The 115,343-nt window shown below is 41.9% G+C and carries 108 protein-coding genes, 2 pseudogenes and 2 riboswitches (2 of these 112 running past the window's edge); of the genes and pseudogenes, 57 read left to right on the forward strand and 53 right to left on the reverse strand.

What is annotated here, in order from left to right; all coding sequences use genetic code 11:
* The 4 genes from paaD to paaX all read left to right on the forward strand — a co-directional run.
* Nucleotides 1-71 carry the 3' end of a 1,2-phenylacetyl-CoA epoxidase subunit PaaD gene (gene paaD, locus MHB50_RS08520; protein ID WP_339163175.1) on the forward strand. The gene continues 427 nt to the left of window position 1, outside the view, so the window shows 71 of its 498 coding nt (coding positions 428-498); its start codon lies off the left edge, out of view; its stop codon occupies nucleotides 69-71.
* Nucleotides 72-113: 42 nt separating this feature from the next.
* Nucleotides 114-989 carry a 3-hydroxyacyl-CoA dehydrogenase gene (locus MHB50_RS08525; RefSeq protein WP_077113388.1) on the forward strand — a complete coding sequence of 292 codons (876 nt, stop codon included), beginning with the start codon at nucleotides 114-116 and terminating at the stop codon, nucleotides 987-989.
* Nucleotides 986-2,188 (forward strand): acetyl-CoA C-acyltransferase, encoded by a 1,203-nt coding sequence (locus tag MHB50_RS08530; RefSeq protein ID WP_077113389.1) that lies wholly within the window; start codon nucleotides 986-988, stop codon nucleotides 2,186-2,188. Before MHB50_RS08525 ends, MHB50_RS08530 begins: the two co-directional genes overlap by 4 nt.
* Nucleotides 2,189-2,327: 139 nt before the next feature.
* A complete protein-coding gene (gene paaX / locus MHB50_RS08535; RefSeq protein WP_077113519.1) occupies nucleotides 2,328-3,209 on the forward strand; it encodes a phenylacetic acid degradation operon negative regulatory protein PaaX in 882 nt (293 codons plus the stop codon).
* Between the two features lie 45 nt (nucleotides 3,210-3,254).
* Here paaX and MHB50_RS08540 read toward each other — a convergent pair whose 3' ends face one another.
* Nucleotides 3,255-3,767 carry a gamma carbonic anhydrase family protein gene (locus tag MHB50_RS08540; RefSeq protein ID WP_077113390.1) on the reverse strand — a complete coding sequence of 171 codons (513 nt, stop codon included), beginning with the start codon at nucleotides 3,765-3,767 and terminating at the stop codon, nucleotides 3,255-3,257.
* Between the two features lie 69 nt (nucleotides 3,768-3,836).
* Between MHB50_RS08540 and MHB50_RS08545 the strand changes: the two genes are divergently transcribed.
* From MHB50_RS08545 to MHB50_RS08565, 5 genes are all read left to right on the forward strand, one after another.
* Nucleotides 3,837-4,793 carry a DUF561 domain-containing protein gene (locus MHB50_RS08545; RefSeq protein WP_339163181.1) on the forward strand — a complete coding sequence of 319 codons (957 nt, stop codon included), beginning with the start codon at nucleotides 3,837-3,839 and terminating at the stop codon, nucleotides 4,791-4,793.
* A gap of 70 nt (nucleotides 4,794-4,863) precedes the next feature.
* Complete coding sequence (gene deoD, locus MHB50_RS08550; protein ID WP_339163183.1) at nucleotides 4,864-5,565, forward strand: purine-nucleoside phosphorylase; 702 nt, start codon at nucleotides 4,864-4,866, stop codon at nucleotides 5,563-5,565.
* 1,064 nt (nucleotides 5,566-6,629) lie between these two features.
* The gene (locus MHB50_RS08555) at nucleotides 6,630-7,496 is read left to right on the forward strand and encodes a M15 family metallopeptidase (RefSeq protein WP_339163184.1); all 867 of its coding nucleotides are present in this window, start codon (nucleotides 6,630-6,632) and stop codon (nucleotides 7,494-7,496) included.
* A gap of 151 nt (nucleotides 7,497-7,647) precedes the next feature.
* Nucleotides 7,648-9,114, forward strand: a complete 1,467-nt coding sequence (locus MHB50_RS08560) for a S41 family peptidase (protein WP_321189695.1) — start codon at nucleotides 7,648-7,650, stop codon at nucleotides 9,112-9,114.
* A gap of 864 nt (nucleotides 9,115-9,978) precedes the next feature.
* The gene (locus tag MHB50_RS08565; RefSeq protein WP_339163186.1) at nucleotides 9,979-10,605 is read left to right on the forward strand and encodes a hypothetical protein; all 627 of its coding nucleotides are present in this window, start codon (nucleotides 9,979-9,981) and stop codon (nucleotides 10,603-10,605) included.
* A 649-nt stretch (nucleotides 10,606-11,254) separates the two neighbouring features.
* Here MHB50_RS08565 and MHB50_RS08570 read toward each other — a convergent pair.
* Nucleotides 11,255-11,497, reverse strand: coding sequence for a DNA alkylation repair protein (locus MHB50_RS08570; RefSeq protein WP_077113396.1), 243 nt, complete (start codon nucleotides 11,495-11,497; stop codon nucleotides 11,255-11,257).
* A 358-nt stretch (nucleotides 11,498-11,855) separates the two neighbouring features.
* Here MHB50_RS08570 and MHB50_RS08575 point away from each other — a divergent pair, with 358 nt between their 5' ends.
* The gene (locus tag MHB50_RS08575) at nucleotides 11,856-12,587 is read left to right on the forward strand and encodes a CAP domain-containing protein (protein WP_077113397.1); all 732 of its coding nucleotides are present in this window, start codon (nucleotides 11,856-11,858) and stop codon (nucleotides 12,585-12,587) included.
* A gap of 32 nt (nucleotides 12,588-12,619) precedes the next feature.
* On the opposite strand, the gene MHB50_RS08580 is transcribed toward MHB50_RS08575, so the two are convergent.
* From MHB50_RS08580 to MHB50_RS08590, 3 genes are all read right to left on the reverse strand, one after another.
* Nucleotides 12,620-12,850: a hypothetical protein gene (locus MHB50_RS08580; protein ID WP_077113398.1), complete on the reverse strand. Its 231-nt coding sequence runs from the start codon at nucleotides 12,848-12,850 to the stop codon at nucleotides 12,620-12,622.
* Between the two features lie 177 nt (nucleotides 12,851-13,027).
* On the reverse strand, nucleotides 13,028-13,591 hold the full coding sequence (locus tag MHB50_RS08585) for a GNAT family N-acetyltransferase (RefSeq protein ID WP_077113399.1): 564 nt from the start codon (nucleotides 13,589-13,591) through the stop codon (nucleotides 13,028-13,030).
* A gap of 245 nt (nucleotides 13,592-13,836) precedes the next feature.
* Nucleotides 13,837-14,448 (reverse strand): DedA family protein, encoded by a 612-nt coding sequence (locus tag MHB50_RS08590; RefSeq protein WP_077113400.1) that lies wholly within the window; start codon nucleotides 14,446-14,448, stop codon nucleotides 13,837-13,839.
* Between the two features lie 134 nt (nucleotides 14,449-14,582).
* Here MHB50_RS08590 and MHB50_RS08595 point away from each other — a divergent pair, with 134 nt between their 5' ends.
* The 4 genes from MHB50_RS08595 to MHB50_RS08610 all read left to right on the forward strand — a co-directional run bounded on the left by MHB50_RS08595 (nucleotide 14,583) and on the right by MHB50_RS08610 (nucleotide 16,875).
* Nucleotides 14,583-14,912 (forward strand): DUF4870 domain-containing protein, encoded by a 330-nt coding sequence (locus MHB50_RS08595; RefSeq protein ID WP_077113401.1) that lies wholly within the window; start codon nucleotides 14,583-14,585, stop codon nucleotides 14,910-14,912.
* Nucleotides 14,913-15,022: 110 nt separating this feature from the next.
* On the forward strand, nucleotides 15,023-15,337 hold the full coding sequence (locus MHB50_RS08600; RefSeq protein WP_077113402.1) for an AEC family transporter: 315 nt from the start codon (nucleotides 15,023-15,025) through the stop codon (nucleotides 15,335-15,337).
* Nucleotides 15,338-15,415: 78 nt separating this feature from the next.
* On the forward strand, nucleotides 15,416-15,883 hold the full coding sequence (locus tag MHB50_RS08605) for an AEC family transporter (protein WP_139345707.1): 468 nt from the start codon (nucleotides 15,416-15,418) through the stop codon (nucleotides 15,881-15,883).
* Nucleotides 15,884-16,134: 251 nt separating this feature from the next.
* A complete protein-coding gene (locus tag MHB50_RS08610) occupies nucleotides 16,135-16,875 on the forward strand; it encodes a hypothetical protein (protein ID WP_339163193.1) in 741 nt (246 codons plus the stop codon).
* Here MHB50_RS08610 and MHB50_RS08615 read toward each other — a convergent pair.
* The gene (locus MHB50_RS08615) at nucleotides 16,862-18,688 is read right to left on the reverse strand and encodes a DNA ligase D (RefSeq protein WP_339163196.1); all 1,827 of its coding nucleotides are present in this window, start codon (nucleotides 18,686-18,688) and stop codon (nucleotides 16,862-16,864) included. The genes MHB50_RS08610 and MHB50_RS08615 overlap by 14 nt on opposite strands.
* Before the next feature lie 126 nt (nucleotides 18,689-18,814).
* On the opposite strand from MHB50_RS08615, the gene MHB50_RS08620 reads away from it, so the two are divergent.
* Entirely contained in the window at nucleotides 18,815-19,648 is an 834-nt protein-coding gene (locus tag MHB50_RS08620) for a Ku protein (protein ID WP_339163198.1), read from the forward strand.
* A gap of 282 nt (nucleotides 19,649-19,930) precedes the next feature.
* Nucleotides 19,931-20,131 (forward strand): cold-shock protein, encoded by a 201-nt coding sequence (locus tag MHB50_RS08625; RefSeq protein ID WP_077113407.1) that lies wholly within the window; start codon nucleotides 19,931-19,933, stop codon nucleotides 20,129-20,131.
* 80 nt (nucleotides 20,132-20,211) lie between these two features.
* Here the strand turns inward: MHB50_RS08625 and MHB50_RS08630 are convergent, their stop codons facing one another.
* Complete coding sequence (locus MHB50_RS08630; RefSeq protein WP_339165651.1) at nucleotides 20,212-21,201, reverse strand: S8 family peptidase; 990 nt, start codon at nucleotides 21,199-21,201, stop codon at nucleotides 20,212-20,214.
* Nucleotides 21,202-21,279: 78 nt separating this feature from the next.
* Complete coding sequence (locus tag MHB50_RS08635) at nucleotides 21,280-21,531, reverse strand: hypothetical protein (RefSeq protein WP_339163200.1); 252 nt, start codon at nucleotides 21,529-21,531, stop codon at nucleotides 21,280-21,282.
* A gap of 551 nt (nucleotides 21,532-22,082) precedes the next feature.
* Between MHB50_RS08635 and MHB50_RS08640 the strand changes: the two genes are divergently transcribed.
* On the forward strand, nucleotides 22,083-22,235 hold the full coding sequence (locus MHB50_RS08640) for a hypothetical protein (protein WP_339163203.1): 153 nt from the start codon (nucleotides 22,083-22,085) through the stop codon (nucleotides 22,233-22,235).
* A gap of 42 nt (nucleotides 22,236-22,277) precedes the next feature.
* On the opposite strand, the gene MHB50_RS08645 is transcribed toward MHB50_RS08640, so the two are convergent.
* Genes MHB50_RS08645 through MHB50_RS08655 form a run of 3 tightly spaced genes read right to left on the reverse strand, consistent with a single transcriptional unit; the run spans nucleotide 22,278 to nucleotide 26,001 of the window.
* The gene (locus MHB50_RS08645) at nucleotides 22,278-23,318 is read right to left on the reverse strand and encodes a ribonucleotide-diphosphate reductase subunit beta (protein WP_339163205.1); all 1,041 of its coding nucleotides are present in this window, start codon (nucleotides 23,316-23,318) and stop codon (nucleotides 22,278-22,280) included.
* Nucleotides 23,285-23,737: a flavodoxin gene (locus MHB50_RS08650; protein WP_077113411.1), complete on the reverse strand. Its 453-nt coding sequence runs from the start codon at nucleotides 23,735-23,737 to the stop codon at nucleotides 23,285-23,287. The genes MHB50_RS08645 and MHB50_RS08650 overlap by 34 nt, the downstream gene beginning before the upstream one ends.
* Nucleotides 23,722-26,001 carry a ribonucleoside-diphosphate reductase subunit alpha gene (locus MHB50_RS08655; RefSeq protein WP_339163208.1) on the reverse strand — a complete coding sequence of 760 codons (2,280 nt, stop codon included), beginning with the start codon at nucleotides 25,999-26,001 and terminating at the stop codon, nucleotides 23,722-23,724. Before MHB50_RS08655 ends, MHB50_RS08650 begins: the two co-directional genes overlap by 16 nt.
* 135 nt (nucleotides 26,002-26,136) lie before the next feature.
* Nucleotides 26,137-26,314, reverse strand: a riboswitch (cobalamin riboswitch).
* Between the two features lie 808 nt (nucleotides 26,315-27,122).
* Between MHB50_RS08655 and MHB50_RS08660 the strand changes: the two are divergent.
* Both MHB50_RS08660 and MHB50_RS08665 read left to right on the forward strand, forming a co-directional pair.
* Nucleotides 27,123-27,461 (forward strand): annotated as a pseudogene (locus MHB50_RS08660) (ATP-binding cassette domain-containing protein); the annotation flags it as partial.
* A 363-nt stretch (nucleotides 27,462-27,824) separates the two neighbouring features.
* Nucleotides 27,825-28,640 carry an undecaprenyl-diphosphate phosphatase gene (locus tag MHB50_RS08665; protein ID WP_339165447.1) on the forward strand — a complete coding sequence of 272 codons (816 nt, stop codon included), beginning with the start codon at nucleotides 27,825-27,827 and terminating at the stop codon, nucleotides 28,638-28,640.
* A 45-nt stretch (nucleotides 28,641-28,685) separates the two neighbouring features.
* Here the strand turns inward: MHB50_RS08665 and MHB50_RS08670 are convergent, their stop codons facing one another.
* Both MHB50_RS08670 and MHB50_RS08675 read right to left on the reverse strand, forming a co-directional pair.
* A complete protein-coding gene (locus MHB50_RS08670) occupies nucleotides 28,686-28,883 on the reverse strand; it encodes a hypothetical protein (protein ID WP_340085141.1) in 198 nt (65 codons plus the stop codon).
* A 16-nt stretch (nucleotides 28,884-28,899) separates the two neighbouring features.
* Nucleotides 28,900-29,781, reverse strand: coding sequence for a YIEGIA family protein (locus tag MHB50_RS08675; protein ID WP_339163212.1), 882 nt, complete (start codon nucleotides 29,779-29,781; stop codon nucleotides 28,900-28,902).
* A gap of 679 nt (nucleotides 29,782-30,460) precedes the next feature.
* On the opposite strand from MHB50_RS08675, the gene MHB50_RS08680 reads away from it, so the two are divergent.
* The 3 genes from MHB50_RS08680 to MHB50_RS08690 all read left to right on the forward strand — a co-directional run bounded on the left by MHB50_RS08680 (nucleotide 30,461) and on the right by MHB50_RS08690 (nucleotide 33,913).
* Nucleotides 30,461-31,471: an ABC transporter substrate-binding protein gene (locus tag MHB50_RS08680; RefSeq protein ID WP_340085142.1), complete on the forward strand. Its 1,011-nt coding sequence runs from the start codon at nucleotides 30,461-30,463 to the stop codon at nucleotides 31,469-31,471.
* Nucleotides 31,472-31,847: 376 nt separating this feature from the next.
* A complete protein-coding gene (locus MHB50_RS08685; protein WP_339163217.1) occupies nucleotides 31,848-32,708 on the forward strand; it encodes a proline/glycine betaine ABC transporter permease in 861 nt (286 codons plus the stop codon).
* A complete protein-coding gene (locus MHB50_RS08690) occupies nucleotides 32,705-33,913 on the forward strand; it encodes a glycine betaine/L-proline ABC transporter ATP-binding protein (protein ID WP_340085143.1) in 1,209 nt (402 codons plus the stop codon). The genes MHB50_RS08685 and MHB50_RS08690 overlap by 4 nt, the downstream gene beginning before the upstream one ends.
* A 273-nt stretch (nucleotides 33,914-34,186) precedes the next feature.
* Here the strand turns inward: MHB50_RS08690 and MHB50_RS08695 are convergent, their stop codons facing one another.
* Nucleotides 34,187-34,381, reverse strand: coding sequence for a hypothetical protein (locus MHB50_RS08695; RefSeq protein ID WP_077113418.1), 195 nt, complete (start codon nucleotides 34,379-34,381; stop codon nucleotides 34,187-34,189).
* Between the two features lie 165 nt (nucleotides 34,382-34,546).
* Here MHB50_RS08695 and MHB50_RS08700 point away from each other — a divergent pair, with 165 nt between their 5' ends.
* The 11 genes from MHB50_RS08700 to MHB50_RS08750 all read left to right on the forward strand — a co-directional run bounded on the left by MHB50_RS08700 (nucleotide 34,547) and on the right by MHB50_RS08750 (nucleotide 44,148).
* A complete protein-coding gene (locus MHB50_RS08700; RefSeq protein ID WP_339163223.1) occupies nucleotides 34,547-35,431 on the forward strand; it encodes an adenylyltransferase/cytidyltransferase family protein in 885 nt (294 codons plus the stop codon).
* Nucleotides 35,432-35,558: 127 nt separating this feature from the next.
* On the forward strand, nucleotides 35,559-36,497 hold the full coding sequence (locus MHB50_RS08705) for an AEC family transporter (RefSeq protein ID WP_339163225.1): 939 nt from the start codon (nucleotides 35,559-35,561) through the stop codon (nucleotides 36,495-36,497).
* A 78-nt stretch (nucleotides 36,498-36,575) separates the two neighbouring features.
* Nucleotides 36,576-36,677: riboswitch (TPP riboswitch) on the forward strand.
* 105 nt (nucleotides 36,678-36,782) lie between these two features.
* The gene (gene tenA, locus MHB50_RS08710) at nucleotides 36,783-37,469 is read left to right on the forward strand and encodes a thiaminase II (protein WP_340085144.1); all 687 of its coding nucleotides are present in this window, start codon (nucleotides 36,783-36,785) and stop codon (nucleotides 37,467-37,469) included.
* A 24-nt stretch (nucleotides 37,470-37,493) separates the two neighbouring features.
* Entirely contained in the window at nucleotides 37,494-38,012 is a 519-nt protein-coding gene (gene thiW, locus MHB50_RS08715; RefSeq protein ID WP_077113421.1) for an energy coupling factor transporter S component ThiW, read from the forward strand.
* Nucleotides 37,981-38,775, forward strand: coding sequence for a bifunctional hydroxymethylpyrimidine kinase/phosphomethylpyrimidine kinase (gene thiD, locus MHB50_RS08720; protein WP_339163229.1), 795 nt, complete (start codon nucleotides 37,981-37,983; stop codon nucleotides 38,773-38,775). Before thiW ends, thiD (MHB50_RS08720) begins: the two co-directional genes overlap by 32 nt.
* Nucleotides 38,775-39,611: a hydroxyethylthiazole kinase gene (thiM, locus tag MHB50_RS08725; protein ID WP_236017131.1), complete on the forward strand. Its 837-nt coding sequence runs from the start codon at nucleotides 38,775-38,777 to the stop codon at nucleotides 39,609-39,611. Before thiD (MHB50_RS08720) ends, thiM begins: the two co-directional genes overlap by 1 nt.
* Nucleotides 39,592-40,230 (forward strand): thiamine phosphate synthase, encoded by a 639-nt coding sequence (thiE, locus tag MHB50_RS08730; RefSeq protein WP_077113423.1) that lies wholly within the window; start codon nucleotides 39,592-39,594, stop codon nucleotides 40,228-40,230. The genes thiM and thiE overlap by 20 nt, the downstream gene beginning before the upstream one ends.
* Nucleotides 40,231-40,640: 410 nt before the next feature.
* Complete coding sequence (locus MHB50_RS08735; RefSeq protein WP_077113425.1) at nucleotides 40,641-41,861, forward strand: MFS transporter; 1,221 nt, start codon at nucleotides 40,641-40,643, stop codon at nucleotides 41,859-41,861.
* 227 nt (nucleotides 41,862-42,088) lie between these two features.
* Nucleotides 42,089-42,901: a 3D domain-containing protein gene (locus MHB50_RS08740; RefSeq protein ID WP_077113426.1), complete on the forward strand. Its 813-nt coding sequence runs from the start codon at nucleotides 42,089-42,091 to the stop codon at nucleotides 42,899-42,901.
* 97 nt (nucleotides 42,902-42,998) lie between these two features.
* Nucleotides 42,999-43,424: a general stress protein gene (locus MHB50_RS08745; RefSeq protein ID WP_077113427.1), complete on the forward strand. Its 426-nt coding sequence runs from the start codon at nucleotides 42,999-43,001 to the stop codon at nucleotides 43,422-43,424.
* Nucleotides 43,425-43,500: 76 nt separating this feature from the next.
* Nucleotides 43,501-44,148 (forward strand): lytic transglycosylase domain-containing protein, encoded by a 648-nt coding sequence (locus tag MHB50_RS08750; RefSeq protein WP_253191927.1) that lies wholly within the window; start codon nucleotides 43,501-43,503, stop codon nucleotides 44,146-44,148.
* A 7-nt stretch (nucleotides 44,149-44,155) separates the two neighbouring features.
* Here MHB50_RS08750 and MHB50_RS08755 read toward each other — a convergent pair whose 3' ends face one another.
* Nucleotides 44,156-44,407, reverse strand: coding sequence for a GlsB/YeaQ/YmgE family stress response membrane protein (locus tag MHB50_RS08755; protein WP_077113428.1), 252 nt, complete (start codon nucleotides 44,405-44,407; stop codon nucleotides 44,156-44,158).
* Between the two features lie 127 nt (nucleotides 44,408-44,534).
* Between MHB50_RS08755 and MHB50_RS08760 the strand changes: the two genes are divergently transcribed.
* The 5 genes from MHB50_RS08760 (at nucleotide 44,535) to tlp (ending at nucleotide 49,024) form a co-directional block, all read left to right on the forward strand.
* Nucleotides 44,535-45,245, forward strand: a complete 711-nt coding sequence (locus MHB50_RS08760) for a thermonuclease family protein (RefSeq protein ID WP_077113524.1) — start codon at nucleotides 44,535-44,537, stop codon at nucleotides 45,243-45,245.
* A 196-nt stretch (nucleotides 45,246-45,441) separates the two neighbouring features.
* Complete coding sequence (gene acnA, locus MHB50_RS08765; protein ID WP_077113429.1) at nucleotides 45,442-48,159, forward strand: aconitate hydratase AcnA; 2,718 nt, start codon at nucleotides 45,442-45,444, stop codon at nucleotides 48,157-48,159.
* 279 nt (nucleotides 48,160-48,438) lie between these two features.
* Complete coding sequence (locus tag MHB50_RS08770; protein ID WP_339163242.1) at nucleotides 48,439-48,567, forward strand: FbpB family small basic protein; 129 nt, start codon at nucleotides 48,439-48,441, stop codon at nucleotides 48,565-48,567.
* A gap of 58 nt (nucleotides 48,568-48,625) precedes the next feature.
* Entirely contained in the window at nucleotides 48,626-48,769 is a 144-nt protein-coding gene (sspN, locus tag MHB50_RS08775) for a small acid-soluble spore protein N (protein ID WP_077113431.1), read from the forward strand.
* A gap of 24 nt (nucleotides 48,770-48,793) precedes the next feature.
* Nucleotides 48,794-49,024, forward strand: coding sequence for a small acid-soluble spore protein Tlp (tlp, locus tag MHB50_RS08780; protein ID WP_340085145.1), 231 nt, complete (start codon nucleotides 48,794-48,796; stop codon nucleotides 49,022-49,024).
* Nucleotides 49,025-49,405: 381 nt separating this feature from the next.
* On the opposite strand, the gene MHB50_RS08785 is transcribed toward tlp, so the two are convergent.
* A complete protein-coding gene (locus MHB50_RS08785) occupies nucleotides 49,406-50,440 on the reverse strand; it encodes a DUF2332 domain-containing protein (protein ID WP_340085146.1) in 1,035 nt (344 codons plus the stop codon).
* A 163-nt stretch (nucleotides 50,441-50,603) separates the two neighbouring features.
* A pseudogene (locus tag MHB50_RS08790) lies at nucleotides 50,604-50,933 on the reverse strand (helix-turn-helix domain-containing protein); the annotation flags it as partial.
* A gap of 861 nt (nucleotides 50,934-51,794) precedes the next feature.
* On the opposite strand from MHB50_RS08790, the gene MHB50_RS08795 reads away from it, so the two are divergent.
* From MHB50_RS08795 to MHB50_RS08810, 4 genes are all read left to right on the forward strand, one after another.
* A complete protein-coding gene (locus MHB50_RS08795) occupies nucleotides 51,795-52,226 on the forward strand; it encodes a MarR family transcriptional regulator (RefSeq protein WP_340085147.1) in 432 nt (143 codons plus the stop codon).
* 2 nt (nucleotides 52,227-52,228) lie between these two features.
* Complete coding sequence (locus MHB50_RS08800; protein WP_340085148.1) at nucleotides 52,229-53,086, forward strand: MBL fold metallo-hydrolase; 858 nt, start codon at nucleotides 52,229-52,231, stop codon at nucleotides 53,084-53,086.
* 504 nt (nucleotides 53,087-53,590) lie between these two features.
* Complete coding sequence (locus MHB50_RS08805; RefSeq protein WP_340085149.1) at nucleotides 53,591-54,025, forward strand: thioesterase family protein; 435 nt, start codon at nucleotides 53,591-53,593, stop codon at nucleotides 54,023-54,025.
* A gap of 11 nt (nucleotides 54,026-54,036) precedes the next feature.
* Nucleotides 54,037-54,336: a hypothetical protein gene (locus tag MHB50_RS08810; protein WP_077113436.1), complete on the forward strand. Its 300-nt coding sequence runs from the start codon at nucleotides 54,037-54,039 to the stop codon at nucleotides 54,334-54,336.
* Nucleotides 54,337-54,802: 466 nt separating this feature from the next.
* Here the strand turns inward: MHB50_RS08810 and MHB50_RS08815 are convergent, their stop codons facing one another.
* The 3 genes from MHB50_RS08815 to plsY are packed head-to-tail and all read right to left on the reverse strand — an operon-like array spanning nucleotide 54,803 to nucleotide 56,873.
* On the reverse strand, nucleotides 54,803-55,090 hold the full coding sequence (locus tag MHB50_RS08815) for a HesB/YadR/YfhF family protein (protein WP_077113437.1): 288 nt from the start codon (nucleotides 55,088-55,090) through the stop codon (nucleotides 54,803-54,805).
* 39 nt (nucleotides 55,091-55,129) lie between these two features.
* Nucleotides 55,130-56,260: a CapA family protein gene (locus MHB50_RS08820; protein ID WP_340085150.1), complete on the reverse strand. Its 1,131-nt coding sequence runs from the start codon at nucleotides 56,258-56,260 to the stop codon at nucleotides 55,130-55,132.
* Nucleotides 56,261-56,291: 31 nt separating this feature from the next.
* Entirely contained in the window at nucleotides 56,292-56,873 is a 582-nt protein-coding gene (plsY, locus tag MHB50_RS08825) for a glycerol-3-phosphate 1-O-acyltransferase PlsY (protein ID WP_077113525.1), read from the reverse strand.
* A gap of 498 nt (nucleotides 56,874-57,371) precedes the next feature.
* Here plsY and MHB50_RS08830 point away from each other — a divergent pair, with 498 nt between their 5' ends.
* The 9 genes from MHB50_RS08830 (at nucleotide 57,372) to argF (ending at nucleotide 71,149) form a co-directional block, all read left to right on the forward strand.
* Nucleotides 57,372-57,785 (forward strand): CoA-binding protein, encoded by a 414-nt coding sequence (locus tag MHB50_RS08830; RefSeq protein ID WP_077113526.1) that lies wholly within the window; start codon nucleotides 57,372-57,374, stop codon nucleotides 57,783-57,785.
* Nucleotides 57,786-58,324: 539 nt separating this feature from the next.
* Nucleotides 58,325-60,304, forward strand: a complete 1,980-nt coding sequence (gene parE / locus MHB50_RS08835; RefSeq protein WP_077113439.1) for a DNA topoisomerase IV subunit B — start codon at nucleotides 58,325-58,327, stop codon at nucleotides 60,302-60,304.
* The gene (parC, locus tag MHB50_RS08840) at nucleotides 60,301-62,733 is read left to right on the forward strand and encodes a DNA topoisomerase IV subunit A (RefSeq protein WP_077113440.1); all 2,433 of its coding nucleotides are present in this window, start codon (nucleotides 60,301-60,303) and stop codon (nucleotides 62,731-62,733) included. Before parE ends, parC begins: the two co-directional genes overlap by 4 nt.
* A gap of 270 nt (nucleotides 62,734-63,003) precedes the next feature.
* Nucleotides 63,004-64,047, forward strand: coding sequence for an N-acetyl-gamma-glutamyl-phosphate reductase (gene argC, locus MHB50_RS08845; protein ID WP_340085151.1), 1,044 nt, complete (start codon nucleotides 63,004-63,006; stop codon nucleotides 64,045-64,047).
* Nucleotides 64,048-64,066: 19 nt separating this feature from the next.
* The gene (gene argB / locus MHB50_RS08850) at nucleotides 64,067-64,861 is read left to right on the forward strand and encodes an acetylglutamate kinase (protein WP_340085152.1); all 795 of its coding nucleotides are present in this window, start codon (nucleotides 64,067-64,069) and stop codon (nucleotides 64,859-64,861) included.
* Entirely contained in the window at nucleotides 64,845-65,978 is a 1,134-nt protein-coding gene (locus MHB50_RS08855; protein ID WP_339163267.1) for an acetylornithine transaminase, read from the forward strand. Before argB ends, MHB50_RS08855 begins: the two co-directional genes overlap by 17 nt.
* Nucleotides 65,979-66,046: 68 nt before the next feature.
* Nucleotides 66,047-67,096, forward strand: a complete 1,050-nt coding sequence (locus MHB50_RS08860; protein WP_340085153.1) for a carbamoyl phosphate synthase small subunit — start codon at nucleotides 66,047-66,049, stop codon at nucleotides 67,094-67,096.
* Nucleotides 67,089-70,202 carry a carbamoyl phosphate synthase large subunit gene (locus tag MHB50_RS08865; protein WP_340085154.1) on the forward strand — a complete coding sequence of 1,038 codons (3,114 nt, stop codon included), beginning with the start codon at nucleotides 67,089-67,091 and terminating at the stop codon, nucleotides 70,200-70,202. Before MHB50_RS08860 ends, MHB50_RS08865 begins: the two co-directional genes overlap by 8 nt.
* Complete coding sequence (argF, locus tag MHB50_RS08870; RefSeq protein WP_340085155.1) at nucleotides 70,202-71,149, forward strand: ornithine carbamoyltransferase; 948 nt, start codon at nucleotides 70,202-70,204, stop codon at nucleotides 71,147-71,149. Before MHB50_RS08865 ends, argF begins: the two co-directional genes overlap by 1 nt.
* Nucleotides 71,150-71,326: 177 nt before the next feature.
* Here the strand turns inward: argF and MHB50_RS08875 are convergent, their stop codons facing one another.
* Nucleotides 71,327-71,644: a DUF3784 domain-containing protein gene (locus MHB50_RS08875; RefSeq protein WP_340085156.1), complete on the reverse strand. Its 318-nt coding sequence runs from the start codon at nucleotides 71,642-71,644 to the stop codon at nucleotides 71,327-71,329.
* Nucleotides 71,645-72,164: 520 nt separating this feature from the next.
* On the opposite strand from MHB50_RS08875, the gene MHB50_RS08880 reads away from it, so the two are divergent.
* On the forward strand, nucleotides 72,165-72,650 hold the full coding sequence (locus MHB50_RS08880) for a staygreen family protein (RefSeq protein ID WP_340085157.1): 486 nt from the start codon (nucleotides 72,165-72,167) through the stop codon (nucleotides 72,648-72,650).
* Between the two features lie 215 nt (nucleotides 72,651-72,865).
* Here the strand turns inward: MHB50_RS08880 and MHB50_RS08885 are convergent, their stop codons facing one another.
* The 12 genes from MHB50_RS08885 to MHB50_RS08940 all read right to left on the reverse strand — a co-directional run bounded on the left by MHB50_RS08885 (nucleotide 72,866) and on the right by MHB50_RS08940 (nucleotide 86,010).
* Complete coding sequence (locus tag MHB50_RS08885) at nucleotides 72,866-73,240, reverse strand: GNAT family N-acetyltransferase (protein WP_340085158.1); 375 nt, start codon at nucleotides 73,238-73,240, stop codon at nucleotides 72,866-72,868.
* 142 nt (nucleotides 73,241-73,382) lie between these two features.
* Nucleotides 73,383-74,207 carry a bifunctional hydroxymethylpyrimidine kinase/phosphomethylpyrimidine kinase gene (thiD, locus tag MHB50_RS08890; protein ID WP_077113527.1) on the reverse strand — a complete coding sequence of 275 codons (825 nt, stop codon included), beginning with the start codon at nucleotides 74,205-74,207 and terminating at the stop codon, nucleotides 73,383-73,385.
* Between the two features lie 253 nt (nucleotides 74,208-74,460).
* Complete coding sequence (locus MHB50_RS08895) at nucleotides 74,461-74,682, reverse strand: hypothetical protein (protein WP_077113450.1); 222 nt, start codon at nucleotides 74,680-74,682, stop codon at nucleotides 74,461-74,463.
* A gap of 219 nt (nucleotides 74,683-74,901) precedes the next feature.
* A complete protein-coding gene (locus MHB50_RS08900; protein ID WP_077113451.1) occupies nucleotides 74,902-76,197 on the reverse strand; it encodes an acetamidase/formamidase family protein in 1,296 nt (431 codons plus the stop codon).
* A 1,479-nt stretch (nucleotides 76,198-77,676) separates the two neighbouring features.
* Entirely contained in the window at nucleotides 77,677-77,820 is a 144-nt protein-coding gene (locus MHB50_RS08905) for a hypothetical protein (RefSeq protein ID WP_339163277.1), read from the reverse strand.
* Between the two features lie 28 nt (nucleotides 77,821-77,848).
* Nucleotides 77,849-80,272 (reverse strand): heavy metal translocating P-type ATPase, encoded by a 2,424-nt coding sequence (locus MHB50_RS08910; protein WP_340085317.1) that lies wholly within the window; start codon nucleotides 80,270-80,272, stop codon nucleotides 77,849-77,851.
* 99 nt (nucleotides 80,273-80,371) lie between these two features.
* Complete coding sequence (gene copZ, locus MHB50_RS08915; RefSeq protein ID WP_077113454.1) at nucleotides 80,372-80,578, reverse strand: copper chaperone CopZ; 207 nt, start codon at nucleotides 80,576-80,578, stop codon at nucleotides 80,372-80,374.
* 204 nt (nucleotides 80,579-80,782) lie between these two features.
* Complete coding sequence (locus MHB50_RS08920) at nucleotides 80,783-81,088, reverse strand: metal-sensing transcriptional repressor (protein WP_077113455.1); 306 nt, start codon at nucleotides 81,086-81,088, stop codon at nucleotides 80,783-80,785.
* Between the two features lie 129 nt (nucleotides 81,089-81,217).
* Nucleotides 81,218-83,170, reverse strand: a complete 1,953-nt coding sequence (locus tag MHB50_RS08925; protein ID WP_340085159.1) for an ABC transporter permease — start codon at nucleotides 83,168-83,170, stop codon at nucleotides 81,218-81,220.
* Nucleotides 83,160-83,924 carry an ABC transporter ATP-binding protein gene (locus MHB50_RS08930; protein ID WP_339163285.1) on the reverse strand — a complete coding sequence of 255 codons (765 nt, stop codon included), beginning with the start codon at nucleotides 83,922-83,924 and terminating at the stop codon, nucleotides 83,160-83,162. The genes MHB50_RS08925 and MHB50_RS08930 overlap by 11 nt, the downstream gene beginning before the upstream one ends.
* A 359-nt stretch (nucleotides 83,925-84,283) precedes the next feature.
* Complete coding sequence (locus tag MHB50_RS08935; RefSeq protein ID WP_339163287.1) at nucleotides 84,284-85,312, reverse strand: sensor histidine kinase; 1,029 nt, start codon at nucleotides 85,310-85,312, stop codon at nucleotides 84,284-84,286.
* Nucleotides 85,309-86,010, reverse strand: a complete 702-nt coding sequence (locus MHB50_RS08940) for a response regulator transcription factor (RefSeq protein WP_077113459.1) — start codon at nucleotides 86,008-86,010, stop codon at nucleotides 85,309-85,311. The genes MHB50_RS08935 and MHB50_RS08940 overlap by 4 nt, the downstream gene beginning before the upstream one ends.
* Before the next feature lie 172 nt (nucleotides 86,011-86,182).
* On the opposite strand from MHB50_RS08940, the gene MHB50_RS08945 reads away from it, so the two are divergent.
* Together MHB50_RS08945 and MHB50_RS08950 are read left to right on the forward strand one after the other, a co-directional pair.
* Entirely contained in the window at nucleotides 86,183-86,416 is a 234-nt protein-coding gene (locus MHB50_RS08945; RefSeq protein WP_077113460.1) for a hypothetical protein, read from the forward strand.
* Between the two features lie 321 nt (nucleotides 86,417-86,737).
* Entirely contained in the window at nucleotides 86,738-87,871 is a 1,134-nt protein-coding gene (locus MHB50_RS08950) for a CAP domain-containing protein (RefSeq protein WP_077113461.1), read from the forward strand.
* A 384-nt stretch (nucleotides 87,872-88,255) separates the two neighbouring features.
* Here the strand turns inward: MHB50_RS08950 and MHB50_RS08955 are convergent, their stop codons facing one another.
* The 16 genes from MHB50_RS08955 to MHB50_RS09030 form a co-directional block, all read right to left on the reverse strand.
* Nucleotides 88,256-88,750 carry an endolytic transglycosylase MltG gene (locus tag MHB50_RS08955; RefSeq protein ID WP_077113462.1) on the reverse strand — a complete coding sequence of 165 codons (495 nt, stop codon included), beginning with the start codon at nucleotides 88,748-88,750 and terminating at the stop codon, nucleotides 88,256-88,258.
* Nucleotides 88,740-89,120 (reverse strand): hypothetical protein, encoded by a 381-nt coding sequence (locus MHB50_RS08960; protein WP_077113463.1) that lies wholly within the window; start codon nucleotides 89,118-89,120, stop codon nucleotides 88,740-88,742. The genes MHB50_RS08955 and MHB50_RS08960 overlap by 11 nt, the downstream gene beginning before the upstream one ends.
* Nucleotides 89,121-89,547: 427 nt before the next feature.
* Nucleotides 89,548-89,715, reverse strand: a complete 168-nt coding sequence (locus MHB50_RS08965; protein ID WP_171974005.1) for a hypothetical protein — start codon at nucleotides 89,713-89,715, stop codon at nucleotides 89,548-89,550.
* Nucleotides 89,705-90,862 (reverse strand): DUF4062 domain-containing protein, encoded by a 1,158-nt coding sequence (locus tag MHB50_RS08970; RefSeq protein ID WP_340085160.1) that lies wholly within the window; start codon nucleotides 90,860-90,862, stop codon nucleotides 89,705-89,707. The genes MHB50_RS08965 and MHB50_RS08970 overlap by 11 nt, the downstream gene beginning before the upstream one ends.
* Before the next feature lie 467 nt (nucleotides 90,863-91,329).
* Nucleotides 91,330-92,292, reverse strand: coding sequence for a threonine/serine dehydratase (locus MHB50_RS08975; RefSeq protein WP_340085161.1), 963 nt, complete (start codon nucleotides 92,290-92,292; stop codon nucleotides 91,330-91,332).
* A gap of 66 nt (nucleotides 92,293-92,358) precedes the next feature.
* Complete coding sequence (gene acs / locus MHB50_RS08980; protein ID WP_077113466.1) at nucleotides 92,359-94,326, reverse strand: acetate--CoA ligase; 1,968 nt, start codon at nucleotides 94,324-94,326, stop codon at nucleotides 92,359-92,361.
* A 458-nt stretch (nucleotides 94,327-94,784) separates the two neighbouring features.
* Nucleotides 94,785-96,272 carry an amino acid permease gene (locus MHB50_RS08985; protein WP_340085162.1) on the reverse strand — a complete coding sequence of 496 codons (1,488 nt, stop codon included), beginning with the start codon at nucleotides 96,270-96,272 and terminating at the stop codon, nucleotides 94,785-94,787.
* Nucleotides 96,273-96,357: 85 nt separating this feature from the next.
* Nucleotides 96,358-97,857: an aminotransferase class I/II-fold pyridoxal phosphate-dependent enzyme gene (locus tag MHB50_RS08990; RefSeq protein WP_077113467.1), complete on the reverse strand. Its 1,500-nt coding sequence runs from the start codon at nucleotides 97,855-97,857 to the stop codon at nucleotides 96,358-96,360.
* Between the two features lie 213 nt (nucleotides 97,858-98,070).
* Nucleotides 98,071-99,474, reverse strand: a complete 1,404-nt coding sequence (locus MHB50_RS08995) for a sigma 54-interacting transcriptional regulator (protein ID WP_077113468.1) — start codon at nucleotides 99,472-99,474, stop codon at nucleotides 98,071-98,073.
* A gap of 121 nt (nucleotides 99,475-99,595) precedes the next feature.
* Nucleotides 99,596-101,155, reverse strand: a complete 1,560-nt coding sequence (locus MHB50_RS09000) for a bifunctional ADP-dependent NAD(P)H-hydrate dehydratase/NAD(P)H-hydrate epimerase (protein ID WP_077113469.1) — start codon at nucleotides 101,153-101,155, stop codon at nucleotides 99,596-99,598.
* A gap of 107 nt (nucleotides 101,156-101,262) precedes the next feature.
* On the reverse strand, nucleotides 101,263-102,330 hold the full coding sequence (rlmN, locus tag MHB50_RS09005) for a 23S rRNA (adenine(2503)-C(2))-methyltransferase RlmN (RefSeq protein WP_171974006.1): 1,068 nt from the start codon (nucleotides 102,328-102,330) through the stop codon (nucleotides 101,263-101,265).
* 132 nt (nucleotides 102,331-102,462) lie between these two features.
* On the reverse strand, nucleotides 102,463-103,671 hold the full coding sequence (locus tag MHB50_RS09010; RefSeq protein WP_077113471.1) for a YbfB/YjiJ family MFS transporter: 1,209 nt from the start codon (nucleotides 103,669-103,671) through the stop codon (nucleotides 102,463-102,465).
* Between the two features lie 904 nt (nucleotides 103,672-104,575).
* Nucleotides 104,576-105,826: an MFS transporter gene (locus MHB50_RS09015; protein WP_077113472.1), complete on the reverse strand. Its 1,251-nt coding sequence runs from the start codon at nucleotides 105,824-105,826 to the stop codon at nucleotides 104,576-104,578.
* A 35-nt stretch (nucleotides 105,827-105,861) separates the two neighbouring features.
* On the reverse strand, nucleotides 105,862-107,370 hold the full coding sequence (locus tag MHB50_RS09020) for a sodium:solute symporter family protein (RefSeq protein WP_340085163.1): 1,509 nt from the start codon (nucleotides 107,368-107,370) through the stop codon (nucleotides 105,862-105,864).
* Nucleotides 107,367-107,621, reverse strand: a complete 255-nt coding sequence (locus MHB50_RS09025; RefSeq protein ID WP_077113474.1) for a hypothetical protein — start codon at nucleotides 107,619-107,621, stop codon at nucleotides 107,367-107,369. Before MHB50_RS09025 ends, MHB50_RS09020 begins: the two co-directional genes overlap by 4 nt.
* Before the next feature lie 92 nt (nucleotides 107,622-107,713).
* A complete protein-coding gene (locus MHB50_RS09030; RefSeq protein ID WP_077113475.1) occupies nucleotides 107,714-108,919 on the reverse strand; it encodes a CoA transferase in 1,206 nt (401 codons plus the stop codon).
* 325 nt (nucleotides 108,920-109,244) lie between these two features.
* On the opposite strand from MHB50_RS09030, the gene MHB50_RS09035 reads away from it, so the two are divergent.
* The gene (locus MHB50_RS09035; RefSeq protein ID WP_077113476.1) at nucleotides 109,245-109,895 is read left to right on the forward strand and encodes a GntR family transcriptional regulator; all 651 of its coding nucleotides are present in this window, start codon (nucleotides 109,245-109,247) and stop codon (nucleotides 109,893-109,895) included.
* A 311-nt stretch (nucleotides 109,896-110,206) separates the two neighbouring features.
* Here the strand turns inward: MHB50_RS09035 and MHB50_RS09040 are convergent, their stop codons facing one another.
* From MHB50_RS09040 to MHB50_RS09050, 3 genes are all read right to left on the reverse strand, one after another.
* Nucleotides 110,207-112,045, reverse strand: coding sequence for a pyruvate kinase (locus MHB50_RS09040; RefSeq protein WP_340085164.1), 1,839 nt, complete (start codon nucleotides 112,043-112,045; stop codon nucleotides 110,207-110,209).
* Nucleotides 112,046-112,180: 135 nt separating this feature from the next.
* On the reverse strand, nucleotides 112,181-112,477 hold the full coding sequence (locus MHB50_RS09045) for a hypothetical protein (protein ID WP_339163312.1): 297 nt from the start codon (nucleotides 112,475-112,477) through the stop codon (nucleotides 112,181-112,183).
* Between the two features lie 17 nt (nucleotides 112,478-112,494).
* A complete protein-coding gene (locus MHB50_RS09050) occupies nucleotides 112,495-113,739 on the reverse strand; it encodes an MFS transporter (RefSeq protein WP_077113478.1) in 1,245 nt (414 codons plus the stop codon).
* Nucleotides 113,740-113,900: 161 nt separating this feature from the next.
* On the opposite strand from MHB50_RS09050, the gene MHB50_RS09055 reads away from it, so the two are divergent.
* Nucleotides 113,901-114,671 carry a phosphosulfolactate synthase gene (locus tag MHB50_RS09055; protein WP_340085165.1) on the forward strand — a complete coding sequence of 257 codons (771 nt, stop codon included), beginning with the start codon at nucleotides 113,901-113,903 and terminating at the stop codon, nucleotides 114,669-114,671.
* Nucleotides 114,653-115,204, forward strand: coding sequence for a histidine phosphatase family protein (locus tag MHB50_RS09060; RefSeq protein ID WP_077113480.1), 552 nt, complete (start codon nucleotides 114,653-114,655; stop codon nucleotides 115,202-115,204). The genes MHB50_RS09055 and MHB50_RS09060 overlap by 19 nt, the downstream gene beginning before the upstream one ends.
* A 48-nt stretch (nucleotides 115,205-115,252) precedes the next feature.
* Here MHB50_RS09060 and MHB50_RS09065 read toward each other — a convergent pair whose 3' ends face one another.
* A protein-coding gene (locus MHB50_RS09065; RefSeq protein WP_340085318.1) for a YitT family protein crosses the window boundary here: on the reverse strand, nucleotides 115,253-115,343 show its final stretch. 470 nt of this gene lie beyond the right edge of the window; only the last 91 of its 561 coding nucleotides appear in the window; the start codon falls outside the window, past its right edge; the stop codon is at nucleotides 115,253-115,255.

Consider the following 115,343-nt stretch of genomic DNA (forward strand, 5'->3'; position numbering starts at 1 on the left):
GCAGAAGTATTTTATACTGCAAGGGTTGTAAAAATCCATTTGAAGCGATGAAACCGGTTTCTAATATATGAATGGAAATATAGATCGTACTTTTATGCCGGGAGGTATTGCTGTTGATTGAAAAAATGGTAGTTGTCGGTTCTGGTGTCATGGGCAGAGGGATTGCCTATGTTGCTGCTTTATCCGGTTTTTCCGTTACACTCGTTGATGTAAAAGAAAAAGTGTTAGAATCGGCAAACAAAGAAATTCAGGCCATTCTGGAAAAAGGCATTTCAATGGGAAAAGTGACGCGGGAACAAGCAGCAGATTTTAAAAAGCATCTCTCCTATGGCCTTGATTTGGCCGAAGCGGCGCGAGATGCTGATTTGATTATCGAAGCTGTCCCGGAAAAAGCGGAGTTGAAAAGACAAGTGTTTGAAATGATGGAAATGGCCTCTCCATCCCATTGTCTGTTTGCAACGAACACCTCGACAATGAGCCCGACAGAAATTGCTTCATTTGCCAGAAGACCTGAACAAACGATTGCCATGCATTTTTTTAATCCGGTGCATAAAATGCCGTTGATAGAAATAATCCGAGGATTGGAAACGAGCGACGAAACCGTAGCTTCAATTAAACATGTTGCCGAAAAAATGGGAAAAGAAACAGTCATTATAAATGAATTTCCCGGCTTTGTCACAAGCCGAATCAGCACACTCATTGGCAATGAAGCTTTTTATATGCTGCAGGAAGGATTGGGCAGCCCGGATGATATTGATAAAGCGATCAAGTTAGGGCTTGGATTCCCGATGGGCCCTTTTGAATTGGTTGATCTAGTGGGGCTTGATACACGACTGAACAACTTGAAATATCTGCATGAAAAGTTGGGAGAGAAGTACCGTCCGGCCCCGCTTTTGGAACAATACGTAAAAGCGGGCAGACTGGGCAGAAAAACTGGTAAGGGCGTATATGACTACACAAATCAAAAAGAAGAGTTGGTTAAAAAATGAAAGAAGCAGTCATTGTTGATGCTGTAAGAACACCATTTGGACGCTATAAAGGCGCTTTAAAAAATATTCGACCCGATGACTTGGGGGCCATCATCATCGAAGCACTGTTAAAGAGAAATCCTCCCTTGGATGAAAACGATATAGAAGAGGTTATCTTTGGGAATGCGAACCAGGCAGGAGAAGACAATCGAAATGTCGCCAGAATGTCCGCACTGCTTGCCGGGCTTCCCGTCTCTGTCGGAGGTGTGACTGTCAATCGACTGTGCGGTTCGGGACTTGATGCGGTCATGTATGCCGCCCGGGCCATCTCTGCAGGGGAGGGAGACGTATATATTGCCGGAGGTACCGAAAGCATGACCCGGGCCCCCTATGTAATGGCCAAGCCTGATAAAGATTTCCCACGCGGTTCTATGGAGTTGTACGATACAACGATCGGCTGGCGATTTACAAATGAAAGATTAAGAGAAATGTATGGAACGGACTCCATGCCAGAAACGGCGGAAAATGTGGCGAAGCGCTTTGGAATTACGAGGGAGGAACAAGATGAATTTGCCTTGGAAAGCCAAAGGCGGGCAAAAAAGGCGATCGAACAGAATGTGTTAAAAGATGAAATCATACCAGTTATTTACCATGATAAAAAAGGCAACAAAATCGTCATTCAACAGGATGAACATCCACGCCCGGATACGACACTTGAAAAGCTGGCAAGTCTGCGTCCCCTGTTTCCAGGCGGTACTGTTACGGCAGGAAATGCGTCGGGTGTAAATGATGGGGCGTCGGCGCTGTTGATCATGAGCAGAGAAAAAGCCGAACAACTGGGGGTAACGCCTCTTGTTACATATAAAACAGGGGCAACAGCAGGTCTGGAACCGGCAGTCATGGGGTTGGGCCCAATCTACTCCACTAGAAAAGCACTGCAACGCGCGGGCTTAACTATCGAACATATTGACCTTGTGGAATTAAACGAAGCGTTTGCATCCCAATCCATTCAATGTATTAAAGAACTAGAATTAAGCATGGATAAAGTGAATGTGAATGGCGGTGCCATTGCCTACGGCCATCCGCTTGGTGCAAGCGGGGCAAGAATTTTAACGACACTAATCTATGAAATGAAAAGAAGAAAAGCCGTATACGGGCTGGCCACAATGTGCATCGGAGTCGGCCAAGGCATTTCTGTCATAGTTGAAAATATAGATTAACCAATCAATGCCCTTGCTTTTAATGAAGTGAGGGTTATTTTGTCCAACTTGGTAAAGAATTGTAAAATGAATCAAGGCCCGCACCGTGATATAATGACCTGTAATAATGACATTTGCTGATGAAATGAGTGACAAAATCATGAGTTTTAATACACAATCAATGATTTTTACGATATATGGCGATTACATTCGTCATTATGGCAATAAAATCTGGATTGGAAGCCTGATTCGGTTGTTAAAAGAGTTTGGACATAATGAGCAAGCGGTAAGAGTCGCCGTATCAAGAATGGTCAAACAAGGATGGCTTCAATCAGAGAAGAAAGGCAATAAAAGCTACTATTTTTTGACGCCGCGGGGCGTTAATCGGATGGATGAAGCGGGCCGAAGGATTTTTAAGCTGGACCCCCATGAATGGGACGGGAAATGGCGTATGCTTATGTATTCGATTCCGGAAGAAAAGCGGCAAATCAGGGATGATTTGCGAAAGGAACTGCTTTGGAGCGGATTTGGCAGCTTTACGCACAGTTGTTGGATCTCGCCGAATAACCTTGAAAAAGAAGTAAAACTATTAATTGAAAAGTATGAGATCGAAGAATTTGTAGATTTTTTCATTGCCGATTACTTAGGGCCGAAGGATAATATCCAACTTGTCAGACGCAGTTGGCCACTGGAAGAGATCGAAGAAAAATATGAGTCGTTCATCACGGCATATGGAAAACAGTTTATCGTCCACCAAAGCCTTATACATGAAGGGCACATGTCCAATGCCGATTGCTTTGTGGAACGGACTAAGCTTGTACATGAATATAGAAAATTTCTATTCATAGATCCCGGTTTGCCGAAGGAACTGCTGCCGTCCATGTGGAACGGCAACCATGCCGCATTGCTTTTCAGGCAATACTACCAGTTGTTGGCAGAGCCCGCGAGCGAATTTTTTGAGAGTGTTTTTGAAAAAGGGAATGATTTGCGAAAGAAAGACAAATCATATGACGCCAATGATCATCCGTATATCGTCAACTGAAAACAGAGTCACCGCCGGTTTGGTTTTGGCGGTGACAACAGCGGGTTATTTGGCCAGCGCTTGATATTCTTTTCCTTTTTGAACGTACGTATCGATCGATAACTGGATCAGCTCCAAGTCCTTATCGTTCAAGCTCCGTGTCACCTTGCCGGGTGATCCGACAACAAGTGATCTGGGGGGGATTTTTTTGCCTGAAGGAATTAAGGTGTTGGCGCCAATGATGCACTCTTCGCCGATTTCTACATTATCCAAAATGGTGGAGCCCATTCCTATAATAGAGCGTTTTCCAATTTTACACCCATGTAGAATAACGTTGTGCCCGACCGTTACTTCATCGTCAATGATGGTTGGAAAACCCTCATACATATGAATGGTGGAATTATCTTGTATGCTGCATCTTTCTCCTATATGTATCGGGCCCTCATCTCCGCGCAAGACGGCATTAAACCAGATGGTCGACTCTTTTCCAACCGTCACATCACCGATGAGATACGCTCCCGGCGCGATAAAGACGGACGGATCTACCTTGGGACGATGGTGATGGTAATTGATTTTCATTTTTCTCCCTCCACAACATGAAATCGTTCTCTTTCTATTATAACGTTATTTGAAAGAAGGTACAGAAAATTGAAACAAGCATGTGATACTTTGTCTATTCAATATCCAATTATTCAAGGCGGCATGGGTAATATCAGCAATGCCATTTTGACTTCCGCCGTCTCCAACGCGGGCGGGCTGGGAACAATCGGCTGCGGTACGATGAGCCCTGATGAAATTGAGCAAATCATCTCGGAAACGAAGAGAAGGACTGAACAGCCGTTTGCGTTAAATATCGCACTTACCGTCTCTGACTATGTCGATGAAATCATTCAGTTGGCGATCAAACATAACGTTTCCGCTATTTCTTTGTCGGCTGGGAATCCAGCGCCCTATATCCCGAAACTAAAACAAAACGGTATTCGGACCATTGTCCTTGTCGCTTCGGTGCGTCATGCGCAGAAAGCGGAAAAGGCAGGCGCAGACATACTCGTTGCAGAAGGATATGAAGCGGCAGGAATCAATTCTTCGTTAGAATTAACAACTTTTACCCTTGTGCCCCAAATTGTGAAAAAAGTGGCCATTCCCGTCTTTGCAGCCGGCGGAATTGGAGATGGAAAAGGATTGGCCGCGGCGTTGATGCTCGGGGCAAGCGGCGTTCAGATTGGAACGAGATTTATAGCAACCGCGGAAGCGCCATTTCACCCACTTTATAAAGAAAAATTATTAAAAGCGAATGGAGAAGATACACAAATCTTAGGCCGTTCTTACGGCAGGGCCAGAAGGGTGTTAAAAGGAGCGTATGTCGAGCAACTGGCCAACCTTGAGAAAGAAGGAATGACATTTACAGAATTCCAACAGAAAACATCTGAAAAATATCACATTAAAGGGGCAATGGATGGCGATTTCGACAATGGGTACGTCAATAGCGGCCAAGTTGCCGGATTAATTGATCATGTTCCGAGCGTACGGGAATTATTGGAAACCATAATAAGTGATGCAAGTTCGCAAATGAAAAAGATTGCAACAGATTTCAGGTTTGATTAAGATTTGCATGTAAAAATTGAAACCTTTAAAATAGGGGTAATTGTTCCATTGAGGGGGTAGGGAATTTAAGATGAGTATACATATTGCCGCTCAGCCGAATGAAATAGCTGAAACGATTCTATTGCCGGGTGATCCGCTTCGGGCCAAGTATATAGCTGAAACATTCCTGGAAAATGTTCAATGTTATAATGAAGTCCGTAATATGCTAGGTTTTACCGGTGAGTATAAAGGAAAGCGAATATCGGTTCAAGGAACCGGGATGGGCGTCCCATCCATTTCAATTTATATTCATGAGTTGATGGAAAGCTACGGTGTACAAAACTTAATCAGAGTTGGAACATGTGGCGCCATCCAAAAAGATGTGAAGGTGCGGGACGTCATTTTGGCCATGTCCGCCTCAACAGATTCACAAATGAACAAGCTTACCTTCGGAGGTATTGATTATGCTCCAACGGCATCGTTCGACTTATTGAAAAAAGCGTACGATGCGGGGGTAGAAAAAGGCTTGAATCTCAAAGCGGGCAACGTTTTTACGGCCGACATGTTTTATAACGATAACGCCGATCACGAAAAATGGGCGCGTTATGGCATACTGGCGATTGAGATGGAAACAGCGGCGCTGTACACACTTGCTGCGAAATTCGGAAGAAATGCTTTAGCGATTCTGACAGTCAGCGATCATATCTTAACAGGAGAAATGACTACATCGGAAGAGAGGCAAATGACATTTAACGACATGATCGAAGTGGCATTGGATGCTTCCTTGCGTTAAGCATGGATTAAAATCAGTATAGACATCATAGGCGAGAGGGCCTCTAGTACGCCACTCGCCTACACTTATTTTTCTTAGTCAATTGTCAACATGTTTTATATCGTTAACCTTTGAATTCTTATTTTCTTTATTTGAACGTTTTTTCCTTAACATATTAAAGCCGTTGGCATCATCTGCATCAGTTCAAACCCCTTTTTACCAAACATGTATTTCATATTCTCCTTATTTCCTTTCAATCTACATTTTGATATAGTTGCTAAACAGGTTTTCTATGAAAAACCAAGATCAAAATGCTCCAAAGCCATTAGTATCGTTTTTTTCCATCAACATAAGCCTCCCCAATTCTTCATAACTCGATTTCATTCGCCCTTACATTAACATCTAACACCTGCCACGCTCAGATTAGATTAACGGCCAAAATTTTGTTCAAAAGAGAGCTAGCCGCGCGGTAAATATATCTAGACAACTCATGATCGCTTATTCTCTTAAAGAAATCACATCACGATGAAAGGCCAATGAAGCAGCTTCTTTGACAGATTAGATGTTAAAGGGGATATATCTTCAAATGCGTATGATTCCTTATCCGTCTTAACAATCCTGATGGGCGCTCTGTCTTAATGCTTTACTTTTTAGTAGTCAAGCAACGCTAAAACAAATTTCTATGAATAGACCTCTGAGTCCACAAATCAGTGCCCCAGGAGTTGGACGCTTTAATACTTGGCGCGTCCTTTATTTTCTTTTAAACCTTGGTTTGCTTTTTTTCACTTCTTTTACTTTGCCCGCAATGGAGCGTAATAATAAAAGGGCATTATTCATATATAAAAAACAACGAGTTGTTTACACATGTCCGTTGCAAAATAAACCCTTTATGATGTAGACTAGTTTAAGTGACTCATAAGCAACGAGCAAAATATTGCTGACAGAGAGCGACGCTGTCAAAGGGAAGAACTTGTTAAATTACGACTATTAGTCCCATACTGGGAATGACATGATCGAAGTTGCATTGGGCGCGGCTGATAACAGCGACTGTTAAAATGCAATTACAAATAGAAGTGAGGCTTTTTATGAAAAAACATGTGAGCATTCTGGCTATGACCGTTTTACTTGGTGGATGTGCTTTGGCGGATGATTTGGCAGAAAACAAGGACAAGACAACAACGCAAACCGAACCGCCTAAGGACCAAAAGCCTGGGAGCGAACCTGTTGACGCTCAAAAAGAACAACCCGCCAATCAAGCTGATCAAAACCGTGGGGAGAAGCCTGAAAAGGACCCGGTTGACCCGGACTTAACATTGGAAGCAGCCTATTTCAACGAAATTGTAGAAGCCAATGGCAAAAAAGAAATTGCCAATCCCGATAATATACTCGTACTCGTCAATAAGGAATTCAGTTTGCCGGCAGGGTATGCGCCGGGCGATTTAGTTCGGCCCAAAGTGGCTTTTTCATTCGGGGAGCAAGATATCGAAAAAAGCTATTTGCGAAAAGAAGCTGCGGAAGCATTAGAACAAATGTTTCAGGCTGCAGCTAAGGAGGGCATTCAATTATATGCCTCTTCCGGATATCGCTCATATGGACGCCAACAAGCCATTTTTCAAAATGAGATCGAGCAAGTGGGAGAAGAAAAGGCCGCCCAGGTTGTGGCTATTCCAGGTAGCAGTGAACATCAGACAGGACTTACCATGGACATCACGAGTGAATCAGCCCAATTTGCCCTGTCGGAGAAATTTGGCGAAATGAAAGAAGGAGAATGGCTTAGAAACAAGGCCCATTTATATGGTTTCATCCTGCGTTATCCGAAAGGAAAAGAAAATATAACCGGATACAGCTACGAACCGTGGCACTTCAGATATGTGGGCAAAAAAGCAGCCAAGGTGATTTTTGAACGCAATTGGACATTGGAAGAGTATTTTGAGAATGTCGCGAAGATATAACGTCTTTTTCTGTTTGCCTTTTTCAAAGGCGTTTTTTTAGTTTGAAAACAGCCGGCAGTCGCGTCTATGTCTTTACGGCGCCGGATGAAAATTGATAAAATAAAGATACATATATGTAAATGGCTTTTTAATAAGCCCAGGATAGAAAGTGGTGAGATCATTGGAAGAAGACCAAAACCAGGTGAACAAAAGCCCGCAAAACAGCAGCTTTATCCAAATAAAAAAATTCAGATTCATCATATTGATTTTCCTGACCGTGTTGGCAACGGCCGGCATTACCATTCTGGCCCTCTCTTTTGCTAATAACAAAGCAGCAAGTGTGGTCATGCAGGAACGGAAAGAGTTCCATAAATTATATGAAGCCTATGACGTCATGAAAAAGCAATACTTTGCAGACGTAGACGAAGAAGCATTGGTTGATGGGGCGATTGATGGAATGGTGAAGTCACTGGATGATCCTTATTCTGATTATATGACCAAGGAAGAAAGCGAGAAATTCGAGGAAAGCATTACATCATCTTTTGAAGGCATCGGGGCGGAAATTCAAGAAATAGACGGGGACATTGTCATCGTTTCTCCCGTTAAAGGGTCTCCCGCTGAAAAAGCCGGCCTAAAACCAAACGATAAAATCGTTGAAGTCGATGGCAAAAGCGTACAAGGCATAAGCGCCAATGAAGCTGTTCTTTTAATTCGCGGAAAAAAAGGGACGAAAGTAACCTTATCCATCATTCGGCAAGCAAGCGAGGATCCGATCAAAATAACGATTACTCGCGATGAAATTCCGATGAATACGGTTTACCCGGAAATGTTGGAAGGCGGGATTGCCAAAATTCAAATTACAAGCTTTTCCACCCATACGGATAAGGACTTAGAAACAGCGTTAAAAGAGATGGAAGAAAAAGGGATGAAACGTTTAATTCTTGATTTAAGAAAAAATCCAGGCGGACTGCTTGAACAAGCCATCGATATTTCGAACATGTTTGTGCCTGAAGGCAAAACGCTGTTCCAAGTGGCATACAAAAACGGGCAGGTTGAAAAATACGTCGCGGAAGATGGCAAAAAGATTACCGTTCCAACCGTCATATTAATTGATGAAGGTAGTGCCAGCGCCGCTGAAATATTGGCTGCAGCCGCCAGCGAATCTGCCAATATCACGCTGGTTGGAAAAACATCCTTTGGAAAAGGGACAGTACAACAGGCGGAAGAATTTAAGGATGGATCCAATCTCAAATATACGATGGCAAAATGGCTGACACCGAAAGGAAATTGGATTAATGAAAAAGGGATTGAGCCCGACTATCCCGTCTCACTGCCGGAATATGCAGACCTTCCTTATATTAATCCTGAAAAGGAATTAAAAGAGGATACGGCCGCATCTGATGTAAACACTGCTGAACAAATCTTGAAAGAATTAGGATACAATCCCGGCAAGGTTGATTCATATTTTGATCCAGATACAAAAAGGGCTGTAATGGAATTTCAAAAAGCAAATAACATAGAAGTAACAGGTGTATTAAGCGGAGAAACAACCGTTACTCTAATGACGAAAATCCAGGAACATCTTCAGAAAAACGATCCCCAGTTGAAAAAAGCTGTGGATATATTGCAAACAAAATAACAGGGGGCTTTCTAAAAAGTCCAATTTAGAGCTAATGCACTAAAATGTAAAACCCAAGAATGTTGATTTACGGCAATCTTGGGTTTATTTTTTTAGTTTTCAAGCTGCGATGTTATTTTTTGGACGGCCCCGTTCAAAAAGTCATCTAGAGTGAAGTTACCACTCAAATAGACACTTTGTTGTTAAAACTTATTCATACATGCCAGTCACTGCAACCTTATGAGACTTTCTCTAAGGTTGCGTTTTTATTTTCCATTTGGCGTAATCTTTGATCATATTGTCGCGAAACAGTTTTCAGGTTCGCTACCAACAAAAAAGTTCATTGTGTAATGTAAAATAAAAATACAGTGCTTTGCAATGAAGTTAACGAAAGTTGCAAGAAAAAAATACATAGTCGTTTAGTTTAAACCAAGATTTGATATGGAGTAGAGTGTATAGTATCCTCCCAGTCGGCAGAACCAGTTGTTGAAAATGCTGGCTTTTTGACTCTAGTACTATACGCGCAAGTAGTTCCATGTCAAATCTATGTATAAACCATTGCAACACTCTGTACTAAACATTAATAGGTTTAATGCTCATCAAGTACCTGAAAAGAGAAAGCGGCATGCTTACATTTATAACTTTTTACTCTTCTTAGTCAATCATGGATACCCTCACGAGGACCCGGCGTCTACATTGATAGATGTTCGCCGGTTTTTTACGGATTATAGGTTGAGATTTTCCATCGCTATAGACATACTACCAGTTCACACTAGTGGTTAAGCATCCAATATCTATTAATTAGTGATAGATGTTAAAGCAATGTTTTTTTAAAAACATATAAAGATAATGAAGCTTGTAAATAAATAATAGGAGGAAGTAAAGATGAGTTATAATGAAAAATGTTGGAATTTTCAAGATGCTTTTTGGTATTTAGGCCAAGTGTTTACAGATTTCTGTCATTCGTTATTAAAATGTAATTCCCACTTAACATCAGGACCACTTAACAGTAATATAAATACAAAAAGTATGATTGCCAGGGTGAATAATTTAAACGATTTGGATGTTTTTGTACATTTGAAAGTGACCATTAATGATGACGTAGATGAAACATTCCAACCTTATTATTGTCAAACAATAAGGGTCCCCGCATGTTCACACGCTTTATTTAATGTGATCGATGCCACAGATTTTAATACATCGCGCGGTTATACAGTATGGTTTGAAATATATTTCGCACATCCAGGTCCACATATTGACCCTGCTTGCGACAATGTTCACGTCTACTTTGCAGAACGTTCTGACCTACCAGATGTCACAGTTGCAAACAGTCACATTCTTACAGAAATCCTCCATAAACAATTTATTCCTCATGATGCAGCATGTACTATTCCTTGTCCGGAACAGGTTAAAAAAAAGATTGGGTTGACGACGCATGATGATCATGTATTACCAGAGTGTTCATTAGATGATGTCAGTTGTAAAAAAACATCGGAAAAAGGAAACATGTAAATAAAAAGTTAATTCGGTTAATAAAACTGTAGAGATTCTAAACTAAAGCTGCGTAAGTGAGAGATTGCAAGGCTCTTGCTAAGTTGCTGCATATAAAATGCTGTATGCCGAAACAAGTTTAAATGGGAGATTTATAAAAATGGGATAACCAAATGCTCCTGCTATAAGTAGTTATCCTAACAAATTCTTTTCATTTTATTATAAACGTTGTGCCATGTTTCTACGTTCTTATGGAAGTGCCTGTTTTAATCTGCGGATACCTTCTTCAATTTCCATGTTAGAATTTCATAACTTAATATGATTTTATTGATATATTGTTGTTTAATTGTATGAAGTTAAACAGGATAAATATTCCTATATCATATCGTTTACCATATGTTCTGAGAACTTATTTTAATGCATATCTTTTTGAATCGCCAATTTTAGCACCAAACTCATTTGCTAAACATTTTCTCACATAATTCCGCCGTATCTTATCTATTTTCTTCCGCCTGATGATAAACCTTTCGTTTATCAACAGATTATTTTGGTGCGTGAAAAGTTAATTTATCCGATCATTCTGATAATTGTTTGGCTTTTCTTAAAATGTGAGGACTTTTAACCAGAAAAGTGGTTGATAATGAATAATGACCCGCTATAACGAAACGGGTCATTGTTCGCCATATTTTGCAAATGTTCTTTCCTCTTCGATTAATCCGCAAGTCCCACATTGGACTCTTCTTTCAGGACCATTGTAAATAGTATGCAGTGGGCCTGCGTCAGCCTCATGATCATATTTTTCGATGATATCTCCGGTTTGCGGATCGAGCTTTACCGCATGGACAACTTGTTCAATAATGTTGAACCTGGAACGATTCGTTTTGCAACTTGGACAGCGATATTTTGTACTCATAGGAACCTCCTTTACTTATAGAATAACCGAAGAAAGGAAGTTTTATACTATGAATGGCGTTGACGCAAACGCCAGGATCAATAAAACAGCGGTCACATTTGACATAAATTTGTAACAAACGTAACACAATGCGCTCTTTTCTGAGTTTGTCAACCGTCATATTTTAGTAGTTTTTGGTTATAGTATACGGCAAATGGAAAACTTCATTTAAAATAAGAAATAGAAAAAAGTTGTCTGATTGCATGTTGGGGAATTTCTGCCGAAAGCAGACAATGCCCATGGCAATTCCTCCCTGAAATATTACAAAAATCGCATGTTACTATAATAGCGGAAAAAGAAAACAGGGAGGAAAACAGAAATGAAAAAGCTTGTCGTATCAGCTGCAGCAGCAGTTGCGTTGATGGCATCCCCTCTAGCAGGAGGAACAGCAGATGCCGCACAACCTAATTCAGGACAACAAAATGGAAAGGTGTATTATTTCTACCAAACTGGTGATTTTTCAAAAATGAATGATTGGTGCAAGCAGCCTTATCATAAATTCACACCAAAGAAAAAAACTTGGAAACAAGCTCCAAAACAAAAACAACCAGCCAAAAAGGAGCAAGCACAAACACCTGCGCCTGCACCGGCTAAACCAGCACCAGCACCTGCACCAGAAAAACAACCTGGTAAACAAGAGGAGCAACAACCAACAGAGCAAAATGGTTCTCAATTGAGCGCCTTTGAACAAAAAGTGGTAGACTTAACGAATGCAGAAAGATCAAAAAATGGTTTGGCCCCGCTAAAAGTTGATTTGGAGCTCAGCAAAGTGGCTCGTGAAAAATCAAAAGACATGGCAGCCAACAACTATTTTGACCATAACAGCCCAACACATGGTTCACCATTTGACATGATGAAAAAATTCGGAATCAGCTACCGTTCAGCAGGTGAAAACATCGCCATGGGACAGCGTACACCAGAGGAAGTAGTACAAGCCTGGATGAAGAGCCAAGGTCACCGTGAAAACATCTTAAGCAGCAGCTATACACATATCGGTGTCGGCTACGTTGAAAATGGAAATTACTGGACACAACAGTTTATCGGAAAATAAGCAAATAAAAATGAAACACAAAGAACGAACCGCTAGGAAGAAGCAGGTTCGTTCTTTTTTTGAATATGCCGCAGACGAAACGATAAAGTGAATGCGCCGACTGCCAGCCCGGAAATCAGGCCAAACCAAAAGCCAAACGGCCCCAGTGCGGTATAATTGGCCAGTACATAGCCGAGAGGAAGTCCGATGACCCAAAAGAAATCAGCGCCATGATAAAAGTGGCAAAGTAGCCTGAATGGAATGAGCAGTCTTACGCCAATCAATCATATTTTCAATGTCAATCCGCCGTTAGAATCCGATCTCTTGAAATTTGAAAAGTACTTTTGCGATTGAGCAGGTTTACGTACTTTTTATAGCGGAGCAAATATAAAACAGAGCGGCTTCAGTCCTCTTGAATAGAGAGCCGAAGCCGGGTATATTTTGATAATTTAACAGTCTTTTTAAGCTTCCATCTGCTGCGATTCTTCCTCTTTCAATGATTGCCTCATTAACGCCATCGTATATAAATCTTTTGGAACCGCGTAAAGATCATAGATATATCCAGTGGCGTTCAGCTTTTGAAATACGTCTTGCTTCGTTTCATTGGCCTGCAAGACGTAAGAAAGCTTTTCGGCAGCCTTTTTCGAACGGATGTTTTCCTTGCGAATTCTCATATAGACCGTTTCAATATTCCGGTCGAAAAATAATTCTTTGAAAAAGGCGTCTTTTGCCAGACTGTTATAGCCTTTGCCATGAAATGGCTTGCCAATCCAAGTGCCCAAAAAACCAGTATTGCCTTCAATGTCATACAAATTAATCGTTCCAATCGGATTTTCCCATTCATCCAGAATCGTTCTGGAGATTAACTCTCCGCGTTCTTCCGCTTCGATTGTCTGCTTTGTCAAAAAGACGTATTCATCATAGGAAAAAGCTTTTTGACGCACGTAAGGGAAGACATCGGGATGCGTCATCAAATCAAATAGAATCCGGCATTCATGCCCGTTTACTTCACGTTTCTTGAGCATTTTGAACCCCTCCTGCCCAGGGCAGGTGTGGTGTACGATCCTGCCCTCGAAATTTTTTAAAAGATGCATAAAAAATTTCGGGGTGGGAATCGAACCCACTAAGACCAGCCAAGAAACAGGGCTGGTGGCGCACCATTTGCCTTCCCTCAATTATGAGCTGTATGTTCTTGTGAATTGAAATTCTACAAATATCATACAAAAAAAAGTTCTATTTGGATATACCAAGTTTGTAAGTTTTTCGTAAATTATTTTCTCTTTATCGACACATATTTTGCAATGAGATATTTTAATAAGAAGTATCCTAGTAAAACATATAAAGCGATCGCGATAATGGGTTTCAAGTAAGCCCCGGCAATTGCTCCTATTTGTTCCCAATGGGCGCCAAGTTCCATGCCAATGAATAGAAATAAAATAGTCCAAGGGATCATTGCGGCCATCGTATAGATCGTGAATTGATAAAATGGCATTTTCGCGATACCTGCAGGTATGGAGATCGCATGCCTGATGACCGGGATGAAACGGGCAGTGAAAATGACGATCGTTCCATGGCGGTCAAACCACTTTTCCGCCGCATCCAAGTGTTTAGGTTGGATCAATAAATATTTCCCATAACGGTCAAAAAAAGGTCGGCCCCCGTATATCCCAAGCCAATATAAAAAAAGTTGCGCCATCGTTCCCCCAATGATTCCGGCAATAAAAGCCATTAAAAATGAAATTTTTCCAGCCGATATCAAATAACCGCCATACCCCAGAACAATTTCACTTGGAATCACCTCAATCATAAGCCCGATGGCGATACCCGCAAACCCGTACTGTCCCAAAAATTCCAAAAGTTCGACAACCCACCCGCTTGACATCCGCTTTCATCACCCCGCCCTATGAATCGCTAATCTATTCTATGCTCGTCCAAAAAAAATTATCATAAAGCTGAAACTTTTAAACGAGATATTCATAAAAATAATACATGCATAAAAAAACAGGAGGTATCATCATGGATACAGCTTCAAGCAACGAAAGAACCTTGGCAACAGCCATATATGTTACTAGTTTTTTCTCCGCGCTGATCGGACCGCTTATTATTTGGCTCATTAAGAAAGAGGATTCCGCTTTTATCGATTTTCACGGTAAGGAATATTTAAACTTTTTTATTTCCTATACCGTCTATTCAATCGTGGCATCCTTAATGATGTTCATTTTAATTGGATTTATTCTAGTGCCTATCATCGCCATTCTTTATATTGTATTTACGATTATCGCGGCAGTAAAAGCATACAATGGAGAAATTTATCGCATACCGCTTGTGTTCAGGATTTTAAAATAACGGTACCAGGGAAGCCTTCGACTCCAAGCAGGAGTTGGGAGGCTTCTTATTTTTTGTGAAGGGTCCTTTGAGTGTTTTTTTATACAGTAATGGGAGGGGAGGGATGCAAGTTGAATGCAGTCGGTCATTTTTTACAGGAAATGAGCATGCTTTTTCTAATGGCGTCGACAGGGTATGTTTGCAGAAAAAGAAACATCCTTGGCAAGCATACAACCGAGGTTTGCACACAACTTCTTTTGTATATAACATTGCCCGCATTGATCATATATTCCTTGAATATTTCATTCCATATGGATTTACTGACGGAATTTTCACGGCTTATATCCATGTCTGCTTATATTCCATTTATCAGCTCCTTGCTAGCTGCCTGGTTGAGAAAACGTTCCGGTCTGCCAGACACTAGAAAAGCCCTTATGAAGGCTTGAATATTTTCGGGAACCAGGATTTATTGGCGCTACGCCACTTGCTTCATCATATTTGGAGAAATAGGAGTTACATATGCAATGATTATTAACATTTGTTATTTCATTTCATATGGACATATGGGATCTATATCTTTTCTCGGGGAGATGCTTACATCGGAGAAATATTGTGTTCAATTCGGGAATTATTGCGACAATCACGGGTCTTGCTTTGATGTTTTCTCCTTCCAGCATGCCTGGCATTTTGGAAAGAAAATAACAATCCCACTGTCGATGATCATGATTGGCAGTTCCCTTGCGGAAATCAAAAAAGATGAATATGTAAGCTTATTCACAACTACTACATTATGGATATCAGCCGGCGCCAAACTACTTGTCATTCCCTTCCTGCTATTCCCGTTTATGTTTTTGAATGTTCCTTCTTCATTGCTTGTTCTCGCCGCCTTAATATCCGGCATGCCGTCCGCTCCCACGACATCCCTTTTCTCCTACAAATACGGCGCCAACGCAAACTATGCCTCGCTGGGCGTCTTTTTATCAACACTCTGATCAATGATGACCATCCCCGCACTATAATTGGGCATTCACTTTCTTGACCCCGCAATAACTAGCAGTAAACCTCATTTCAAGCTCAGGGGAAAGCGAAACGAGAGAGTACTGCCCGTAAAAGCCCGATTGGTTCAGCTAGCAACCAGTAGGGGATGAGGCGTCCCTACTAATTGAGTTTCCCGTTATATTAGTCATGGAATGGGTGGCTGTCACGTATACTTTATTGAAGCTTCTGGTACAGGGGGGAAGCGATGAACATTAAGGATCATTATTCATTTATGTCGAAGCTTTATTTGCAGCAAACTGTCTTATTTGCCGTTGTCTTTATTGTAGTCATATTACCTAATATGAAAAGAACGGATTTTTTGCTCACGAATATGGCAGGGGTGGCTGTTTTTCTTTTCATGGTTTACTATTTTTTTCGCTGTGTTTATTTTACCTTTAAAAAGAATGCCGTTTCATTTGCATTGGTGCACAGCGCAACATCGTTGCATGGAAACACGTATTTGTTATTCCCTTCTCATAATTCCCAAACGGTACTTGAGGCATATTCTTCGGACGGCATACGGAGGTGGTCGATTCTTTCTCTCAAAGGAAGGGAAAGACGTGAACGTTTGCGTTACTTTTCCTTGGGTGAGAAAGGGCATATTTTTAAAGTGCATGAACACGGAAACGGCCATACCGGTTATATGTATGTCAACTTGAATGATGTTATATTTTTTGGGGCTGATAAACCATTAAAGATAACATTGAAGCGAGAAAAAGGAAAACAAATGAATTTTATAATAGAATCCGACTGCTATCAATTAAAAAAGCCGTACTCGAATCGGTTCCTTTATAAAAATGGACAAGCGGTCATGACCGTTAAAAAAGGATTGATGCCTGTTAGCTGGCAGCAGTTTTTCCATCCAAATACTCCACAGCTAAAATTCGCGGAACAATTGACTGTGGAGGAAAGAGGACTGTGCCTTTGCCTGATCACCCTTTTTTGAGCCGTTGAAGAGCTTGTGTAAAAGGCTGGTTTTCTTTGCAGGTAAAAAAATGGGCGAACGGGTCTTCGATCTGCTTGATTCTTTCCAGAACCGTTTGTATGGTGAATTGATCGGGGACAAGCTTGTCGGTCAACTCCTTCCATTGAAGCGGCGCGGCTACAAGCCCTGATTCATTTTTACGCATAGAATAGGGGGCAATGATGGTTTTACCCTCCGCATGCTGAATAAAATCAATATAAAGCCGTTCACCTCGGTTTTTCTTTAATCTTTCAATTGTAAAAGAATCTGGATCGTATTGAACGAGAAATTCCGCAATGAATGATGTAAAGGTCCGTGTATCCTCCCATGTAAATTGATCTTCCGGCAAAGGGATATATACTTGCAGGCCTTTATTTCCCGACATTTTGACGAAAGAATGCAGGTTGAACTCATCCAATATTTTTTTTAATAAGGTTGCCGCGCGCACAGCCAAAGGGAATTTCGAACGGTCAGGCGGATCAAGATCAAAGACAATTTCGCTTACAAAGTTGGTTGTGATCGTTTGAAACGGAATATGAAACTCAATGGCCAACTGGTTGCCAAGCCATATGAGCGTTTTTAAATCATTACAAACAATATAATCAATGTCATCAATCATGCAGGATTCAACAAAGTCAGGTGCTGAATCAGGCTTATGTTTTTGGTAAAAAAAATCGCCAAATATGCCATGTGGTGCCCGGATGACTGTTAAAGCCCGTTTTTCCAAAAATGGAAGCATAAGGTGGGACACTTTTCGCAAATAGCGAATGTAGTCCAGTTTCGTGATCTCGTTACTTTTCCACAACAACTTATCGGGATGGGTGATGGCCACTTCATTTGGAAATGATGCTTCATGAAGCAGAAATTGCTCGTACGTACAATCATCCGGATGCAAGTCAAAACGCAAGTCTTTAAAATGGGGTTCGCGCAAGCCATCGGCCCACTCCAAATAATATAGATCAAGACAAATCCCGGGTTTTACAACTAGTTTCGTTCCCTCCCGTTGCACGTAATTTTGCCGGATCGTCGTGATGAGGGCGGTTTTTGTATGGGCATCCAAATTAAACAGAAATTGGCCAAGTGGAAATATGGCTTCACCTTTCCATACCCCGACAAAAAAGTAATTGTTTTGTTCATCCAACGCTGTGATAAAACACGAAACCGTTTTCCAATTTTTTATTTTTAGCCAACTACTCGTTCTTCTGCCGGCTTCCCAAGGACTTTGCGGCTCCTTTGCAACAATGCCTTCACTATCATAGTCTTTCGCTAATTGTATGGCATCTTTGAATGAGTGGAAAGCTGGAACATACTGACATAGCTTTTTATCGCCGGGGTTTGGAGACAAAGGAAATGCGGCGGTTTTAAAAAGTTTTTGCAGCGATGATTTTCTTTCCATATATGGGTGGTCTGTCATGCTTTTTCCATTCAAAACGAGAAGATCAAACACTAGGTAGCGGCAGGGCCAGGCGGTTGCTTCATGCATGATTCTATCTTTTGAACCCATTCTGCCCCTCTGTTGCAACTTTTGAAAATTTGCTTTGTACGGATTTTCCAAAATGACCAATTCACCATCGAGCATAAGGGGAAAGGAGCTTGCGAATAAATCTGTTTGTGATTGAAGAAAGCGGCTGATCTCTGGAAACTGGGGCAGCAAATCCTTTCCGTTTCTGCTCCAAAGATGAATAGCATCTTCACTCCACTCCAAAATGGCTCGGTAGCCGTCGTATTTTATTTCATATCGCCATTTGCCATATCCGGGAGGATCGAATGACAAAGAAGGGAGCATAGGCTTCATCTTAAACATCACACCTTTCCATTCATAATTTGCCCAACTGCTCTGCATTTACCAAAAGTTTTTGTGTATGTAACGATCTTTTGAACAAAAACTAGTGTCAATAGACAATGGATGGAAGGTGAGTTTATGCATACCATGTGGAAAGGCAGCATCAGCTTTGGGCTTGTTAATATTCCGGTCAAGCTGCATGCGGCCACTGAGGATAAAGATGTTAAATTTCGCTCTCTTCATGAAAAATGCCATACTCCGATAAAATATGAAAAGATTTGTCCGTCGTGTGAGCAGGAGGTTGAAGCGAAAGAAATTGTAAAGGGCTATGAAGTGGCAAAAGGCAAGTTTGTTGTGATAGAAGAGAGCGAACTGAAGGAATTGAAGGGAGGGGGGGAAGAAAAAGCGGTAGAAATCATTGATTTTATCAAGCTCCAAGAAATCGACCCCATTTATTTTAACAAAAGCTATTATATGTCTCCCGATGGCGGTGGAAAAGCGTACAGCCTCCTCAGAAAAGCTTTAACGACCTCGGAAAAAGTGGGAATCGCCAAAATCATGATCCGTTCAAAAGAACAATTAGCGGTTATTCGCGTTTTCTCTAATACTTTATTAATGGAGACGATCCACTTTCCGGATGAGGTCAGAAAAGCAGCAGAGGTGCCGAACATTCCGAGTGCTGACAATGTCTCTAAAAAAGAAATTGACACTGCCATATTACTGATTGACCAATTGACTACAACCTTTCAACCAGAAGCGTATCAGGACGATTTCCGTTTGCGGGTATTGGAGCTTGTCGAAGCGAAAAGGACCGGAAAAGAACTGGTAACTGTGAAAGAAAAAGCCCCTGTTACTGAAATGAATGATTTAATGGCAGCATTACAGGCTTCGATCGACAGGACCAAGCCACAGGCGGATAAAAAACCGACCACTAAAAAAAAGAAAACGACCAAGACGACGAAAGCGAAATGATCCGCATCAACAACATGTCGAAAAAGCAAGGAAATGGGCGGATTATATTTGATCATATCGACCAAAAATCTTTCCTCATTTCTTGCTTTTTCATATTTATTCCTGTATGATAAGAGGGAACAAAACGATCAAAGCTTTTTTAAGTACCAATATTGGAGTTCCATTCACATGTTATAATGAATATCTACTCCAAAAAGTGGGTATTGATTATAATATGTGAAATTTTTATTTACAGGGTAAATATTAGTAACATATTAAAAAATTTTTGGAGGTTTTATCTACATGGCAACAGGTACAGTAAAATGGTTTAACAGCGAAAAAGGCTTCGGCTTTATTGAAGTGGAAGGCGGAAGCGACGTATTCGTACATTTCAGTGCGATCCAAGAAGATGGATTCAAAACACTCGAGGAAGGCCAGCACGTTGAATTTGAAATCGTTGAAGGCCAACGCGGACCACAAGCCGAAAACGTTGTAAAAATATAACCAAAAAAATGAATGGGGCCGATGATGCCCCATTTTCAAATACGCAAAGAGACGTTTGTTTCTTTGCGTGTTTTTTTGATTTACGCATTCATTACTCCGCTCGCCAGACAAGCTTTAATCAACTCTTTTTTATCTTCTTCATCAAATATTCTCTCCAGTCGTTCCGGCGCTGTTAAATACACGACGCCATTCCCTTCAATCTTCGCTGAAAATCCCAATGGAACTGTCCGTTTGACTAATTGGGCATATAATTCACTTTCTGACAGCGGCCTTGCAAAATGTTTGTTGGCTGCAACTTTAATCAGAGCTAATGCACCGGACACATGAGGGGCTGCCATAGACGTGCCGCTTAAGACTGCATATCTTCCGTTAAGATGGGTAGATAAGATTTCCACTCCAGGAGCAACCAAGTCAATTTCATCATGGGAATTTGTAAAATCGGGATAGCGGCGGTCATAGTTAATCGCACCAACGCAAATGACTTCATTATAACGCCCTGGATAGGCATATTCATCTGATGATTCTTCGCCATCCCCGTCGTTTCCGGCCGCGCACACAACAAGGACATTTTTGTTGACAGCATCCCTGACAGCCTCATGTAATTCCGGGTGGTCAACAGGTCCTCCCAAAGACATTGAAATGATGTCCACTTTTTGTTCAACCGCATATTTTATCCCTTTGATAATCCAGTCATATTGGCCTGCGCCGTTTTTGTTGAGCACTTTGACAATGAGTAAGTTGCACCCAGGCGCTACTCCAACAATTCCTTTATTGTTCTCACTAGCGGCAATTGTTCCGGATACATGAGTACCATGGCCATTATAATCTTGTAAGATTTCAGGACGGCCGTCATCATCATCTGTAAAATTTCTTCCCCCCATTACTCTGTCTTTTAAGTCGGGATGATTGACATCACATCCGGTATCCAAAACAGCTACAGTGATGCCTTCTCCTTTTGTTTCCTTCCACAATTCCGGAGCCTGGATCAATTCAACGCCTTTCGGGACTACATTCACGACTTTTTTCTGCTCTAACATATGAATGGGGATGACATGTGCAAAATGACTCATCATTTTTTCCTCCTTTTAATGTAAGATTATTAAAGAAATTCCGAAAATAGAACGCCCGTTCCGATAATGAAGGGAAAATCAACTAATTTTATCTGCTGAATGATTATTCTGTACATTTTTTTTAAGCTTCCGTATTTCGAGGTGGATGAATATTCCCCATCCAATCAACATCATTTCCAGCCAATGTTGTTTGATCAGTTGAAGGATGATGACGAACAGTTTACCCTTTAATACGGAATCCGGGATCAGCAACCCCAATATGGTTGCAGAAACACCGACCCAAGGTAGCCACCAGTCATTTTTAAGTGCCCACGATTTAAATTTTTTCACAGTCATCCCTCCCTTCAAGAGGAATCACCCATGGTTTCAGCGGCAATCATCATCATAAAACCTATACCATTAATTGTTGTTGTGTTTCTGCCCAAGAAAATGAAGGGAATGGGACACGTTTTTGCAAATCTAAGATGGGGGAAAAAGCCAAAACGGAAGCAATGACTCAACAGTTTTTTAAATTGGTTCCCAAACAACCAGGCTATTGACAGCGACCTCAACCTACAGGATTCTGCCCATTTGCCAAAAAACCAATTTACTATACGGCCATAACAGTGGAGATGACTACGGGGTATTTGTTTATGGATGGAAAAATGACTACAAAACCGTTTTTATCTACTATAAGCGCATGACGAATCCTCCTTTCATAACCATTTTAAATCATTTACCCAGTTGGCAAGCTTGGAAAACGGATATGAATGAAAATGAGTCTTTTGGCATGTTTATACTTTTGCTTCTCTTTATCGGTATTTCAAAATAATGTATTTCTTTCTCAAGATACATAACAATGAAGGGGCTGGAGAAAATTATAGAGCAAGGAGGGAACAGAATTGAAAGAAAAAGATAGGAAAAATGAACCAACCATCGCTCCCGGAATAGATGAGCAGGAAAAGATGATTCGAAAGGCCACAACAAAAGAAGTACGCAAGGGAGAATATACACGTGTCACCCGTTTATCGTATGATGAAGTCGACCCGAGCTGAAATAAAAGGCCATACCAATTGACGCTGGTATGGCCATGTTTCTTAGAGCTCATCAAATCCGTTTAAATCACTTGTTTTCGTATATTGACGAGACTTTTGCTCAAAAAAGTCTGTTTTCGTTCCATCAAAGTTATCTACATACGCCCGAATCCATTTCATCGGATTTTCCGTATAATCAGGGTATATTTCGCTTAAGCCCAATAATTTCAACATCTTATTGGCTCGATATTGAATATATCCTTCCATCTCAAGAAGATCGATACCGTCAATCTCTCCAAGTACGTACCTGCTCCATGCGGTTTCTTGTTCAACAGCGTGAACAAATTGATCATATACCCAGTTGCAAAATTCAGCTGTATTATATTCCGGATTTTCTGCAAGAACAGCTCGGAACAAATCGCCCATAAAGCGGCCGTGCTGAAGTTCATCCCGGTTGATGTAAGAAATCATCGTTGATGTTCCCACCATTTTTTGATGTCTGGCAAGGTTGTAAAAGAATGCAAACCCGGAATAGAAAAACAAACCTTCGAGTAATGATGAATAAACGATCGCTTTTAATACGGTCTGAATGGAAGGAGCATGGGCAAATTCATTATAAACGTCCATAATCCGTTCGTTTCTTTTTAGCAATACTTCATCTTTTCTGCCAGTTTCAAAAGATTCATTTTGCTTATCAAGTGTTGTAACAGAAGAAAGGACATACGCATAGCTGTGATTGTGTTCACTTTCCTGGTCCGCAATAGTAGCCATAATGGATTTGACGGATGGATCAGTGGAAAAATGGGAAATTCTCGCCGCCAAGTCCGTTTGTGGGCCGTCCAATGTTGCGAGCAGGCCGATAATTTTTAAAAACGCCTCCTGTTCAGGCTTTGAAAGAGTGGGAAACTGTTTGGCATCTTGCGTCATGTCCACCTCGCTGGCCCGCCAAAACAATGAGCGGATTTGCTCGCGGTAATCGTAAAAATAAGGATAAGCAAGATCATTCCAATTTAATATTCCGCTCGCTTTCCCGCCAAAAAGGGCAGTAGATTTATTCGGGTTGACAGGGTTTAATATGGCTGCTTTTTGTAAAAGTTCAGGCAATGTTTGATAACTCCTTCCGTCCAGTTGTTGACATGTTTTTCCTGCGAGCCTCTTGGGCTTTGTTCTATTTTCAAGGGGGCGATCGGCGAACAGTAAAACTTCGCCAGCTTGTCTGCTGCTTTGCAAAATAAATCATCGCCCCCAAACTGGGTGTCTCCTGTTCCAAATACGTATACGTTCGGCGGTTTCCACCCCAGTTCATATACAAAATCTTTTACAATGCCGGGGGTGGCGCCCTTTCCCCAAGTAAAAGATCCAAGAACCACGGCATGAAACCCGGAGGGGTCCGGGATTGGACCTTTTCCAATCCGGTACATCGTTGTTTCCATCCCCTCGCTATTCAATCGGGTTTGGATCAATTTTGCGGTTTCTTCCGTGTTTCCGCTGTAGGTGGCGTAACAAATCAAGACTCGCACCATACACATTCCTCAATATCGGATGCCGTTGAACGGACATAATAAGTCGTTTTGAGCCCCGAATCCCAAGCTTGCAAATGCAGGTCTAGCATGATTTGCGCCTTGATATTGTTCGGAACATACAAATTAAATGAAATAGACTGGTCGATATGCCGTTGCCGTGCGGCATTTTGCTGAATGGACCACCGCTGGTCTACGATGTAAGCGGATTTTCGGTATATGTTGTACGTATGATGGGTTAAATCTGGTGCCACAACAGGCAATTTGTAATCCTTTTTTTCTTCAAAGTAAAAAGGCTTGAAAATGGGATCGATGCTGGCTGTTGAGCCTGCAATAACGGATGTGCTGGAGTTGGGTGCAACTGCCATTAAATACCCGTTTCTTATCCCGGCGGTTTGAACTGCTTCCATGACCTCTTTCCACTCGTCTGATCTGTCACCGGCCAGATAGCCCCGTTTCTGAAAATAAGTTCCTGTTTCCCAATCACTGCCTTGGAACAGAGGGTAGGGCCCTTTTTCTTTTGCCAGCTCGACACTCGCGCGAATGGCCAGCAAGGCGATTTTTTCATATAATTGGTCTGCAAGCTCCACGGCCGTTTTTGATTCCCACTCAATGCCGTTTAAGGCCAATAAATGATGCCAGCCAAATGTTCCCAGTCCGATAGCCCGATATTTTTGATTGGTGATGACAGCCTGTTTAACGTCAATGGTGTTTAAATCAATGACATTATCCAACATTCGGATTTGGATGGGGATCAATCGTTCCAGTACATCGTGCGGGCCATCTATTTTTTGAACCGCTTTGGCCAAATTAATGGATGAAAGATTGCAAACGACAAAATCACCAGGTTTTTTATAAGTAATGATCGTGTCTCCATCTATTGTTTCATCAAATTGCACAGTGGGGGACATGTTTTGCATAATTTCGGTACATAAATTACTTGAATAAATCATTCCCGCATGCTTGTTCGGATTCATGCGATTCACTTCATCCCTGTAAAACATGAACGGTGTTCCTGTTTCCAACTGGGATTTCATGATTCTAATCATGATTTGAATTGCCGGAACCCGCGTTTTAGTCAAAGTCTCGTTTTGAATACATGCTTCATATTTTTCTCTGAAAGTGCCCGCGCCTTTTTCTTCGTCATAAAAGTCTTCCAGCGAAAAGCCCATGACTTGTCTCACTTCATGCGGGTCAAACAAATACCAGTCACCGCGTCGTTCCACTTGCTCCATAAAGAGATCGGGAATACATACACCCGTAAAAATATCATGCGCCCGCTGACGGTCGTCGCCATTGTTCAGTTTTAAATCGAGAAAAGAAAGAATATCCGCATGCCACACATCAAGATAAACAGCAACAGCGCCTTTTCTCCTTCCGAGCTGATCAACACTAACTGCTGTATTGTTCAACTGTTTAATCCAGGGAAGAACCCCGGATGACGCGTGTTTGAATCCTTTTATGGAGCTTCCACGGCTTCTGACTTTCCCCATATAGACCCCGATGCCTCCGCCGTCTTTGGAAAGCCTGGCAACATCTGTGTTGCTGTTGTAAATGCCGATCAGCGAATCTTCCACCGTGTCGATGAAGCAGCTCGAAAGTTGGCCATGCGCAAGTCCGGCATTGGCAAGAGTAGGAGTGGCGACTGTCATGTACAAGTTCGACAACGCCCAATAACTTTCCTGAATCCACTCTTTTCTTTTTTCCTTTGCCTCATCCTGCATTAAATGCATGGCGATGATCATCCAGCGTTCTTGCGGCAATTCATAAACATTTTTTTCATGATCCGTTGCCAGGTAACGCGTCGCCAATGTATGAAGTCCTATGTAATCAAATAACAAGTCACGCTCCGGATCAATGATTTGTTCCAGCTCCCGAATCTCTTTTTCACTGTATTTTTCAAGTAAACGAGTCGAGTAAATTCCGAAATCAGTTAATTGCTTGATTAATTGATAGAAATCCCCGTATTTTTGTTTTTTGTCATAGGAGCGGTTGATACTGGCCTGTTTGTACAAGTTTGCGAGGTAGATTTTTGCGGCAGTGTATGTCCAATCCGGGTTGGCTTCATCCGTATTTTCCAAAGCGGCTTGAATGAGAAGGCCCGTTATATGATCTTTATGATATTCATTTTTAGATTCTATCACCCGGACAACCTTATCGATGTATGCGGGACAGTTTAAGTCCGCGACCCTTTCTATAAAACGCGATAATCTCTTTCGATCAAATGGCTGCTTTTGAGATTCTTTTTCAGCAATAATGGTTGTCATTTTCTCACCTTTTCTTCATTTTTTAAAAATAGAAAAACCCGCTCCGGGAAGAGAGCGGATCAAACGATAGGAGAAAAAAGCGCACGAAAAATGACGGTTTCCACTATCGTTTCATCTTCTCAATCCCCGAAGAATTGAAACTGTGACAAAAAAGGCAGGTCTCCTGACTTATGCATCGTCCTACTTGGTCACCTTCCCGTTTAAAAAACAGTGGTATTGCCGTTCGTACGCATTTACAGTTGCGGGGACAGTTCCGGCTTTTCACCGGATTCCCTTTTAAGCCCTTTTGGGCGCCTTCTTTGTTGTGTCACTATATATTGTGTTTTATTTAATTTCTACACCTAAATATTGTATCTACTAAAATATAACATGGCCAAAACCAATTGACAAGCAAAATATCGTTTTCCGGTTGAATAAACGAAATGCAACATTCAAACATGAAAAACGGAGACAAACTGTATGTGATCAAGTCGGCGAGAACACAAACAATCGTACCACAAACAAACACGCCTTTAAACATCTGGCCGCTTTTGGGAAATATCTGCCCTTCCTAACGGAGGAAAACACAAGACGCGTTTCTCCTTGAGCGCGGCGTTGTTAAGGGTATTTTCCCAAGACAGCCATTGAAATATGAAGAAAAACCGAAGCATATGCCCCAAGCTTAAACATATAAAGTGATCGAATTCATCAAGCTTACCGAGAGAAAGAGCCTGTAACTCAATGGTTACCTGATGCTATTTGTTATAGCGTTTTTTTATGTATACAACAATGCTAAAAACGAATGGGTCGGCCGCAAAAACATTTGGATCACACTCCGACTTATTCCGATACGGTGGTGAAAAAATGAATTTCTTTTACCAATATTTTTAGTTTATTAAGATTGATGGGGAAAACCAGCGGTTGCCGAAAAGACAGGGTTCGAATTTTTGCTCGTGATCATTATAGTAACAACAATCATAGCCGGGAACAGGAACGACATTCCTCTAACGAATTTGAGAATCTGACACGCCACACGCATGTGACATGTTTGTCACATGCTTTTATCATTTGTTCGTCGAATCGAAGGAAAAAGATATCCAATCCTTTTATGATCAATATATCAAGTAAAGGATTGAACATAATTGAGTATTCTTGAAGCGCAAAAAATTTATAAAAGTTACGGAAATAAATTTAACAGGCAGGAAGTTTTAAAAGGAATAGATATTCAAGTGGAAAAAGGAGATTTTGTCAGTATCTTGGGCGCGTAAGGCTCGGGAAAAACGACATTGCTTAACGCCCTTTCTTCCATTGACAAAGTGAGTGAGGGGACGATCAAAATTGATGGAAAAGACATCGTCGGCATGAAGGAAAAGCAACTTGCCGAATTCCGCAAGCATCACCTCGGCTTCATTTACCAGGAATATAATTTGCTGGATACGTTAACTGTCAAAGAAAATATCTTGCTGCCTTTGTCCATCAGTAGGGCTCCTACTGAATGTTAGTTGAACCAATCGTTTTCCCAAGATGTTTGAGGGAGAATTTACTCATCAAGCTCCTACTGAATGTTAGTTGAACCAATCGGGCATTTAGGTGCCGTTTTCTCCCACTTAAACCTTTTGTATCAACTCATCAAGTCTTGAAGTGAGAGTCTTACGGCACCTTATATGCGGGATAAAGTTGCTTTGGAAGTATCCCGCGTTTGACTTCTCTCCTTAAACAGCGGCTTATGGTCTTGAGTAAAATGGCAATTTAACAACATTACTGTTTTTCATTTTATTTGCCAAATATAATTGAAAAGCAAACGTAAAAAAGGTATTCTAGTAAATCGGGGATGGTGAGATGTGATGGAAATAAATATAATGGAAACTATTAAATATATCGTGCTGGGGTTGATTCAGGGAATTACCGAGCCAATCCCGATTTCATCCAGCGGGCATTTGGTGCTTGCCCAGCACTTTTTAGGAATTTCCACAAAAAAGTTGACATTTGAATTGCTTGTAAATGCAGGTTCTTTGATTGCCGTTTTAATTATATATCGTAACGATATTATTCGTCTTGCGACGAACGGCTTTTCTTACATATTGCATCGAAACGAAGAGGCGAGGGATGATTTTCGCTTCATTGTCTATTTAATAATCGCCACGATTCCGGCCGGAGTCATCGGTGTTCTGTTCAATGACATGATTTCGGAAACGCTAAAAGGAGTACATATTACTGCCGTTACCTTGCTTATAACGGGTGTAGCGTTGTTTTTAATCCGAAATTTAAAAGGAAGAAAACAGGATGGAGATCTGACACTCAAGGACGCTATTGTGGTCGGCTTTGCACAGGTGGTAGCTTTAATACCGGGAATCAGCCGCTCAGGAGCGACGATTGTCGGTGCGATGGGCATGGGCATGAGACCTGAGACAGCACTGCGCTTTTCATTTTTACTGTACATACCGGTCAGTGTGGGCGGAACGATTCTAAGCATTTCCGACATGGTGAACGACCCTGACTTAACAACATTGTTTATCCCGTATATAAGTGCTTTTGTTGTTTCCATTGTGGCTTCCTATTTTTCTTTAAAATGGTTTATGAACATTATGGAAAAGGGAAATTTAATTTATTTTAGTATTTATTGTTTCGTCGTTGGGACACTTGTTCTCATTTTTGCTTGAACTTGCCGGCTTGCGGGGCTACTCGCAAGCCGTTTTTTCATACAGCTATCTTGTCACAATGATAATGGTCTGGTCATTAATCTCATGTGCTGCGGAATCAAGGATTTTTCCCAAGCTGCTGCTTATCTTCTCCAGTTCTTCCTTGTCATGAACAAGGAATACAGGAGCACCGCCACCAAGGATCACGTTTTGATTTTGAGTAACGATGGCGGCAATCTTTGCTTTGTTTTCTTCTGTATCCACGTCAAACCACCCCAGTTTATCTGTTTTTTCCTTTGTCCCCTTCATTTGGCAGCCTAATCGCACTATCCAACACTGGAACATGCTCCAGTACCGTTTTAACTTGTTCAAAATCTGTTTCTAGCGGCATAATGAATAAGGCGACTCTTCCATCATTCATATCTCGTTTGGATAGAGGGACGATATCGGGTTCTCCTGTATCGAGGTAGACGCCGAGTATGTTGGCAACATGATGGAGCATCGCCTGTCTTTGTCCAAGGTGTGAAATGGTGACGACACTGTTTTCATGTTTCGGTGTAATAATCGCCCCAACCCCTCTTTTGAGGATGAGCTGCCGGCTGGCTTCAAGGCCTACATTCTTTATATGTATATCCTTGACAAAAAGCTGGGGCCCCTCAAACCGGATCTCCCCCTGAGAAACTGTTGCGATGGCTGTCAGCACTTTCCCGGACATATTTTTTTTGACGACAATCAGCATGGCCAACCCGCTCAAAAGTCCGGCCCAAATGGAGAAAACAGCAAATAGTGTTGTCACGAGGCTTGTAAACATGACGAGATAGTTTCGGCTTTCAAAAGCTTGCGCCATCCCCTCGATAAAAGGCGCCCCGCGCTTGACCAATTCACTTGAATCAACATTGGAAAGTGTCTCCCTTTCCATTTTGCGGACTTCGCGAAACTGAGTTGCAGCCAACCCCAAAAAAGTAACCGCAGTCCAATTGGATTCTAAAACGGCAGGAACGGCAACCGCCCCTATAAAAGAAGCAATAAAACCCATTGACAAATGAATGATCCGGCCCTGCGGATAAGTTGGATATTGCCTAAAGTCTGTCCGCAGCAAAACAATGCGGGCAATGCATCCAAAAATGATGCCGATTAGAACAATCAACAAATATCGGTCCATTCCCATGCTCCTTTTTAGGAAAAAAACTTCCATTATATGATGCCGCCAGGAACAAAAAATATGAGCATAGTGTTTTATTTTTTCATTTTTTGGGTATTATCAAACATTCAAATTTGGATGGGGGAGGGAAATGAAGGATTAGGCATCATACGGGACCGTTCAACGTATTTCGAGCAGTTTTTCATGTTTTAGCCAAAATACCGCTTAAATATGAAGGATAGGCTTGTTTGAAATATGGACAGTTGTTCGGTAAGCTAAATAATGATACACGAACTGCTGTTCAACTTGCCATTCGTAATTGTGACAGTATCGCGTTTGGAAAACGGTGAGTGAAGTCTGGAAAGCCAGAAACGCATGTTTCTCCGTGTTGTCCGTTTTTAAGTTGAAACATGTGAAAAGTTAAACATACCCCACTACTTCCCAAAATTTACAACTTAGAAAGGGCATCGCCCACAGCCCATTTACTTCGATCAAATCGGTTGCGCAAAAAGCCTCTACCAAAAATAGACTTTCATTCAAGCAATTCATTCAGAATTTGTGTTGGAAAGTATAATATGCCAGAAAGCCGAAATACCGGATGAACGGACGGGAGAAAATGATTCATTGCCTCAATGAATCAGCACGTAATTAAACACATAATTCGGAACAAAAATATTGTTAAAAAAAGGGGAATATTCAAATGAAAAAACTGGGAATAATGTTAGCCGCAGCCAGCCTCATACTACTGTCTGCATGCGGCGGAAGTGGTGAAAATTCAGAAAGAAAAGGGAATAAAGATTCCGGCACCATCGTCTTTGCTGATGCCGGCTGGGATAGCATCCGCATCCACAACGGGATTGCGCAAACAATCATCGAGGAAGGCCTGGGCCATAAAACAAAAGTGACAGCGGGCTCCACATCCGCCACTATTCAAGGACTTCGCCGCGGGGATATTGATGTTTACATGGAAGTGTGGACCGACAATATTAAAGACGTGTATGAAGATGCTGTCGAGTCGGGAGACGTTGAACAAGTTTCAACCAACTTTAACGATAATGACCAAGGTTTATACGTGCCATCATATGTGATTCATGGCGATAAAGAACGCGGTATCGAGCCTTTGGCGCCAGACTTGAAAACCGTGGAAGATTTAAAGAAATATCCGGAAGTATTTGAGGATCCCGAAGATCCCGGCAGAGGCCGCATTATTAATGCGCCGAGCGGTTGGGTTGTAGCTGAACATATTGATGCCAAATTTGAAGCATACGGCTTGGATGAAACAATGAACAATTTTATGCCGGGATCGGACTCGGCGATTATTGCCTCGCTCGTTGATGCGTATAAGGCCGGAGAAGGCTGGGTTGGATATTACTGGTCACCTACGGCCATAACAGCGAAATACGATCTTGTCCTGTTGGAAGAGCCGGAATATGATGAAGAAACCTGGGAAAAAACAAAAGCTACGAAATTTCCTCCCAATGATGTTGTCGTGGCCGTTCATAAAGATATGCCTGAACAAGCACCTGAAGTCGTGGATTTCTTGAAAAATTACGAGACAAGCAGCAAGCTAACAGAGGCGGCCTTGAAATATATGGAAGATGAAGATGCATCAGCGGAAGAGGCAGCAGTATGGTGGTTGAAAGAACATGAAGATGTATGGACAAAATGGGTTTCAGATGATGTTGCCCAAAAGGTGAAGGACGCGCTTTAATCCCCATTGCTGGAAGCTAGACGCCCAAGAATCGAAGTAAAACGATGGGATGGGGGAACAATTGCCGGTAAAAGGCCGATTCGTTCGGGTTGACAGACAGGAAAGATTCGACAAATTGATTTTGTAGGCGCACGAAGAAGAAAAACGCAAACGTTTTCGAGAACGTCGTTGTCTGTGTTGTTACAGGATGTTAGTCTTTGTTCTTGTTCTGTATATAATCAATGGGGGCGTTTTTCGGCAGACTCGGAACGCCGCGTCTGCGTGATTCATCTCAACGCCCATTGTTCTGAGCTTCACGTTAGTGTTCACATGGAGCAGCTTGGCCGCGTTTGGCCGGCTGCTCATTTCAAATCTTAATATAGGTGAGGTAGGTATTATGGAAGGATTTCCGGATATACAAACAAATCTGGGAAAGTATGCCGACCAATTGGTTACTTTTCTCGATGTTTCTCTTGAAGGATTTTTTGATTTTATTTTCTTTCTGGCATCAAGGACGATTAATGGAATCCAGGATTTTCTCATTTGGATCCCCTGGTGGTTGTTTATCGTGGCCATTTTCTTACTGGGATGGTATTTTAAGTCGGTTTTTTCAGGAGTATTGTACGGCGTCTTTATTTTTCTCATCGGAACATTCGGGTTGTGGGAAGATATGATGACGACGATCGCCATCATTGTGACAGCGGTCCTTATTTGTTTGGTTCTTGGTATTCCATTTGGCATATTGATGTCATACAGCACCGGCTTTTCAACCGTTGCGCGGCCCATTTTGGATGCGATGCAAACCATGCCAAGCTTCGTTTATTTAATTCCCGCGATCTTTTTCTTTGGATTGGGGAACGTATCGGCTATATTTGCCACTTTAATCTACGCTCTTCCGCCGGTGATCCGATTAACCGAACTTGCGATCCGCGGCGTTGACAAAGAAGTGATCGAATCAGCCCAGTCCTTTGGATCGTCTCCTTGGCAAATGTTACGGAAAGTACAGTTGCCGCAGGCTTTGCCAACCATTATGGCAGGAGTGAACCAAACGACGATGATGGCTTTGGCGATGGTTGTTATTGCTTCAATGGTTGGAGCGCAAGGTCTTGGTGAACAGGTGCTTATCGCGATCAACAGGATAGACATCGCTTTAGGGTTTGAAGCGGGAATCAGCATCGTATTTTTGGCCATTATTATTGACAGAATCACTAATGGAGCGGCCGACAAGTTTCAGAAGCACAGGAGGTTGGCTCGATGACAACACAAATAAAACTGGAACACGTTTCAAAAATTTTTGGCCCCAAACCCAAATCGGTTATCCCCATGATTAAACAAGGGATGTCGAAAGAAGAGATTTTGGAAAAAACGGGCCATACAGTCGGAGTATACGATGCATCTCTGGAGATCAAAAAAGGCGAAATATTCGTCATTATGGGCTTGTCCGGAAGCGGAAAATCAACGCTTATCCGCTGCTTTAACTTATTAAACAAACCGACTGACGGCGCTATTTATATTGATGGTGTCAATATTGTCAATGGCGGCAAGTCCGAGTTGAAAAAAGTAAGACAGGAAAAAATCGCCATGGTATTTCAGCATTTCGGTCTATTCAGCCACCGAACGGTTTTGGGCAACGTGGAGTATGGATTGGAAGTCCGGAACATGCCTAAAAAGGAACGGCGTGAAATAGCCTTAAAAAACATTGAAATAGTAGGATTGAAAGGTTATGAAGATCAATACCCGGATGAATTGTCGGGGGGAATGCGCCAAAGGGTGGGGCTGGCCAGAGCATTGGCCAATGACCCCGATATCCTCTTGATGGATGAACCTTTCAGTGCGCTTGATCCGCTTATCCGCAGGGAAATGCAGTTGGAGCTTTTGGATATCCAAAATCGTCTACAAAAAACAATTGTTTTTATTACACATGACGTGAACGAGGCTTTTAAGCTGGGGGATCGGGTTGCTGTCATGAAGGATGGCCGTGTTGTACAAGTCGGTACACCTGAAGAAATTATTGAACGGCCGGCGAACAATTATATATCCGAGTTCATTAAGGACATTGACCGTTCGAAAATCCTCCAAGCGGAGCATGTCATGATCAAGCCGAATGCGCTCGTTTCATTGAAGGACGGTCTACATGTCGCAGTAAAGGAAATGAAGGAGAACGGCATATCTAGCGTTTTCGTTGTGGACCGCCAGAGGCATATAAAAGGCATTGTAACGATAGATGACGCGGTAAAGGGGATAAAGCAAAAAAAAGCGTTGCCTGAAGTGATGCGGGATGACATTTCCATTGTCCAAAAAGATGAATATGTCAGTGATTTAATACCAAAAGTATTGGAGTCGAAATTTCCGCTAGCCGTCGTAGATGATAACGACAAACTGTCCGGATTCATTCTTCGTGTCCATGTTTTATCGGGCCTGGCTTCCGCAAACGGGAACGGGAATGGTACAGACGACTCGTAAAAAAAAGAACGGGGAAACAGCAACATGTTCGTTTTCCGTACCAAAGCCCTTGGAAACTCTTAACGGAGCTCCCAAGGGCTTAATAGTCTAATAATGTAAATATCTTGATGGAACCGCAGTTTTCCGAACGGTCGGGGCTGTCCGAAAAGTAATATTGCCGCTTGAAAACAAAAAAACCGAACCCAAGATTGCCGTAAAATCAACATCTTGGGTTTTACATTTTCATGCATTTACTCTGAATTGGATTTTTTAGACAGCCCCTCCTGCTTGATTCTAATTAGCTTTATATAACAGCGCATGAAGTGCCCGAAAAATAATAACGCCAGCAAATAATACAATAACAATGACAGCGATAATTTGAATCACAGTGATCAAAGGAACTACAATAGTCAGGTTGGGAACCAAAAGTGTGATGCCCAATAAGGCATACCCAGCAAGGATGGCAAGCAAAGAAGTTGGCCAATTCATTCTAAGTATACACCTCCTTGGTAACAATGTATGAACACCAATTTCCGTTGGTGCGATTTTAAATATAAATAAGGAAACAATCTAGCCGCGATTGCAATCATATATTAAATGATATATGATAATGTTGGTATCGAGGTTAAAAGAGATGCAAGGGGGAGGCCTGTATTGAAAACAATTTTCATAGAAGGGGCATTTATTGGAAATAGAGAGGAACATGAACCTTGTGTAATGGTGCTTGGCTTTTTTGATGGCGTCCATTTAGGGCACCGTTCATTGATTGACACGGCCAAAGACATCGCAGAGAAAAAGGGCATAGAATTGGCTGTTATGACATTTTTTCCACATCCAAGCAATATTTTACGGGTTCAAAACAAAATAACGAGTTATTTGACGCCTCTGCCTGACAAACAGAGATTATTGAAAAATATGGGTGTTGAAAAATTATATATTGTAACATTTACCGAGCAGTTTGCCGAACTTTCACCGGGAGATTTTATTAAAAAATATGTGGCTGGATTACATAGCAAGCATGTCGTTGCCGGTTTTGATTTTACCTATGGTTACCGCGGGAAAGGAAACATGGAACGAATGAAGTTAGATGGAAAAGGCTTATTTGATGTAACAACAGTCCCCAAAAAAGCTTTTAATGGTGAAAAGATTAGTTCGAGTAAAATCAGGAAGCTCTTGGATGAGGGGAAAGTGGAGGACGTTCATCATTATTTGGGGAACCATTACAGTGCGCATGGAATGTTGGAAAGCCAATCATTCGATCAATACAGCGGAAAAACAGTCGCCCATATTGTATTCCAACATTATTATTTGCCGCAAAAAGGGTTGTATATCGTTGAAGTGACGACTCAAGAGCGAATATATCAATCAATAAGTCTGCTTGATGTTCATCATTCATGTGTGTTAGTGTTGGAAGGAAATATACATATTCCTGCACCCGTAACGATTAAATGGCTGGCAAAAGTGAAAGCGTTCTCTCCGTTGCAGTATAAGTCCATTGATCAAATAACAAAAAATCCATACTATCCGCTAAAAGCTTAACTGTTGTTTTAACCGTTTTCTTATGTATAATGTACGAGTGAAGAAGTGGTAAAAGGAAGTATCCTGAAGTCCATTTCTTCGCTTTTTCTTTGCCATTATCAGTTTTTATACAGAAAGTAGGATACGTATGGAATTTACAGTTGTTTTTCAGTCAATCATCATTATTACTTTGATGATCATGATTGGCGCGTTGCTCGGTAAAACAACTCCATTAAATGATGATACTCGCAGAGCATTTATTCAAGTGATCGTAAATATTGCGATGCCCTGCATTATTTTATCGAGTATTTTTCACGTTGAAATGGATGACCAGATGTTTAAAATGATTGCCATCGTTTTTGGGCTTTCCATCATTATTAATCTTATTGGAATCGGGACCGGCTTTTTATTTGCTTGGTTATTTCATAGGGGTTCCAATAAGATAAGGGAAATTGCCATCCTTTCAGGTTTGGGAAACACCGGATTTATCGGCATTCCGCTTTGTGCGGCACTTTTGGGCCCAGAGGGGGCTTTGTTTGCGGCCATTTTTGATGCTGGAGTCGATGTGACCATTTGGACAGTCGGAGTCATTTTACTTCAGAAAAATAGAAAGTTTGCTTGGCAAACATTAAAGTCCATGGTGAATATTCCGACAGCAGCCATTTTCGTTGGTCTTATTACCGCATATTTTCAATTAAAGCCGCCCGGTCTTTTGATTGACTTGACGGACAGATTGGCCGCATTGGCGGCACCGCTCGCCATGTTCTATATCGGAATGATGATCATGACCCTGAAACGCGGACAAGTACGCCGTTCGGTAAACCATATTTGGGTGCCCATTTCCGTAAAATTGATTATTTTGCCGATCGCTTCCATTTTCATGATACACTTTTTCAGTTTAAACACGGTACTCGTTCAAACGGTCTTGATTCAATCCATGATGCCGACGATTACCCTGGCATCCATTCTCTTTGCCAAATACTCTGCAGATGAACAAATGGGGGCCTTAACGACTATTTTTTCCACGCTGCTTGCACTTGTGACCATCCCTTTAATGGTGTATGTAATGAGCCTATTTATTCATTAAACTTGCTTTTTGTCCATATCATGATATGATGGCAGTACATGCACCTAATAATTGAATAACTTCTTTGAAACAATGAATTTTGTCTGCTAGGGGAGCTGTAAAGCTGAGAGAAATCGATGATTGAAACCCTTTGAACCTGATCTGGTTTATGCCAGCGTAGGGAAGCAGGCTGCGTCATTATGATTTGCTTTATGATGATGAGCCGCTTCCTTTTCGGGAGCGGTTTTTTCATTTTTTCAAAGTGGGGAATCATGAAGTACAAACTTTTTTAAAGGAGTGGAACCAATGAAAGTTGAAAAAATGTTGTTTACGGACAGGCTTTATGAGAGCGCGAAGGAAATATGGGAAAAAAGCTATAACCACCCATTCGTCCAAGGGGTAGGAAAAGGAACACTCGATCAAGAAATTTTTGAATATTATATGAAACAAGACTATGTCTATTTAATTGATTATGTGAAGCTGTTTGCTATTGGAGCGCAAAAAGCTCCCACTCTCGAAATTATGACAAAGTTCTCACATTTGCTTCATGAACACCTCCATTTTGAAATGGAGCTGCATCGCCAATTCGCCGCAGAGTTTGGCATTTCGAATGAAGAGCTTGAAAACACCGAACCCACACCAGTCAATTTGGCATATACCCGCTACATGCTGCATGTGGCTCATAACGGAACATTGGCGGAACTTGTGGCAAGCCTGCTTCCGTGTGCCTGGCATTACGCCGAAACGGGAGAAAGATTAAAAGAACAATATGGGGCTACTTTGGAATCCAACCCGTACCGCAAATGGGTTGAAACCTATTCATCAGAAGAATTTACTTCTCTTGGAAAATGGCTGATTGATCTCATGAATCAGTTAGCAGATGGGAAACCGGAAAGAGAATTGGCGGAATTGGAAAAGCACTTCCTTATCACCTCCAAATATGAATATTTATTCTGGGATATGAACTATCATCAACAGAACTGGACGCTCTAAATCCTAATAGCCGGAGGTTGCTCCATGCGAGTTAAAAAACTGACCATTACAGCCATGATCATTGCATTTACAACAATCACGAGCCATGTTATCTTTATCCCGGCCGGATTTGCCAAAATTTTTCCAATCCAGCATTTTGCCAATATGGTAACGGCCGTTTTATTTGGGCCAGGCTATGCATTAGCCCAAGCATTTATCGTTTCGACAATCCGGAATATTTCAGGAACAGGCTCGTTGTTTGCTTATCCGGGAAGCATGATCGGAGCCCTCCTGGCTGGCTGGTTGTATGCCAAAACGAAAAGAATAGGGTTTGCGTTTATAGGTGAAGTCGTTGGAACCGGGATCATCGGTGCTGTTGCCGCCTATCCGATTGCGGCATTGCTGTTAGGCCGGGAGGCGGCCTTATTTGGATTGGTCCCGGCCTTTGCTGCCAGTTCCATTGCCGGCGCTGCCCTGGGATTTGTTTTATTAAAAGTATTCATGAAACATTCAGCGATCGGAGGTTTGCTGTATGAAAACAGCTCTTACAATCGCCGGATCTGATTCCGGTGGAGGAGCGGGGATTCAAGCGGATATAAAAACTTTTTCCGCTCTAGGGGTGTTCGGCATGTCTGCGATTACGGCGATTACGTCCCAAAATACTGTTGAAGTAAGATCTGTACAACTCATTGATGTAAACATCATCAACGACCAAGTCGCAGCCGTGTTGGAAGATATTGGGGCTGACGCGGTGAAAATCGGTATGCTGGCAACGCCGGACATTATACAAACAGTCGCGCAATGTTTAAAAAAATATAAACCAAAACACATTGTTCTTGATCCTGTTATGATTTCCAAGGGGGGACACCGGCTGCTTGAAGAAGATACAATGCAAGAGCTGAAATCAACCCTTATCCCGCTGGCTTCGCTCGTTACACCTAATATCCCGGAAGCGGAGGTTTTGGCCAATATGCCGATACATAATGAGCCTGACATGTATGAAGCATGCCGGGTGATCAAAAAGCTGGGAGCGCAGGCTGTCCTGATTAAAGGCGGGCACTTGCAGGGAAACCCCAATGACTTATATTACGACGGGCAAACGTTTCAACTATTTCGCGGGGAAAGAATTGAAACGAAAAATGTCCATGGGACAGGTTGCACACTGTCCGCAGCAATTGCCGCCCTCTTGGCGAAAGGAAAGGAAATGCCGACAGCGATTGATGAGGCCAAAGATTATATTACAAATGCGATCGCCAACAGCCTTGACATTGGACAAGGATACGGACCGACCCATCACTTCTATCATCTATACGAGTGTGTAACGTGATGGGAACGGATGGGCAGATGATGTTGACGAAAGTCGGACAGCTTTTTGAGCAAGTCAGACATAAACAGCCGCTTATTCACCATCTAACAAATCAGGTAACGATAAACGATTGCGCAAACGTAACCCTAGCCATTGGCGCTGCACCCGTCATGGCGTCCAGCCCTTTGGAAGCGGCTGACATGGCCAAAATGGCGAATACCCTCATAATAAACATCGGAACATTGAACTCGGATGCGTTTAAAGCGATGAAGCTGGCTGGAAAAGCCGCCAACGAAACAGGAATTCCTGTTATACTTGATCCTGTCGGAGTGGGGTCAACGGACTTTCGAACCCAATCTGCTTTTGAAATACTGGAACAAGTAAAGGTTTCCGTCATTCGAGGAAATGTAAGTGAAATGAATTGTTTAGCCGGAGGCATCGGGGCGACAAAAGGGGTTGATGCGGGCAAAGTCGATCAAACACCTGAAAAAATTGCCGTCAAGGTTGCCCGTCAATATCGGTGTATAGCTGCTGTCACCGGCAAAGAAGATGTGATCAGTGATGGGAAGAGCGTTTTTATGATTCAAAACGGCCATATGTGTTTATCCAGAGTGTCGGGGACAGGCTGTATGACGACTTCCTTAATCGGGTGCTTTGCCGGTATAACGAATCACATGCTACATGCGGCTGTAGCAGGAGTATCCGTTATGGGGTTAGCTGGGGAAGAGGCTGCTTCCTTATTAGGTGAGCGCATTGGTTTGGGAACATATAAAATAAAATTAATCGATTCCATTTCATTCATGAACAGCAATCACTGGCAAAAAGGAGTCAAAGTCATTGAAAAAGAATCATATTGATTATCGCCTTTACTTGGTTACGGAAGAAGATCTTCCGATAAGCAAGCTTTTGCATTTAATTGAAGAGTCAGTAGCCGGAGGCGTAACTCTCGTTCAATTGCGTGAAAAAAAGAGCGGAGGAAGAGATTTTTATGAAAAAGCAATCCAAATAAAAAAACTCCTTGATTCACTATCAGTCCCCTTGATCATTAATGATCGAGTGGATGTAGCTCTGGCAGTCGGCGCTGACGGCGTGCATGTGGGGCAAGAAGATTTGCCTCTTGCCGCAGTAAAAAGTATCATTCCGGATTCCATGCTTGTCGGGGTTTCAGCCCGTACTTTAGAACATGCCATTGCAGCAGAAAAGGGTGGCGCAGACTATATTGGGGTTGGTTCTGTTTTTCCCACCTCAACAAAAAGCGATGCCAAACTTCTTCCAAACGGCATGCTGGACAAAATTGTTTCCTCCGTGTCTATTCCTGTTGTGGCGATAGGCGGCATCAATGAAAAAAACAGCGGTTGTCTGAAAAACAGCGGAGTAGCCGGTATTGTCGTCGTCTCCGCATTAACACGGGCAAAAAATCCGAAAGTTACCGCCGAAAACTTATTAAAAGGCCTAAAAGGCTTCGATACGCACTAAACCTGGATTCAACAGATTCCGGGTTTCTTTTTTTGTCCCGCTTTAACTGGCAGTAAGTCCCCGATTCAACGCATCGAGATAAAAACGAGAACAGTGCGGGGCAACTGCCAGTAAACATCCGATGTGTTTGGGTTAACATGACAAAAGCTTCGACAGCATTGTCACACGAAGAAAAAGCGCAAGTTTTTTCGAGCGATGCTGCTGCCTGGTCCTTGCTTTGCCAACAGAACGCTTTCGCTGTTAGCCATTGTCCTGCTTCTCATCAGCGAATCAAAACCTCGCTGATTGAAGTTTCCTTCTACCGCTCAAAACTTTCGAAAAACGAAATGATTTGCTTGTAATATGAATTTGTTCCATATATGTTAAGATTAGGCATTTTAATACACGTTGTAACGAAAGGTGAACGCAAAATGCAGAACAGGAAACGTGGGCATCAAACAGCACTATGGACAAAGTCTTTTACAATGCTTGTCATTGCCAGCTTATTTTTATTTATGAGCTTTCAAATGCTCATTCCGACATTGCCCCCTTATATTAAGTCATTGGGCGCTTCGGGATTTGAAATCGGAATGATTACTTTAGTGTTTTCGGTTGGTGCGGTATTAACCAGGCCGTTAATCGGATACATGCTAGAGTTTCGGCCGCGTAAACCGCTTGTATTAATTGGAGCTGGCGGATTATTGGCCGTTACCATTTTATACCCGCTCACACAAATCGTCACGATTTTGTTGTTGTTCAGGCTGCTTCACGGATTAATGTGGGGCTGGTCGTCAACTGTTAACGGAACAGCTGCTGTTGATCTTGTTCCTAATGAGCGGTTGGGGGAAGGGATGGGATATTATGGCCTTTCCATTACGGTCGGCATGATTATCGCTCCCAGTCTGGGAATCTATGTATATCAAAACTTTCCTTTTACAGTATTAATTGTCATTTCGGCCCTGCTGGGATTCATTGCTTTCATTTTACTTGCTTTCATTCAATATCATACCCCTGACAATATCCTGATTGCCAATCGAAAAAACCTGCAATTTTCCATTGTTGATTCTCTAGTTGAAAAATCTAGTTTGACACCGGCGGTCATTACTTTTCTCGCAACGTTTGGATACGGAACGATTGTCACTTTTATCGTCATTTTTGCTGAAGAAAGGGGCATAGCAGAAATCTTTTTATTTTATTTGCTTAATGCCTTAACAGCTACTTTGATCCGTCCGATAACCGGGAGATGGTTTGACCGGAAAGGTCCTATCCAATTAGTTGCTTTTTGTTCACTCTTAACCTTTATTTCTATGTGGATGTTATCTTTTTCGAGCAATTGGCTTGGCATTGTGGTGGCGGGAACGTTGTTTGGAGCCGGGTACGGTTCTTTAATTCCCGCATTGCAGGCCTGGGTGCTGGCCATGACCCCCCATCAGCGCAGGGGAGTAGCAAATGGCATGTTCTATTCCGCGATTGATCTTGGAATCGGATTAAGCGGTCTCGTTTTCGGCTTGATTGCCCTGTTTGTCGGTACTGCGCAGTTGTTTCAAATTTCGAGTTTCTTTTTCCTGATTGTGGTCTTCATAACGCTCTCCGTAGGGAAAAAATGGCAGAAAGAATCGGAAACAAGAAAGAAAAGGGAATTTCTGCTTTAAGGTACGTGAAGAAAGGCGACTGTAATGCTTTTTTAGCGATTATCCTTTGTCGTTCATTGTCCTTTATTAACTTATCGGAAATAAGCCAATCGAAGCATGACGAATGTAATGGCCTGCAATAAACTTGTAATTAAACGAAAATATTCTTGTTAATGGATTGATATGTTCCTCTGATACGATAGGCATCGTTAGTTAGTATTCAACTAACAAAAAAGGAGGAACAAAAAATGAGGAGAAAAATTTTCGCGCTTATTGCAGGAGTCGCGCTCGTGGGCTTTTTTTCCGGGAAAGTTTCTGCCGCAACGCACGTCGTACAACAGGGCGACTCATTATGGAGCATTTCTCAAAACTATGGAACCTCTGTAAATCAGTTAAAGGCGATTAACAACCTAAATGGTGATCTTATATATCCAAATCAGCAGTTACATATATCTGCCGAGGAAAAAACGGAAAGTCAAGATCAGTTATATAAAGTTGCCGAGGGAGATTCCCTGTGGAAAATAGGAAACAAGTATGGCGTGTCTGTTGCGGATTTAAAAGCTTGGAATAACCTGTCTTCTGACATTATTCATCCTGGACAGTCGTTGGCAGTTTCAAAGGGAGCTGCTCCAGCCCCCGAGCAAAAACAAGCCACAAACAGCCAAGCTGTTCAACAGAACAAACCGGCGCCCAAAGCACCTGCGGCAAAACCCGCACCCGCTCCTGTTCAAAAAGAAGCGCAGCCTGCCACCACCGGCAGTGAAGCTTCCGGAAAGGAAATGACCGTAACGGCTACCGCATATACAGCATATTGCAATGGCTGTTCAGGTGTTACTGCCACTGGAATCGACCTGCGTTCCAATCCGGGCATGAAAGTTATAGCTGTTGATCCATCTGTCATTCCACTTGGTTCCAAAGTATATGTGGAAGGTTACGGTACAGCTATTGCCGGGGATACCGGCGGGGCAATTAAAGGAAACAAAATAGATATATTCATGCCCGATAAAAATGCTGCTACACAATTTGGCAGAAAAACAGTTAAAATTAAACTGTTACATTAAATAAGTCACTTAACGAACCCAACCTGATCAGATCCGGTTGGGTTTTGTTTTATACAAGCCGGAATTGGGGTACGATAACTCCAAGGAGGGTGAACATATGAATTTGTCTTTGATTGGTGTGTATGATTCGGAACAAGATGTCATCAATATGGTAAAAACATGTGAATCAAAAGGATTTAAAAGCGAAAACTTTTCTGTATTGGCATTGGAAGATGCGAAAATAAATTCCATACAAAAAGAAACTCACATCCAGCACCAACATTCGCCCAGCGAAGAAGCGTTTGGCATCATCAGCGGCTTTCTTACGGGAATTAGCGGCGGATTTATTGTGCCCGGATTGACGGTTCCCGGACTTGGCCCTTTGTTGGCGGCGGGTCCTCTTGCTTCTTACTTTGAGGGAACAAGCCACCAAGACGTGAAAGATTTGCTTTTATCGTGTGGATTACATGAGGAAGAGGCAGATGCATGCTATTCCCATTTAGAAAGCGGAAAAATCCTTCTATTTTACGCCGGAAAGGAATGACACTTCCCTTGAAAAAAAGTCGCTTCTCTCCCATAATAAAGAGCGGATAAGTCCTTACAAAGGAGAGAAACACAGCGTGAAGAAGCAAATCCAAAAAAAGCCAAGCTCGTCCAAACGGCAGTCAAGGCGGCGGCATACCATCTTGCTTGTATTGATAAGTGCCTTTTTAATGTTTATGGCGCTTTATACATATACAGACAATCAAATAGAGCCGCCGCAATTAGAGGATGAAGTGCCTTCGAATTTTATCCCCATTTATAAAGCGGCGGAAAAAGAGTTTGGCGTACCTTGGTATTTATTAGCAGCCCACCATCGTGTAGAAACTATTTTTTCAACGATGGATCCGATGATCTCTCCAGTCGGTGCGGAAGGCCATATGCAATTTATGCCTTGCACTTTTGTAGGGTGGGCACACCCGACTTGTTCCGGATTAGGGGAGGGCAATATTCCCGAAGAGGAAAAGACGGATCCCGCGGTGATTAAACAGTATGGTGGCTACGGAATCGATGCCAATGGAGATGGAATTGCTGATCCTTTCGACTTGGAAGACGCCATCTTTAGTGCAGCCAACTATTTGGCTAAAAATGGAGCAAATAACGGCGAACTGCGAAAAGCGGTCTATGCATACAATCACAGTGAAGAATATGTTGATGAGGTTTTATATTTCGCTAAAAGATTTCAAGAGTTGGAAAATAAAACGGGAGCAACAAGCTCCCGTTTTTAAAAGTGCGTTATTTTCTTGCCATCGCTCCCATAATAAGACTTAATACGAGTACAAGAATGATGGCTCCGATGAGTGCAGGAACAATGGCCATATCGGCTATCGTAGGTCCCCAGTCTCCAAACAAAGCGCCGCCAATCCAAGCGCCAACAATTCCGGCAATAATGTTTCCAATGATGCCACCCGGGACATCTTTTCCGAGTATTAAACCCGCTAACCAGCCAATAACTCCACCTATAATAAGATAAAGAATAAAGCTCATGAAGATCATCTCCTTTTTAGGAATTTATTTTATTGAGTGGATATGGTTTTATTATTGCCCATTCAATAATGCGATAAACATATTTTACTTTATGTATCTAAAAAAATACTTGCAGGGAAGGGACATCATGGGGAAGAAATTTTTTTCTTTTGTTGTGGCCATATTCATGCTCTGGGGATGTTCTGCCGAAGAAAGTGGACAAAGTAAAAACATAAAGGGGATGGAAGCCACTGTTGTTCATGTTGTTGACGGTGATACGATCGATGTCCAACTCAAAGACGGACGGAAAGAACGTGTCCGTATGCTGCTTATCGATACACCGGAAACGAAACACCCCAGGCTAGGTGTGCAGCCTTTCGGCCCGGAGGCATCTGATTTTACGAAAAATGTACTATATCAAAAACAAGTAGTCTTGGAAATGGATGTATCCGAACGCGATAAATATGGACGGCTCCTCGCTTATGTGTGGCTGGAAAATGAAAATGTTAACCGCAAATTATTGGAACAAGGATTGGCGCGTGTGGCCATTTTTCCTCCGGATATAAAATACTTGGACGAATTTGAAAAAGTACAGGAGGAAGCCCGCCAAAGCAAACGGGGCATATGGTCACTAGAAGATTACGTTCATGACCGAGGCTTTCAAGATTCCCCGAAAACAACAGGGGAAGCGTCTAAAAAAGACCGTGACGGCTGCGATATAAAAGGAAATATTAATAGCAAAAAGGAAAAAATTTATCATTTGCCGGACGGCCAATATTATGATAGTGTCATTCCGGAAATGTGGTTTTGCTCCGAAGCAGAAGCTGAAAATGCCGGTTTCCGTCCATCCAAAAGATAAATGAAAAATGGGTGCAAATATTTTAATGTATCATGAAAAAATTTTTAAAATAAGTATTGCTTATGAAAAACGATAACTTTCTTATCATTTACTTATGTCAAATGTTGTAATAAAATATATGGGTGGAGGTAAACGACTAAAGAAGTGTTGTTTATCGGTTTTCGGAAATTTAATAAACATAAAAGGGGTAATTGAAATGGCGCAACCAAAAAACGATATTTTTAATGCCCGTTCGTCATTTGAGATTGACGGAAAAAGATATCATTATTACCGCCTTGCCGCATTGGAAGAAGCAGGAGTAGCGACGGTTTCCCGTTTGCCGTATTCCATTAAAGTGCTTCTCGAGTCTGTTCTTAGGCAATATGACGGCAGGGTCATTACAAAAGAGCATGTTGAAAATTTGGCAAAATGGGCGACAGGCGAAGTACAGAATGGAGAAGTTCCATTTAAACCTTCAAGGGTTATTTTGCAAGACTTTACCGGAGTTCCTGCAGTAGTCGACCTTGCCGCACTAAGAAAAGCAATGTCTGACCTTGGCGGGGATGCTGAAAAAATCAACCCGGAAATACCTGTCGACTTAGTTATTGACCATTCTGTCCAAGTTGATACGTATGGTACGCCAGAAGCACTGCAAATTAATATGGATTATGAATTTGAGCGCAATGCTGAACGCTATGAGTTTTTAAGCTGGGCTCAAAAGGCTTTTGACAACTATCGCGCAGTTCCGCCGGCAACAGGAATTGTCCACCAAGTGAACTTGGAATATTTGGCGAATGTCGTTCATGCCATTGAAACACCAGCAGGCGACTATGAAGCTTATCCTGATACTCTTGTGGGAACGGATTCCCACACGACGATGATTAACGGGGTCGGTGTACTCGGATGGGGTGTCGGCGGTATTGAAGCTGAGGCCGGAATGCTTGGCCAGCCTTCTTATTTCCCGATCCCTGAAGTTGTCGGAGTGAAGTTGATCGGTGAACTTCCAAACGGAGCTACAGCAACTGACTTGGCATTAAAAGTGACAAACGTTCTACGTACACACGGCGTTGTCGGCAAGTTCGTTGAGTTTTTCGGTGACGGAGTCGCTTCACTGCCGCTTGCAGACCGGGCTACGGTTGCCAATATGGCACCTGAATACGGTGCTACATGTGGGTTTTTCCCGGTAGACGAAGAAACATTAAACTACTTGCGTTTGACGGGACGCCCGGAAGAGCAAGTCAAGTTGGTTGAAAAATATTTAAAAGAAAATGACATGTTCTTCACGATAGACAAAGCAGAGCCGGTATATAAAGACATTGTTGAAATCGATCTTTCCAAAATTGAAGCAAACTTGTCCGGACCAAAACGTCCGCAAGACTTGATCGCACTTTCCCAAATGCAAAAAACATTTAAGGATGCATTGACAGCACCTGTAAGCAACCAGAGTTTTGGATTGGATCCTGCTGAAATTACAAAAGAAGTGACCGTTACATTCGAAGACGGCTCGGAGTCCGTGATGAAAACCGGCGCTCTTGTCATCGCTGCGATTACAAGCTGTACGAATACATCCAACCCTTACGTCATGCTGGGAGCCGGTCTGCTTGCGAAAAAAGCGGTTGAAAAAGGCCTGCAAGTGCCTAAGCATGTTAAAACGTCCCTTGCACCGGGATCAAAAGTCGTTACAGGGTACTTGCGGGATGCCGGCTTGATGCCGTATATGTCCCAGCTTGGTTTTAACCTTGTCGGGTATGGCTGTACAACATGTATCGGAAACTCCGGTCCGCTGAAAGAGGAAATTGAAAAAGCCATCGTGGAAAACGATTTGTTGGTAACATCCATTTTATCAGGTAACCGCAACTTCGAAGGGCGCATCCATCCGCTTGTGAGAGGAAACTATCTGGCTTCTCCTCCGCTTGTAGTGGCATATGCCCTTGCCGGAACAATCGACATCGACTTGACGAAAGACCCGCTCGGAAAAGACAGGGACGGCAATGATGTGTATATGAAAGATATTTGGCCATCCAAAGAAGAAGTGTTGGAAACTGTCCAAAAAACGGTTACACCTGATTTGTTCCGTAAGGAATATGAGCATGTATTCAGCGACAACAAGCGTTGGAACGAAATCAAAACGAGCAACGATCCACTTTACAACTGGAATTCAGACTCAACTTACATTCAAAATCCGCCGTTCTTTGAAAACTTGTCCAAGGAATTGGCGACGATCGAACCGCTGACAAACATGCGGATTGTCGGTAAATTCGGGGATTCCGTCACAACGGACCATATTTCTCCGGCAGGAGCGATCGGCAAAGATACGCCTGCAGGAAAATACTTGCTGGAAAAAGGCGTTCAACCGCGCGACTTTAACTCATACGGTTCTCGCCGCGGTAACCACGAAGTCATGATGCGCGGCACATTTGCCAACATCCGCATCCGCAACCAGATTGCACCTGGAACAGAAGGCGGTTTTTCCACATACTGGCCAACAGGCGAAGTCAGCTCCATGTACGATACATGCATGAAATACAAAGAGGATGGAACCGGTCTTGTTGTGATTGCCGGAAAAGATTACGGAATGGGCTCATCCCGTGACTGGGCAGCCAAAGGAACGTATTTGCTCGGCATCAGAACAGTAATAGCTGAAAGCTTTGAACGGATCCATCGCTCTAACTTGGCCATGATGGGCGTATTACCATTGCAATTTAAAAAAGGCGAGAATGCCGAAACACTCGGTTTGACAGGCAAAGAGGTTATAAACGTCCACATTGATGAAAATGTGAAGCCGAGAGATATAGTGAAAGTAACAGCTGTTTCCGAAGACGGAAGCAAAAAAGAATTTGAAGTACTTGTGCGTTTCGACTCGATCGTTGAAATCGACTATTACCGTAACGGAGGCATTTTGCCACTCGTACTTCGGGAAAAGCTTGCCCGATAAAGTTGAAAGGCGGGGGTGGTTCATCCCCGCCTTCTCATGATTTAATCTTCTTCAATATCTAAACTCATAAATGTGGGAAATGTTTTTTCATCACCACTTTATGAGTTTTTTTATGGCTTGATGCAAGATAACGTAGTTTACGCCAGCCCTTTTGATAATGCTGTTTGGGGTCGCGAAAAAAGCGGAAAAATATCTTGCCTAAAAAAGTTTGAAAATTGGTTTAATTCAGCGCGAAAATGCGCATAGTAAAAAAGAATAATGAAAAGAGGAGTGAAAAACATGAAAAAAACTCGAAGAAAATCATTTATGGATCTTGTCCAAGAAAATAAGGAAATGCTTTTAAGGGATATGGATGCGCTGGAAAGGATAGAGGATCGCTTAGAGAAAAGACTCGCGAGAAAGCTTTGAAAAAGGGCACATACTTACGATTAATAAGGCAACAATAACGTAAAGAAGGGGGAGAAACATGAAAAATCAATCCAGAAATCAACAACCGTTCACCCCTAATAATCCGGGGGAAAAGCCAGTCGCCATTGATGCCAATAAAGGGAAGAAAATGGCTGATAAAACAGGTCGGCACCCGGATGTTATTCAAACAAAAGGAGAATAACCTGAACACAGGAGGTATTTCAGATTGGCAAACAACAGGCCAAAGCCCGATAATCGCAGCGACAACGTAGAAAAACTACAAAAAATGGTTCATGACACGATTGAAAACATGGAAGCTGCCGAGGAATCGATGCAATTTGCCGAAGGAGAACAGAAGGCGCAAATTGAGCGCAAGAACGAGCGCAGAAGAGAAAGCATCGAGGGTATGCGGGAAGAAATCAAAGACGAAGCAGCCCAGCAAAACAAACAGTCCTAGCAAAAAGCCGGTGTATGACCGGCTTTTTGCTCTTAAAAATGTGATTGATCACCTAATACGAATATTCCAAAAACATTTTACAACAGATGCTGTATAGAGGAAAAACCGCCCTTGAAATTGAATCGACTGAGGCTTGGAAGGAAACTCGTCTCATGCAAGTAATTCAATGTTTTCCTGAGATTTTTTGAGTAACAATGCAAAGTTTAACAAACTTTTCATTTTTATATAAAGAAAATTCCCACCCCCTGTTAATACAGCCAAAGTATATCGAAGGTGAATGGTAAAAGAGAGAACCTTGTTCAGCGGTTTTAGTACATTCACACGCTAGTGGGGATATTGCGGCATTTGGGTAAAAATACAGAATTGCTTATCAGGAATTTTCTATTCAATATTCCACTCGAACCATCTTCCGTGACCATCAGTTGAACCAATAGTTTGATTGTATTCAACACCATCAATAAAATAATCAAGATGCAGGTTTCTATCCCACATATTGTTATAAAGATGGAAAACGTCTCTTTTGCTCCCGATTGTTTTAATCTTATTTAGAAGATCGTACTTTAAATCCTCCGGTATTTGATTTGCAACATGAGTATGGAAAATACAAATGGCAGTGTTTTTAGGAAGTGTTTCTACAACTTCTGTTAAGAGGGCTACTCCATCTCCTTCAAGAAGTTCAACGGGATTTTCATTAAAACACTTAGCAGACTTTTCAAAAAGTTCTTTTCTCTCCTTATGTTCAGGCCAAATAAGGGATTTCAACCACAAATAATCTTCTGAGTTGCTTAAATCACTTATATGTAAATCTATTCCTAGCTTTGAAACTACTGGAGGACTTTCTTTGAACAATAAAGGAACATTATCCCCTTTTACTTCAGAAGTTATATGAACATTTGAAAGTTTATTTCCGTAAACTACATTGTTTCCATATGAATAATTGTAATGGTTCCATAAAAGCTGAAGGCCTGCACTCGTTCCAATTTCAATTAAAGATAAAGCTTTTTGTATTTTATTATAAACATAACAAAAGGTAGGATACAGGTAAGCACAACGCCTTACTTCGTTAGTTTGTACTAACTTAATTGTAAGAAGTGAAATAATTTCATCTCTATAAATCTGACAAAAATCCTTGAAATGAACAAAGGCTCCTTCTATCTCTTTTGGATCAGGAACAATGCTTGGATAGTAATCCCTTAATAAATGATCTCTGCCTTTTAACAATAGGTAATGAACAGCACCCAAAAGCAAATTTGGAACTGGCTGGCCAATTCTAGCAAAAGAAGATAATTCAAGTATTTCATCATCTTCAGCTATTTTTCTAGACAAAAGTTCATATAACCGACTTGAACCTTTACATTCAATATCAGCAAAATCAGCAAAATTCTTAAATCGCACAGATAATTGTGATTGATCCATTTCAACTCCCCTTTTTATTAACTTAATTTAACCATTGTTTGTTTCTTTGTGTTGTTTCGCTAGACTGCTAGACTGCCCTGTTTGCATAATACCAATTATGTTAATAATCTTGTGATTTGAGCAAACATTTTAATCCGCAATCGGGTCTTTGGAATAAGGAAGATTATTTGTTCCCTTCCGGTAGCTTTCTATACAATGAGGCCCTAGACACATTTGTAATCTCGCAAATTTGATTTACAGTCATACCTTCCTCTTTATAGAGTTTTACTGCATAATTCCATTCCTGCGTGATTCTTATGATACTTCTTGAATAGCCCTTTAAACCTTCCTTCTTTCTTTGCCAACTCAATTCCTTGGCGTTGTCGCATACGAATAAGATTTCGCTCTAATTATTAACACCAGCTATTACCTAATGAGGAATGGAATTAGAAACGGTACAAATTAGCCATTTGCATCGTAATCGGTTGTTACAACTATCTCGCTTAGTTTTAATAAAGATTTGTTACACCATATGTCGCCTTTAGGTTGGGAACATATCAATTTGCTAGGAGAATACCATTTTAATTCAGAGAAAATGGTCTCGTTCAGATTCTTTAAGAGCATTGAAACTTCCTTAACGTTGTTAAAAATAGGGGGATCGTCCCGAAAATGTGCTTAGCGTTGTAAATCCGCATTTTCCTGACGGTACCCCTAAATGAGTGATTACTCACAATTTCCAAAGAAAAATGCCCGTTTGATTGTATCCTGAAAAAGGTTATTTCAGTTGATCCTGTTTACGTAAAAGAAAAGCTAAAGTAAGATAGCGGGGATTGCCATAATCAAATTCTCCTTGTAATCTTTTAAAATAACAAGAAATGTACATTTATATTAAGATTAGCTACAGCTAACATAATAACATTTTTACGTTTTTCCCGTAATGTTCGTTGGTACCTGTTTGATTTTTTCACTCAATTTATGTTAACAGGTAGCTGTTTGCCAAACTGTCAAGTAGGCAGTGAAAAAACTATAATTGTACCGAACGGCAGGGGCCGTTTTAGGCAAAAATGGGATAATCGGATGATCATGTTGAATACCCCGTACATTAAATACACACCACACTAATATCCGGATAGAATACACAACCTCTATCTGTATTTTTAATAACAGCGTTTGCGTATATCATCACCACGCCAGTCTTAGGGTTTACACAATAATAAGTATCAATTTCCACCTTCACGTTAGGGAGTGATTGTGTAAGGTTTAAAAATAGGATTCGATTTTTTCCATAATTGACAAACCCATATATTAGTTAAGTAAACTAAACTTAATTAATAAACAAAGGAGGGATGATCAATCAGTGCACGATTATGCAATAATGATCGACAAAATCAATCAAAAATTTGAGCAGTTCAAGTTGTTAATATTACAAGAAACCAAAGAGGTTGTGGAATTAGAGGACTTTCAATTAACTCCTCAACAAGAAATTGTCATGTTTTATATCATTCGTAATGAGCCTGTCATTGCAAAAGATATTGCAAATCATTTCGATATTTCCAAGAGTGCAGTTAGCCAAGTCATTTCCAAGCTTGAAGAAATGAAAATGATCGTTCGCCAAGAGAATGCAATAAACCGTAGAGAGACCTTCATTTATCTTGGGAAGAGGGGGCAAGTGTTTCATCAGCTGCTAAAAAAAATCGACGGCATACTTGTGGAAAAATATTACTCAAAAGTATGCTTAACAGAGCTAAAAAATGTTCTTGATACATTGAATAAGATTGTCGGAACTACAAAAAACAAAGGGAGTTAAACATGGAGAACCATTTGCAACAACTAACCAATCGTATATATTATTTACCGGATGATCCTGAGACAGATCGACCGGTAATGTCTGCTATATGCGGAACTGACCAAACTTTAATTGTCGATGCAGGAAATTCTGCTAAACATGCCAAATTATTTCTTGATGAACTAGACCAATGCCAAATAACGAATCATCATGCTGTCGTATTAACACATTGGCACTGGGATCACAGCTTTGGAACAAATCAGTTAAATCGGTTAACCATAGCCCATGAAAACACAAAAATGCATCTTGAAAAAATGATGGAATATGATTGGTCAGATGGAGCTTTAGATCATCGTGTAGAAAAAGGTTTAGAGAATCCGTTTTGTTCAAAAATGATAAAAAAAGAATTTGGAGCAGACAGAGAAATCACTATCACGCTACCTCATATTACGTTTAAAGACAAATTGGAGATTGATTTAGGTGGTATTCGGTGTGTAGTCAAACATGTAGGTGGAGATCATTCTGATGACTCATCACTTATTTTTGTAGAGGAAGAAAAAGTACTTTTCTTAGGGGACTGCTTGTATCCAAGTATTTACACCAAAAAACCGGAATACAAGATTGATAATGTTAGACGCCTTCTGAAAAATATTGAAATGTTTGATGCCGAAATGTATGTGCTTTCGCATGAATCTCCATTATCAAAACATGATTTTATGGGGTATACATTTTTATTACAGCTCATTTGTGATGTATCAGAAAAACATCAAAGAGACCATTTGAATTTGGTGAATGAGTTGTCTACTCGACTAAATCGTAAGTTAAATCAGTTAGAAGAAGAAATTGTAGATTGTTTTATGAACGGATTATCAGTTAGTTAAACGAAAGAACCATGAAATACTAAAAAAAAAGAGTGATACCAAAACAAATCATGCCTGAGAAGAGAAAAGATTAGGCTTTTTTTAATAGGATCATTATGGAAACAAGATGAATCAACTGTCATCATAGGCTTTTAAATGTTCCTAATGAAGATCGTGCGAAGGCCATGAACGGACCCCTCTACCATACAAGCTAGCAATCAACGAATAGATCAGAGCACCGTCATTCAACTATCTCACGACAAAATGTTGTTCCACGTTCCTGTAGTAGGGTATAGATCAGACAAATTCGGATATCAGTTTGAAAATACGCCTCAAAGTGCCAAGGTACATATATCATGCATGTCAAATAAGCATTGTTGACGTATAATAGATGTGAGATATTCATTCCTGTTATATTCTTTGCAGTGATATACAGAGGAGATGTTCCATTTTCGGTGCCTTGAAAGCTTTGAGGCTTCTATATAATGAAGTCATCTATTATATTTTTGAAAGGTTGGTCTTTAAATGAGCCATGTTGTCGCACATACAAACATTGAAGTACGCTATGCGGAAACCGACCAAATGGGCGTTGTCCATCATTCCAATTACATTATTTGGATGGAGGTTGGACGCACGCAGCTTATGAAAGATTTAGGTTTTTCTTATGCGGAGATGGAAAAAAGCGGAATCCTCGCTCCGATTATTGATGTTCATGTTTCTTATAAAAAGCCGCTTACATATGGAGAGGAAGCGACCATTCAAACATGGATCGAAGAATATGACGGGTTTAAAGTAGTATACGGTTATGTTGTCTTGAACAAAGACGGCGAGATCGCCGTTGCGGGCACGACCGCCCATGTTTGTGTAAAAAAAGAGACTTTCCGTCCTGTTAGATTGAGCAAAGTATTTCCTGATTGGCATGATGCTTATGAAAGGGCAAAAAAGAAAAAAGATCATTAGGAGAGATTTCAGTGGCTTTTGGGATCACAAAGGAGCAGCTAAAGCTCTGGAAAAGAAAGATTGATCAGGGAGATGTAGCTTTTATTACCCACTATTGGCTGGATGACCGTTTTCCGGGGGCTAAAACGGTGACAAAGGTTGGATGCAAGGATATTGAACAGCTTGCCCGTTGGGGAGCGCGATACGGTTTGAAAAAAGAGTGGATACATATCCGCAAAGACGGGTATTCCCATTATGACCTGTTGGGAGACAAGCAAAGAATGATACTCAGGGCAGAAGGGAAATTGGACCAACTGGAATGTTTGACATAGCCCTATACTAAAAAATTGCCAAACTAGCGAGTAAATCGTAAAAGTTGTGAGTAACAGCTTCGGGTTTTTGAGTAAATTGTAAAAGCGGATAGTCATACTCAAAAATGGATAGTGTTACGGAAAAACGGCGAGTAAATGGACCAAATCGAATCGTAATAGCGCAAAAGTCGGGAGTAAATCGAAAAAGTCGGGAGTAAATCGAAAAAGTTGCTTGTAAACCCAATAGCAAAGTGTAAATGGATTTTTCACCATATGTTCTTGAATATACACAAAAAAATAAGAACAGTTCCGAAAGGCATTATCCGAATCTGCTCATTTCTCTATCCAAATACGGCCAACACTCCTGCAAAATGCACAGCTCTTGTCGAAATGTCTCAGAAAGAAACGACACGCTTCCTTATATGGCTTGCCATGTTGACATAAAACGCCAAAGGTGTAAAAAGGTGCCATCTTCGGCACCTTCACATTAATCATATCGGTAAATCGGTCCGTCCGACTTTTCGTCGTAATCTACCAAAAGGTCATGCTCATTGAAAAACCATACATCTCGTTCTTCGATAAAGTATTGGCACCCATCTTTGTTGACTATTACCGCCGGATCCATTGGCTCTTCTTTGTTCATTCCCAGAGAAAAGCCTTCGTGAAACGGACCGGACCCTCCATATCTCACAAAAAAACGGATGTAATCTCCTTCGTTTAAGTCCAATTCCTGTTTAAACCATTGTGCAGCTTGATCAGTAACTTTAATTTGCATGTTGTAACCTCCTGTCTTGAGCCCAACCTGTCCAGTTGATCAAGGAATGTGCATGAATGTATTGATGCTTCTAGAGTTTTCATTTGTCCATCCGTGCTTTGCGGCCTGATCAATAGGAAAGACACGATAATTTTTTCTTCCTTCATTCGCAGTAAAAGTAGGATGAAAGTTTACTTTTTCTATAGTGGTCACTGTATTTCCCGGAATGCCAACCTTTTTTACGGTGATTTCAATCATTCCGCCAATGTCCCTGTAATTCAAATCTTGGCCAGATAAAAAATTGCCCAAGGAATAGACAACCATACCTTTTTTCCCGTCTTTTTGCTTTAAAAACTGTATGGGCTGAAGAACATGCGGATGATGTCCAAGAATGATGTCTGCTCCATTAAAAATGAATTCTTTTGCGAGCTCCTTTTGTGTTGCATTGGGTTGGCGGACATACTCATCCCCCCAGTGCAAAGCGACAACAACGACGTCTGCTTCTTTTTTCACTTTTTCAATATCAGAAAGAACGTTATGCTTCTCAAGCTTACTTACTAAATATTCTTTCCCATCGGGAACCCGTAGACCGTTAAAATGTTCAGCGTAGGCCAAAATGGCGATGCGGATTCCTTTTACTTCTACTATTCGAATCCGGGCTTTGTCTTCGGAGCTTTTAAAGGTTCCAGTATAATTCATGTTTTTCTTTTCATAATAACGGATGGCGTTTAAAATGCCGCTTTCTCCCTTATCAAGGGAATGGTTATTAGCTGTTGTGACAAAGTCAATCCCTGCATCCTGCAATGCATCTACAATTTCATGCGGGCTGTTAAAACGGGGATAGCCTGAAATGCCGAGTTCCTCTCCTCCCGGGATCGACTCCTGGTTGGCAATCAATAAATCTGGTTTTCGGAGTAACGGCTTGATGTGAGAAAACATCGGCGAAAAATCATAACCATTATGTGATCGCGCATCATTATACAACTTGTCGTGAATAAGAATATCCCCTATTCCGGCAATCGTGGCTTCCGTTTCGAAGCTTTTGGGTCGAAGATTAATCTCCTTAGCCGGCATAGTTTCAAAACCCTGATGAGGTGAATGTCGTTTCCGCTGTTCACTGCTCACCCAAAAAAAGAACAATACACTGGCCAGGCCCAAAAAAACAAGGAACAAATATACTTTATTTTTCATATAGAAAACCCGTCTTTCAGTCAATTGTTTGTTATATCCATTTCACTTTTGGCTCCGTTTTATCCCTTATTCGTTTTAAATTTGCCCGGTGTCGGTAAATGACAAACAGCTCCAGTGCTGAAACAACCAACACCAGCACCCAGTCACCAAGAATGATGCAATAAATAATGCCAAATAAGCCGGCCACCATTGAAGATAATGAAACATATTTTGATATTTTTAGAGTAAGTAAAAATCCGCTAACAAGAACAATAAAAAGCCAATATTCATATCCCAGAAGCACACCTGCCGATGTAGCGACAGCCTTTCCCCCGCGAAAACCGGCAAACACCGGGAATGTATGACCTAGCACCGCAAACACACCCGCGAGCAAAGGATGCATATCAACGCTAAACAGGGTGGGCAAAAACGTAGCAGCCGTTCCTTTTAAAATATCCGCTGCCGTTACGGCTATCCCGGCTTTTTTACCTAATACGCGAAACGTATTAGTCCCCCCTAAATTGCCGCTGCCGTGTTCACGGATATCAATTCCGTAAAATACTTTTCCTACAATTAAACCGGAAGGAATAGAACCAATCAAGTATGATAATAACAAAACAACGATTTGCATCATCAGCATTTGCCCCTCTTTCTATTAATCCACAAAAATGCTTTTTTATCCCGCATTAACTGGCAGTACAATCCCCTGCTCCAAAAATCAAGGTAATACAGGAAGCGAGCAGCGAGGATCTACTGCCAGTAAAAGCCCGATTGGATCAACTAACAATCAGCAAATACCTTGCTGATTGAAGTTTCACATATCCCGCATTAACTGGCAGTACAATCCCCGCTCCCAAAAATCAAGGTAATACAGGAAGTGGGCAGTGGTGATACAATTGCCAGTAAAAGCCTGATTCGGCCAGTTTGACAGGACTAGGAAAAACTTCGACGGTATTGTCATCGAAGTAAAAGCCCAATTGGGTTAACTAACAACCAGGGAATACCGGCTGATTGAAGTTTCACTTTATTGTACCATGTCCCCATCATAATTGTGTATACGTAATCGCTTGCATGAAAAACAGGAGTGAATTACGATATGATTAAGACGAGACTTATTGAAGGAGGATATGAAATGGCGATAGAAAATCCAACAAGAGAAGAAATGGGACAAATTTTGAAAAAAGCAAAAAGAATAGCCGTTGTGGGCCTTAGTGATAATCCTGAAAGAACTTCATATATGGTATCAGAGGCAATGAAAGATGCTGGTTACGAAATCATCCCTGTTAATCCAACTGTAGATGAAGTGTTTGGCATCAAAGCTGTTGATTCATTAAAGGAAGTTGAAGGACATGTTGATATCGTCAATGTTTTTAGGCGTTCTGAGTTTTTGCCGGAGATTGCGAAAGAATTCGTTGGAATTGACGCAGATGTATTTTGGGCCCAATTAGGTGTGCAAAATGAAGAGGCGTATGAATTTTTAAAGGAAAAGGGCTATACTGTCATCATGGACAGATGCATTAAAGTGGAGCACGCCTTAACAAAATAAGCGCCACAGCGGGCATATGTTTAGTCTATCGTATTTGAAATCGCCAAGGCGTACCATTTTACACGCACTCTAAGCCTAATGTCGTTCACGCAAATCTTTTTGGAAACCTCCACAAGGCACGCAACCCGTCTTTGCTTGTTTCATATCAATTCAAGCAAACAGATCAACTGGTTGCGTGCTTTTTTGCAAATTTAAAAAATGTGGATGCTTGTCAGGAATTTGATACAAGAAGCTTTATAAATTCAAAGGAACGCAATGATTTGACTTTCCGTCCTGCTGAAGGACGGTCTTTTCATGTTCATCAAAGAAAATGAAAATGACAGAAGGGCGGCACTGATGAAACAGCAAAAAAAAGAAGTAAGCCGGAAATAACACTTATGAACATTTCGGCAAACTCTTGAGACGTATACCCTTCACCATTTGCAAAAAGAGAGCTTCCGGATATACAATAAGACATGCTTGGAAAAATATGATATAGTACAATATGCGAACAAGTGTTTTATAACTGGAAAGCTCTATGAAAGAGGAGTCGTTTTATAATGAGTAAAAATATGACAACGATGGAATATAACGAAGATTCGATTCAAGTGCTGGAAGGGCTGGATGCTGTCCGAAAAAGGCCCGGCATGTATATAGGCTCCACGGATGCCCGCGGTCTTCATCACCTTGTTTATGAAATTGTCGACAACTCGGTGGATGAAGCTTTAGCAGGATATGGCGACCAAATTATCGTTACGCTGCATAAGGATCACAGTGTAAGCGTGGAGGATAAAGGGCGCGGTATGCCTACCGGAATCCATCAAACAGGCAAACCTACTACAGAAGTCATATTGACCGTTTTGCATGCGGGAGGGAAGTTCGGCCAAGGAGGATACAAGACGAGCGGAGGCTTGCATGGGGTTGGCGCTTCTGTTGTGAACGCACTCTCTGAATGGCTCATCGTAACGATTAAAAGAGATGGTGTTATATACGAACAAAAATTTGAAAATGGCGGAAAACCGGCCACAACGCTTGAGAAAAGGGGAACGACGAGGCAAACCGGAACCAAAATCCATTTTAAGCCCGACCCGGCTATTTTCAGTACAACCACGTTAAATTATGAAATCTTGAGCAGCAGGCTTCGGGAATCAGCGTTTTTATTAAAAGGGCTCACAATTGAAGTCAATGATCTGCGCAGCGGGCAGCACGAAGTATTTTGCTATGAAAATGGCATTGAAGCTTTTGTGGAATACCTAAATGGAGAAAAAGATGCCCTTCATTCTGTCGTTTCATTTGAAGGGACGGCGAATGACATCGAGGTAGATTTTGCATTTCAATTTAATGATGGCTACGCCGAGAATATTTTGTCTTTTGTAAACCACGTCCGGACAAAAGACGGCGGAACACATGAGGTGGGCGCGAAAACGGCGATCACAAGAGCCGTCAATGATTTTGCGAGAAAAACAGGATTGCTGAAAGAAAAAGATAAAAACCTGGAAGGTTCGGATATCCGGGAAGGTTTGGCTGCTATCTTATCCGTAAGAATTCCAGAAGAATTACTTCAATTTGAAGGACAAACAAAAGGAAAGCTGGGAACAGCCGAGGCAAGATCCGCTGTTGATACGATTATATCGGAACAGCTGGCCTACTTCTTGGCCGAAAACCCCAATGTCAGCTCCATGCTTGTGAAAAAAGCGATTAAAGCGGCTCAGGCACGGGAGGCGGCAAGAAAAGCCAGGGAAGAGGCGAGAAGCGGAAAACGCAGAAGGAGATCCGACGCGTTGCTTTCAGGTAAACTGACGCCCGCCCAGTCGAAAAATCCGAAGAAAAATGAGTTGTATTTAGTGGAAGGAGATTCGGCGGGCGGTTCGGCAAAGCAGGGAAGAGACCGCAGGTTCCAGGCAGTTCTCCCGCTGCGCGGCAAGGTGGTCAACACGGAAAAAGCGAAGCTTCAGGATATATTTAAAAATGAAGAAATCAATACGATTATCCATACGATCGGCGCAGGCGTCGGACCGGAATTCAATCTTGAAGACGTCAATTACGATAAAGTTATCATCATGACCGATGCCGATACGGACGGAGCCCATATTCAAGTATTGCTTCTTACCTTCTTTTACCGTTATATGAAACCCTTGATTGAAGCCGGAAAAGTATTTATTGCGCTCCCGCCCCTTTATAAAGTAAGCAAAGGAACTGGAAAAAAAGCGATTGTCGAATACGCATGGACAGACGATGAATTGGCAGATGTAACAAAAAAGGTCGGCAAAGGATATATGTTGCAAAGATATAAAGGTCTTGGTGAAATGAATCCCGATCAACTGTGGGAAACGACGATGAACCCGGAAACAAGAACGCTGATCAGGGTGCTGATTGATGACGCGGCAAGTGCGGAAAAACGTGTGACGACGCTAATGGGGGACAAAGTGGAACCACGGAGAAAATGGATTGAAAACAATGTTCAATTCGGCATGCAGGACGACATGAATATACTTGAAAATGAGAACTTGACATCAGAAGGGGGAGCTGTTGATTTATGACGGCAATGGAAAGATTTCAAGATTTGCCTCTTGAGGAAGTACTGGGTGACCGATTTGGCCGTTACAGCAAGTATATTATTCAGGAACGGGCGCTTCCGGATGCCAGAGACGGGCTGAAGCCGGTACAGCGCAGAATTTTATATGCCATGCATCAAGATGGAAACACCGCAGACAAAGGTTTTAGAAAGTCGGCAAAAACGGTAGGGAACGTCATTGGGAACTATCACCCGCATGGAGATACATCAGTGTATGAAGCAATGGTTCGTATGAGCCAAGACTGGAAAGTAAGAAACGTATTAATTGAGATGCACGGAAATAATGGAAGTATAGACGGTGATCCGGCTGCGGCAATGCGTTATACGGAAGCCCGTCTTTCCAAGCTTTCTTCCGAGCTGCTTCGAGACATCGAAAAAAGAACAGTGGAACATGTACCAAACTTTGATGATACATCCTCTGAACCGACTGTGCTTCCGGCGCGGTTTCCAAACCTTCTCGTCAATGGCTCCACAGGTATTTCGGCAGGTTATGCGACCGATATTCCCCCACATCATCTCGGAGAAGTGATCGATGCCGTCATCATGCGGATGGATAAACCTGGGTGCACCGTCGATGATATCATGACGGTCATCCAAGGCCCAGATTTCCCTACAGGGGGCATTATTCAAGGTGTGGACGGAATCAAGAAAGCGTATGAAACTGGAAAAGGAAGAATTGTTGTCAGAGGCAAAACGGATATTGAGACGATTCGCGGAGGAAGAAAGCAAATTGTCATCAGTGAGATTCCTTACGATGTAAACAAAGCCAATCTTGTGAAAAGGATTGACGAATTTCGCATCGACCGGAAGCTTGAAGGAATTGCCGAGGTTCGGGATGAAACCGACCGAACCGGCCTTCGGATGGTCATCGAGTTAAAAAGAGAAGCGGATGCCGAAGGAATCTTGAATTATTTATTTAAAAACAGCGATCTCCAAGTAACCTATAACTTTAATATGGTTGCCATAAGAGATCAGCGGCCAAAGCTGATGGGAATTCTTGATCTTTTGGATTCCTATATCAAACATCAGAAAGAAGTCGTCGCCAACCGTTCCCGTTTCGATTTGGAAAAAGCATTGGAGAGGCAACATATTGTGGAAGGTCTCATGAAGGCTCTTTCGATTCTGGATGAAGTGATAGCAACCATCCGCGCCTCCAAAGACAAACGCAATGCCAAAGACAACCTTATATTGAATTTCGCCTTTTCTGAAAAACAGGCAGAGGCGATCGTATCCTTGCAATTGTATCGTCTGACAAATACGGACATCACTGCTTTGCAGAAAGAAGAAGCAGAATTGAAAGAGATAATCAAAAAGCTGAAAGAGATTTTGGACAGTGAAAAGAAATTATTAAGCGTCATTAAAAAAGAGTTAAAAGCTATCCAGAAAAAATATGCTGATGAACGACGTACGATCATCGAGCATGAAATAGAGGACATTAAAATTAATTTGGAAGTCATGATTCCAAATGAAGATGTCATTGTAACGGTGACAAAGGAAGGTTATTTAAAAAGAACAAGTTTAAGATCATACTCCGCTTCAAATGGCAGCGATTTGGCGATGAAAGAGCTTGACCGGCTCTTGCTTCAAGAAGAATTGCATACAGGAGACACTCTTTTACTTTTTACGAACAAAGGAAACTTTTTATATATTCCTGTACATGAACTGCCGGATATTCGCTGGAAAGACTTGGGTCAGCATATATCGGGAATCATTCCTATCGAACAGGATGAAGTAATTATAAAAGCTCTATCCATTAAAGAGTTTCAAGAGGATCAATTCCTTGTGTTCTTTACGAAATATGGCATGGTGAAGAAAAGTCCACTGAAACTCTACCAGCCGCAGCGCTATTCGAAGCCGCTTGTAGCAGTTAACTTGCGGGAACATGATGCTCTCATCAATGTTCAACTATCCAGCGGAACAGATGATATTTTCATCGTGACGAAACTCGGATACAGTCTCTTATTTAATGAAACAGAGGTTAATCCGATTGGAGCCCGAGCGCTTGGGGTAAAAGGCATTGATTTGAAGGAGAAAGATATTGTAGTTGGCGCAGAAGTGATTAAAGCCGAAACGGAACCTGCCATTATGATTGTGACGAACCGCGGGGCGGTTAAGAAAATGAAGTTCACAGAATTTGAGAAAGGCGGGCGCGCCAAAAGAGGAACAGTCTTGCTCCGCGAATTAAAAAACAATCCGCACCGGGTTATTGGAGTGGCCGTATTGTACGAAAACAAGCCCGTCTTTGTTTTAACTGAAAAAGGGAACGTTGAGCAACTTCAACCAGCTACACTAAAATTCAATGACAGATATTCGAACGGATCGTTTTTGATTGATGAAAAAGAATATGGACATTCAATTGAAATATGGGAGGATGCGGAACCCATAGAAGGATAAAACAACCTTTTGGTTGTGAATAACGGCACTCCGATTGTTAGACACGGTTTAACAATTGGGGTGCGTTTTTTTATTTTCCGCGCTGAAATGATGCACCGTAATGAGCTATGTTGTGGGGAATTTAGCTTACCGAAGTGCTTATTACTGGCCAAATTTTCTTTATATATAAAAATGTTATAAATATACTATTGAATTAATTTTTATACAGCGTATAATATATAACATCTAAAGAATAACGGAAAAATTTGGAGTGGATCACGTTTTAAGGGAGTGTTGGTAGTGAAAGTGGGAATTATTGGGGCAACTGGATACGGGGGAGCGGAACTGCTAAGAATTTTACAATCTCATCCAGCTTTTACGATAGCAGCGATTTATTCATCATCACAACAAGGAAAGGATATAACTGCCCATTATCCTCATTTATCGCATCTTTCTATGACATTGGATGAAATTCATCCGGAAGCAATTGCCAAACAAACGGATATTGTGTTTTTGGGGGTGCCATCGGGAATTTCTGCTGAAATTGCCCCGTCGTTATTGAAAGCAGGATGTACAGTAATTGATTTATCGGGAGATTTCCGGTTGAAAAATATAGAGCAGTATGAAAAGTGGTATAACAAGAAACCGGCTCCGAAGGAATGGGTAGATCAAGCAGTTTATGCCATGCCGGAAATAAACCGATCGGCCATCAAACAGGATACGAAGTTTATATCCAACCCTGGTTGCTACCCTACAGCCACGTTGCTTGGCTTGGCGCCTGTTGTCCAAAACAAGCTGGCGAAAGAAGGGTCTATTATTATTGACGCCAAATCCGGTGTTTCCGGCGCTGGACAAACAGCGAGTTTTGGAACGATTTACAGCGAACTCAATGAAAATTTCAAAATATACAAAGTGAATCAACACCAACATATACCGGAAATGGAACAGATGCTTTCAACTTGGGGATATGAAGCTCCGATCACGTTTAGCACTCATCTTGTTCCAATGACCCGGGGCATTATGTCAACGATTTATGTATCACTTGCTTCATCCGTGGACCAAGACAAGATAGAGCAGTTATACATGGAATTTTATAAAGATGAACCTTTTATTCGCATCAGAAACAATAACCAGTTCCCTGCAACAAAAGAAGTGTTCGGTTCCAATTATTGCGATATCGGATTTTTACTGGATGAACGGACCGGCAGGCTAACAATTGTGTCAGTGATCGACAATCTGATGAAGGGAGCTGCCGGGCAGGCGGTGCAAAACGCCAATATTTTATGTGGACTGGACGAAACAGCGGGACTACAACTTTCCCCCGTTTACCCATAAATTCAGGAGGGAAGCAGTCATGAGTAAAATCATTGTCATTAAGTTCGGCGGAAGCATGATCGATTCACTGTCCGACGAATTTTATGAAGGAATAAAAAAACTAAAGGACGGCGGATGGCAGCCTTTAATCGTACATGGCGGCGGACCGGCTATTAATCAAATGCTTGACAACTTAAAAATAAAGTCCGAGTTTCATAACGGCTTAAGAAAAACAACAAAAGCGGTTATGGATATGGTAGAGATGGTTTTATCAGGAAGCATGACCAATACGATCGTCAGAAATGTAAACAACCACGGGCTGTCTGCCATCGGAATGACAGGCTTTGACGGACCTTTACTTGAAGCAAAGCCGATTGATTTTGAAAAGCTCGGTTATGTCGGCGAAATAACACATGTCAATAAACATTTGCTGCTAAAAGTAATGGCGCTGGGAATGATTCCGGTCATTTCACCGATCGCACCTGGAGCAGATGGCAAAATCTCTTATAATATTAACGCAGATACGGCAGCGGGATCTATTGCCACTGCCTTGGATGCTGAAAAACTATTATTTGTCACAGATGTTCCCGGCATTTTAAAGAATGAACAATTAATGGAAGTAGCAACCAAATCAGAAATTCTCGACTTGATAAATGAAGGAACGATTACGGGAGGCATGATTCCAAAGGTCAAAGCCGCTCTGGACAGCCTTGATGAGGGAATGAGCGAAGTCATGATCGTAAGTGGAAATGCCCACATAGTCAGTGAAGGAAAAATTATCGGGACAACGATAAAGAAAGAATTGGAGGAAATCCCGTATGTCTCATCTATTTAACACATATGCCAAATGGGATGTAGAAATCTCATCCGGCTTAGGAACAAAAGTGATTGATACAAATGGCAAAGATTATTTGGATTTTACTTCCGGCATTGGTGTATGCAATCTGGGGCATTGCCATCCCGAGGTTGTTGGCCCTGTTCAAGAACAGTTGGAAAAATTGTGGCATACATCCAACTTGTTTCAAAGCTCTTTGCAGGAACAAGTGGCAGAACTGCTGGCGAACCATTCTTGCGGAGACTTGGTATTTTTTGCGAACAGCGGGGCAGAGGCCAATGAAGCAGCTATTAAATTGGCTCGCAAGTTTACCGGAAAACCGAAAATTATTACGTTTCTCCAATCATTTCATGGCAGAACGCTTGGAACGATCGCGGCAACAGGACAAGAGAAAGTAAAGACCGGCTTTGGCCCGATGCTTGAAACATTTCAACATGTGCCATATAACAACATCGAAGCAGTTAAAGAGGCCATAGATGGACAAACGGCCGCAGTCATGCTGGAAGTGATTCAAGGCGAGGGAGGCGTCATCCCTGCCGACTATGATTTTCTCAAAAAATTGGAGCAAGTGTGTCACGATAACGGACTCCTGCTAATCATCGACGAAGTTCAAACGGGCATTGGCAGAACAGGAAAACCATTTGCCTATCAACATTACAATATTTCGCCGGATATCATTACATCAGCGAAGGGACTTGGAAACGGCATACCTGTCGGAGCGATGATTGGAAAGAAAAAGTTAAGTTCGGCATTTGGACCGGGCAGCCACGCCACTACATTCGGCGGTGGACCACTTGCGATGACAGCTGCCAAAGCGGTGCTTAACATCGTGTTTCAGGAACATTTTCTTCAAGAAGTAGAGGACAAAGCGGACTTTTTTGCAAAACAGTTAACGAAAATGAAGGATCGGCTTGATGGCTTGGTCAACATTCGCCACAAAGGGCTCATGTATGGCCTCGAATTTAAGGAAGATGTCGGCTCTTTGGTTACCAACTTAAGGGCGAACGGACTTCTTGCATTAAACGCCGGACCAAATGTGTTAAGAATGCTCCCTCCTTTAACAGTTACTTATAAGGAGCTGGAGGAAGCATTAAATATCATTGAAAAGACAGTTTAATTTTTTTACATGGAAATGCATAAAAATGCAAATTTAAAAATAAAAATACGAAAGCGGGGAAAGGAAGAATGGAAGGATCCTTACTGCTCGCTAATGGTGAACGATTTACAGGCCAGTGGCATGGAAAAAACAGCGACTCCTTTGGAGAAATCATTTTTTATACAGGTATGGGACGGATTCAAGAATTTATCACCGATCCGGCAAACAAAGGAAAAATAGTGGTAGCGACATTTCCGGGAATAGTAAATGTCGAATTGGATAAAGAACAATTTGAAAGTGATCAGATTCAAATAAATGGACTGATCATCCAAGATGATTTATCCATACCGCAAAATGCCGATTTGTACCATGAATTATTGACGGCAAACATCCCCATCTTGGCTGGGGCAGATACCCGGGCCATCGTCAAAAAGGTTAAATATGCGGGGGAAATGCCGGCTGTTTTGACACTGGGCAGCAGCAACCAACTATTTCCGATTGATCAAAAAGAAGGAAGAGCAGATAAGAAAAAAGTTGACATGATCTTAAAAGAGGGAAAAAACCATATCGTCATCATTGATTTTGGATATAAAAAATCTTTGCTGAAACTTCTTAAAAAAATCGATTGCAAGGTGACGATTGTTCCTGATCACGCTACGAAAAAACAGATAGATTCACTGAATCCGGACGGTTTGATTTTTTCCGGAGGATACGGAAATCCATTGTTATGGGAACAATACTTAAACGAATATAAGCACATGGCCGTAAGCTACCCGGTTCTTGGTTTGGGACTTGGCCACCAAATTTTGGCGCTTTCTTTCGGCGGCAACGTGGAAAAAATGCGGACGGGACACAGAAGCTTCAAAGAGCCGATCATCGATTCAACAACACAAAAAGTATATATGTCCGTTCAAAATCATGGGTATGCTGTCCAAAACAAACAACTTAATAAGAATGGATGGCGCATTTCCTTTAAAAATGTTCATGACGGAACCATTGAAGGGCTTGTTCATGAACATTATCCGATAGCAACGTATCAATTTCACCCGGATCTTTATGATCATCCGCTGAATACGATTGTATTTCAAACTTTTTTCCATCATCTTGGAGAACGCAAAGGAGCAAGAGTGTATGCCTAAAAAGAAAGACATCAAGAAAGTATTGGTCATCGGTTCCGGGCCGATCGTTATCGGTCAGGCTGCCGAATTTGACTATGCCGGAACGCAAGCATGCATGGCTCTCAAAGAAGAAGGTTGCGACGTCGTTTTGGTCAATAATAATCCGGCGACCATTATGACAGATGAACAGTTTGCCAAAACAGTTTACTTTGAACCATTGACCATTGACAGTATGACAGAGATCATCAAAAAAGAGAAGCCTGATGGAATCCTTGGAACACTTGGAGGACAAACAGGGCTCAACTTGACTGTCGATTTATATAAACGGGGCATTCTCGAACAGTATGATGTGAAAGTGTTGGGTACATCCCCAGAGTCTATTATTCAGGGAGAAGATCGCCAGGCTTTCCGCAAACTGATGCATGAGCTGAAAGAACCTGTTCCCGAGAGCGAAATTATCCATTCGGTTGAAGAAGCCATCACATTTGCAAAGCAACAGGGTTTCCCCATTATTATTCGCCCGGCATATACGTTAGGCGGAGGGGGAGGAGGAATTGCCTCCAATTGGGAAGAACTCCGTTCCATTGTGAAAAAAGGATTGGATTCCAGCCCCATTACACAATGTTTAATTGAAAAAAGCATTGCAGGCTTTAAAGAAATTGAGTTTGAGATGGTCCGGGATGCCAATGACACATGCATTGCGATTTGCAGTATGGAGAACTTTGATCCGGTGGGCGTCCATACAGGTGATTCAATTGTCATCGCACCACAACAAACCCTTTCTGACAGTGAATTTAATACGCTTTATAAATCGGCGGTGAAAATTATTCGCGCATTGGGAATTGTCGGCGGCTGTAATATTCAATTTGCCCATGACCCACACAGTGATCAATACTATTTAATCGAAGTGAATCCCCGCCTAAGCCGGTCTTCTGCCCTTGCCTCGAAAGCGACGGGTTATCCAATTGCAAGAATAGCCGCCAAACTCAGTTTGGGCTATCATCTGCATGAACTAATCAATCCGGTTACCGGTACGACTTTTGCCAGCTTTGAACCAGTGGTAGATTACACGGTTGTTAAAATGCCGCGTTGGGCTTTTGATAAATTTCCGCAGGCACAGCGCAAGCTCGGTACCCAAATGAAGGCAACAGGAGAAATAATGGCCATAGATAGGCTTTTACCCGCAGCATTTCAAAAAGCTGTCAGATCCCTTGAATTAAAAACATGCGGCTTGGAGCTGGAAGGATTAGCTTCGTACACTGAAAGTCAATTATGGACTTCTGTTTCGCAGGCGGATGATGAACGCTTCTTTTCCATTCTGGAACTCATGAGAAGAGGTGTTTCAAGCAAAGAAATCCAAGAAACAACGCACATTCATATGTATTTTCTGGATTGCCTGCAAGAACTTGTTCAATTGGAAGCACAAGCAAAAAAGAAAACATTGGAAACAGTGTCACATGAATTTTTAAAACGGCTAAAGGAAAAAGGATTTTCCGATCAATGGCTTGCTAGGATATGGAAAACCACCCTTGCTGCAGTCCGGGAAAAACGGATTCAAGAAAACATCACCCCTGTTTTTCAAATGGTTGATTCTTGCGCGGGAGAATTTCCGGCAGCGGCTCCTTACTTCTACTCCACATGGAAAGGAGAAGGGGATGTCGTCAAAAACAATACGAAGCGCAAAGTGGCCATTATCGGGTCGGGACCTGTCAGGATTGGACAGGGGATCGAGTTTGACTATTGTACCGTTCATGCGGCATTATCTTTGAAAAAAGCCGGCTATAAGACGATTTTGATCAACAATAATCCAGGTACGGTAAGTACGGATTTTCAAATCGCCGACCGCCTCTATTTTGAACCGCTTCATTTGGAGGACGTCTTAAATATTTTAGATTATGAAAAGCCCGACGGCGTCATTGTACAACTGGGCGGCCAAACGGCCATTAATTTGGCGGATGGGCTAGAAAACTTTGGATTTCCCCTATTGTCCATTTCACAGGATCAAATCGATCAAGTGGAAGACCGGGAGAAATTTTATCAGCTCTTGCAAGAGCTTACCATTCCCCATATTCCGGGATTGACAGCTCATGATGCCGATGAATTGCTGGAGAAATCGGAAAGGATCGGCTTCCCAGTGTTATTAAGGCCTTCTTATGTCATAGGCGGACAGGGAATGCTCATTATTCAACAAAAAGAGGAATTGGAGCAATGTAAAAATTCCATTCAATATCCGGTTCTAATAGATGCGTATTATCAAGGGGTTGAAGTAGAGATTGACGCATTAGCAGACGGAGAAAACATATTCATTCCCGCTTATTTTGAACATATTGAAAAAGCCGGGGTCCACTCAGGAGACAGTATTACGGTAACTCCTCCTGTAAATATAGGTCATCAAGTAAAAGAAACGATTTTCTCATACACTGAAAAAATCGCAAAAAAGCTGGCATTCAAAGGAATCTTCAATGTCCAGTTTGTTGTTTATAAAGGAACGGTCTATGTGCTTGAAGTTAATCCGCGAGCGTCAAGGACGGTGCCGATTGTAAGCAAAATTACTGGAATCAATTTAATTGATGAATGCGTGAAAATACTAACTGGTTCAGCATTGTCTGCTGTTGTTCCGAATCAGCTACCATTTTACACCGTGAAGCACCCTGTTTTTTCCACCGGAAAACTTGAAGGGGTGGATCCAGTCTTGACACCCGAAATGAAGTCTACTGGCGAGCTGATCTCCATTGGAAACACGTTTCATGAAGCAATGGCCAAAGCGGTTCTTTGGAACGAACATTTGACAGCAAATGCCGAACAGTTAGCCTTTTTCGTCGACGAATGCCCAGATCAGGAAAAATGGCTTGCATTCATTACTGAATCCGGTTTTCAGGCGGTTACCGAAACTGCGGAATTGCCATTTGCCGAGTGGATAAAACAACAAAGAGGGGCCATATTGGTAAGTCTTGGTCATTCTAAACATTCCGTTCAAAATCGGAAAATCGCTTCTTTGGCCCAAGTCAACATATTAACCGAAAAAGAAACACTGGAAGCTTATTTATCAGGCTTGCAGCAACAAATAACTGAGCCAAAGTCAATGCAAGACTGGCTTGGAAACTGTGAAAAGGAAGTGCTGACATAATGATCGCCTCACAAGTGAACCTGAAAGGAAAACATTTACTCACGTTGGCTGATTTGTCCAAACAAGAAATCATGCAATTAATCATGGATGCGATAAAACTAAAAGAGATGCAAAAGAAAGGAGAAAACCATCAATACTTAAAGGGAAAATCACTTGCGATGATATTTGAAAAATCATCTACAAGGACGCGAGTTTCCTTTGAAGTCGGAATGACGCAGCTCGGAGGACACGCTTTGTTCTTGGGCCGCAATGACATGCAGATGGGTAGAGGGGAGACAATCGAAGATACCGCCAAAGTGCTCTCACGTTATGTGGACGGTATTATGATTCGCACATACGAACATGATACAGTTGTGACACTGGCGGCAAACGCCAGTGTGCCTGTCATAAACGGGTTGACGGACGACTATCATCCTTGCCAAGTACTGGCCGATTTAATGACACTTTACGAAAAGAAAGGAAGCTTGGAAGGAAAGAAGCTTGCATATATCGGCGACGGAAACAATATGACTCATTCCTTGATGATCGGCTGCGCCAAAACGGGTGTAAGCTGTTCTATAGCCGCACCTAAAGGATATGAGCCAAAAGCAGCCGTCATTGAAACTGCCATGAAATTTGCGGAAGCCACAGGAGCGGTGATCGAAGTGACAAACAATCCAGTTGAAGCCGTTTCGGACGCTGACGCAGTATATACGGACGTATGGACGAGCATGGGATGGGAAGCAGAGCAGCAGGAAAGGGAAAAGGCTTTCCAACAATTTCAAGTAAACAGCGAACTCATGGCTCACGCAAAGAAAGATGCCATTTTTCTCCATTGTTTGCCTGCCCATCGCGGAGAGGAAGTCACTGCCGAAGTCATTGATGGACCGCAATCCGTTGTATTTGATGAAGCCGAAAACCGCCTTCACGCCCAAAAAGCAGTATTGGCGGCACTGATGGCCGATTGATTACTGGCAGTAATGGCAGCAAGATTCCAATCAGCAATTGGGTTTAGGCTAAGGCTACTTTTTAAACTTGTTCGGTAATTGGTTGAATACCATACAATGATTAGGAAGTTACCTTTTCAATCAACATTTAATTAAACAGAAAAGAAAATGCAACCTTTTCATGGGTTGCATTTTCTTTTATTCCACTCCTTTTTTAAATCGATCCCCAAACCGAGAATACACTAAGCCAAAGATAATAATACCTGTAAATAAAATCAAACCAATAATGAATAGTAAATTGTTTTGTAATATGTCGCTTAATAACCAAAATACCATGCTTACTGACAAAGCTAGCAACGTTTTTCCATAGAATTTACTCAACGCCAGTTTATCGTACTCTGCTTTTTCCTTTTTGGATAGTGTATTAAATCCTGCAATAAGAAACATTCCTTTTCCATTCAATAGAAACACACCTAAAACAGTAAATAAAAAAATACCTATGCTTAACAATAACATGTTAACACCTCCAAAAAGTTAAGTGTTCAATAATACGTACGGGTGCGTATTAAAAAAGTTTCTCGGATAAAAGAAAGACTTATAACAATATATAAACTAAAACGAGGTACCCGATAAATTTCTAATTTCATTCCATCTACTTTGTGGGTAGTGTCAGCTACGCTGGTATTACCCCAAATTGAGAGAAAACGAGATGGCCACTGGGGGATCAACTGCCGGAAGGCTTGCGACGCATAGGAGGTACTAGTGCAAGCGAAGCGACTGGAACAAGGAAAGCTTTGACAGCACCGCCAACACATTTAGAAAAAATGGAAGCGCTTCCTTTAGGGGGCGCCAACTCGAGCTTGCCAAATAGGAAGTGTAACCTTATTACCGGTGGGGGAATAAAGGTGCACCGGCTAAAAATAGCTAACCCTGTTGATTTGAAATTCAATTTGCTTGAAATGCAAAAGATGCATCACCCCTTGTAGGCGTTCGTCATATTATGTAATAGAACATGGATGGGGGGGTGCAGTACAGCGTGAACAAATTGCAAACGAAACATTTTTCTGTCACCATTTTGCCTCCTGCAACGGTTTATCATCCGGTAGATGGACGGAAATATACATTCATTTTATCGGATCATTCATCAAACCGCTATTTGGCCATTGGCTATAAGTATGCATCAAACTTATTAAACGTTCATCATGATCAGGAAGATATTTTAACCGCTGAATGGAGACCCGAGCTCGGAGAATATGTCATGAAAGGTAACATTTGTTTAAGCAATAAGGAAAATGATGTATTTGCCGTTCGTGAAAAATTAAAACAATATGAGAAAATGCTCCCGGAAGCAATATCTTTTATTATACATGCTGACAGATCATTTTATTCCCATGTGCCATGGCTGCTCGACGCACCTATATATATGGAATGCACTTCATTGGATCGGCACGTTCGGACTACACAATATATGGGAACACCGCGCCAATACTTGAACAACAAAAAAACACAGGCCAGTTCATAACCTGTGTTTTTTTGTTTGTCTCACTATTTAAAGTATACTTTGGTTTTGAGACAAGATGCATTTTTCTGCCTGTACTTCCTATAATATATATTATGTAAACTAAAAGCGACATGCCAAACCTGTTATACAAGCAAGCCTTCATTTGTTTTTTAGCCGGCTGTCCTCCATTCCCTCTTTGGCAGGAAATCCTTACCGGAAATCAATTTGAATACCATTCAAGAAAAACATCCTTTTCTATTACATTCAAAATACGCGGTATAAAGCATTTCTTTCTTTGCTATTTGATTATAACCTTTTCCCCAATATGGATGACCTATCCAAGTTCCCATATGACTCGTTTGATTGTTTCTATTTATATCTTTTAGTGTGATCACGCCGGTTACTTTGCGGTCTTCGTTTAAGATAACCCTTGAATATTGCTTTCCTAATTTTTCCTGTTCCAGAATAAAATTGATAAAATCCTCAGTACCTTTTAAGGATGTATGGTCTTCGGTAAGACCTAAAGCATCCTTAACTTCAGGTTCTGAAGATAGCTCTGAGATAGACCTGGCATATTGTAACTCGTGAGGAACCAAGAATACTTTTAACATCTTGTTGTCCTCCTTTTTACATTTAATGGGATAATCGGAAATTCCAAATATTTTCCAGCCGGCTCGTTTTTTCATTATCGTCAGCCGGCTGTTCTCCATAGACTCTGCAGGTATAAGGGTATTTTTTAGCAAAATCAAGAAATTACAATGGTTGCCTAGCTATCTGCTGATTCATCGATCGATACGCAAAATGATTTGTAGGCCCCTGTCCCTTCCCAATACCGAGGGTATGTTTAATGGCGGCGGAAATAAATTCTTTTCCTACTGTAACAGCTTCCTTTATACTTTTTTGCTTTGCAAGCTCCGCCGTAATAACTGCTGAAAACGTACAACCTGTTCCATGAGTATGCTTCGTATCAAAACGGGGAGAAACAAACTCCTCAAAGTTCTCGTCAAAGTATAGAACATCGCGGGCTTCTCCGTCCCTGTGCCCGCCTTTTACGATGGCTGCTTTAGCTCCATATACTTGGACAATTTCTTTGGCGGCATCACGCATCTGCTGTAAAGTTTCTATGGATTTCCCGATTATTACTTCTGCTTCCGGGATATTAGGCGTAATCACCGTCGCTTGTGGAATCAATAACTTTTTAAGATGATCAATAGCATCCTGATAAAGCAAATGATGCCCGCTTTTGGCGACCATAACCGGGTCCATCACATATGATTGAATATTTGCTGCTTTCAACTTTTCAGCTACTAGTTCAATAATGTCTATACTTGCAAGCATACCGGTTTTTACGGCATCAGGCTTGATGTCTTCAATTACACAGTCTATTTGCTGAGAAATATTATTTTGGGACATTTCCTCAAAGCTTTTAACACCGAGTGTGTTTTGGGCCACAACCGATGTAATCACAGCCATTCCATACACTCCCTGTTCCTGGAAGGCTTTTAAGTCTGCATGAATACCTGCTCCTCCGGTTGGATCTGTTCCCGCAATTGAAAGTGCTTTATAAATTTCTGTCAACAACGTTCCTCTCCTTTAGTTATGTTTAACGGTTTCAGTTATGATCTTAGTAAATGATCGCTTTTACTGAGGCTGATCCTAATAAAACACCTGTCTCCGATAATAGTTTATAGTAGTACATTGACTTTAGCCAATAAAAATGAATCTGTCCTATCTATCTCTATTCATTGTTTGACCAACTACAACAGACCATGCAGGTTCAAGATAGTGATGCCCGTCTTTTGGAGCGAACAATGCTCCCACTTACGATTGGTCAACGTGATTTTTTGTTCAATATAAAATACTTTACCCCAAAATAAAGAAATAGCATCACCCAAATGGTGATCCAAACAAACACATTATTTACAATAAATATGGCAACAGCCCCGATTAAAATCAATATAAAATCTATTTTGTTTTCAAGTTTTTTCTGTCTCACTACAAAAACGATAAGCGAAATCGTTATTAAGAGCATCATCATATCAATTATTTGCATTGGTACCATTAACCCCCTATATAAAAGGATAGCATAATATTATTGAATTGATAGCGAAAATAAAGGACCTTCCATTATTTCAACGCGATAATTAGATGAAAAAGGGGATGGCGCAGAAAGTCAAATGTCACTGACTTTTTGTACCATCCCAGCCGTTAGGTTCTTTTTAAAAAAATGAACTTCTGTATCTGTCAGCTCGCCTATACGATGTGTTAAGCTTTACAATTCATATTGTTCTTTTGCTAAATCTAACAACCCTTTATTATTTAAATAGGATTCAGGAACTAAAAATGTTACGGTCACCACCCCAGGATGGCGGCCAATTTCAATAGCCCCGTTAATTGTAGCTCTATTCATCACTTCCGGCACCGTAATGCCGAAAAAGTTGGCGGCCCGTTCCATGCCATTCGTTGTCGCGTCATTTAAATTAGCGCCTGTGCCTACAAATGATATGGGACATAAATCTTCGATTTCATTCATATTCCATTGTTTTGCTAATTGTTTGGCGCGCAGTTTTTCTTGTTCGGTAAAAGGCTTGGCCAAATAAGGTAAATCCTCTTCCACTGGTAAAAGGATCGGACCTTCCAGTTGCATATTTTTTAATACTCGTACTTGCAGGTTCACGATACCCGCAACATCTGCTGTATGTCCGGCGATTTCTCCGTCTCCTTGCATAGCATGCATATCACCGAGATAGACACCGCCACCTTTTACCTTAACTGGGCAAATGAGTATCGCGCCCTCTCGCACACGATTAATATCCATATGGCCATCAGTTCTATCCTCAAGTTGCTCTTCGGTAATTCCATAATCATGCGGCGCATTCAATAAAAATTGCCCAAAATCCCCAGCATTATGAGAGTCTGGCATCGGTCTTGCGGGAACAGTGCCTAGTTGCCCTAAAAACGCCCGGATTCTCGCCATCGTCGCAGGCATATCATGAGGTGCAAAAGTCACTATTGGATTTTGAATCGATTGCTCCGGCGTACACATGTATTTTCTGCCATCTTTGGCTACCGTTTCCGCGGCTTCTTTCGTAAGGGTCAGACCCATTGTTTTTTGATCATCGAAAGCAATCGTATAAGCATGTGTAAAATCAAATGGAGTAATATCAGTATCACAAGTTTTACAATGGATGGCCGTATTACCAATTCCTTTAATAACTGTCTCGGGATTGACCGTGTTACAGACGGGGCAAATTGCGGCGACAAACGGATCGCCATTAAAACGCCCTTCCACTGGCTTATCGTTTCCAGATGCCGTCGCCATGGAAGTGATTTCGATTGATTTTATATAAATAACAATGGCGTCGCCTACTTCGGCACCTTCCACATACACTGGTTTTGTAACTTCATGTCCTCCTTTTAAAGCAGGCGTTATCATGGGTCCCCAACAACCAGGCGTTGTATTGGCGACGATATATCCTCCATCTTGAACGACATACTCCATTTCTTTATTGGGATCAAGTATTCCATCTGTAAATTTATTGACAAATACAGTCTGCTTTGCGTTCATATTTGTTCAACCTTTCCCCTTTTAGGTTTTATGGAAGCTGTAAGTGAAAAAATGGTAATTGATAAAAGTCAACTATATTGAAATCCTTTTCCCTAAGCGCAGACAAACACCTTGTTCCTATCAGTGTATGTTCTTTTATAGTCCCTCCTACTGCCAGTTTTTATAGAACTTCGAAGTGAAAAAGAAGAAAAACCTTCTCAGCAGCTCCTTATATAAATTTGGTTATATGTTCATTCTACCTAATGATTGGCTCCGTGTGGTGGTGTATATGTTAATTTTTTATAAACCTTTTGATGAAAATGATAATTCTTGGCTGCCCTAATGAGATATTGAAAGTCAGGATGGAAGGTCGCCCCTATTGGAACATAGCAGCTTTCAAAAAATAGTAGATGACAAAGTAACAATAAGCATACCGTCTACTAATTAACAGTACGAGTTATTTCAGATCCATTAACGGTTAAAAATGGGCGGTGATTGACCTGGAAATGGTAACATTGCTCATAGTAAAAATGACATTGAGCAATTAAGCGACGATGTTAAAGAATTTTATTTGCTTTATAACTCTATTAGTGAAGAAAATTCAGGTCATTTAAATGAAGAAGATGTTTTGGCAGTTGTGGTGAAATCCTCGAAGTAGTAGGAAACAGTACACCCAGTGGCAATTATACGCTTATTCAGTTATTGGATCCTAAATATTATAAATTTTCTAATCATTGGTATTCATGGGACTGGATGGAGCATTGCCATTGCAGTGCTAAAAAATTGGGGAAAGAGCCCAACGTGGGTTACTTTGAGGATTGCAGCAGTACCAGCTTTGGAGCAGCTGGGCTTAAAGCCTGTAAATTGAAAAGGGAAAGGTGTCATTCTCCACTTGCTTTCTTTATTACATGATCGTCGGACCAACCTCCATTTGACTTGTTTACAGTTGTTCAGGTTCCCTTCGCTTTTATGTCTATGATGATTCATATTTTCCTCCAATTGTTCAGATCCTATATCATTTTTATGAAGATGTACCTAATACCAAGGGTAACTTTTGTATGACGCAAAAGCAACATGCCAATGTTTTTCATTGGAATTACTTTGTAGGATCATCAGCAAAAAATGAAGAAATTCCTTAACCGAATTCCTTCATTTTTTTTGGGAAGAAAGGGCGCCCAGTCCTCTCCCTGCACCATTTCATATTTATTATCAAACCTTTATTACAAAATTGGCCGCCTAACATGAATTCGGCTCAAAGTTTAAAAATGCGGGGTCAAGCTTTTTCACACATTTTTTTTGGTTCAAATGACCGTTATTGTGTGGACATTTGAACCAAAATCTTTGTCATTAATGCCGAAATATTGATAAGGGGATCATTCAACTGTTTGACCTTTGATTTAAATCCGTATCCACATAAAGGTCGCTGCGTGTTTTACCAACATGAAGCTCAATGGGCAATACCGAATCATGTCGGCCTTTCGGTTTTATGTCTTTAATGATTCATATTTCCTCCGTTTGCATAGCCCCATGATTAGCAGGCTCATCGGTGTTTGAATTCATATTTGCATATAGACTGTAGCCCGCGATCACTGCCCCAAGATAAACGATACCGGTAACGAGCCAAATCAAAACACTTCGTTTCATAGGTGTTTCCTCCATTCTGAATCCAAAACTAAGCCTTTAACTTGATTCTCTGTAGTCTTAGTGCGTTAAGCACAACTGATACAGAACTAAAAGCCATCGCTGCTCCGGCAAGCCACGGGGCCAAGAAACCGGCTGCGGCAATCGGTATGCCCAAACTGTTGTATGCCAGCGCCCAGAACAGATTCTGCTTAATATTGATGATGGTCTTTTTGCTCATGAAAATCGCATCGGCGATACTGTTTAAGTCACCGCGGATAAGCGTGATATCCGCCGCTTCCATTGCGACATCGGTGCCTGTACCAATCGCCATTCCGATATCAGCGGTTGCCAATGCCGGAGCATCATTGATTCCATCTCCCACCATGGCTACTTTTTTCCCCGCCTGTTGCAGCTTTTTCACTTCTTCTGCCTTGCCTTCAGGCAGTACTTCCGCAATGACATGCTTGATACCGACTTGTTCGGCGATCGCATGGGCGGTTGCAGTATTGTCCCCGGTGATCATGACGACATCCAATTCCATCTCTAGCAAACGGGCAATCGCTTCTTTCGATGTTTCTTTAATCGTATCGGCTACGGCAACGATGCCTGCATAACGGTTATCGACAGCCACCAACATAGCCGTTTTCCCTTGTTTCTCCAACTCCTCCATTTTTGGCAGGTGCTCTTGAATATGGATGGCATGTTTAGCCATCAACCTGCGTGTGCCGACCAGTAATTGTTTGCCATCGACCGTTGATTGTATCCCGAAACCGGGGATGGCTTCAAATTCGTCCGGTGAGCCCAGTTCAATCCCTTTCTCCTTGATTCCCTCAACAATCGCTTGGGCAAGGGGATGTTCTGAATTTCTTTCTGCAGTGCCGACAAGCATTAAAAATTCGCTTTCGTCCATACCTTCCGCCAATATCACATCTGTCAACGAAGGTTCCCCATTGGTCACTGTACCGGTTTTATCAAGAATAATCGTGTCTAACTGATGAGTCGTTTCAAGGTGTTCTCCACCTTTAAATAAAATCCCGAATTCCGCAGCGCGCCCTGATCCTGCCATGATGGATGTGGGGGTGGCCAATCCGAGAGCACATGGGCAGGCAATGACCAGTACAGCAATGAATTTTTCAAGGGCAACCGCAAACTCTCCCGGACTCACCGCAAAATACCACACAAGGAAAGTGACAATCGCGATCCCCACAACAATGGGAACAAAAATACCCGAGATGACGTCGGCCATGCGCTGAATCGGCGCTTTGGAACCTTGGGCTTCTTCTACTACCTTAATAATTTGTGCAAGGGCCGTCTCTTTTCCAACTTTGGTTGCTTTGATTTTTAAGAAGCCGTTTTTATTAATCGTTGACCCAATCACCGTGTCGCCAATGGTTTTATCGACTGGAACGCTTTCCCCGGTTAACATGGATTCATCAAGCGCCGATTGACCTTCAACAATTTCGCCGTCAACCGGTACTTTTTCCCCCGGCTTTATATAAACAATATCGCCTTGTAAAACTTCTTCAACCGGAATCGTCATTTCCTGGCCGTCACGAACGACTGTTGCGTTTTTGGCTTGCAATCCCATTAACTTCTTAATGGCTTCTGAAGACCTGCCTTTGGCCTTCGCCTCAAACAGCTTGCCCAAAATGATCAAAGTAATCAGTACGGCACTTGTCTCGTAATAGAGTTCAACCATATGGGCATCTGATCCAATCGACCTGATGCTTAAATACAGACTATAGAAATAGGCGGCTGAAGTACCTAATGCAACAAGCACATCCATATTGGCGCTTTTATTGCGCAACGCTTTATACGCCCCGACATAAAATTGTCCGCCTACAATAAATTGAACAGGTGTGGCAAGCGCGAATTGAACCCATGGATTCATAAACATGTCAGGGAGCCAAATGAAAGACGTAAACTCAAAGTGGCTGACCATGGCCCATAACAATGGAAAAGACAAGATGGCGGAAAAAAGAAACTTTCCGAACTGTTTTTCGATCTCCTTTGTCCGATGATCTACTTGTTCCCGCGCTTTTTCTTGCTTTTGCTCCAGGGTATAGCCAAGCTTTTTGATCGCTTCTTTCATATCGGGAATAGAAACCTGATCAGGATTATATTCCACAAGAGCTGTTTCCATAGCAAAGTTCACGGCGGCCTTATCCACACCATCCAGCCTGTTTAGCTTTTTTTCAATTTTATTGGCACAGGCAGCACACGTCATTCCCGAAATATCAAACTCGACTTTTTTAGTTACAACGTCATACCCCAGTGAATGGATTTTCTCCTTAAATTGCGATACATCTACTTTTTCCGGATCATACGTAATTTTGGTTTTTTCGATCGCCAAGTTTACGTTTGCTTCTTCTACGCCTTCCATCCTCTTCAAGCCTTTTTCAATTTTGGTTGTACAAGCGGCGCAGGTCATCCCTGATATTTGCAGCGTTGTTTCCTTTTGACTCACATTCATCACTCCCGATGCTCATACTGTAGTGGGGTATATTTCGTTCAATAAATAAATCGTGCCACAAACTGCACGATTTATTTTATTTCCTTTTGATTCAGATGGTTACACCACATCGTATCCCTGGTCCTCAATGACATCTTTAATAGCTTGCAAACTGATAGAATTCGCATCAAAAGAAACATCGACTTTTCCTTCATTCAGATGGACTTTGACAGATCGAACACCGTCCAGTTTTCCGACTTCGCCCTCAATCGAATTTACGCAGTGGCCGCAAGACATCCCTTTTACATGCAATGTTTGTTGTTCCATACAATCATTCCTCCCATTTGGTGGTTTTATTTTACATTACCCCTGTATGGTAATGAAATAACGCTCCAAGAAAAAAACAGTGTAAAAACACCACTATCATTTTTCCTTGTTATGGCAATTTTATTCCTTTCACAAATCAATTTACCATACCCCAGATAGGTATGTCAATAAAAATATGTGCCGGCATAACGGCACTGGCATTTTTTATAGGGACTTGGAAAAACGTTTAAATACTTCCATCAATTCTTGGATGGCACTTTCTCCGTCTCCATCTTTAACCGCATCCGCTACACAATGTTGTGTATGCTTTTCCAACAGTTGAAGCCCCACCTTATTCATGGCGGCATTAATGGCGGAGATTTGGGTTAAAATGTCCACACAATAACGGTCATTTTCGATCATGCTTTGAATACCGCGGACTTGGCCTTCAATCCGTTTTAACCGGTTAATCAATTGTTCTTTTTCTTTAGAGGATCGGTGTGTAACTTTAATTTCATCCGTATTGTTCATCAAGCTCACCCTCTTCTGGTTAAAATATAAAATACGTTACGGGGGTACCCACATTCATTGTACCATAAAATCCACCTGCATGTATTATTTGTTGATTCATCATCAATTTAAACGAAATCGGGCTCGCCTTTATTCAGTCAGGTGTTGTACCATTTTCTTCCGGGCGTACAAAAGGTATCCTGTTTGGATGCACAGGTAAATAGCCGCGATGATAAAAAAGTGCAGAGCGATATCAAGGTTTTTCATTATTCCGCCACTATCTGTCGTCATAATAACAATAAATAGGAACGCCAAGGTCGATCCAAGAATGGCGGGTAAAAAAAACAACATCATTAACTCTTGGGTAATCATTCTTTTTACTTCCTTTAAAGTAATCCCGATTTTATATATTTTTTTAAATTTTCCCTTCTCCTGCTCAATGTCGGCAAAAATATGTAAGTATAGGAGAATAAACGACCCAAAGAAAAAAATGATACTGATAAATGTCATCACAAAAAACAATATGCCATTGACGTTTTTACTGGAATGGTAGTCCTCCACTTTGGAAATAATCTGAAATAATTCTTCTTCAGAAATATGTTCTGTCCGAACATCAGTGATCGGCGGAGTAGATTGATTATAACTTGTAAACCGTTTGCCCAATTCCTCCACCGCATCCATGGAGCTTTCCCAGTTTTCTACATTTATTAAATGAATCGTTGATTCAAAACCTTTTACATTGTTTAGCAGATACTCCCATTCGGCATTGCTTACAACGAGAATGTCATTAAGTCCAAGATTAGAATTCATTTCATTTCTTATAATCGTTTCCTTCAGCGAATAGCTTATCTGTTTCGTTCCACTTGTCAAACTAATCCCTTCTTCATAATCACTATTGCTTTCTCCGTAATCCGGATTCTCATTCATAAAATACAAATACTCACGAGGTCCGACAGTCTTCTGATCGGAAGTTAATTGATTAAAATGATCCACTGGCATAAACACATATTGGTATTGCCAATCCCATTTTGTTTTTTTGTAATAGGTATAGACTGGGATTTCCAGGTGCTTCTGAACCCGATTTTCCTTCCGGTCCAAAAGCGAATAGACCTCTTCCATAGGAATATTATTTTTTGTTTCGGTTTGAATAAAAGCGATATCGTAAGGGTTTCTTTCTAACGCTTCTTTTTTGGCTGATTGGTAAAAAGCCAATAATACGGTGGTAAAAAAGAGGGTCACCATGATCATGACCGTCACAAGCATCAATACCGATGTCAATTGTTTAAATCTATAATCAAGGCTCGTCAAAAATAACAATCTGCGATAATAAAAAGGCTTGTTTCTTTTCGCAAGCTCGATAAAAAAGCTGGTAAATTGATAAAGGCTTAAGTACAATCCTCCCAATAACGTACCCGTCCACAAAAGCACGAGTCCATCGGTAGCCTGTGAAAACGTGAAATAAAAAAACAAGAGAGAACCAATCATGACCACGAACCCAAAACCGCCCAGCACTGGACTTTTCATCTTGATCGTTTCTGCCACCTTGTTACTTTTCAACGTTTGAATCACGTTGCGATGAAGCGTTCGAAATAAGGAGTATCCGACGGCTGTCGAAAAAACCGCTAAAAAAGCAATGAGCGTATACAACAGCATTTTCCCGCTTATATGAAAAGGAATTTCTTGCAATCCTACACTATTCATTAATATCAGAAAGAAAAGCCGGGAAAAGACGGCGCCCCCCAGAATGCCGGAAAAAATGGATAAAAGCGCAATAACACCATTTTCCAAAAGTAGCACTTTGGCGATGTCACGCTTAGTCATTCCCAATGTCATGAAAAGCCCGAATTCACTTCCCCTTCGTTTCATAAAGATATTGTGGGAATAGCCAATGAAAAAAATAGTAAAAACGACTAGAGCGACGGCCGGGATCATTAAAGCACCCTGTAACCCTTCTAATTTTTTTGCCTGTTCGATCCGCTCGTTAAAATACACAGTGGAAAACATGAAGAAGAACATAATGGCAAAACTGTTGCACAAAAAATAAAAGAGATACTTCTTATATTGAACTTTTGCCATTTTCCACACGATTTGATTAAAAGTCATGGGTTCTTCCTCCCAAAACGGCAAGATTATCCATGATCTGGTTTAAAAATTCTTTCCTCGTCCCCTTTTTGACAATATGGGAATGGATGAGGCCGTCTTTTATAAAGACCACTTTTTGACAGTAACTTGCGGCAAAAACGTCATGGGTGACAAGAAGAATCGTTGTCGAAAGGTCGCGTACAATTTTTTCAAAGCATTCCATGATCGCCGCCGCCGATTTGGAATCCAGATTTCCGGTTGGTTCATCGGCAAATAGGATGCTTGGTTCATTCACCAGCGCGCGGCTAACCGCTGTTCTTTGCTGCTGGCCACCAGATATGTGATAGGGATACTTGTGTAAAATGTCCTCTATATCAAATAAGCGGGCGAGCGTTTGCACCTTTTCTTCCATTGCGCCAGCGCTTTTGTGTTCCAGCACCATGGGCAACATGATATTTTCTTTAACTGTTAAGCTATCCAATAAATTAAATTCTTGAAATACGAAACCCAATTGCCTCCGGCGATACAAGGCTAAGTCATCTCCTGACATTTCACTGATGAAATGCCCCGCAAGCATCACTTCTCCCGAAGTAGGCCGATCAATTCCGCTCAATACGTTCAGCAAGGTTGTTTTGCCACTTCCGGACGGGCCCATGATTGCAATAAAATCTCCTTTATTCATAGAAAGGCTCACTCCGCTGAGTGCTGTTGTGGCGCCTTCTCCACTGGCTTCTCCGTAAACTTTCGTTATCTTGTTAGCCTCTAAAATAACCATGTTGCTTCCCCCTGTTTCAACAAACTGCCATCCCTCTACATCCTAATATACAAACATCATCCGATCCATCGCTTACACTAAAAATACCTTACAAAAATGTAAGGTAACGATACGACCGAAAAGGACTGCCACAGAAAATCAATTTTCACTGATTTTGTGGACGCGCCTGATCGATTCCATTTTCTTTTATATTATCTCTACGGATTTAACATACTAAACTGATTCACATAAGAGTGTGAAACGGACTCTTCATCGGTCCCAGGGGGTATTCAACCTTTCTTCACTTCTACTATAAAAAAATAGTAGCACAAATCCTGGCCTTGGTGGGTACTACTAATGTTAGTATGTTTTATTCCTGGTTATTGGTCAGGTTTTTTTCCGGATACGTAACGGATCGTGACCGTTGTACCTTCGGCAACTTTGGAGTGTATCATGATCGTATGGCCAAGTCTGTCCGCGATTTTCTTGCAGAGATAAAGCCCGATCCCTGTTGAATTTGGAAATTGCCGGCCATTTTCGCCCGTAAAAAATGGCTGAAACACCCTTTCCAGATCATAAGATGGGATGCCCACTCCTTCATCCGTTATGGATAATGTTGTAACCTCTTCTATTTCTTCAATGTGAAAAATAAGTTTTTTACTTCCGTTTTTTGCGCTTGAGTATTTGATTGCGTTAGAGATGATTTGGTCCAATAACAATTCGTTCCATTTCAAGTCGCTAACAATGTAAGCGGCCGTGCCAGCGAATTCAATGGAAGGAAATATGGATTGATAAATACATTCCCTTTTTCGGCCGTTGATTAATTTTCTCAAGGAAGCGAGTAAATCAATGGATTTTAATTCCAGGTCATTTTCAAAACTCTCCATTTTGATCATTGTCAAGCCTTGTTCGATCGATGTATGCAGCCGTTTATTTTCTTGCCGAATTTTTTCCAGCGCCTGAGCGGTTCCCGTTGCTTCTCCTTCCTTATGAATGATCAGTTCTATCACGGAAACAGGCGTTTTTAAATAATGCATCCAATGGGATAAAAAATACAACCTTTCCTTATTCTGTTCCTGCATTTCATGGAATGTGCCCCTATGTTCATGAATGGTTTTATGCAACAATTGCTGAAAGGCTTTTTGTTCTTCGGTATGCGGCTTTAACTCTACAAATTGATCCCTTAACATAAGCGCAATAGCACGGTTCGTTTGATAATAGCGGAGCCAGTCGATGATGAGATAGACCAATAATAAAAACACTGCAATGGATAGTGGATACAAAAATTCCGTGTTTGCTCCTTCGTTCAAATGAAAAAAAACAATCATGCATACCGTGTTCACCATATAAAAAACGATAAGAAGCGCTTTGTCTTTGAGGAATTTCAATAATATTTCTTTCAGCATCATAGTCCCTCATATACATCCGGATCCTGCAACATATAGCCCGCCCCTCTTCTGCTTTTGATCGTTTGACCTACTCCCAATTCAGAGAGTTTCTGCTTTATTCTGGCGATATTGACGGTGAGTGTATTATCATCGACAAAAGTAACCGAATCCCACACCTCTTCGATCAGCTCTTCCCTCGAGACAAACGCGCCGTGATGAGCCATCAACTTTTTTAGCAGTTTATATTCATTTTTGCTAAGCTCGACTTTTTTCCCGCGGCATGTCAAAGTCAGGTCTTTTGCATGAATACAAAGCGGGCCGGCACAAGTAGTTGAATCATCGTTTGTTGCATATTCCCCGTACACTCTCCGGATGGTTGCTTTGATTTTGGAGAGCAGTATGTCAAACGTAAACGGCTTCGTCATATAATCGTCAGCCCCAAGCTCAATCGCCATAATCTGGTCCAGTTCTTGACTCCGGGCAGAGAGGACCAAAATCGGAACTTTGGATTGCTGCCGAAAACTTCTGCACAAATAATAGCCATCATAATAAGGCAAGTTAATATCCAGCAAAACAAGATCAGGTCGGACTTCCGCAAACTCCTCTACTATATTCATAAAACTCTTTGGCTGATACACGACATATCCGTAGCGTTCCAAATGATTATGGATCAGTTCACCCAGCTGGACATCGTCTTCGATTAGAAATATTCTGTACACCGGTAATTCTCCTTTTTTTCAAAACCCGATATATAATAGTATCCCATATTAGATAATAGAATCACACAAACTCTATTATAATAGAAAAAAAGAAAACGACTCTGTTTTATGCGGAAATTTCCAAAGGACTAACATCTAGAAAGTACAGTAGATAGTCTGAAAGGAATTCGCGGTGCATTCTGAAATGGTTGATAAGGGACGCAAGGGTTCGGGGAAAACAATCGAAAATATTAAATATAATAAATCCAAAACCTCATTATCCGATCAAGAGTTTCATAAGGGAGCATTTGCCGTTGAATACTTTGTAAATTTACAGTTGCACTGTCCGTTTTGCTTACACTTAACATTACATGAAGAATATGAAAAACAGGTTTTTCAGGAAGAAGGCAAGGGTATAATGATATGATAAAACAAGTCATGTCCTATCTGTTTTTTAAATAAAAATGTAAGTTAAAACAGTAAGGAGAAGTCATAAAGCCACTGCTAAGTATGAAGTTTGTATGAAGGCGAAGGCTAACACTGAAGAGGTTTCCCAGCCTTTTCAATAGTATGACTTAATTTTTTAGGATCGTTTGCGAAAGTGGCCTTTTGACATGAATTTGGATACCTCATGTCAAATTGAATATAGTTCAATACTTAATTTACCAATCTCGAGTTATTTCCATTTGCTTTTTAAACATTATAAAATAAAACCAAATAACTCCGAAAATCGAAAGAGGTAATCCATTTGAAGTTTTTTAGAGCCCTTCTCATATGCTTGTTCATTGCAGGATGCTTTTTATATTTCCAAAATAAAGATCAAGCGGCAGCAGATGGCCCATCTATATTTAATGACATTTACTCTTACGTTGAAACGTTTAAAAACAAGCCGGAAATTGCCCAGCTTCTCGGTGAACTCGAAGATGGATTTCAGGCGCTTACTCAAAAGCTGAAAGAACTGGATTCAAATACGAATGAAAAGCCGGAACAGGAAGATGTGAATAATCCGGATCTCGAAACACCAGCCGAACAAACATTTTCCATTCATAATGTTGAAATTGGCGATACAAAAGAAGAAGTTGAAAAGCAGGTTGGAGCAGCCAAGCGCGCTTCTTCTAACGAATATGGCGTACAATGGCATGCTTATCATGAAAACTATCAGAACTTTTTTATGGCGGCATACGATGATCAAGGAAAAGTGGCCGGATTATATACGAATCAGGATTTGATTTCATCCAAACTGGGCATTAAAAGCAATGACACCAGACAATCCATTATTGAAAAACTTGGTGAACCGATCAAAGGGATTCAAAAAGGACTCGTCATGTATCAAGTTCAAAACAATGGCGAGTACAACATTTATGAGCTGGACAATAGCTATATTACCGTATTTTTCGACAAGCATGAAAACGATACGGTTACCGCTTTGCAAATCATCAGCAAGGATCTTGAACAGCAAAAACAAGATTTTTTTGCCGACGGTAATCAGGCGTTACAGGAAGGATTTGAGTATCAGCTCTTTGATCTTACAAATGCCGCAAGAGTTCAAAATGGCCTCTCGCCTCTTTCATGGGATGACCATGTCAAAATAACCGCACGCGATCACAGCGCGGATATGGCCAAAAACCGCTATTTTAGCCATGATAACTTGGATGGCCTTTCCCCATTTGATCGTTTAAAACAAGATCGCATCACTTATCAAGCGGCGGGAGAAAATATTGCTTCCGGGCAGGCCAGCAGTATTTTTGCCCATGAAGGATTAATGAACTCACTGGGCCATAGGGAAAATATATTAAGCACGAATTTTAACACTTTAGGAGTCGGGGTAGCCTTTGATTCCGATTCAAGGCCCTATTATACGGAAAATTTCTTAGGGAAATAATATGTCTATATAAAGTAAAATATGATCCAACCCAAAAATGCACATTTATAGTAAAATGCCAGCTCCTTATGCACCGACATATCTTAGTAATCTTTCCTTGTTCAAAACAGCATTCATGCTGATTGGTTTAGGATGTTTTATCGTTTCCCAATCAAATGGGCCGGTCATCTGTCCGACCATGACACTGCCCCCATCTTGATCCGCCACGTCCCATGAGTGTTTTGATTGGCTTAAACGATATAACCGTAAAAAATTTGAGAAAAATGCCCTATCGCTTTTGGACTCAAACAAAATAACATGTTGTTCGTCAAGCTCTAGAACTCATGAAATGGAAAAACCGATTTTCCCTACAAATAGGAAAATCGGTTTTTTACAAAGGGCAAGTCACTCTTTAAAAATGGTGGAAATCACCTGATCAGGCGTCATTTCACTCGTAATCTTATATGTGCCGGGACGCAAGCGATTTTCCACTCCTTTTTTCTCAACCTCTTTCGTGAATTGAAAGGCGTTCTCAACAATTTTTGCCTGTTCCAGCATTCTGCCGACATCGATGCTTGTCATGCCATCGGTTACGTTGATAATCACTTCATTAACGACTTCTTTTTGCGGTTCATTGGATGCTATTTCCTCTTGCGCTGCTTTTTTCGCTTTTTGCAAACTTTTATTATATTCTTCGGTCGTTTGTACCACATAGCCTGAAGATTCAAGTTCAGCCTTCATTTTTTCATCAGAAGGCTTGCTGGCGGAATCCGATTTGTCTTCCTTTGTTTGAGCTGGAGCTTTTGATGCCTCCGTTCCAATAGTGAAGTAGGCAGCACTGGAAATGGCGGTAGCCAGAAAAATGCCGGCTGCAAAGCTGCTCAGTCGGTTAAGTTTCATTTGCAACCTTTCTCCTTTCACTATTAGCTGTTATGTAGGGAGCAAGTATCTGCTTAATCTCGTTTTCCGTCATACGTGTTTTTTGAGCTATGCTTTCAATCGAATATTTGCGTTTATACAAATTGAGTACTGTACGCAAAGTTTCCCTTTCTTCTGAAGAAAGCTGTATTCCTGCTTTGTTGATCACAATCTCAATGTCATGCTCGATGTTTTGAATCATGTCCCGCAATTCATTTATTTCGTTCATGTTCGTTATGTGAAGCATATCAATTTCTTCTTGTCGGGCTTGTGACGCTTTGCGAGAAGAAGAAAAAGATATGATAAGCAACAACGCAGATACAGCAAACAAACCAGCCAACGTCCACTCCATCAGATAAAGTCATCCTCCTTTTGGGAATTTATGCTTGCTACAAATAATAATTATACATCTATCACGCCAATTTTTCGACTTGAATATTGTAAAAATGACAAAAAACACATGCGTTGGCAAAATCAACCTTATGAGAAAGAGCCTATCAATGGAAAACGGATCTGTTTTTTATAATGAGATTAATCTGTTACCGATCATCCAAGTCGGCTATAACCCCCTTGACGACAAGTTGTTCTTGATATTGTCATAGGCATTTTCTTTTTTTTCGATTTTGACTTTTCCGTTCAACTGTCATGTCAAAAACGGATTTTTTTAAAAACATCCAAATTAGCCATCAATGCTCTTAACCACAGTTGCCGCGGGCACGTCCGCCAGTAAGCAATCACCCTGCTGCAGATTCCCCCTATTAAAAGTGTTCTATGGACAGTCATACATCCTTTGACTGAACATTACGCGAAAATGCCTTAATAGTAGATAATTTCTTTTTTAAGTTGGCCCGATCCTGTTTCATTTTGTTCAACCGATTTGTTACCACTTTTTTTCCATATTCTTTGGGTGCGGAGGCGATTAAAATGACGTCTTCTTTATCCTTCAATGGCCAAACCCCCCAATAGTTTTTTTACAAAATAGCAATAAGCATATCCTTTCGCTTCCAGTATAGCATTGAGGATGTCATCTTGATAAGTTTGGAGTTTGTATTGATCCCATCCGCCCAATAATGGCAGATGAAAGCAAAAAATATAAGACCCCGCTTTAAATAGAAAATAACATGTCTTTTCCTCCACTGAATAGTAGAGTTTTTCATTATTCAGTTTATCATGGTACGTTTGTACAACATAGGAGGAACAATCATCCAAAGAAAAGCTTTCAGGAGTAGCTATTCCATCATATTCTATGCAGATCATGTCGTTATTCGTTTTTTCATATACTGTTACAGCATTTGAATCCATAATGGCACCTATGGATTCTTGATGATATTTCGTTTTTCTCGTAAATAGCTCAAACCCCGTCATCTGAGAGCGCAAGATAGTCAGAAAGCGCCTCCAATCCGTGATTCGCCCATTATCCAGTAAACTGATGAGTTCCAGGGAATTTTCATAGTAATCACCATACACTTGGACGTATTCAATACTTTGTTCAATTTCTGGACGAATATTTAACAATTGGATGCTTTCTTTAAATAAAGAAGAAAAATAGGCTTTCATATTAGAAACCATTTCAGTACCAATGGCACATCTTTCAAAATACACCCCTTTTTGTTCAGCATCGTATAAAAAATACCAAACATAAGCCTCAACATTGAAAGATTGAACATCCAAATACTGTTCTATTACACGTAACACGGAATCAGGTGCTTGATGATGTTCTTGTACATAGCGTTCAAGAGCTTTCAATATTTGAGGACGAATTTGTTGAAAATATGTGGTTAACACTTCATCAAATACATAAACAATTAAACGCTTCTTTTCGTGATATGCCCGCAAAAACTCAAGATGTGTGATTGTTTTTTCTTCATCCTCTAACATAGTGCCGGCTTTATCCGCGATAAAAAGAAGAAATATGTCACTTTTAGAAACATACTCTAAACAAGTCTGAACAGAATCTTCATGTATATATCTCATAGAATCCTCAAATCGTATAGGCTCATGCCCCATATGGCGGATTTCTTCAAATACAGAATTTCTTATGGGAGTCAGTGAATCTTGGGCAACAGAACTAATAAAAATAGTCGTCCGGTCCATGAATACTTCTCCTTCTTTTCCCTTTTAGGAATCTATTTACCATACAGACAAGAGATACCCGAGCTTCCATGCTTTGTTTATGAGCGGCAGCCAATGGAAGAGTTCCATTTCCTCTTCATCCACTACCTGTAATTGATTTTTTGGACATGCCCGTTGGCTTTTTCCGGATATAAACAAAAGTTGATAGAGTACTCGGATTGAATAAGGTATCAAAAATAGCTACACCGTCACGCTTACATGAGTACGCGAGTTGAAACATACATCCCGAGCAGTAACCGGTCATGCTTTTTGCCGCATTCATCAGCTCAACTTCGTTCTTTTCTCAAATTCTCCCATCAGTTTGGGGTTTATTCCAACATGTCGTATGGTGAAGCAGCCAGTGTCAGGATTCAATAACTTATGAGGAATTTCATTCCCGCTCTTTTTTGTCAGACACTCTTACCTTCAACTGAACATTCAATCAACATTTATCCTCTGCTTAGCAAACAATCAGTAAATAGCGATGGAACGACCGTGGTGTCCACATTCCCTCCCGACACAAGAGCAACAACTCTTTTCCCCTCCGCCTTTCTTTTCAATACCCCTGCAATTGACACTGCGCCTGATGGTTCAATGACCTGTTTCATGAGCGTAAAAACACTCGTAAATGCTTCTTTGATCTCGTTTTCTTCAACCAATACAATGTCATCGACATAGCGCTGCACAATTGGGAAAGTTAACTCTCCCGGAATGGAAGCGCGTAATCCGTCTGCGATTGTCGTGGTGGAACCAATGTTTATTCTTTTTCCTTCTTGAAAGGATTGATAGGTATCATCTGCGAGCGCCGGCTCTACACCTATAACACGGATTCTTGGATTTGATTCCTTCAAGGCCGTTGCGACACCGGAAATGAGACCGCCTCCGCCAATCGGGACATATACTTCATCAATGTTGTCAAGCTGATCCAAGATTTCCAATCCGGCTGTTCCCTGACCTGCCATGATGTACGGGTGGTCATAAGGAGGGATGAAAGTTGCTCCTCTTTCTTTACATATGGATTGGGCACGGTCAATTCTTTCTCCTGATGTAGTACCGCAATGGTCAATTATTCCATTGTACGCCTCAATAGCCGCTTCCTTGCAACGGGCAATATCTTTGGGAACAACGATTGTTGAGCGAATTCCCAACACATTGGCAATATAAGCAACCGCCTGTCCGTGATTGCCAGAAGAAGCAGCCAATACATGTTTTACATGATGTTCGGATTCTTTGATCACTAGATTGGAAGCGCCCCGAATTTTAAACGAACCGGTTTTTTGCAAATGCTCACATTTTAAAAACAAGTCATTCCCGATTTTTTTCGATAATGTATTGGAATTCAGGACGGGGGTCCGCTTGACGACATGCGCAATTCTTTCTCTTGCTTCTTCAATATCTTTCAATGCAATCATTACTTCTCCTCCTTGGTGAAAAAATAGAAAACCCGGCGGCCAAAGCCGAGTCTTCTTGTGAACGTTTTATTTCATGACTTGATCTTCCGACATGATCGTTTTAATATGTGCAACTGTATCCGGATCTTCAAGCCCGGTGATGTCTCCGGCGACGTCACCTTTTAATACAATCTCTTTTAATAAGCGACGCATGATTTTGCCGCTGACCGTTTTCGGCAATGACTCCGTAATAATCACTTGTTTTGGCTGGGCGATTTTCCCGATATTTTCAATAATAGCATCCGAAATTTTCTTTTTGATTTTCTCCTCATCGTCTGCTTGTTCCGACACCCTTACAAATATGAAAGGAACTTCTCCTTTTATAGGGTCCGGAACACCGATGACAGCGGCCTCCGCTACTCCAGGCGTTTCCAAGACAGCGCTCTCCATCTCCATGGTGCTGAGGCGGTGACCCGCAACATTAAAGGCATCATCAGAACGCCCCACGACCCAGAAATGCCCATCTTTATCTTTTAAAGCAATATCGCTGGCAAAATAAGCCCCTTCCACTTGACTGTAGTAGGTACGGTAATATCTTTCCGGTTCTTTCCAAAGGGTACGGCAAAGCATTGGGAATGGCGTCCGGATAACAAGATTTCCAAGGGTCATCGGAGGTACCGGTTTGCCTTCATGATCAACGACATCCATATGGATTCCAAGAAATTCCACCCCCGCTGAACCCGGTTTCATTGGAGTTAACCATGCGGCGCCGGCCAAAGGGGTTCCCGCCGTTTCCGTTTGGCCCCACGTATTATTGACATATACTTTCTTTTTCCCCAGCACTTCATATGTCCAATTCCATGTTTCGGGATCAAACGGTTCTCCCACCAGAGAAATGACATCCAGACAATCAAGATGATGCGGCTCGATCGCTTTTTCTCCCAAACTTTTCAACATGCGAAGAGCAGTTGGAGCTGTAAATAACTTCGTTACCCGGTATTTGTCAATTATTTGGTAAATGCGGTCTTTTTCAGGATAGTCCGGTGCGCCCTCATAAATGACAGTCGTCACCCCATTCGCAAGCGCTCCCGCAATGCCCCAAATATGCATCGTCAGCCAGCCGATATCTGCCGAACACCAGAATACGTCATCCCGTTGGAAGTCCATATGGTATTTCGCATAAATATAGTTTTGGACGACAAATGCGATCCCCGAGTGAACGACCCCTTTCGGTTTTCCTGTTGTTCCGCTCGTGTAAAAAACAATTCCTGGTTCATTTGCTTCCACACGTTCGGGTTCACATTCAATACTAACGGTTTTACGAATATCATGCCACCAGACATCGCGTTCTTCTTTCATATTTGGATTTGTATTCAACCGATTTACAACAAGCACATTCGTTACTGAAGGAATGGAATCGATCACACGATCTACTTTTTCTTTCAACGGAATGATTCTTCCGCGGCGATAGCTCGCATCGGCCGTTACCACTATTTTCGGCTCATAGTTGATTAACCGGTCTTTTAACGCTCTTTCAGAAAAACCTGAGAAAATAGAGTTGTATACAGCCCCGAGCCTGAAGCAAGCCAATACCGCAATGAATGCTTCAGCCAGATTAGGGAGATAAATGGCTACAGCATCCCCCTTTCGTACACCAAACGATTTGAGAGCGTTTGCAAATCGGTTTACTTCGGCAAGGAGCATATTGTACGTATAAAATTGTGAATCTCCATTTTCACCTTCCCAAATAATGGCTGTTTTATTTCCTGATCCATTGTCTATATGACGGTCCAACAAATTCACGCTGGCGTTGCTGATCCCGCCTTTAAAAAAAGAAAAGTCAGGAAGATCCCCGGATATCGTTTCTTCCCATCGTTGATACCAGAATAATTGTTCAGCAACTTCTTCCCAAAACTTTTCCGGATCTTTTTTGGACTTTTCCAAGATCATACCAAACGTTTCTTGGCTTCCATCTGCTGTTCGACGGATTTTTTCTTCCCGTGGCTGAATAAGTAAACTGTTTTCAACGACATTTTGAATACCGGCCGTGTCCATCACGTTTCCTCCTCATTTTGTTTTGTGCCTATCTTTTTTATTAATTCGAGTTTATTTTCTTTTTTCCTACTGAAGATTGTAAATTTTAAAAAATGATAACGTTTGCTTGTACGAATCATCGCGGTTTGTCTAAAATCATTCCTAAAAGAAAGTCAAAAACATGATTTCAAAAGCAAGTAAAGTCCCCATAGTGGAATGATTATGCTGTGTTAGCTTGCCTGATGATAAAATCTGGACGAAGGATGGGAGATAAAAGGGAAAAATCAAAAAACAGGCATCCATCGCGGGTGATAAATACGAAAGATGCCCGTGAAAAAGGTGATCAAACGGGGGATTGTGTTCACACAATGGGATAGCTCAAAATCAAAACAGATTGATACTTCGATGGACAGAGGGTCAATTAGTCGATCTTTCGAGCTTTTGTCACCTCTTTTCTATATTAAAAAGCACATACTCGCTTATTTTTTTTCAGTACTGAAATCACATTGTTTAAGAGGAACTACTTGTGTTTTCTTGACAAACTTGTACCCGAGCCATACAGCAATAAACAAAGGCAGGCCGATATAGGAAATAATGGCGCCATTCCAATCAATCTGACCTTGTGTGAAAGCGCTATAATTTTGTCCCAAAATGACAATGATGCACAAAACGAATGCAAAAATGGGGCCGAACGGGAACCATTTCGCGCGGTATGGCAGCTCCGCCAAATTGCGGCCTTGCGCTATAAAGGCTTTGCGAAAGCGGTAATGGCTAATGGCGATGCCGACCCAGGCGATGAATCCGGACATGCCCGAGGCATTTAAAAGCCAAATGTACACAGCTCCGTCACCGAAGAAAGAAGCGAGGAATGCCAGCGTCCCGACGAGGGATGTGGCGATCAATGCCCGGACCGGAACCCCGCGATGGTCCAGTTTTCCCAAAAATTTAGGTGCTTTCCCTTCTTTGGCCAAATCCCATAACATTCTTGTCGATGCATATAAGCCGGAACTTCCCGCCGACATGACGGCAGTCAAAATAATCGCATTCATCACAGAAGCGGCAAAAGCGACACCCGCCTGGTCGAATACAAGTGTAAAGGGACTCACGGTGACATCCTCGCTCGCAAGGCTTTCTGTCGTGTAAGGAATCAGAAGGCTGATAACAAGAATGGCAAATATATAGAAAAGCAGAATTCTCCAAAACACGGATCTAACCGCTTTCGGAATGGATTTGCCGGGATCTTTTGTTTCACCGGCAGCGACCCCAAAAAGCTCGGTTCCCTGAAAAGAGTAACCTGCGGCCATAAAGATGCCGAGTATTGTCATAAAGCCGCCATTAAACGGCCCTTCACCCACTGAAAAGTTTTTAAATCCGACGTACTCTCCTCCAATAATTCCAAAAATCATCAGTACGCCAATGACTAAAAATACGATGACCGTGACCACTTTGATCATCGAAAACCAATATTCCGACTCTCCAAACCCTTTTACAGACAAATAATTCAATAGAAAGATGATCCCCAGAAAAAGCGCGCTCCAAACAATGGAAGGGCTTTCAGGAAACCAGAACTTCATGATTAAGGTGACGGCTGCAAGCTCCGAGGCAATTGTAATTGCCCAGTTATACCAATAATTCCATCCAAGGGCAAAACCGAGCGCAGGATCAACAAATCGTGTCGCATATGTACTAAAAGAACCGGCAACAGGCAAGTATGCTGACATTTCAGCGAGACTTACCATTACAAAATAGACCATTAATCCGATGGCGGCGTATGCGGTGAGGGCTCCTGCTGGGCCGGCTGTATGGATGGCGGTTCCGCTGGCAAGAAAAAGACCTGTTCCGATTGTGCCTCCAAGAGCGATCATCGTCAAGTGTCTCGACTTTAAATCACGCTTTAATTCCTGTGGCGCTTGTTGAACATTCTCCTCAGCTGTGATGGCGATGGTTGATTTGGCGGTACTTGGCATGTGCTATATTTCCTCCTTTTATGGCTGAATCTGGATGAACTTTTCATGGCCACAACCATATTAAAAGTTATGGCCATATCGTTTTTTATTTGATGACATATAAAGTTTGCATTGTATCATCAGACGGGCTTTGGAAATAAGCGCCCATTTCATGCAACTGCCGTATAGTAGCCACATGGCTCTTTGTAATCTCTTCCCCGGGTGTCAGCAAGGGAATTCCTGGCGGATACGGCAACACCGTCTCCCCGCAAAGCGAACCGACTGCCTTTTCCAGACTCACTTTATGCCGCGGCTTATGGAAAGCATCCTGCAGTGAAACGTGGGGCTTGTATACTGACCCCTCTTCCGCAAACATGACTATGTCTTTTTGTTCCTGCTTTTGGCCGGGAGTTTCTTTCAGCTTGGCATCTATTGATTGGACGGCTTTGACAACCCTGTCAATATCCTCTTCTTTTTCATTGATCGAAAACAAAAAGACTATATTGCGAGGATCGCTGATTTCCGCCGTTGCCCCTTCCTCATAAAACATATCAAGTAACTGATAGCCGGTGACGGTTTCATTTTTGCAGGAGATAATCCATTTTAAAGGATCCCTATATTGAACTTCCTGGCTTCCTTCCCATATATTCAAAGATTGAAGCTCGGTTGCCAGACGGATACGTCTTTTTTCCAATCGTGCTACCGTCTCTGTTAATTGCTTCCTTCCTTTTTCCACCAAGTATCTTCGAGCTAGATCCAAAGAAGCAAGCAACGGATAAGAAGGACTTGTTGATTGGATCATGCCCAACACTTGGGCCAACCTTTCCCGCGATACCCGGTTGCCTCGCACATGCAGCATCGAAGCCATTGTCATCGCAGTCAGCATTTTGTGGGTCGATTGGACGACAACATCGGCGCCTTGCGCCAGTGCTGAGGGCGGTACTTCATCAGCGTGTCCGAAGTGAGCGCCATGTGCTTCATCCACAATGAGCGGAACACCTGCTTTATGACATGTCTCCGCTAATCCTGAAATGTTTTGGCTCATACCGTAGTAGTTTGGATTTGTTACCCAAACTGCTTTGACATGGGGATTTTTCTTTAATGCCTCTTCTATATAATACACATCCGACACCATGGCTGCCTTGGTGGTCGGCTCAATGGCCGGTGCTATATAAATGGGACGCGCTCCTGCTAATAACAGACCGTGAAAAACAGACTTGTGCATATTGCGCTGTACGAGTATTTGATCTCCCGGACTGCATAAAGTGAGTGCTGTCCCGATATTGCCAATCGTGCTCCCGCCGACAAGGAAAAATGTATGATCCGCTCCGAAAGCATTTGCGGCCAAAGCTTGTGCATCAGCAATGAAATCTGTCGGATGATGCAAATCATCTATGCCGACTGACTCTGTTGCATCAATTTTTAATATGTTTGAAAAATGGCCATAGCCTCCCTCATCAAAGACGCGCCCGTCCTTATGGCCCGGAACGTGCATAGATGTTCGCTTGCTTTCTTCATATTGACAGAGCGCTTCGTAAAGTGGCGCTTTTGAATGCTGCAATTCTTTTTCAACTGTGTTTTCTAATATTTCCAATGGTTGGCTCATGCGGAATTCTCCTTCCAAACGATGATTTATGTAAATAGAGGTTTGTTGAAACAGTGCTTCTTTTCCTCACATATCACGTGCAATTTACATGCCAATATCGGAAAGGAGTGCTAACATGTTGCCGTACCGGGACGTTCAGCCAAACAACAAGAAATTTCATTTCCGCAAACAAGTGAAAAATAAAAGAAACCGCCGGAAAATGGGCGGTTTCTTTTATTGGTTCAGTTTAGTCAGCTTATACTGCAATGTTTGACGGGGAATGCGAAGCAATCTGGCCGCCTGTTGGATATTTCCTCCCGTTTCCTTCATCGCTTCGTTGATCAAGCGAGTCTCTGTTTCCAGCAGCGCATCCCGGAGTGGCTCGATATGAGCAGGTGTTTCCGTCATAGCGCTATTGTCTCCGATATGATGTGGTATATGCTCCAACGTAATGATATCACCATCCATCATATTCATGGATGATTCAATCGCATGTTGCATTTCACGCACATTTCCCGGCCAGGAATATGTTGAAAATAAGCTTAATACCTCATCGGATAATCCTGTTACAAGTTTTCCAAACAGAAAATTGTACTTTTCGATAAAATGGTTGACCAATAATGGTATATCTTCTTTTCTTTCTCTGAGGGGCGGGATTTGCAAATGTATCACGTTTAAACGGTAATATAAATCTGCCCTCAGCGTTTTCTCCTCTATACATTTCTCTGCCGGCTCATTCATCGCGGCGATAATCCGGACATTGACACCCTGCTCTTTCATCCCGCCAACCCGGCGTATAAGGCCATTTTCCAGAACACGCAACAACTTTGCTTGAATATCCAGCGGCATTGAATTGATTTCATCCAGAAACAACGTTCCGCCATCTGCTATTTCAAACAAACCCGGACGATCAACGGCCCCTGTATAACTGCCTTTTACCGTTCCAAACAAAATACTTTCCAGCAGCGAAGACGGAATCGCTGCACAATTTTGCGCAATAAATGGAGCCGATTTTCTCGGGGATGCATTATGAATCGCCTGAACGAGCAATTCTTTTCCTGTCCCGGTTTCCCCGTAGATTAAGATAGGAGAGGATGTTGCCGCTGCTTTAAGCGCTTTCTCTTTTATCAATTTGAAACGGCCATTTTTCGTAATGATATCGGTCATTCGGTATTTGGCGCCTGTTTCATGTTGTTTGGCTTTTTTCTGACCATTTCCCGATTCGACTTTTGCCTGTAAATCGATCAGTTTTTCAGATAGCCGCTTTACTTTTGTCATATCTTTTGCAATTTCCACCGCGCCAAAAATGTCTCCATTTACCTTGATCGGCAGCGTGGTATTCACTGTATCGATTAGGACACCCCGCATATTGTAATAAGATTGATGTTGATTATAGATGGGCTGTCCGGTCTTAATCACTTTTAACAAAGTACTCGTTTCCACTGTCAAAGACGGAAATACATCCAGCAAGTGCTTGCCGAGTATATCTTCCCCTTCCAATCCGTCCAATTTGGCTGCCACATGATTATAGAAAATCGATACACCGTTTGCGTCTACTGCATGAATACCTTCGTCTATTGTGCTTAAAATAGCCTGGAGAATCTCTTTGTCTTTTGTTTCTGTCAAGTTGAGCAACATATTCGATTCCCCTTTTCTCGAAAATAAAAATGTGCCGAATTATTGTCAATGGTATGCCGGATTTTCGGCACACCCTTCATATTGATCAAATTGATTAGTAAAAAGATTCTATCATTCCGTTTTATCGCAACTTTACCATGTCATTCAGCAATTCTTTTATGCCAGCAATCAAATCCAGCGGGGTGACTCCGTAATGGGACAATGTATCCCCTTTTGTCTCTGCTGTCCTGGCGTGAAGAAAGCTTGCCGAAATCAATGCCTCGAGCGGTGGAGCCCCCTGTGCCAAGAAAGAAGCAATCAGACCGGTCAAAACGTCTCCACTGCCTCCCTTACCAAGGGCGTCATGTCCGTAAGGATTAATGTAAAGATCGCCGGCTGGTGTCGCAATGATGGAACGATGGCCTTTTAACAGCAAATACAGACGATGTTCTTGAGCAAAAGATTTAGCCACTTCCAAACGGTTTGTTTCCACCTCTTTTATGGATGTATGTAATAAACGGGCCATTTCCCCGGGGTGGGGTGTAAAAATTACTTGTCCCGGATAAGATGTCATCAAATGTAAATGGTCTCGCAGCAATGTCAGTGCGTCTGCATCAATGATGATAGGCTGTTCTCTGAACTTGTCCATGAGCGCTGCCAACCATTGTTCACCGTCTTGAAATCTGCCCATTCCCGGGCCGATGGCTGCTACATCATATTCGTCCAGTTTTAATGCAAGCTCTTCAATCGCTTTGGCGGAAAAATGCCCATTCTCACTGGCAAGCGGATAAAATAAAGCTTCTGGCAGTTGAGCCGCTGTTAATGGGTAAACACTTTCGGGAACAGCTGCCGTCACCAACCCTGCACCACTGTGAAGTGCCGCTTTCGCCGTAAAAATCGGCGCCCCTATATAGGAATGTGATCCCCCTATCACAACGACATGGCCAAATGTGCCTTTATGACCAGTTTGCGGCCTGGCGGGTAATGAAAGTGCTGCCAGGGAACGGGTGATTACTTTGGGCATCTCCAATTTCAATGTTTCGGCAATCAATGGAGGTATGGATATATCGACAGCCTTCCACTCCCCCACATATGCCGGACCTTCCCTAAGAAAAAATCCTTTCTTGGGACAAACAAATGTAATCGTCTTCGTCGCCTTGACGGCGATTCCTTCCACCCGTCCATTATCACTATTGACCCCTGAAGGAATATCAATTGATAAAATCCATTTTTCACTAGCTTGTTCATTTATGAGAGAAATCACTTGATCAAAAGGCTCCCTTACAGCCCCCTTCGCTCCAGTGCCGAGAATGGCATCGACAATGACATCTGCCTGTTTGATCATGTTTCGCAGTTCAGCAATGGAATGTTTCTCCAAATAGAAGATTGGCAGCCCTCTATTGACAAACACATCATAATGTATCCCAGCGTCCCCTTTGATACGGGACGGATCAACAAGCACCCATAAACAAGGGGCATAGCCCATGTCGAAAAGCCTGCGGGCAACGACAAATCCATCCCCGCCATTATTTCCGGCTCCGGCCAAAATAATCACTTTGGTTTTCTTGTCCGAAAAGTGACTGCTCACCTCTTCGGCAACCTTCGCTCCTGCGTTTTCCATCAATACCGCCCCAGGAAGACCAAGATTTTCTATCGCATATTGATCGATCAATTGCATTTCTCTTCGACCAGCAACAAACATGTCCCATCCCTCCTCATCCCCATTATAAACAACACAGTAACGGGTTTACGAGACATAAACACCAAAAAAAAGAACGAAGCATCGTAATCTGCTTCCGTCCTCAACGATTAAATGGCATTTTTTCTCTTTTTTAATTGCTTGCTGCGAAGTTGTCCACATGCGGCATCAATGTCCGTACCCTGTTCCATGCGAACACCGCAGTGGATGCCCCGCTTTTTCAAAGTATCGAAAAAAGTGCGAATGGCTTCAGGCTCACTTCTTTGATACTGGCCATGTTCATCAACCGGGTTGTAAGGGATCAAGTTTACATATGTGAGCTGCCGCCTTTTTGCGAGAAGATCAGCCAGCTCGCGCGCTTCTTTTTCAGTGTCATTGACATCCTTTAATAAGATATATTCGATCGTTACCCTTCGGTTCGTCTTTTCCAAAAAATAATCGAGTGCTTGCATTAACTTGTTAATTGGAAAAGCCCTGTTAATTTTCATGATTTGTGACCTTAATGCATCGTTTGGCGCATGCAGAGAAAGCGCCAGATTTACTTGCAAATTCTCGTCCGCAAAATCAACTATTTTGTGAGCAAGACCGCTAGTTGAGACGGTGATATGCCTGGCGCCGATAGCCAGCCCTTTCGGATTATTGACAACGCGCAAAAATTTCATCAAATTACTGTAATTGTCAAATGGTTCGCCAATTCCCATGACGACGATGTGGCTGACTCTCTCCTCTTTCCCTCTATCATCAAGAAATTCCTGTACTTTCATGATTTGCCCAACAATTTCGCCGCTCGTTAAATCCCGGCTTTTTTTCAGCAAGCCACTTGCACAAAAGCTGCAGCCAATATTACAGCCGACTTGAGTCGTAACACAAACAGAAAGACCGTAATGAAAACTCATCAGCACTGTTTCAATCAAATTGCCATCTTCAAGCTCAAACAAAAATTTGATCGTGCCGTCCTGGGATTCTTGCTTTAGTGCGAGCTTCAGCGGCTGAATGGTGAAGTGCTCTTCGAGTAATTGGATACAATCTTTATTCACGTTTTTCATATGAGAAAAGCTTTTGACGCGTTTTCGGTACAACCAGTCCCAGACTTGCTGCGCCCGAAACTTTTTTTGACCGTGATCCGCCAGCCAAGTCTCCAGCTGTTCGAACGTCATTCCATATATGGATGCCTTCATGATAAAAACCTCTTTTCAAAAAATCCAATGCTGTTATTATAATACTTTCATGAAGAAAAGAAAACCATCATTTGGCTTGATAACGCCGATTGCAATGTCCATCATGATGTAAATTGGTTTGTACGCAGTGATTTATGATGAATGCTCTTTCACATTTTGCCATTCGCGAATTTCGGCTTTTGCCAATCTCGTCCCCAACAAAAAAGCTGCCGCGATTAATCCAAAACATAGCCAAAGCGCTGCGGGAATGCTCCCAAAGCGATCTATAATGATTCCGCCCAGTCCCGGGCCAAGAATCTGGCCGACACCGAAAAATATCGTTACATATCCTAGCGCGATCGGTGCATAGAATTCATCTATTTGCTCCGTTGAAAGAGCTTGGGAAAGGGACAGCATGCCGATAAATGTGAGTCCCCAAAGAAACTGGCTTATGAAAAAACAACTTAAAACAGGTAAAAAGATCGGTATTAAAATGGAAATGCCGGCAATAAAAAGGTTGATAAGAAGTGCTCTTTTCCGTCCGATTTTATCCGAAATGGCTCCCCATAACGGACCGCTGACAATACTCATCAATCCGCCCAATGCCATAATTTGTCCAGCCGAATGACGATTCATCCCCGACTCCATTATATAACTGAATAAAAAACTTTGCGGGATAAGGTAGGCAAATCCTAAAAGTCCATACATGAAGCCGACCAATAGCACTCCTTTATGGAAATAAACGTCCTGGACAATAGAAACACCCCCTGTATCCCGCTGGTTTTCCGAATTCGGCGCATCCTCTAATGTTTTTGCGCCGATAATCCCCATGGCGATGGACAATATGCCAAATAATAACCAAAGATAGCGCCAGCCATCATCCGCAAACCAAGAAGTAAAATGCGGTACGAGCATACTGGAAATAAGCGTACCCAGCCCCATCCCGCTGATGGCGAACCCGATCATCACACCCCTGTTTTGTGGAAACCAGCCAACAAGAAGATTTATCATCGGCGTATATACAAAAGCCGTGCCAACGCCCAAAACAACCATCCCGATTAAAGACGTGAGGAAATCATTGACTACATATAAATACATAAGACCGGCAGCGACAAAAAACGTACCGATAATAATGAGGCGTTTAGATCCCCATTTTGAAGTCATGATTCCAACGAAAAGCACCATGCCCAAATACCCCAGTGCCGTGGAGGTCCCCAACATACCTGCCTGTTTATACGTCAATGACAAGCTGTCTTTCATAAATGGCATCAAGATGCCATATGACATTCGCGCAAAACCGGATGTACAGATTGTAATAAACATACTGACGAGCCCAAACAATAACATCCTGCTCTTCAGCATCCCCACCGCCTTATTTTGAAAAAATAAATTTTAACGATATTTCTAAATAGATTTACAATTCTGCTTCATTATACCATGGTTAAAATCAAATAAGTGAATGGATTTTTTTTGGATGAGAAGGTAATTGACCGTCATTTTTTAGTTTACATAAAATAATTATGGTAACCTGGTGATCTTTGAGTTGGCTTTTGTTGACACATTGGTTGTGCACAAGCTACGATGGGGCTGTCTAAAAAGACCAATTTAGATTAGAGCAAATGCATTAAAATGTAAAACCCAAGAATGTTGATTTTACGGGAATCTTGGGTTTGTTTTTTTTAGTTTTCAAGCTGCAATGTTACTTTTTGGACGGCCCCCATCGTGTTGATCTATAGCCCTGTTCCGTTCACCTAAAAGACCACTGGCACTTGTTCCAAGCGATGATGGGGAGTCTTTCTTACTTTCCGCCAAAACTCCTTTTGGGCAAAATCTCTCCATTAAAAAAGCGCTTCTTGATGAAGCGGCTTTTCCCCAACTTTCCGGTCATGTCATTCACATCTGTGTCTTCCTTGTCATTTTACATCATGAAGCAAGATTCTCTAAAGCGACTCAAATATACGGACTGCTATGCTTGCAAAGGAAAATGGCAACCGCTATCAATCTATTAAGCTCGTGTAAAAGGCAGCTGTTCTGACAACGGCAGTTAAATTCTTGCTTTCTGCCATTTTCCTAGCAGGGATCCATCCGCATGGAGCATTCCAACATCTGATGGCGCTACATTATCCCTGGCTTGCCGCAGATGGCTTGTCAATGCTTTTCGAATATAGTTCCCATCGCATTGGGGAGCCGATATGACGCAGATACTGGAAGACGCTCTGTGCACGTTGCTTTCATTATTCGTCGTCGTTAAAATCTATGTTCAGGACTATTGTCTACTAATCCCGTGTTTTTTTACTAGCATGTTAGCAGAGAGCAGGGTGAAAAACACAAACACCATGATGGAGGAAAGGAAGATCCATCCTGCCGAAAACGTTCCAGATTGATCAACGATAAAACCAAAAAGCGGCGGCCCTATGACCGTTCCCCATGAACCAATCATAATGCTGAAGCCACTGGCTGCACCTGCTTGCTCCCTCGGTACAAGCTCAGTTGCGGCATTCATCCAAATTCCGTTAAAGCCTGATGTACAGAAGCCAAACATTATCGTAACGGGAACCATTACCCAAAAAGGAGTGTCAGCGGGAAGGAAAGCCACAAGCAGAGAAACGCAACCTGTTAACAAGGCAATGATCATCAAAATAATAATTCTTCTCCCATAAAATAATCGGTCGCTAATGATCCCCCACCCAATTCTCCCGAATGAACCACTCACATCTGAAATGACAAGCAGAAGTCCGGAAAGAAACAGGCTGATACCAAGCTTTTGATAGGCGAACAGGACGATGTATGTATTTAACATGAGTTGGCTTCCATTCAAGCCAGTAGCCCCCAGGCTGACAAGCAATAGCGGTTTATGTTTAAACATGTTTAAAAGGGAGGATAAAAAATGGCCGCGGTTCATCGAACCGTTTCTTTCCGCAACGCTCGGCGGTTCATGATAAAAACGAAACGACAATACGCCAACGAAGATTAATAAAACCGCTGCGCCAATGATGGCAGTCCGCCAGCCCCACGTGCCCGCAATGGGCAAAAGAACGAGTGCCGCCAGCGCAGAGCCGGCCGTTACCCCCATTTGCTTAATGCCCATTGCCGTGCCGCGTTTTTTGGAATCAAACCAATAAATAATTCCCTTATTTGACGTGGGATGGATTGTGCCGTATCCCACGCCTCCCAAAGCAATTAATAGAAGGATCAAAACAAAAGAAGACGTAAAGGTTGTAAGCAAAAATCCGCATCCCAGACAGAGACTCAACATTAACAGCAGTTTGCGGGAATCAATGCGATCCGCCACAATTCCGGCCGGTATAGCGGCGGCCATTTGTCCGAAAAAAAGAGCAGCGGGCAACATCCCGATTTGCGCTTTCGTAAGTGATAAATCTTCGCCGATCAACACACCCAGCGGTGATACACTTCTTCCAACGAAAGCAACGAGTACCTGTGCAGCAAAAAGCCAGCCGAGCATCCGCCAAGGTTCCAATGTGTAATTTGACTGTTGTGAAAAACTCGAAATGTTCATTATTAGGTTTCATCTCTTTTACTTATAAGTTATGATCATGAAGATTTCACGTGAAGTGATGTCATATTTTCCACCTTCTTTTGCTTTGCAGCCGTTGGCGGAACGATATACGAGCCAATCACCGCAATGAAAAAGTTAATAGCCAGACCAATCACACCGCCATGAACGCCCATAAACGTTTTGTGTCCTGTAAATGTCATCAAGCCCGCAACGAGGGCACCGATCAGCATCCCCCAAAAAACTGGCATGGCCGACATTCGTTTCCAATAAATGCCAAGGATAAACGCCGGAGCAACTTGAACTAATAATTCAAATTTTAACACAAAAATCTCATACAGTGTAGCTGGCGGATACCATGCAATCCAAAGCAAGACCACAATTACAATAATTCCAACAATTTTTCCGACCAGTACTTTTTTCCGTTCAGATGCCTGGTTGTTAATGAATTTTCCATATATGTCATTTGAAATAAGCGAAGAAAAGCTTAATAATACCGAGTCTGCGGTTGAAACAATCGCAGCAACAATCCCTCCAAAAAAGAGAACCATCAACCAATAATATAACCCATTAATAGCGGCAACTTCATTGGCAATCATTCCGATTAACTGTTCGGATCCATCCCTGTCAAGCCCTGGAAAGAGGGCAATTCCTATAATTCCGACAATAAAGACCAAGCCGGTCGTAATCGGAGGCATCCAAGCCATTCGCGCAAAAGAACGCTTTAGAGTACGTTCACTTTCCGCGGAATAAATTCGCTGAACCGCATGGGGATAAATCGCCGCTCCAAATCCAATCAACAGAAACATACTAAACCAATTTATCAATGTCATCATGTCGGGAACACCAACTTTGGCCGGTTCCGTTTCTGCGATCATTTTAGTCGTGCTGACAAAATCACCGCCAACTAAATATAATGACCCTGCAAGTAAAGTGATAATACCTGCCATTAAGACGATACCTTGCATCACATCCGTGAACGCGACCGCTTTCATTCCTCCTAGCCACTCGTAAGTTAACATGACGAAAACGAAAGCAACGACGGCAATTTGATACGGTATGGTTCCCCCTGTCAGACCCGACACCGCTTGTCCAATGGCCACTAGTTGCTCAAGCAAATAATTGCCCAGTCCCCAAAGCATGAGAAAAATGCTTAACAATGTAACCGCTTTTGAACGAAAGCGATAATCGATCCAATCCGTAGGAGTAACAAAGTTCTCTCTTTTTGAAATCACATACAGCCTTGGTGCGAAAAGCAAGTACACCCCGATAATAATCGTCATGAACGGCACCGATTGTAGCCATGAAAACCCTGTCCGGTACGCAGTTGGGGCATAACCAACCACCGTATTCCCACTGTATTGTGTGGCATAAAGGGTGAAGAAAAGGGCTATAATCCCAAGATTTTTTCCAGCCAAATAGTAACCGCTTAAACTATTATGTAAATCCTTTTCTCCACGTCCTGACCAATATCCGATCAGCAACATAATAAGTGCGTAAACAACAAGAATAATAATGCCATCCGTACCGGAAAACGTAAGACTCATTCCTTCAACTCCTTTTCCTTTTCTTCGATGTCTTCGACAATATGCCATTCATTCAAACATAGCCAGCTTAAATAAAAAGATAGAATGATCGCAAAGACTGCGGAAATAAATGCCCAAAAAGGAAAACCAAGAATAAACGGTTCAATGGAGCCAGTCGGCAAATACCACGGCACACCCCCAAGCAAGATCAGCACCAGCACAATCCAAATCCACTTTTTTTTGATGGGTTCTTTGATTTGGACTTTTCTCATATCTATCCCCTTTCTTTTCTATTACAACCCTATATGACAGACTTAAAAATTAAAGCGATTTTCCCCCTCCCTCCTTAGCCAATGACAGACCATTATATAATTGTTTTTTTCATTAATTCGTGAAGTTTTTCCTCACTATAATCAAGTAAACCCTTGTATATTTCTTGATTATGCTTGCCCCTCACTTCAGAGCCGGGATGTTTCACCTTCCCCGGAGTTCTTCCAAGCTTTGGGACGATCCCCGGCATAGGAAACTTTCCCAGCACCGGGTGGTCCACATCAATGATCATTTCTCTCGCCTTATATTGCGGATCTTGCACTATGTCTTTTGCCGAATAAATCAATCCGGAAGGCACACCCTTTTCAGCCAATATTTCAAGAGCTTCACTTGCCGACATTGTTTTTGTCCACTGTTCAATCCTAAAATCGAGTTCTTTCATATTTTGTCCGCGCGCAGCATGTGTCGCAAATTTTGAGTCCGCGGCCAGTTCCGGAGTTCCCATTGCTTCGGCAAGCCTGCGAAATACCCCATCCGCATTCGCGCCCATGACAATATACGTTCCGTCTTTCGTCGCATAAATATTGGAGGGCGCAATGCCGGGTAAAATATTTCCCGTGCGTTCACGAACATGGCCAGCCAGCAAATAGTCCGGAATTACACTTTCCATTACAGAAAAAACAGCTTCATACAAAGCCGTGTCCACAACTTGTCCTTTCCCGGAACGCTGTCGTTCTTGCAGGGCGATCAGACTTCCGATTGTGGCATATAATGCCGCCAGTGTGTCACCTATAGAAATCCCCACTCTTGTAGGCGGCCGATCAGGAAAGCCTGTTACATAGCGAAGCCCGCCCATCGCCTCACCCACGCTTCCAAACCCCGCCCGACCCTTATAAGGACCCGTTTGTCCGAATCCGGATGTGCGAGCCATAATAATTCCTGGATTGATTTCGGATAAAACCTCATATGATAAATTCCATCTTTCCATCGTTCCAGGCCGAAAATTTTCAATGATAATATCCGACTTTTCCACTAGTTCTTTAAAGATTTCTTGTCCCTCTTCAACCCTTAAATTGAGTGTAATTGATTTTTTATTTCGTGATTGAATCGGCCACCATAATCCGTGTCCATCTTTTTGTTTTCCCCATATTCTCATCGGATCTTCTTTGTCTGGAGCTTCGATTTTGACTACTTCTGCACCAAAATCTCCGAGTAACCGGCCTGTAAACGGACCGGCAAGCAGTGTCCCCAATTCTAGTACCCGTATCCCTTCCAAAGGCAACCTATCTTCACTCTTCATTTCATAAACCTCCATTTTTATCATGTTTGATGCTCGTTAAACACAGCGGTATCGACACATTTCTGCTTGTCATGAACATCCGGGGTCTTTCGGGGCGTAACAGGATTGCTGCACTACTTATTCTCTATTTCACTTATCATAGCAGTTTGTATACAAACCAGCAATGCTATTTTTTGTAATATGTAAATTTTCAGATAAACAGCTTATATAATCATCACAACTGTTTTATTTCGTTAAAAATGAGAAGTGTTTACCATTAAAATTTGATGTCTGTTTTCTCATTGTATACAATAAGGTTTATCTACAGCAATGGCGAGGTGTCGGAATGGAACCTTACAACCTAATAAAAGATGCCATTATAACGGGCAGGTTTGAACCGGGTAAAAGATTAACCGAGGAGGCATTGGCCGAAGAATATCATGTCAGCCGGACTCCTATTCGTGAAGCCATTAAAAAATTGGAAAATGATGGTTTAGTCACCCCTCTCAAACGTGGTGTCATTGTTCGAACATTTACCAAAGATGATATTCGCCAAATCTATGATTTACGGGCTCTTTTGGAAAGCTATGTTGCGAGCGAAGCCGCATTCTACCGTTCAGATGAAGATTTATGGAAAATGAAAGAATCCAATTCTTTATACAAAAAAGCAATTGACCAATATACAGAGGCGGATATTTCCAGCATTAAGAAAATTGTTCAAGCTAATAAACAATTTCATCAAGCCATCCTATCAGCGGCGAAAAATGAACACTTGGGTTTTCACTTGGCAAAAGTCGTTGTCGTCCCACTCGTTTTCCGCTCTTTCTACTCGTATCATGACCGTCAACTATACCGTTCGTATGAAGTCCATAACACCATTATGGAAGCCATTCGAAACCAGGAATTTGAAAGGGCAAAATCCGCCATGCAGGAGCATGTTTACGGGGCGCGCGATCATGTGTTGACCTTTTTGGAAAATAATTCAATGGAAAAGTGAAAGGAACGTTTATATGATTCGAATTTGTGAAGTTGGACCTCATGATGGCATTCAAAAAACCAAGCAAGAAGTTCAGTTCATTTCTACACTAATCAATGTTGGAATCAAAAATTCGAAGCGGTTTCATTTGTCAATCCTAAAGTCGTTCCACAAATGACCGATGCCAGAAGTGATGAAGCTTGTTCCAAGGGGAAACGGAGTTACACATATGCCGGCCTCGTTTTAAGCCGGTCAGGTCTTGAACACGCATTACATACAAGCGTTTTTACCTTGTGGTAGTTGGAAGCCACACCGAGAACAATGTGGCCGTTTTACATATGTTGCCGAACAGGCAGCTTTTTCCGAAATGAGGGAATAAAAAGCCCCGGCTGGTGCCACGCCTGACGGTATGGGCTGCCTGAAATGAATTCATCGCCCGTTTGCAACAACCGATCAAGCAATTTGACCGATTGTATAATATAGGGACCTTTATTTAACATCACTGCATCCGCCCGCTTTCCGTAAGAAGCGTCTGTTATTTCCGAACGGGCCGGGATGCCCTTCTTCGTCAATCGTTCCAAGATTCCTGTAGCCCATATCACCGGAATATGCGCGGCAGTACACATCGCCAAAATTTCATCCTGTATATGAGATAAATGCTCGGGCCCGGTTTCAATCACCAAGTCGCCCCTGGCGATCATTACAGCGAAACGCTGGAAGTTTAACCCTTCGATGATAATCCGGGCAAGGTGCTGAAAAGCTGATTTTGTTTCGATTTTTGCAATGACTGTTATGTTGTCCGCGGAAAGATGTTCAAGTTCCTTGCGAAGTTTGATTAAGTCATTGGGTCGATGAACAAACGATATACCAACCATATCGGCGTGTTTGGCAATAAACGGCAAATCTTGAAAGTCTTTTTCCGTAATGGCCGGCACATTCAAATCCACTAGTGAATCCGGCAAATTAATCCCTTTCCCCTCTTTCACTTTCGCATAGCCAATCGTCGGAAAATGAATTTTCACATCAATAAAATCTTTTTGTACTTGATGGACAATACCGTTGATTTTGCCATCATCAATAAAAATTCGGTCATCGGGCAGCACATTTTGGAACGCTTTTGGCAATGTGACGGGAACGCCGGCGGGTTCATGTTCGGTTGCCGCGTGTCCAGGACGTGCCTCATTCAGATACAATCGCAATATGTCTCCTCTTTTTACTTTTATGTCAACAGGACTGGGATTAATGGAATGAATCGAAAACTTGCCTGCTTTATGTTGAAAAACAACATGTTCATCAATCAGTGATGTTTGATCCACCGTAACTTTCATGCGGCTGTGACTGACACATTCATCAATTTTGAGTGTTCGCGGCCGATTTTTAACATCACGAAAAAAAATGTCATCTCCCTTTTGCGCTTCTTTGAACATATCCTTATTTCTTACAGCCAACACGAAAGTATTTTGGCCATCTATTCCTTTCATCACCTTCGATTCCGGGGCGGATAGATCAAGAAAACCAGAAACTTCCTTCCATTTTCCAGATAGGTCTGTAGGAACCTGTATTTTTAATGGCTTTTTTTCTTTATGAAAAGCTCCCAGTCTCACTTTGGGCCCTGCTAAGTCCATATATATTTTGCATGGAATGTGAAGCCTTTGTTCAGATTCCCGAACCATTTGTATGAGCGACTCCCAAATGTCCGGATGATCATGGGCACAATTAATCCGGGCAATTTCCATTCCATTGATTAATAAATGGTCCATTATGGATGGTTGATCAAGCATTCGCGAATCAAGGGTCACCATAATTCTTGTATGGCGGCCGCCGACAATATTCCCAAGGGCGAGATCGGTTCTGATACGGGAAATCAGTCTGGCCTCAAACGGTGACAAAGCCGAAAGATGAGATGGAGGTAAAAAATGCACGCCCAGATTTTCCATTATTTTTTGTAACGTATACATGATATGAGGCAGTGACTCCCGAACAGATGAAAGTCCACGCTCCTTTAAAAGCATTTCCAAATCATTGATCGGATGCTTTTGAAGAGCATGGTATGCCAATAAGTTGTTCCTGCTTTTTTCACCTTGGCGTACCGGATACTGGGCAACAGCACGTTCCACTTCGGTCACCACTTGTTCATACAGAGATTGGATGCGGCTTGCCAGATCGGTCATTGTTCATATCACCTCCAGACGATTTCCCTGTCTAACGACATCCTATTTACATCATATGCTTTTCGAATGTTGTCCTTTATCCTTCTGCAAATGACAAACAAAAAAAGAGGCTTTTTTTGGCCTCTATGAATGTATTCACTGTCCGTTATCCCCTTCTGCGCCTTCTTCGTTCATTTTCACTTTTTTACATCCAACATAAATGCAGGAAAACAGATCCAATCCTTCTTGTGCTTTCATCATGCCTTTTAGATACGGTGTAAGCAAATCTTTAAAGTCTGCTTCCACACCTTCTTCCTCCAGAATGCCGTATACGTACATTTTTTTTTCAGCAAATAAAAAAGCAACATTTCCGACGGCGCGTTCTTTTGAATCCACAACATTTAACACTTGAAAATGGGGTGTCATAATCTCCGGTGAAAAATAAATTTCCATCTGGCATACATACTCCTTTACGTAAACTTTAATTGTTCAAACAGCGTATCCCGTTTGTTGGAAGTCTCTTTTTTCCCCACTCTGATGAAAAACAGGCAAAGTATGGCCGCAAATAGCGTTAAACCAGCCGTTGTTAAAAACATTCCCGTCCGTGACCAATCCATTAAGGCACTGTACACGGGAGGTCCGACCGCCACGCCCAAAAATCTGACTGAGCCATACAATGACGTGACAAACCCTCTCCGATTGGCTGACACCGATCCGGTAATAAAGCTGTTGATGCAGGGAAGGACAAGTCCGGTTCCGATACTGCTAAACACGAGAATAGAGAAAAAGGGAATCAAGCTTTTAAAAAAAATCAGTGTAGAAAAAGAAGCGGTCATTAAAATAAGGCCGATGACAATAAGAGTCTTCATCAACTTCATCTTTTTGCCAATTTTGCTTCCCGTAAAATAAGAGGTTGTTGTCATAAACAATAAGGGAATCGCCAAAATCCCGCCTTTTAACAAGCCGTTAATGTCATAATCCTTTTCAAGAATATCTGAAATATAAAATAAAATGCCAAATAGTGTAAACAGGCAGGCTGCCCCTGCAAAGTAAGCAACAAACAACCAGCGCCCTTCCGTTTTGAAAACAGACAATAATCCCTTCACATATGTTCCTGCTGAAGGGGGTTTTTCTTCCTTCTTCTTTTCTTTGACAAAGAAAATGGTTAATAGTATGGAAATGAGACAGAAAATCGGGAAAGCAAAAAAGGCTGCATACCAAATAATGAGTGCCAACAAAGAGCCAAGAATCGGGCTAATCACTTTGCCAAACCCGTTGGATGCTTCCACCAGCCCCAAGACCTTGCTTTGTTCCCCGCCCTTAAACAGATCTCCCGTCAATGCCATCGCAATGGGCGCCGTTCCTGCTGCCCCGACCCCTTGCATTACCCGGCCCGCCAGTACCCATATGTACGCATTGGAAAACCAGGCTGATGCGGCACCGGCTAAAATTCCCCCGCTTCCATATAAGATCAGGGCCGGGATGATAACGGCTTTTCGGCTGAATCGGTCAGATAAATAGCCCAATACCGGAATCGCGATGGCTGCCGCCATGGAAAAGACAGTAATGACAAGGCTGACTTTAAATTGTGAAATATCCAGTTCTGCTTTCATCTTGGGCAGAATAGGTATTAACATGGAATTCCCTAGGACTAAAATAAGCGGGATTGAACTGATGGCAAGGATGGTCAACCCCTTGTTTCTTTTCTCAGGCATTTTCATTGTCCCTCGCTTTGGCGAAAAAAATTGTCCCGGTTATTATTTGATTTCCGCTTTCTTTTTATGCAGACGGCCAATGTCCCATCACCACATAATGATATACACGTTCAACCATATTTTGAATATCCTATCCTAGAATTACGGAGGAGGCGCTACCAATGGAGTTTCTATCTTTACCTGTAAGAACTTCAGGAAAAAGAACCTATGGCATTACATCCATAGCTGATTTTGGAATACCCACTGGAGAACTGGAAAACATATTGGCGGATTTCGGACAATTCATTGATACCGCCAAGTTGGCAATCGGCTCGGCCTATATTACTCCCAACATCAAGAAAAAAATAAATCTTTATCAACAATATGAAATCGATGTTTACTGTGGAGGGACATTGTTCGAAAAATGTTTTGTACAACATAAAATCCCCGAATATGCTTCTTATTTAAAAGAATTGGGTATTCACTGGATTGAAATATCTAACGGAACGATCGATATTCCGCTTCAAGACAGGCTGCGCCTCATCCAAGAATTGGAAGAAGAATTCCACATTATTGCCGAAGTCGGTTCAAAAGACGCGAATAAAGAAATGTCGGTATGTGACTGGAAAATGGAAATGGCGCAATTATTAGAGGCAGGCTGCGACTATGTGATTACAGAAGGAAGGGATTCGGGGACATCGGGAATTTACGAAAAAAGCGGGGATATTAAATCTTATTTGATTCAAGAGTTGCTAAAAGAAATTGACAGCAAAAAGATTATTTTTGAAGCTCCCTTGCCCAAGCATCAAATGTATTTTATAAATGAAATTGGTCCGAATGTCAACTTGGGGAATGTGAAACCTGCGGATGTCTTGGTTCTGGAGGCGCAACGCTGCGGGCTGCGTTGTGAAACATTTTATGTGGAGGAGCGTGCATGCAAGTTAACATTTTAAGGCATCTTCCCACTGAATGGAATACACTGGGGAAGCTGCAAGGCAGACGAGATATACCCATCGCACCGGTAACACGGGAAGTACAAAGACAAATTGCCAAAAACCAAAGAAGCCTTTCTCGGCTCGGACCGTTTAGTAAAGTGCTGGCCAGCACATTGCAACGAACAGTTCAAACAGCCGAGCAATACGGTTATCGCCCCACCATTGACCCGTTGCTGGATGAATTGGATTTCGGTCCATTTGAAGGTATGCATAAATCTATATTATTTGAAACCTTTGGCGATAGATGGACCAGCAATCCGAAAGAGATTCAATTGGGGGAATCATTGAATGATCTAAAACAACGAATTGAATTATGTTTGGAAAAATATAAAAATCAAAAAAACGTGTTGATTTTTGGCCACGGTTCATGGGCGCGAGCTTTGATTTCGTACTATAATACCGGAGATATAAAAGAAATGAACAAAATATCTTTTGATAATAATGAGTTTATGACGCTCAATTTCAATCATCGGACATTGGGGATCTTTTAAGATCTCCTTCTTTTTTACACGCGAGTGTCCATGTTCCAGCCCAGCTTTTTATTTTTTTCTCCAATAGGGGGTTAAAGCCAACATTTTGTGAAAGTTCAGCCCGTATATAAAATCAATGATGTTTGTGGATATCAATTGA

The sequence above is a fragment of the Siminovitchia sp. FSL H7-0308 genome (genome assembly GCF_037980985.1).
GTDB lineage: Bacteria > Bacillota > Bacilli > Bacillales > Bacillaceae_C > Siminovitchia > Siminovitchia thermophila.

Coding starts and splice junctions, on each gene's coding strand:
- MHB50_RS08740 (WP_077113426.1), top strand. CDS start 42,089: ATGAGGAGAAAAATTTTCGCGCTTATTGCAGGAGTCGCGCTCGTGGGC.
- MHB50_RS08595 (WP_077113401.1), top strand. CDS start 14,583: ATGGATACAGCTTCAAGCAACGAAAGAACCTTGGCAACAGCCATATAT.
- paaX (WP_077113519.1), top strand. CDS start 2,328: ATGAGTTTTAATACACAATCAATGATTTTTACGATATATGGCGATTAC.
- MHB50_RS08875 (WP_340085156.1), bottom strand. CDS start 71,644: ATGTTATTGTTAAGCATAGGTATTTTTTTATTTACTGTTTTAGGTGTG.
- parC (WP_077113440.1), top strand. CDS start 60,301: ATGACGGCAATGGAAAGATTTCAAGATTTGCCTCTTGAGGAAGTACTG.
- MHB50_RS08620 (WP_339163198.1), top strand. CDS start 18,815: ATGCATACCATGTGGAAAGGCAGCATCAGCTTTGGGCTTGTTAATATT.
- MHB50_RS08905 (WP_339163277.1), bottom strand. CDS start 77,820: ATGAAACGAAGTGTTTTGATTTGGCTCGTTACCGGTATCGTTTATCTT.
- MHB50_RS08985 (WP_340085162.1), bottom strand. CDS start 96,272: ATGCCAAGTACCGCCAAATCAACCATCGCCATCACAGCTGAGGAGAAT.
- MHB50_RS08685 (WP_339163217.1), top strand. CDS start 31,848: ATGGAAGGATTTCCGGATATACAAACAAATCTGGGAAAGTATGCCGAC.
- MHB50_RS08630 (WP_339165651.1), bottom strand. CDS start 21,201: ATGAGTCATTTTGCACATGTCATCCCCATTCATATGTTAGAGCAGAAA.
- MHB50_RS09010 (WP_077113471.1), bottom strand. CDS start 103,671: ATGCTGAAGAGCAGGATGTTATTGTTTGGGCTCGTCAGTATGTTTATT.
- MHB50_RS09030 (WP_077113475.1), bottom strand. CDS start 108,919: ATGAAGAGTGAAGATAGGTTGCCTTTGGAAGGGATACGGGTACTAGAA.
- MHB50_RS08625 (WP_077113407.1), top strand. CDS start 19,931: ATGGCAACAGGTACAGTAAAATGGTTTAACAGCGAAAAAGGCTTCGGC.
- MHB50_RS08885 (WP_340085158.1), bottom strand. CDS start 73,240: ATGTTAAAAGTATTCTTGGTTCCTCACGAGTTACAATATGCCAGGTCT.
- thiD (WP_339163229.1), top strand. CDS start 37,981: ATGAAAACAGCTCTTACAATCGCCGGATCTGATTCCGGTGGAGGAGCG.
- MHB50_RS08570 (WP_077113396.1), bottom strand. CDS start 11,497: ATGAGTACAAAATATCGCTGTCCAAGTTGCAAAACGAATCGTTCCAGG.
- MHB50_RS09060 (WP_077113480.1), top strand. CDS start 114,653: ATGCAAGTTAACATTTTAAGGCATCTTCCCACTGAATGGAATACACTG.
- MHB50_RS09035 (WP_077113476.1), top strand. CDS start 109,245: ATGGAACCTTACAACCTAATAAAAGATGCCATTATAACGGGCAGGTTT.
- thiM (WP_236017131.1), top strand. CDS start 38,775: ATGGGAACGGATGGGCAGATGATGTTGACGAAAGTCGGACAGCTTTTT.
- MHB50_RS08650 (WP_077113411.1), bottom strand. CDS start 23,737: ATGGTGCGAGTCTTGATTTGTTACGCCACCTACAGCGGAAACACGGAA.
- MHB50_RS08815 (WP_077113437.1), bottom strand. CDS start 55,090: ATGCAAATTAAAGTTACTGATCAAGCTGCACAATGGTTTAAACAGGAA.
- MHB50_RS08900 (WP_077113451.1), bottom strand. CDS start 76,197: ATGAACGCAAAGCAGACTGTATTTGTCAATAAATTTACAGATGGAATA.
- MHB50_RS08735 (WP_077113425.1), top strand. CDS start 40,641: ATGCAGAACAGGAAACGTGGGCATCAAACAGCACTATGGACAAAGTCT.
- MHB50_RS08925 (WP_340085159.1), bottom strand. CDS start 83,170: ATGACTTTTAATCAAATCGTGTGGAAAATGGCAAAAGTTCAATATAAG.
- MHB50_RS08760 (WP_077113524.1), top strand. CDS start 44,535: ATGGGGAAGAAATTTTTTTCTTTTGTTGTGGCCATATTCATGCTCTGG.
- MHB50_RS08605 (WP_139345707.1), top strand. CDS start 15,416: ATGATTATTAACATTTGTTATTTCATTTCATATGGACATATGGGATCT.
- MHB50_RS08935 (WP_339163287.1), bottom strand. CDS start 85,312: ATGATGCTGAAAGAAATATTATTGAAATTCCTCAAAGACAAAGCGCTT.
- MHB50_RS08995 (WP_077113468.1), bottom strand. CDS start 99,474: ATGTTGCTCAACTTGACAGAAACAAAAGACAAAGAGATTCTCCAGGCT.
- MHB50_RS08695 (WP_077113418.1), bottom strand. CDS start 34,381: ATGAATTGGCCAACTTCTTTGCTTGCCATCCTTGCTGGGTATGCCTTA.
- MHB50_RS08970 (WP_340085160.1), bottom strand. CDS start 90,862: ATGGACCGGACGACTATTTTTATTAGTTCTGTTGCCCAAGATTCACTG.
- MHB50_RS09045 (WP_339163312.1), bottom strand. CDS start 112,477: ATGGAAATTTATTTTTCACCGGAGATTATGACACCCCATTTTCAAGTG.
- MHB50_RS08530 (WP_077113389.1), top strand. CDS start 986: ATGAAAGAAGCAGTCATTGTTGATGCTGTAAGAACACCATTTGGACGC.
- argF (WP_340085155.1), top strand. CDS start 70,202: ATGATCGCCTCACAAGTGAACCTGAAAGGAAAACATTTACTCACGTTG.
- MHB50_RS08805 (WP_340085149.1), top strand. CDS start 53,591: ATGAGCCATGTTGTCGCACATACAAACATTGAAGTACGCTATGCGGAA.
- MHB50_RS08830 (WP_077113526.1), top strand. CDS start 57,372: ATGGCGATAGAAAATCCAACAAGAGAAGAAATGGGACAAATTTTGAAA.
- MHB50_RS08590 (WP_077113400.1), bottom strand. CDS start 14,448: ATGTCAAGCGGGTGGGTTGTCGAACTTTTGGAATTTTTGGGACAGTAC.
- MHB50_RS08675 (WP_339163212.1), bottom strand. CDS start 29,781: ATGGACCGATATTTGTTGATTGTTCTAATCGGCATCATTTTTGGATGC.
- thiW (WP_077113421.1), top strand. CDS start 37,494: ATGCGAGTTAAAAAACTGACCATTACAGCCATGATCATTGCATTTACA.
- MHB50_RS09050 (WP_077113478.1), bottom strand. CDS start 113,739: ATGCCTGAGAAAAGAAACAAGGGGTTGACCATCCTTGCCATCAGTTCA.
- MHB50_RS08960 (WP_077113463.1), bottom strand. CDS start 89,120: ATGGAGTGGACGTTGGCTGGTTTGTTTGCTGTATCTGCGTTGTTGCTT.
- MHB50_RS08770 (WP_339163242.1), top strand. CDS start 48,439: ATGAAAAAAACTCGAAGAAAATCATTTATGGATCTTGTCCAAGAAAAT.
- MHB50_RS09000 (WP_077113469.1), bottom strand. CDS start 101,155: ATGTTTGTTGCTGGTCGAAGAGAAATGCAATTGATCGATCAATATGCG.
- MHB50_RS08655 (WP_339163208.1), bottom strand. CDS start 26,001: ATGACAACCATTATTGCTGAAAAAGAATCTCAAAAGCAGCCATTTGAT.
- MHB50_RS08930 (WP_339163285.1), bottom strand. CDS start 83,924: ATGGTTATTTTAGAGGCTAACAAGATAACGAAAGTTTACGGAGAAGCC.
- MHB50_RS08615 (WP_339163196.1), bottom strand. CDS start 18,688: ATGAAGCCTATGCTCCCTTCTTTGTCATTCGATCCTCCCGGATATGGC.
- acnA (WP_077113429.1), top strand. CDS start 45,442: ATGGCGCAACCAAAAAACGATATTTTTAATGCCCGTTCGTCATTTGAG.
- MHB50_RS08665 (WP_339165447.1), top strand. CDS start 27,825: ATGGAAATAAATATAATGGAAACTATTAAATATATCGTGCTGGGGTTG.
- MHB50_RS08755 (WP_077113428.1), bottom strand. CDS start 44,407: ATGAGCTTTATTCTTTATCTTATTATAGGTGGAGTTATTGGCTGGTTA.
- MHB50_RS08540 (WP_077113390.1), bottom strand. CDS start 3,767: ATGAAAATCAATTACCATCACCATCGTCCCAAGGTAGATCCGTCCGTC.
- sspN (WP_077113431.1), top strand. CDS start 48,626: ATGAAAAATCAATCCAGAAATCAACAACCGTTCACCCCTAATAATCCG.
- MHB50_RS08705 (WP_339163225.1), top strand. CDS start 35,559: ATGGAATTTACAGTTGTTTTTCAGTCAATCATCATTATTACTTTGATG.
- MHB50_RS08910 (WP_340085317.1), bottom strand. CDS start 80,272: ATGAATGTGAGTCAAAAGGAAACAACGCTGCAAATATCAGGGATGACC.
- MHB50_RS09020 (WP_340085163.1), bottom strand. CDS start 107,370: ATGAGTCTTACGTTTTCCGGTACGGATGGCATTATTATTCTTGTTGTT.
- MHB50_RS08785 (WP_340085146.1), bottom strand. CDS start 50,440: ATGGATCAATCACAATTATCTGTGCGATTTAAGAATTTTGCTGATTTT.
- MHB50_RS08565 (WP_339163186.1), top strand. CDS start 9,979: ATGAGTTATAATGAAAAATGTTGGAATTTTCAAGATGCTTTTTGGTAT.
- plsY (WP_077113525.1), bottom strand. CDS start 56,873: ATGATGCAAATCGTTGTTTTGTTATTATCATACTTGATTGGTTCTATT.
- MHB50_RS08575 (WP_077113397.1), top strand. CDS start 11,856: ATGAAAAAGCTTGTCGTATCAGCTGCAGCAGCAGTTGCGTTGATGGCA.
- MHB50_RS09040 (WP_340085164.1), bottom strand. CDS start 112,045: ATGACCGATCTGGCAAGCCGCATCCAATCTCTGTATGAACAAGTGGTG.
- MHB50_RS08585 (WP_077113399.1), bottom strand. CDS start 13,591: ATGCTCAAGAAACGTGAAGTAAACGGGCATGAATGCCGGATTCTATTT.
- MHB50_RS08955 (WP_077113462.1), bottom strand. CDS start 88,750: ATGAAACTTAACCGACTGAGCAGCTTTGCAGCCGGCATTTTTCTGGCT.
- parE (WP_077113439.1), top strand. CDS start 58,325: ATGAGTAAAAATATGACAACGATGGAATATAACGAAGATTCGATTCAA.
- MHB50_RS09015 (WP_077113472.1), bottom strand. CDS start 105,826: ATGAACATTTCGAGTTTTTCACAACAGTCAAATTACACATTGGAACCT.
- MHB50_RS08745 (WP_077113427.1), top strand. CDS start 42,999: ATGAATTTGTCTTTGATTGGTGTGTATGATTCGGAACAAGATGTCATC.
- MHB50_RS09055 (WP_340085165.1), top strand. CDS start 113,901: ATGGAGTTTCTATCTTTACCTGTAAGAACTTCAGGAAAAAGAACCTAT.
- MHB50_RS08820 (WP_340085150.1), bottom strand. CDS start 56,260: ATGAAAAATAAAGTATATTTGTTCCTTGTTTTTTTGGGCCTGGCCAGT.
- rlmN (WP_171974006.1), bottom strand. CDS start 102,330: ATGAAGGCATCCATATATGGAATGACGTTCGAACAGCTGGAGACTTGG.
- MHB50_RS09025 (WP_077113474.1), bottom strand. CDS start 107,621: ATGAGAAAAGTCCAAATCAAAGAACCCATCAAAAAAAAGTGGATTTGG.
- MHB50_RS08795 (WP_340085147.1), top strand. CDS start 51,795: ATGATCGACAAAATCAATCAAAAATTTGAGCAGTTCAAGTTGTTAATA.
- MHB50_RS08975 (WP_340085161.1), bottom strand. CDS start 92,292: ATGATTGCATTGAAAGATATTGAAGAAGCAAGAGAAAGAATTGCGCAT.
- deoD (WP_339163183.1), top strand. CDS start 4,864: ATGAGTATACATATTGCCGCTCAGCCGAATGAAATAGCTGAAACGATT.
- MHB50_RS08800 (WP_340085148.1), top strand. CDS start 52,229: ATGGAGAACCATTTGCAACAACTAACCAATCGTATATATTATTTACCG.
- MHB50_RS08610 (WP_339163193.1), top strand. CDS start 16,135: ATGAACATTAAGGATCATTATTCATTTATGTCGAAGCTTTATTTGCAG.
- MHB50_RS08895 (WP_077113450.1), bottom strand. CDS start 74,682: ATGCAAATAATTGATATGATGATGCTCTTAATAACGATTTCGCTTATC.
- MHB50_RS08690 (WP_340085143.1), top strand. CDS start 32,705: ATGACAACACAAATAAAACTGGAACACGTTTCAAAAATTTTTGGCCCC.
- MHB50_RS08680 (WP_340085142.1), top strand. CDS start 30,461: ATGAAAAAACTGGGAATAATGTTAGCCGCAGCCAGCCTCATACTACTG.
- MHB50_RS08855 (WP_339163267.1), top strand. CDS start 64,845: ATGTCTCATCTATTTAACACATATGCCAAATGGGATGTAGAAATCTCA.
- MHB50_RS08860 (WP_340085153.1), top strand. CDS start 66,047: ATGGAAGGATCCTTACTGCTCGCTAATGGTGAACGATTTACAGGCCAG.
- MHB50_RS08555 (WP_339163184.1), top strand. CDS start 6,630: ATGAAAAAACATGTGAGCATTCTGGCTATGACCGTTTTACTTGGTGGA.
- tenA (WP_340085144.1), top strand. CDS start 36,783: ATGAAAGTTGAAAAAATGTTGTTTACGGACAGGCTTTATGAGAGCGCG.
- acs (WP_077113466.1), bottom strand. CDS start 94,326: ATGGACACGGCCGGTATTCAAAATGTCGTTGAAAACAGTTTACTTATT.
- MHB50_RS08865 (WP_340085154.1), top strand. CDS start 67,089: ATGCCTAAAAAGAAAGACATCAAGAAAGTATTGGTCATCGGTTCCGGG.
- MHB50_RS08920 (WP_077113455.1), bottom strand. CDS start 81,088: ATGAACAATACGGATGAAATTAAAGTTACACACCGATCCTCTAAAGAA.
- copZ (WP_077113454.1), bottom strand. CDS start 80,578: ATGGAACAACAAACATTGCATGTAAAAGGGATGTCTTGCGGCCACTGC.
- argB (WP_340085152.1), top strand. CDS start 64,067: ATGAGTAAAATCATTGTCATTAAGTTCGGCGGAAGCATGATCGATTCA.
- MHB50_RS08990 (WP_077113467.1), bottom strand. CDS start 97,857: ATGAGCCAACCATTGGAAATATTAGAAAACACAGTTGAAAAAGAATTG.